This window comes from Notoacmeibacter sp. MSK16QG-6 (assembly GCF_024158145.1).
In the GTDB taxonomy this organism is placed as follows: Bacteria; Pseudomonadota; Alphaproteobacteria; order Rhizobiales; family Rhizobiaceae; genus Notoacmeibacter.
Genome location: NZ_JAMYXM010000002.1, coordinates 1 through 115343, shown reverse-complemented (window position 1 = coordinate 115343; position 115343 = coordinate 1). Strand labels below are relative to the sequence as shown.

Sequence of the window (115343 nt, the reverse complement as noted above, 5' to 3'; positions counted from 1 at the left end):
TACAACGAATTCGACCATTGGCCCTGTAACGCGCGCGGTCGTGCTGTCCGCTTCCTGCGCGACGGTCGTTGACAGAAAATCCTGACTTGCCAGCACTTCGTGCACTTTGGTGTCGAAAGGCATAAGGCCTGCGCCACAAAACGCCCAGTCATGATCGCGCCCGGTTTCGAAGAGGCGGTCGAGATAAACGGCCTGGTGCGCACGATGAAAATTGCCAACGCCTATATGGAGAATGCCCGGTTTCAACGCCGATCGATCATAGGACGGAACATCCGCGCTTTCGATATGCGGCAGGGCTGACATATTCAACCGTACGGCCATGAGGGATCCTTATAAACTTCAATTTGCCGCGGCGGGCATTGGTTTCAGTTATGATTGTCGGTCAGAGCGGCCGGAAATGAGGAGTGACAGCCCGGTAAGTATTGACGCCATGCGATAAATTGGCGGATGCCGCCCTCACCAAAAGCGGCCTTCACGGCGCGTTTCTCCATCAAGAAAGCCTCCCAGTTCAAATCGCAAGATACAAATCCATAGTGCGACGCGACCTCCCTCGCGACGCTCCGTCAGTCAGTATCCGACAAAAGCACAGACAAATCTTTTACACGAGTAAAAATTTCAGGCAAGCATCTGATCGACCAAGCAGTGTGAACGACCACAGCCATCCAATCGACCGTGGATTGCAATGCGTTCGGGCAGAAACGAAGAAAAATGGCTCCCCGGGCCGGATTCGAACCAGCGACCAACCGGTTAACAGCCGGTTGCTCTACCACTGAGCTACCGGGGAACAGCGGCTCAAGCGAAGCGGCCTATAGCAGAGCCCTTTCCGGCTTGCCAAGTCGCCCTGATAAAAAATCTATGAGTACCTATATCGTTCCGGACAAACCTTGCAAGAATCTCAGCTTTTGTGCCGATGAAAGATGCAACGAAAACAACGCCACAGCGGTCCATAACGTTATTCGGCCGGTCTGTTTCGATGCCGCGTACCAAAGCTGGACGTCTGGTGCTGGGCTAGGCGCTGATTGCCGGTGGGGTCGTCGGCTTTCTGCCAATTGTCGGATTTTGGATGATTCCGCTTGGGCTGGGCGTATTGTCCATCGACAATCCATCCGCCAGACGGCTTAGGCGACGGTTTCTCGCATGGGCTGGCCGGCGCTGGTCGGGTATACGTGCAATCAGGCGACCTTCGGCAGCGAAGAAGTAAGCCGTCTGGCGCGTTGCAAGACGATTGCGAAGGAAAACGCGATGTCGATAAGACGGATGGAGGCCTCGCCCGGAATCGAACCGGGGTGCAAGGATTTGCAGTCCTCTGCGTAACCACTCCGCCACGAGGCCGATAACGTGATAAATCCGCGCTATCCCAAGGATTTGGTTCGTCAGAAATTTACCTGACCGCCCCGTCCTCGGCGCGCTCTCAATATCCGTTGCAGTTCGATCCCGTCAAGTGCTCTTTCCATCGGGGATATCGCACTTACCGCGCCAATCCGATAGCGGTTCATTCGGCCGGCGCGCGCCTTGCGGCGGGGGGTGCTAATTGCTATCGACCGGATCGACTATCGGCCTGCCGCCGACATGATGGGGATGATGATGAGCCAGGTTTTTTCAGACCTTCGCCGCAAGATGGTTGACGGACAGTTGAGAACGACAAACGTGACGTCGCTGCCGGTGCTTGAGGCATTCTTGTCCGTACCGCGCGAGGAGTTTGTGCCGACCCGCCTGCGCGATCTGTCTTACATCGACGAAGATCTCGAGGTTGCGCCATCGCGTTATCTGGTCGAACCCGGCCCGCTCGCCAAAATGATCCAATTGGCGGAAGTCCGGCCAGGCGACGTCGTTCTGGATCTATGCTGCGCGACGGGCTACTCATCGGCCATACTGGCGACCATCGCTTCCAGCGTTATCGCCATCGAGCCGGACGAAGATCTTGCCGAGTCGGCGACGGGCCGCCTGTCGACCCTTGGTTATGACAATGTCGCTGTTCTGCATGGCGATCCGGAGAACGGGTGCGAAGATGAAGCGCCTTTCGACGTCATTCTCATAGGCGGGTCTGTCGGTTACGTGCCGGATACCATTCTCCAGCAACTCAAGCCTGGCGGGCGACTGGTTACCGTAGAGGGGCACGGGAACGCGGCCAATGCGGTTCTATATGTCGGTGGACGGGGCGTCGGTGGGGGCCGCACGGCTTTCAATTGCGCGGTCAAGCCGGTTCCTGGTTTTCGCCGCCAGCCAGGTTTTGTCTTTTAAGACACACTTAAAAAAGGATCGTGAAGCAGACACCTTCGGTTCGGCCTTCGTAACTGGACGTGGCAGAGCCGCCCGCTTTACCAAGACGTAAAAGACCGCTTCGAACGGGATGAGTCCGTGTTGAACAGCACTTTCCGAATACTGAGCCTTTCCTGTATTTTTGCCTTTACCGCCGCGCCGGCGAGCGCGGAAACCATTCTCGGTGCAATGGCGACGGCCTACGGCTATAATGCCGATCTGAACAGCGCGCGAGCTGGCGTACGCGTCGCCGACGAGAATGTGCCGATCGCAAAAGGGGGGATGCGCCCTCAGGTTTCGGCGACAAGCACCGTGGCCGGCACCGCAGTCCGCCGCGATTTTGACAGCGATCTGGGCGTCAGCACCCGAACCAACACCGACTCGCTTTCCATCGATTTCGGTATCCAGATCAGCCAGACTTTGTTTGATGGTTTCCAGACCCGCAACAACGTCGCGGCCGCCAAATCGAATGTTTACGCTAGTCAGGCCAGCCTGACCAATACCGAACAGAATACGCTTTTCAATGCCGGCACGGCCTACATGGATGTGCTTCGTGACCGTCAGCTCGTTACGCTCCGCTCCCGCAATCTGGAGTTTCTGCAGGAGCAGGTGCGGAGCGCCCGGGCGCGTTTCGATGTTGGCGAGTCGACCCGCACCGATGTTTCGCAGGCGCAGGCGTCTTTGTCTCAAGCGCAGGCGCTGCTTTATCTGGCGCGGTCGAACCTTGCGGTCAGTGAAGCGACATACCGGCAGATCGTCGGGCGGACACCGACCGATTTGAGGCCGACAGCCCCCTTGACGCGCAACCTGCCGGGTTCGCTCAATACGGCGGTAGCGATTGCGCTCAATAACCATCCCGCCATTCAAGCGAACCGCCATCTCGTCGACGCGGCAAGTTTCACCGTCAAGTCCAGGGAAGGGGCCTTTTTGCCGCAGGTCGGCGCCTCCGCGTCCCTGACGCGCGAGTTCGCCAATATCGATGTTCAAAACGTGCCGGGCAGCTCCGGCGATCGAGACACGCTGACCGGCACGATCGGCGCAACGGTGACGGTGCCGATCTATCAGGGCGGCATTGCTTCGGCGCAAACCCGCCAGGCCAAAGAGCAACTGGGGCAGGCTCGCATCAATGTCGACGTCACAATCGACCAGGTACGAGCCAATGTGATCGCGGCATGGAACCAGTACGTGGCCGCGCGCGAGGCGATTACGGCCGGTCTCGATCTCATTTCGGCACAGACGCTGGCGCTGAATGGCGTCGTCGAGGAGCGCAATGTCGGCCAACGCACGACGCTCGATGTACTGGACGCGCAGTCCGCTCTCATCACAGCTCAGGTCACGCAGGTCGGCGCTGAACGCGACGCCGTTGTCGCTTCTCTCGGTATATTATCGGCAACTGGCCAGTTGACTGCAGACGGACTCGGCCTTGGCGTCAAGCGCCACGATCCTGATGAGCACCTCGAAGCGGTGGAAGACGCCTGGTACGGGCTTCGGACACCGGACGGCCGTTAACCCTCTTCCCTGCCGATAGCTGTGAATCCGCGCTTGCAACGTGTCCGGGGGGATTCTCATACCGGGACCCCTCCGCTAGGCTTGATGCGATTCGTATTGCCGAAAGACCGGACAAAGATACCGGGGAGAGGGCGGAGTGATGTCGCAGGCAAGCGGTGCCGCACGAGAGACGTCGATGGACGAGATATTGGCGTCCATTCGCAAAATCATCGAGGAATCGGACGCGGCGGCATCCGCTGCCGAAGCCGAAGGTGAACGCACCTCCAGACGGTCCAGCTCAATCGACCTTTCCTTCACGTCATCGGAGTACGACGATGAGGACGAAGCCGACAACGAACTGACGGGCCTTTCCGATATTCTGGATGCCGACGACCAGATCGACGATGAGATCGTTGCTGCCGGCGAGGCCGAACTCAACGCGTTTCGCGAGGCGATCAATGATCGCGACCCGGTCACGTCAGCGAAAAAGGCCGATAGCAGCGCATCCCCCGCTGTTTCGGAAGATCGATCATCCAAATCTTCCGGCAGTGGTGATCGGCGGCCTCTGAGTCTCGCCGATATTCAAGCGCAGCTATCGTCTCGCGCCGATGAGCTCGATAGTCGGCCTGCCGATGCAGAACTTGCGCCAGGGGGCGAAGACGACTTCGACGCCAGCGAAAAATCGGCCTCAGACGACTTGGAAGATCGTTCAGAGCCAGCAGATGTCGCTGATGATACCCTTTCGGACGCACCTCCAACGGCTATATCCAGCATGACGGTCGAGCCGGACGAAAGCGAAGCGGAGCCCGATCCATCGGCCGAAAAGCAATCGGATGATGTCGGCATCGAAGAGCAGGTTCTCTCCGAAGACAGGTTTCGGGCTGTTGCCGAGCGGCTCGATCGCCGGACAAGCAATCCTGAAATGAGTGGGCGTCGGGCGCCGATGCCGGTCAACCAGCCTTCGGCCACTCAACCTGCTTCGGATGTTTCGTCTGTTCTCTCTCCCATCGTGTCGCAAGAGGCCGGCAAGGCCGTCGCCGATTCGTTTGGACAGCTGAAGGAAGCGTTCTTTGCCAGCCGTCAGCGCAATTTCGACGAGATGGCGGAAGAGATGCTGCGGCCCATGTTGCAGGACTGGCTCGATAACAATCTGCCGACACTTGTCGAGCGTCTGGTGAAGGAAGAGATCGAGCGCATAGCTCAGGGGGGCTGAGCGCTCTTCTACCTATCCATTTAACGGATGGGTGGCGTGGGGCCGCTGCTTCCAGTTGACTTCGCAGCGCTCGCTCGCGATATGCATGGCTTCCCTCAACGGACCCCCGAAGGCCATGCTGGACAAGACCTACGACGCCTCCGCAATCGAACCGAAAATTGTCGCTCGCTGGGACGACGCCGATGCCTTTGCGGCCGGAGCCGGGGCGAGGGAAGACGCCGACCCCTACTGCATCGTCATTCCTCCGCCCAACGTGACCGGTTCTCTCCACATGGGCCACGCACTCAATAACACGCTGCAGGATATTCTTGTCCGTTGGCGGCGGATGCTGGGCGACAATGTGCTGTGGCAGCCAGGAATGGACCATGCGGGTATCGCTACGCAGATGGTGGTCGAACGCCAGCTTATGGAGAGGCAGGAGCCAAACCGTCGCGAGATGGGGCGCGATGCCTTTATCGAACGGATCTGGCAATGGAAAGCCGAGTCCGGTGGCGCGATCTTCAATCAGCTCAAGCGGCTCGGCGCGTCTTGCGACTGGAGTCGCGAACGTTTCACCATGGATGAGGGACTGTCCGAGGCCGTCTTGGAAGTCTTCGTCCGTCTCTACGATGAAGGGCTGATCTACCGCGGCAAGCGGCTGGTCAACTGGGACCCGACATTCGAAACCGCGATCTCCGACCTCGAAGTCGAAAATCGCGAGGTCGACGGCCATATGTGGCATTTCAAATATCCGCTTGCCGGCGGCGCGACCTACGAATATGTCGAAAAGGACGGTGACGGAAACGAAGTCCTGCGCGAGACGCGCGACTATATTTCCATCGCGACCACCCGGCCCGAAACCATGCTTGGCGATGGTGCAGTCGCGGTTCATCCATCGGATGAGCGTTACGCCCCAATCGTCGGCAAGCTTTGTGAAATCCCTGTCGGTCCGAAAGAACATCGCCGGCAGATTCCGATTATCACGGATGACTATCCCGATCCGGAATTCGGCTCGGGCGCGGTAAAGATTACCGGCGCGCACGATTTTAACGATTACGGTGTCGCCCAGCGAAACGCCATTCCGCTTTACCGCTTAATGGACGAGAAGGCCTGCATGCGGGCCGATGGTGAGCCTTACGCCGACGAAGCAGGCAAAGCGATGGCGATCGTCCGCTCCGGCGAAATGCCCGCGGCCGATATCGTCGACGGTATCAATCTGGTACCGGACGAGTTGCGCGGTCTCGACCGCTATGAGGCCCGCAAGCGGGTGATCGAAGCCATCAACGCCGAAGGCCTTGCCGTTACTGCGTTGGACGAGGATGGCAACGCCGTTCCTTTCGTCGAAAACAAAAAAATCATGCAGCCATTCGGGGACCGGTCCGGCGACGTGATCGAGCCGATGCTGACCGACCAGTGGTTCGCTGACGCTAAAACCCTGGCCGAGCCGGCAATCGCCTCCGTTCGCGAAGGCCGCACCAATTTCGTGCCGAAAAACTGGGAAAACACCTATTTCTCTTGGATGGAAAACATCGAGCCCTGGTGTATTTCGCGCCAACTCTGGTGGGGGCATCGTATTCCGGCCTGGTACGGACCGGATGGGCAGGTTTTCGTTCGAAAGACGGAAGAAGAAGCGCTCGGAGCTGCGATCCAGCACTACATTGCCCATGAGGGACCATGGAAGGCATTCGTCGAAGAGAAGCTCGAGCATCTGCAACCGGGCGATCTTCTGACGCGTGACACCGATGTTCTCGACACGTGGTTTTCTTCTGCGCTCTGGCCGTTCTCCACACTGGGGTGGCCGGAGCAGACCGAAGCGCTGAAAACATGGTATCCGACCAGCGCGCTCGTTACCGGCTTCGACATCATCTTCTTCTGGGTTGCCCGGATGATGATGATGGGCCTCCATTTCATGGAAACCGAGCCGTTCGAGACAGTCTATGTCCACGCACTGGTGCGCGACAAACGCGGCCAGAAGATGAGCAAGTCCAAGGGCAATGTTATCGATCCGCTGCAATTGATCGATGAATATGGCGCCGACGCATTGCGTTTCACCCTGGCGATCATGGCGGCGCAGGGCCGCGACGTGAAGCTCGACGAACAGCGGATCGCCGGCTATCGCAATTTCGGCACGAAGCTGTGGAACGCGGTGCGGTTTGCCGGCATGAACGGCGCGGTGCACGGCGGCGACTTCGAGCCGTCTTCGGCCAACACCCGGCTCAATCGCTGGATCTTGACCGAGTTGTCACGAACGATCGATCTGGTGGATACGTCACTTCGGGATTATCGTTTCAACGAAGCGGCGGCTGCTCTCTACCGGTTCGTCTGGAACCAGCTTTGCGACTGGTATCTGGAGCTGCTGAAGCCGGTCTTCAACGGCGACGATGAGGAAGCAAAAGCGGAATCAAAGGCCTGTCTCGGTTATGTGCTGGACCAGTCCTTTGCGCTGCTGCACCCCTTTATGCCGTTCCTGACCGAAGAGCTCTGGGCGGGAACGGCCGAGCGGTCGGGCCTTCTTTGTCATGCAAAATGGCCGACAGGGACGGTTCGGGACGGAGAGGCGGCCGCCGAGATCAACTGGCTGATCGAGACGATTGGCGGCATTCGTTCTCTGCGGGCGGAAATGAATGTGCCGGCTGCTGCGAAAGCGCCGATGGTTGTCATGGGCGGTTCTACGGAGACGCTTGAGCGGATGAGCCGGCATCACGCCGCTATTCAGCGACTGGCGCGTATCGAGACGATCGACCATGCGGAGATCGCGCCGGCGCAATCGGCCCAGGTGGTTGTCGGGGATTCGACATTGTGCCTTCCGCTTGGCGATCTCATCGATATCGATGCGGAAACGGCGCGGCTTGAAAAATCGTTGAAGGCGGTGCAGGCGGATCTCATCCGTAGCGAAAAGAAACTCGGCAATGAGAAGTTTGTCGCAAAGGCCGATCCGGAAGTCGTGGAGGCCGAGCGAGAGAAGGCAGGCGAGCTTTCCCGTCAGGCAAGCCGGCTGGAACATGCGTTGGCGAATCTGCGCCGCTGAGTGGTCTCAGTTCGCGCTGGCGACATCCGCCGCTCGCCGGTTGCGGGTTGGTCGATCGCAGGGCAGGGGCAACGCTGTTTTGCCCTGATGAAGCGTCGCCATCATGTTGGCGAAGATAAGAGCCGGCAGTCCGCCTCCCGTAATCACTTGGCGAGGCGCCTGCTTTTTGGCGCCGAGCCAAACCACCGCGACATATCGACCGGTATAGCCGGCAAACCATGCATCCCGCCCGTTCTGGCTGGTGCCGGTTTTGCCAGCCATTGGCTGGGCGAATGCTGCGCGTCGCCCGGTGCCGCCAACCGAGACGACCGCTTTCAGGCCTTTCTCGAGCGTGCATCTCGCATCGTCGTTTTCCAGCAGCGGGGCCGTCATTTCCCGAGAAAGCTCGTGATGAAAGATCGTCCGGCCGTCCATGCTTCGAGCGTACCAGATTGCGTAAGGGTCGACCGGATGGCCGCCATTGGCGAGAGCAGCGTACCAGCGTGCGATGTCCAGCGGCGAAACTGAACCTGTCCCAAGAACGGCGCTCGGCTGATCGGGCAAATGCCCGCTAATACCGAGACTGGTCATTGTCCTGTTGAAGCAGTCTGCATACTCAAACCAAAGCGAGACGGCAGGCGGGTTTCGGGAAAGCGCGAGCGCGCGAGCCATGGTCATCCGGCCGAGATACCGACCGTCATTGTTGCGCGGCGTCCAGCCATTGCGAAATTCCTGTGCGGTGTCTGACACGGTGCTGGCAAGCGTTTTACCGTTGGCGAAAGCGCAGAGATAGACAAAGGGCTTGATGGTTGAGCCGGGAGAACGCCGACCCTCCGACAGCACGTTGAAGCCGCCGCTCTCGCCGTAGGCCTGCGCTGCTGCCATCGCGGCGATTGCGCCATCTGGTCTCAGGATCACAACGGCGGCATCATCATAGGCGCGATCGGTGCGTCGTGCGCGATCCAACAGCCTGTCGACGGCGCGCTCGGCGTAAAGCTGAGCTTCCGGCTCTATCGTCGTGGACACCACCATCGGCTGCTGGCGCTGCTGTAGCACTGACGGCAGGCCGAGGCCGAGGGCGAAATCGCGCGCACGTGCAACATGCATGGACCAATCCAGTTGGCCGTTTTTGCGGTTGAGTTGTGTCGTGGCGTTTTTCGCTTCGGCCGCCGTCAGAAAGCCGCGCTCGCGCATGGCCGAGATCAGATCGCGCGCTTCCGCGTCGAGCCCTTTTCGTCCCCGATTGGGATTGGTGCGCGACGGAGCACGCACGCTCAGAGCCAGCAATGCGGTTTCGCCGATGTTGATGGTGCCGGTCTGTCTTGGCCAGACCGTGCTGCGCCCAAAATAGGTACGCGCCGCAGCTTCGATACCGTAGGCGCTTTGGCCGAAGAAGATATTGTTCAGGTACATCGCAAGGATTTCATCCTTGCTGAACATGGTCTCCAGCCGCAGAGCGATGAGAAGTTCGCGGAATTTGCGCAGGTAGGCACGGTCATTGGTCAGGATAAGGTTCTTGACCAATTGCTGGGTAATCGTCGAGCCGCCGCCGCCGCTTTCCCCACCGCTGAATGTCGCGCGGGTTTCTTGTGCAATGGCGCGGGCAAGAGCCAGCGGGTTGAAGCCGGGGTGGACCTCGAACCAGCGATCTTCAGCAGTGAGGAACGCTTCGCGCACAGTCTCGGAGATTTGGCTTGGCTGGAGATGAAGTGGCGCGACGAGTTGCACGTCTTGAGCGCGAATGCCGTCGGACCCTGGTCGCACATAAGCCCATGATGAATAGGCGCGATGGTAAAGAGAAGCGCGGTCGTAGTCGCCAGCGACACTCATCGAGGCCAGCCAGACGCCGGCGCAGGCGACAAGAGCCGTGCCGAGAAGGAAAATACCGGCCAGTATATCGCCTATTCCCGACATCAAACGACGGATTTTGGATGCTCCATCAATCATCCGGAACGCGAATATGTCCGGTTCAGCTTCAGCTCCACATTGAGGCCCTTCATGATGGCGTCAAGATGTCGAGCGACGTTATGCGCATCCGCCTGCCTGTGTGAATTGTGCAACAGCTGGCTCCGAGCGCATAACAGGTGTGCGCTCAAAACGACAATGTGCCCGGAAGCCGCCACAAAGCCATTCCAGTGAAAAAAGACAGCCGCAGCGAGGGCGCGGCATCCATCGTCTTTAAGAAGATGGCGACCGATCGATGAGACGATTGGTTGAACGCAAGGGGCAAGAAAGAGGGCGCGATGAGACGTTCGCTACGCTCATCACTTATGGTCATTCGCTCGGCGATGCTGGTCGCGGCTGCATGCGCGGTCGTTGCCACCGAAGCATCGGCGGCCGATCCCACGCAGCGAAACCCGGACCCGTGGGCGCAGTTTCGTAGCGGTTATCGGCTTTATAGCGACGGCGACAAGGACGGTGCGCTCGCGGCTTACGCCAAAGCCGCCGAAGACGGCCATGCGGGTGCGCAGTGGAAGGTCGCTCGTATGTATGCCGATGGCGATGGCATTGCGCAGGACGATTACCGCGCCTTCAAAATGTTCCAGAAGATCGTTGATAGCGGTGTTACGCCGGGATCGCAGGAGGAAATCTTCGTTTCCGACGCGTTGGTGGCTCTCGCTCGCTATTATCGCAGGGGAATTGCGAACACTGAAGTGCGCGCCAACCCCGCTGCCGCCATGGATCTCTATATTCGCGCGGCCTCCATCTACGGCAACACGCAGGCGCAGTTCGAGATCGGGCATATGCTGCTCGACGAGCATCGAAATCTGCGGCGTGCTGCACGTTGGCTGCAGCTAGCATCTGATAAGGGCCATGTCGGCGCGCAGGCTCTTTTGGGTGATCTGCTGTTTCAGAAGGGGCGAACCGTCGAGGGTCTTGCCATGCTGACGACAGCGCTGAACAAGGCCAGCGAAAAGGATCGCGGCTGGATTCGGCAACGGCAGGAGCAGGCGTTCGGACTGGCGTCGGAGGCCGAACGACGCCTGGCCTATGAAATGAGCCGTCACCAGCTCGGAGAAGTCGTGGTCAGCGCGCAGTAAGCGGCATCAATCTCACTTATTTTATACTGAGATTGACGATCGTCGGCACATGGTCGGACGGCTTTTCCCAACCACGAACATGCTTTTCGATATCGGTGGATAACAGACGATCGGCCGCCTCCGGCGAAAGCAGGAGATGGTCGATGCGGATGCCGTTGTTTTTCGGCCAGGCACCGGCCTGATAGTCCCAGAATGTGAAGAGCCCGTCCGATTGGTCGCAGGCGCGGATGGCATCGGTGAAACCGAGGCCGAGCAAACGCCGGAATGCCGCTCGGCTTTCCGGTTGGAAAAGGGCGTCATCCACCCAGTTTTCAGGATGGCGTGCGTCTCGTGGTTCGGGAATGACATTGTAGTCGCCGGCCAGAACGAGCATTTCTTCCAGAAAGAGGCGTTCCTCCGCCCATCTTTGAAGGCGTTCCATCCAGCGCAGCTTGTAGCCCCATTTGCGATCTTCGCCGACTGGATTGCCATTTGGCAGGTAAAGCGAAACGACCCTTAGCGGTCCGCTCTTCGTTTCCCATACGCCTTCGATGAAGCGGGCCTGCGCGTCGGCCTCTCCGTTCTCGTCGCCGGGCAGACCGCGATTGACTTCCGATGGTGGCATTCTGGAAATCAACGCGACGCCGTTGAAACCTTTCTGGCCATGTGTCTCGACATGCCAACCCTTCTCTTCAAGGGCGGCACGGGGAAACGTCTCGTCCTGGCTCTTGATCTCCTGAAGACCGACAATGTCCGGCTGGCTCTCCTCCAACCATGCCAGCAATACCTCGCTGCGCGCCTTGATTCCATTGATGTTGAAGGTCGCGATCTTCATGCTGGTACGTCCCCTACGGTCCAGACACCGACCTAGCGGGACGGACGGGCGAGGTAAAGCGAAAGCCGATTAGATTGAAAAAGACGTGCCGCAGCCGCAGGATGCGACTGCGTTTGGATTATCGATCTGAAAGGCCTGGCCGATCAGATCGTCGACAAAATCGATTTTCGAGCCGGCCATATAAACCATGGAAAGTTCGTCGACAAAGACCTTCGCGCCATCCCGCTCGAAGACCCGGTCGTCATCCTGCTGCGAATCAGTCAGGTCGATGGCGTAGGAAAAGCCGGAGCAGCCGCCGCCTTCGACCGTGACGCGCAGGCCGATCTTGTCGGTGGAGCCAGCGACGACCTTTGTGATCCGCCGCGCGGCATTCTCTGTAATCATAATGGTCTTATCTGGACGGTCGATCGCGTTCATGCCGAACTCGCCTTTGTCTGTTGTTCCGACAGAGGTAAGAAGCAATCGGGCGAACGTCAACGCATCTCCGACCGGCAGGCAGAAAGGGCGAAATGGAAAAGGTTCAATCTCCGGAGCTGTCGGGAATTGGTTTCGGCTACCGGCCACGCGCGCCCTGGGCATGTGACCCGGACAGGAGCCGCGGCCGATTGATCGACGAGCCGCAAAGCGCCACACGCACGCCATTTCAGCGTGACCGGGATCGCATAATTCACTCCACGGCCTTTCGCCGTTTAAAGCTGAAAACGCAGGTCTTCATAAGCGACGATGGCGACCACTACCGCACACGGCTGACCCACACGATCGAGGTGGCGCAGATTGCACGAGCCATCGCCCGCGCGCTGGAGGCGGACGAGGATCTCGCCGAGGCCGTCGCGCTTTGTCACGATTTTGGCCACACGCCGTTCGGTCATGCGGGTGAAGATGCGCTCGACCGTTTGATGCAACCCTTTGGGGGGTTCGATCACAATGCGCAGTCGCTGCGCATTGTCACCAAACTGGAGCGCCGGTATGCAGGTTTCGACGGGCTGAATTTGAGCTGGGAAACGCTGGACGGGCTGGTCAAGCACAATGGGCCGCTCACTGGACCTGCGGCACAGTACGATGGCGAGGTGCCCGGCTACTTTCTGGAATTCGACGCTCTCTTTCCGCTGAAGCTTTCAGAATGGTGCGGCATCGAGGGACAGGCTGCGGCCATCGCCGACGATGTGGCCTACAATACGCATGATATCGATGACGGAATCCGCGCTGGTCTTTTCACATTGGAGGAACTGGCGGAAGCGGTGCCTTTCGTCGCGGAAACACTGGCTGAAGTGCGCGATCGCTGGCCCGAACTGGAATTTTCGCGGCTGATCCATGAATTTCAGCGTCGTCAGATCACCGCAATGGTGGAAGATGTCATCTGCGGTGCGCGCGAGGTTCTGGAACGCGAACGGCCGCAAAACGCTGACGCCATTCGCCAGCGGCGCGCGCAGACGGTCGGCTTCTCACCAGCGATGAGGGAAACAGACAGGCAATTGAAAGCCTTTCTCTTCGAGCGTATGTACCGCTCCCCCGCCATCATGGCCTTTCGTGAGATGGCTGACCGGACGGTTTCGCAGCTTTTCGAGCGCTATCTTACCGATCCGTCTTCGCTGCCCTCAGAGTGGCGAAGAGCAGCGGTGGAGGCTGCTGACGAAGCCCGCTCGGCGCGTATCGTCGCCGATTTCATCGCCGGCATGACGGATAGCTATGCGAGGAATGAAAGCAAGCGCCTGTTTGACGGTTAAGGGCCGATCGGTTACGCGGCACGCCAACGGGCAGGGTTTCGTAGCGAAATCGCTGCCTCAACGATAATGAGATCACGCGATGAATCTATTCGCCGACTTCGCCCAGCGAATCCGTTCGGTTGTCCAAGCCTTTGATTTGAAAAATAAAGAGGGCAACGTACCTGATCTTTCGCGTATGACGGTCGAGCCGCCCCGCGATGCGTCCCATGGCGATCTCGCCACCAATGTGGCGATGGTACTGGCAAAGCCGCTCGGCCTAAAGCCGCGCGAACTGGCGCAGACCGTGGCGGATGAATTATCGAAGGATGCCGATATTGCGTCGGTTGAGGTCGCAGGACCGGGCTTCATCAATCTGCGGCTGGCTGACGGCTTCTGGCACAATCAATTGCGGACGATGCTCGATGCTGGCGAAGAATACGGTCGCTCTGAAGTTGGGGCAGGGCGATCAACGAATGTCGAATATGTTTCCGCTAACCCGACTGGCCCGATGCATGTCGGCCACTGTCGCGGCGCGGTTGTCGGCGACGCTCTGGCGCGGCTTCTGGCTTTCGCCGGTTACGATGTTACACGCGAATATTACGTCAACGACGCCGGCGGCCAGATAGGCGTTCTCGGCCAATCGGTTCTTCTTCGCTACCGCGAGGCTCTCGGCGAAACCATCGATATCCCGGAAGGTCTTTATCCCGGCGATTATCTGGTGCCGGTCGGTCAGGCGCTTGCCGCCAAACATGGCGATGCGCTGCTGAAGATGGAGGACCAGGAGGCCTTGGCAATCGCCAAGGACGAGGCCGTCGCCATGATGATGGATTTGATCCGCGACGATCTGGCCGCGCTCAACATACGTCACGACGTCTTTTTCTCCGAACGCACATTGCATGGTGGCAATGGCGGCCGGATCGGCACGGCAGTGGACGACCTGCGTGAAAAGGGATTCGTTTATACCGGCACGCTGCCGCCACCGAAGGGGCAACTGCCGGAGGACTGGGAGGATCGCGAGCAGGTTCTCTTCCGCTCGACCGAAGTGGGTGACGACATCGATCGGCCACTCGTGAAGAGTGATGGCTCCTACACCTATTTCGCCGCCGATGTCGCATATATGGGCGACAAGTTCGGTCGGGGTTTCGACAAGCTGATCTTCGTACTCGGCGCGGATCACGGCGGCTACGTCAAACGTATGGAGGCGCTCGCAAGGGCGGTATCGGAAAAGATCGATATCGATGTCCTGCTTTGCCAGCTCGTAAAGCTCTATCGTGACGGCGAACCGGTCCGTATGGGCAAACGCACGGGCAATTTCGTCACGCTTCGCGATGTCGTCGATGAAGTTGGCGTCGACGCCGTCCGGTTCATGATGCTCTACCGTAAGGCCGATGCACCGCTCGACTTCGATTTCGCCAAGGTGACAGAGCAGAGCAAGGACAACCCGGTCTTCTACGTCCAATATGCGTCCGCGCGCGCTCATTCGATCATTCGGCAGGCAATTGAGGCATTCGGCCCTGACGTGGCAGGCGAGCAAGGTATCGGAGACGGCGCCGTCGCACTCACCGACGAGGGCGAACTGGCGCTCATCCGCAAACTTGCCGAATGGCCGCGTTTGGTGGAAGCGGCTGCCGGTGCGATGGAGCCTCATAGGATCGCCTTCTACCTCTACGATCTCGCAAGCGCGTTTCACGCGCATTACAATCGCGGCACCGACAACGCGCAGTTACGGTTCGTTAAGCATGATGATGCAGTGTTGACGCGAGCCAGGTTGGGTCTGGTGATGGCTGTACGAAACGTTCTTTCGGCAGGTCTTGCGATCACCGGCGCTTCCGCGCCGGAAGAGATGCGCTAGTACTGTCAAGACGCCGGCGTCTATCTGTCACCATTTGCCCACATTGCGTTGCTATCCAGCCACAGTGGGGCCGGACGCCTGCAGCGCTCCGAGCAAGTATGGTGTGCGGAGAAAAACATGTCAGCCAATTCCCAGAAGAAGCCCTTCGATGGAGACTTCTCAATTCCGGATGACGATCCGCTGGCTGAACTGACCCGTATTATTGGCCTGGACGCATCCTCTCAGAGCGAAGAGCCCGAGGCCGAACCGCTCGATTCCAGTCTCGCCGATATGCTCGATCCGTCTCTTGGCGAGGATCTGGACTTCGTGCCTGAAGCGGCGGCTTCGCCTGTCTCGCGAGGCTATGCAGATACTGAGACGACTGAGAGCGATCAGGCTGACGAGGTCGCTTTTAGCGAGCCCGATTTCGATCTTTCGGAATTGGATGATCTCGATGAAAGCGTCGCTTTCGACGATCGGCTGAACGAAGACGAATTGGTGGCCGCTGACGAGTCGGTCACGGACGAGATTACTTCGTCCGACGTGGGTGCTTCCGTTGATCCGGAGATATCGTTCGATGCGTCAGACGATCCGGAGGATCTGGTTGCTGCATCGCTGGATGATGACTATCCGGTGCGGGACGAGGCGTCTTTGCCTGAGACTGAAGCCGCTTCCGAGACCATTCTCGATGAATCAGAGCTCGCGGCCATTATGGCCGATGAACCCGCTGCCGCTGGCGACTCCGCTACCGCCTTTGACGATATCGACGCGGTTTCCTCCGAGGACGTTTCTCTATCGGGCGATGTCTCTGCGGATGATGGCCTTGCCGCGTTCGGGTTGAGCGAGGAAAACGTCGCTGCAATCGATCCAGATCGTCTCGATGTGGAACTGGATGCTTCGGATCTTTCCATGGCGGAATTCGACGAAGATAGCTTCTTTGACGAAGCGCTGGCTGAAACGGGGGTGACGGACGCATCTTCTGACGTCCTCGTCGACCTCGATGAGGACAGCTTTGCCGATGCGTTTGACGCTGCGCTCAAGGAAGATCTCGGTGCCGAAGGTTCTTCATCTCCTGAGCCTTCACAGCCAGCAGAAGAACTTGCCGCGACATCGGAGTCTTTCGGTGAGCCCGCGATTGCTTGGGAAGAAGACGCGATCGAGATGGGAGATGAAACCCTCTCGGTTGACGAAGCCATTCTAATGGATGAAGAGGCGGCGCTGATCGATGAGGCCGGCGAATTGACGGAGATACTCGGCGGCGCTGACGATGTCTCGGAACCGATCATCGGCGACATCGATCTCCATACAGATACGGCAATGGTCGAACCGGTACTCGCTTCGACAACCATCGCAGATGAGGCGGACCTCATGCCCGCCGCGGAAGCTTTTGAGGAGGAATCGACTGCATCGTGGCCTGTTGAGGAAGCCGATCTCGATCTTGACGATGTGGTTGTGGCGGAGCCTGATCTTGCCATGGCTGGTGATCCTGATGTGCCTGACATCGAGACGCATGTTTACGACGAAGCGATCGTACCAGCGACCGATCCGCTCGATATTCCCGATGTGGCGAGCGTCGAACCGGTCAGCGAAAGCACTTTTCAGGAAGATGCGTTGGCTGATGAGTTTGCCGATATCCTGCGTGCGGAAGGGATGTCCGTGCATTCTCCAAATGCTGATTTGGATTACGATGAGGCGGGCGATCCGATTGTCGATGGCCAAAACGATGATGTTGTGAACGAAGCTGCCTTCGACGAAGGCGAGGAAGTCGATTACACGTCCGATCCGTCCTTCGACATCAGCCAGTTGTCGCCCGCCGAACCGCCGGCTGACTTTGACGATGAATTCGACGACAGGGATTCGCGGACGGGATTTATTCCTCCGGACCGAGGGACGCCATTCTCACGATATGCGCTCTATGGCGGGGCGGCTCTTCTGGCCTTGCTCCTCGCGGGCGGCAGTTACGCGTTTTTGTCGGGAGACGATGGCAACACAGAAGTCGCCATCATTCGCGCGGATCAGGAACCGGTGAAGGTACGTCCGGCCGAGCCCGAGACCGTCGCGACCAATGCCAACGAAAATGAGGTTTACGAGACCGTCGAGGGGCGGGCCGACCAACAGCCTCAGCAGAATGAACTGGTCGATACGACAGAGAAGCCGCTTGAAATTGCGGCGAAGGACGAGACGCGCATTGCCGCGCAGGACGCCGATTCCGATACGCCCGTTCGCCCGGATGTCGTGTCGATCCAGCCTCGCAAAGTCCGCACCTTCATCGTCAAGCCGGACGGCTCGATTGTGCCGCGCGGCGCGGCGGAGAATGCCACAGCGTCCGTATCCACAGGCACGACGTTGGCAGCGGCTACCGCCGGCTCTGCGGGAGAACCTGCGGGCGCATCGGCAGAAGCGATTGCGCCCGGCAGGGTAGATGCAGCGACTGCGACGCCAATCGATGCAGATGCAAGCAACGAGAACTCCGACGATCTCGCACTCGCTTCGGCCGATGGCGACGAGACAACTGAAGCACTGGCCGCGAGCGCAACGGAAGCTGCCGTGACCGATGCGGTCGCAGACGACCCCGATGCGGCCAACATCGCCGAGCAGATCGTCGATATTCCGCTTCCATTATCGAGACCTAACGTCGGGCGTGTTGCACAGCAGCAGGTTGCCGCTGCACCGACGGCAACTTTGCCGGCTGAAGCGGATGCAAGTCCGGCACAGACGGCGACGTCAGCCGCGACGCCGCCGGCATGGGTGCAGATTTCATCGCATCCAAGCCGGGAAGCGGCGCAGGTCAGCTACCGCGCCATGAGCCAGCGTTACAATTCTCTTCTTGCGGGCAGGGGCGTCAATATTGTGCCTGCGGAGATTTCCGGTCGCGGAACCTACTACCGGGTCAACATCTCCGCCTCCAGTTTTGCTGACGCGACGGCCCTGTGCGGCCAGATCAAAAGTGCGGGCGGGGATTGTCTCGCCCGGCGCTGATCGCCAGCCGCCTATCCGGGAGACTGCATGAAGGGTTTTGGACGGCGCAAAGCGCTCGGTCTAATTGCCTCGGGTGCCGCGACAGCATTCGCGTCCATGCACTTTCTGCGTGAAAAACCGAACAAGTCTCTTCCCGACGGGCGAGAACGGGCGCAACCATCTGACATGACCGAATCAAAAGCCATGATCGTCGGTTCGGCCGGCCTAACGCTGACCGATGACGAAATCGCCTTCTTTCGCGATGAGAGGCCGTGGGGCTTCATCGTGTTTTCGCGCAATATCGACGGGGCAGGGCAGCTAACGGACCTTGTCGCCTCGGTCCGCGAGTGTGTGGGCCGATCCGATATGCCAGTGTTCATCGATCAGGAAGGCGGCCGTGTTCAGCGATTGGTGCCGCCACTTGCACCGCAGTACCCGCCGGGCGCCGCCATCGGTGAGCTTTATGCCCGCGACCGCGATGAGGGTTTAAGGGCAGCATGGCTTCTGGCGCGGCTTCATGCTTTCGATCTTAAACGCTACGGCATCAATGCCGATTGTCTTCCCATTCTCGATGTGCCGGTCGCGGGCGCGCATGATATTATCGGCGACAGGGCCTATGGCAGGCGACCGGAGCAGGTTGAGGCGATTGGCCGCGCCGTCATGCAGGGGCTTCTGGATGGAGGCGTTCTGCCAGTTATCAAGCATATTCCAGGTCATGGCCGTGCTGGGGTGGACAGCCACGTCGAACTTCCCGTCGTGACCGCGTCGCGTGAAGAGCTAGAGCAGGATTTCGCTCCATTTCGAGGGCTGAACGAGGCCGTCATGGGGATGACGGCTCATGTCATCTATACCGCGCTCGATGCTGAACATCCGGCGACGACCTCTTCGACCGTCGTCAACGATATCATTCGCGGCCAAATCGGCTTCGATGGGCTGCTGATGAGCGACGATCTTTGCATGGAAGCGATGAGCGGCACCTATGCCGAACGAGCTGAAGCGGTTTTCGCCGCCGGCTGCGACATGGCGCTCCATTGCAACGGCCAGCTGGACGAGATGCGTGATCTCGCCAGCAAGACGCCATTGGTCACAGGCGAGATCGCCGCGCGTGCAGAGCGGGCAAAGAAACCGCTCGGCCGCGACATGGAGGCTGACGAAGAAGCCTGTCGCCATGAGTTTTCTGAACTCATGGGCGTTTTCGCCTGACAGGAGCCGCGTTTTCGAGGCCACCCGGTTGACGGCACTTCGCCTCGGTGCTTGACGGTTGTCGACGCCATCAGCAATCCGGGACCGCATGTCCTTGCCACAAAAACAACCAGACAGTCCGCAAACGTCCGTTGGCGTCAGCTTTGCGGCGCGTTTGGGTTTCGAACACATCCATCACGCCTACGATGACAAGCCTGTTCTGAAAGATATCAGTCTGGTTGCCGAGGCGGGAGAAGTGCTCTGCCTTCTGGGACCGTCCGGTTCAGGAAAATCGACGCTTTTGCGGATCGCGGCGGGGATCGAACCGCAGCAAGATGGGCGTATTCTCCTCAATGATCGCGAGATTGCAGGGCCGTCGGTATTCGTTCCTCCGGAAAAGCGTTCGATCGGGCTCGTCTTTCAGGATTTCGCGCTCTTTCCGCATCTGACGCTTCTTGAGAACACGCGCTTTGGCCTAACAGAGCTCAGCCGCAAGGACGGGCTGGCCGAGGCCCGTATCGCGCTGTCGCGTGTCGGGCTTGGCGACAAGATGAACGCTTATCCCCACGAATTGTCCGGAGGGCAGCAGCAGCGCGTCGCGCTGGCCCGCGCACTCGCGCCGCGCCCGGCGGTCCTCCTGATGGACGAGCCATTCTCCGGGCTCGACTCCCGCCTCAAGGACGCAGTGCGCGCCGAAACCCTGGCCATTCTCAGGCAGAGCCGAACGACGGCGGTCATCGTCACGCACGATGCGGAAGAAGCGATGCGAATCGCCGATCGCATAGCGCTTCTAAAGGACGGTAGGGTGGTTCAGGTCGGTACGGCGCAAGAACTCTACCATCAGCCCGTGGATCTGTTTACCGCGCGCTTCTTCAGCGAAGTCAACATTTTCCCCGGAACGGTCGAGGAGGGGGCCGTCGAAACACCGGTTGGCCGGATCGAAGCGCCCGGCTTCGTTACCGGAGCAACCGTGAAAGTCGCGGTACGGCTGGTCGGGATTGAGGTTTCGACGGAGGAAGGCGAGATCGAGGCGCGCATTGTCCGGCGGCGCTTTCTGGGAGTAACAGAAGTACTTGAACTTGCGGTATCAGGCGCGGAGAGAACGGTGCGGGCCACCGTTCGCGAGGGACATTTGCCGCCCGGCGTTAAGAATGTCCGTCTTTCTCTGCGTCTTTCTGACGTTCTTGTGTTTGCATCGTCGTCGAACTAGGCCTACATCCATCAGGAACGCCGGGGATTGAGGAAGAGATCATGGGTACGTTTTCGATCTGGCACTGGCTTATCGTTCTGGCTGTCGTTCTGCTGCTCTTCGGACGCGGCAAGATTCCGGAACTGATGGGCGATGTCGCCAAGGGCATAAAGAGTTTCAAAAAGGGCATGAGCGACGATGAGAGCGAGAAAGCTTCCGTCGAACATCGCCGTAATTCGACCGGAACGACGATCGACAACGAACCGACTTCGGAAGACCGCAAGGCCTGATTTCCGGCGTGTCTGCCATGCGACTTGCGGAGCGCTAGAGCCTGATGCTTGATATTGGCTGGCCAGAACTGCTGGTCGTGGCGGTCGTGCTGATCGTGGTGGTCGGTCCGAAGGATTTGCCGCGCATGCTGCGGACCTTCGGGCGGACGACCTCGAAAATGCGGTCCATGGCCGGCGATTTCCGCAAGCAGTTCGATGAGGCGTTGAATGAAGCCGAACTCGACGATGTGAAAGACATCGTCGATACGGCGCGTTCGCTCAATCCGAAAAACGCCATCCGCCGAGAGCTGGCGTCGCTCGACAAGATCGGTCGTAAGATGGAAACCGATCTCAAGGGCGCAGCGGAAGCACCGGCCTCGGCGAGTGCGGGACCAGCTGCATCCGAGACGCCAGAGCCAGCCGTTCCAGTCAAGGGGTCCGGTTCGGGCGAGAATAACTCGCCCGCGCCTGCCGCCACAGCCGTGAAACCGGCCGATGAGACGGCAATGAAGACAAAAGCGGCTGAAGAGGGCCGGTCGTGAGCACGTTCAAAGAGGACGACGAAGTCGAATCGTCCAGCGCTCCGCTGATCGAGCACCTCATCGAATTGCGCCAACGCCTGATGTGGGCCGTGGGCGGGTTCTTCATCGCCTTTCTCGTCTGCTTCTATTTCGCCAAGCCGCTATTCAATTTCCTCGTCCAGCCCTTCCGCTGGGCAGTGGAGTGGGCTGGCCTCGACAATCGCCAGGTCGAACTGATCTACACCGCACCGCAGGAATTTTTCTTCACCCAGCTGAAGATCGCGATGTTTGGCGGGTTTGTTCTGGCGTTCCCATTGATCGCAGCGCAGATATGGAAATTCGTGGCGCCCGGCCTTTACAAGAACGAACGGTCGGCATTTCTGCCGTTTCTGCTGGCTTCGCCGGTCTTGTTTCTGGCAGGCGCAGCGCTCGTTTATTTCTTCACTATGCCTATGGTCATGTGGTTCTTTCTGAGCCAGGAGCAGATGGGTACTGCGGGACAGGTCGAAATCTCGCTTTTGCCGAAGGTTTCGGAATATCTCGGTCTCTGTATGACCCTGATTTTCGCGTTCGGCCTTGTCTTCCAACTGCCGGTCGCGACCACTCTGATGGCGCGCGTCGGCATGGTTTCCTCCGAAGGCCTGAAGGATAAGCGCAAATATGCGATTGTTCTGGCCTTCGTTGCCGCTGCGATTTTGACGCCGCCAGATCCGATCAGTCAGATCGGTCTCGCCCTGCCGACGATTCTTCTCTACGAGATCGCGATCTTGATGGCGCGTCGCGTGGAGCGCCCGCCGGAACCGCAGCAGGACGAATCTGAGGACTGACTGAGCAGCTTCATTTATTCGTCAGGCAAATGGCCGGTTTCCTTTCAGGCGACGCCGTGGCAATAGGAACGCCGAACATCTCAGCGGCAAATTCCTAACTTCCGAGAGCCTTTTTCATGCTCGACATTAAATGGATTCGCCAGAATCCCGACGACCTCGACCAGGCGCTGAAGGCGCGTGGCGCAGAGCCCAAAGCCAGCAAAATCCTGGCGCTCGATGCCGACCGCCGCGCCCATCAGGCAAGTCTTAACGAGATGCAGGAGCGCCGTAACGCTGCCTCCAAACAGATCGGCCAGGCCATGGGGCAGGGCGATAAGGTCAAAGCCGAAGCGCTAAAGACCGAGGTGTCGGCGCTGAAAAGCGATCTGCAGATCGGCGAAGCGCGAGCGCGTGAACTCGATGCCGAACTCAACGATCTGCTGGCGACGCTGCCGAACGTGCCGCTGCCGGACGTGCCGGTCGGCGCGGACGAAAGCGACAATATAGAAATTCGTAAGGTGGGCGAAAAGCGCGAATGCGCTTTCGCTCCAAAGGAGCATTTCGAACTCGGCGAAGCGCTCGGCATGATGGACGCCGAGACGGCGGCAGAGATGAGCGGCGCGCGCTTCACCCTGTTGTCCGGCCCGCTGGCCCGGCTGGAGCGAGCGCTCGGCCAGTTCTTCCTCGATACGCATACAAGCGAGCATGGCTACACGGAGGTGCAGCCGCCGCTGCTGGTGCGCGACGAGGCGATGTACGGCACCGGGCAGTTGCCGAAATTCGCGGAAGATTCATTCCGAACGACGGATGACCGCTGGCTCATCCCGACTGCTGAGGTCTCTCTCACCAACATCGTCAGCGATTCCATCATCGACCATGACTATCTGCCGCGGCGCTATACGGCGCTAACAGCCTGTTTCCGCTCCGAGGCCGGTTCGGCGGGGCGCGATACGCGCGGCTATCTGCGCCAGCACCAGTTCTACAAGGTCGAGATGGTCTCCGTGACCGATGCCGAAAGCAGCGAAGCGGAGTTGGAGCGTATGACCAAATGCGCCGAGACGGTGCTGGAAAAGCTTGGCCTGCATTTCCGTACCGTCGTGCTATGCACCGGCGATATGGGATTTGGCGCACGCAAGACCTACGATATCGAGGTCTGGCTGCCGGGCCAGGGCGCTTACCGTGAAATATCGTCCTGCTCGGTTTGCGGCGATTTTCAGGGCCGGCGAATGAATGCGCGCTACCGCGCAGCGGGCGAAAAACAGACGCAGTTCGTCCATACGCTGAACGGTTCCGGCGTTGCGGTTGGGCGGGCGTTGATCGCGGTAATGGAAACCTATCAGAACGAGGACGGTACGATCACCGTACCGGACGCGCTACGGCCTTACATGGGCGGCATGGAAATAATCGGGAAGCCGTAAAATAGGGTCCGACCAGTGGCCTGTAGGATTATCTTCAGGCAAACGTTTAAGATGTGCCGGTAGCGGCAGACGGGGAAAAGATGCGCATTCTGCTCACCAATGATGACGGCATTCATTCGGAAGGTCTGACCGCGCTGGAACGCGTTGCGTCGGCTTTGTCCGACGATGTCTGGACGGTGGCTCCGGAGACCGATCAATCCGGTCTGTCACACTCCTTCACACTGTCACATCCTCTGCGGATGCGGCAGATCGACGACCGCCGTTTTGCGGTGCAGGGTACACCCACCGATTGCGTCATCATGGCGGTGAAGCACATTCTGGACAGCCCGCCCGATCTCATCCTTTCCGGCATCAATTCCGGTGTGAACATCGCTGACGACGTCACCTATTCGGGCACGGTGGCCGGTGCGATTGAGGGCACGCTTATGGGCATCCGATCGATCGCGCTAAGCCAGGCCTATCAGTGGGACGGCGAGAACCAGCGGACTGTCTCGTACGAGCCCGCTGAGAAACTCGGCCCCGATATTTTGCGCAAACTCATCGATATGGCTCTTCCTGACGGAACGCTCCTCAACATCAATTTTCCGAAATGTTCTGCAAAAGAGGTCGAAGGCGTCGAAGTAACGCGCCAAGGCCGGATGATGCACTCGATCGGTATCGAACAACGCGCGGATGGGAGAGGCTTTCCCTACTACTGGGTCCGTTTCGGGCGTGAAAAGGCCGATGAGCAGGAGGGCACCGACATTCAGGCGCTACGCGAAAACCGTATCTCCGTTTCGGCTCTCAAACTCAACTTGACTGACGATGACACGCTCGTCGCGCTGCGGGACCGCCTCGGCTGATGATGAGCGAAGGGTTCGCGGCGTTTGCGCTGCGCGCGAGGGAGAGCGGGATCACCGATCCGGCGCTGGTTTCGGCTTTCGAGAAAGCAGGGCGGGCGCATTTCGTCGATGCTGCCCACCGAGACCAAGTCTGGTCGCCTCGTTGTTTTCCTATCGCATGTGGCGAAACGCTGGAGAGTCCGGATTTTCAGATAGCACTTCTATCAAAGCTCGATCTGGAGCCTGGCCAGCGGGTGCTGGAAATCGGCGCTGGCAGCGGGTTCTGCACGGCCGTACTCGCCGCTCAGGCCGACAAACTGCTTTCGATCGAACGCTACCGAACCTTGGCCGCATCTGCCGGCGAGCAGATAAAGCGGCTCGGGCTCGACAATCACGTCATCATTCGTCATGGCAGCGCATTCGAAGCGCTGGAGCGGGAGGAAGGGCCATTCGATCGCATCGTCATCTGGGCGTCCTTCGATCAGTTGCCGGGCCATCTCGCCGGATGGCTATCCGGGGGAGGCGTGGCGGTTGTCGCCATCGGCGCGGCAGATGAATTGCAGACCGTGGCCCGGCTTGAAAAAATCGGCAGCCGGTTTGAGCGCACAGATTTCGCCCAGGCCAGAATGCAACCTCTGGCCGAGCAGAAGGCCCAATATCTTTAGCATTTAACGGGGCAGTAAGATTAATAGGTTCTAATGCCTGCAGTACGCGTTTGAGTATAAGGCAGGTGTTTCATGCGGAGTGACGTTTCAACAGCGCGGCGCAATTATCTCGGACAGGGGAAGGGCGCGGCTCTTCTGCTTGTGGCGGGTCTGTTGGCCGGTTGCAGCACCGACGCGCTTCGTTTGGGGCAGGATGGTTTTTATGCCAGCGCGGTTCCGCAATCTGCAAATGTCGATACGATCAGCACCGGCTCGGTGGGTAATCAGATTACCGGGACAAGCGGTCCTGTTCGGCCACAGCAAGATGTCGGCGCCGGCGGTTCTCAGGTTTATGCGTCTGCACCCGTCTACCAGAACGCTCCCGCAGCCTCGTATCCCGGTAGCGCACGAGCGCCCGTTTATGACCGCCGCCAGCTGAACGGAGGCGGCGCATCGGCCAGCGCAGGCGCACCGCTTCTGGCGCCGCCCAGCAATGCCGCCGATAGGGTAACAACGGGATCGGTCCGTTCCGAGGTAATCAGCGCGCCTCTCGCACCGGCATCGTCCTCTACTCCGGCAAGGACCGCGACCGCTGCTACCAGCCAGCCCATGCCGAAGCGTGTAGAAGGCGGCTGGAGCGGTCAAGGCACGCGGGTGACGCTTGGCGATGGTGAAACCGTTTACAGCATCTCGCGGCGCTATGGCGTGCCGGTCGATGCGATCAAGCAAGCCAACGGGTTGAATGACGCGTCGGCTGTCCGCGCCGGCCAGACGCTCGTGATACCGAGCTTCGGCCAGTCTGCAGCCGCATCTCCAACAAAAGCAGACCCCGAATCTGCCTCGATGCCCGCCAAGGTGACGTCCGGATCGAGTGAGGGAACCTACAAGGTGGTTGCCGGCGACACGCTGGCCGGTATCGCAAGGCGGGCAGGCACCAGCGTTTCCGCGCTGAAAGCAGCGAATCGCATGTCCGATGACAATATCCGCATCGGCCAGACATTAAGTCTTCCCGGTCGCCAAGTCGCTTCTGCTTCCGGCAATATGGCGAGCCGTTCCGTCGATCCGATCGCTACCGGCCCTGTCGCCGCCAAGCATGCTGAGTCGGCAAAGTCCAGCAAGGCGCTGCCGAGCTATGAAAAGCCAAAGGCCGACAAGGCGCAGACGCTCGCAAAGGCGGCTGAGAAAACGAAAGACGCTCCGCAATCGACAGGCGTTTCCAAGCTGCGTTGGCCTGCAAAGGGCCGCGTTATCCGGAACTTCGGAGGCGGCAGCCCAGGTATCGATATCGCGGTGCCTATGGGTACGCCCGTCAAGGCGGCCGAAAATGGCGTGGTGGTCTATGCCGGCAGCGGCCTGAAGGATCTCGGCAACACGGTGCTGGTGCAACACGCCGATGGCACCACCACCGTCTATGGCAATGCGTCCGAACTATCGGTCAAGAAGGGCGATAAGGTCGCGCGTGGCCAGCAGATCGCCCGCGCTGGCACGACGGGTAATGCCAGCGCTCCGCAGGTTCATTTCGAAGTCCGCAAGAAGTCCAACCCGGTCGATCCAAAAAAATGGCTTGAATAGCGCCATCTTATTGACAAGAAAAAAGGGCCGGCGTCTCTGCCGGCCCTTTTTCATGTGTCGAGACGGTGTCCAAGTTCGCCGGCCATGTCCTGAATGAACTGCCAGGCTGTACGACCCGACCGGCTACCACGCTCGGCCGCCCATTGCAGCGCGCGCCTTCTCAACTCGTTCGATTCTATTTGCAGACTGAAATAGTCGGCATAGCCTGAGATCATCTCCAGATAATCGTCCTGACTGGATTTATGAAAACCCAGCCAAAGGCCGAAACGATCCGATAGCGACACCTTTTCCTCGACTGCTTCTCCGGGATTGATGGCCGTTGCGCGCTCATTGTCGATCATGTCGCGCGGCAGGAGATGCCTGCGGTTGGATGTCGCGTAAAACAGAACGTTCTCAGGACGGCCCTCTATGCCGCCGTCAAGCGCTGCCTTGAGCGATTTGTAGGAGGTGTCGTCACGGTCGAAAGAGAGGTCGTCGCAGAAGAGGATAAAACGAGCTGGCGATTTCTTGAGTGTGCCTAGCAGTCGCGGCAGGGTCTCGATATCGTCGCGGTTGATCTCGACCAGTTTCAAAGGTGAGGCGGCGTCGGCCTGATCTGCGCATTCGGCGTGAACAGCCTTGACAAGAGACGATTTGCCCATGCCACGCGCGCCCCAGAGAAGCGCGTTATTGGCTGGCAGGCCCGCTGCGAAGCGCCTCGTATTGTCGAGAAGGCGGTCGCGGCTGGCGTCGACGCCGCGTATCAGCCCGATCGGCACTCTTGCGACCTGTTCCACCGGCTCCAGCCAGCCGGGAAAAGGGTCTGGCTGCCAGACAAAGGCCGGCGCTGCCGATAAGTCAAATGCCATTGGCGGGGCCGGTGCAAGCCGCTCCAGCGCCTCGCGAATGGCCACCAGTTCCGTTGTCATGGCTGAATTGTCATTCATCGACGCTTGCTCTCTTGCTTCAGAAAAGGCATTGCACGGCTTCTTCAACGCCGCCGTCATGTGCCACGGTTGCGCCAGAGGCGCAAAGTTCTATATTTCGCGCGCGTTTCGAAGCCTGAATCGCCATCTATTCAACTCCAATTTCCGCAGGAGCTTCTTCTATGTTCGTAACCCCCGCTTTCGCTCAGGGGACCGGTGCGGCCGGTGCCGGCGACGCTTTTCTGCAGTTCCTGCCTTTCGTCCTGATTTTCGTGGTGATGTATTTCCTCATCATTCGTCCGCAGCGCACGGCAGCCAAACGGCGCGAGGAAATGCTGTCGGCGGTTCGCCGCGGCGATACCGTTGTCACGGGCGGCGGAATTATCGGGAAGGTCGTCAAGGCCGACGAGACGGAACTGGAAGTCGAAATCGCCACCGACACGCGGGTGAAAGTTCTACGTTCCAGTGTCATGGACGTTCGCGTAAAAGGCGAACCGGTGCCAGCCAACACCAAATAGAGATCGGGACGGCTGCGAGGGCCGCCATTTTCGTCAAATCTCTGCCGCCTTGCCCCGTCAAAAGGCTGGGCAAATAACAACAGAACGCCGGACCCACCATGCTGCACTTCGCCCGTTGGAAGACGATACTGATCTGGTTGACCATCTTAGTCGGCGTTATTGTTGCCCTGCCAAACCTTTTTTCGCGGTCGACGCTGGATGCGCTGCCGGACTTCGTGCCCGATCGGCAAATGACGCTTGGGCTCGATCTTCAGGGCGGTTCTCATATCCTGCTCCAGATCGATACCGACGAGATTCGGGAAAACCGTCTGAAGGCCATCCGCGATGAGGCGCGTAGTGCGCTGCGCGGCGAGCGGATCGGCTATACCGGCCTCGCCGTCAGCGGCAACACAGTGCAGTTTCGCCTGCGCGATCCGTCGCAACTGGAGGCCGCCCGCGAAGCGCTATCCGATACCCTTTCGCCGATTTCCGCTGGTATGTTCTCCGGCGGGCAGGTGACCGAAGTCGAGATGGAAGAGGGGCAGAACGGACTGATCCGCCTTTCCCTTACCGATCAGGGCATGACCTACCGTGTCTCTTCTGCGTTAACCCAATCGGTCGAAGTGGTTGGTCGGCGCGTTAACGAGCTCGGCACGACCGAGCCTGTCATTCAGCGGCAGGGCGACGATCGCATTCTGGTTCAGGTGCCGGGCCTCGACGATCCGGAGCGGCTGAAGAACCTTCTCGGCCAGACCGCACAGCTTACTTTTCAGATGGTCGATACATCGACGCCGGTGCAGGAAGCGATCGATGGGCGCCCGCCAGCCGGCACCACCATCATGTATTCGACCGACGATCCGCCCGTGCCCTATCTGATCGAGGACCGTGTGATCGTATCGGGTGAAAATCTCGTCGATGCACAGCCGACTTTCGATCAACGGACCGGGGAAGCTGTTGTCTCCTTCCGGTTCGATAATCGCGGTGCCGTTCGTTTCGGGCAGGCGACCCAGCAGAATGTCGGTCGTCCATTCGCTATCATTCTGGATGAAGCGGTCATTTCCGCGCCTGTCATCCGAGAACCCATCACGGGCGGCTCGGGCCAGATTTCGGGTAGTTTCACGACCGACTCAGCCAAGGACCTCGCGGTATTGCTGCGAGCTGGCGCTCTGCCGGCCACCCTGAGTATCGTGGAAGAGCGGACGGTCGGCCCCGGCCTCGGTCAGGATTCCATTGATGCGGGCCTGATCGCTTCCATTGTCGGCGCGATTCTCGTCGTGATTTTCATGGTGGCGGTCTACGGCAAGCTCGGTGTCATTGCGAATATTGCGCTGGCGGCGAATATTACGCTGCTGATCGCGATCCTCACCTTTTTGGGTGCGACATTAACGCTGCCTGGAATTGCCGGTATCGTGCTTACCGTCGGTATGGCGGTCGACTCCAACGTGCTGATCTATGAGCGTATTCGTGAAGAGCGCCGGAATGGCAGGAAAGTACTGAACGCCATTGAGACCGGCTTCGAGCGAGCTCTCAGTACGATCGTCGATGCCAATCTCACCACGCTCATCGCTGCGGTGATCCTGTTCTATCTCGGCACAGGCCCGGTTCGCGGTTTCGCGGTCACGCTCGCCATCGGTATCGTCACCACTGTCTTCACCGCTTTCACCCTGACCCGCTGGATGGTCGGCTTCTGGTACAAGCGCACACGCGCCAAGGAATTGCCGGGCGCCCCGGTCAAACTGGTGCCGGACGTCACTCGCATACCTTTCATGTGGCTGCGTAAGGTTGGGTTCGCTGTTTCGGCGCTTCTCTCAATCGCAGCTTTGGTCGCGTTTTTCGCAATCGGCATGAATCTCGGCATCGACTTCAAGGGCGGCACGCTGATCGAGGTGCAATCCAAGTCGGAACAGGCCGATATTTCCGACATCAGGGGCCGGCTGTCCGAACTCAATCTCGGCGATGTGCAGGTCCAGTCTTTCGGCTCGGAACGTGAGGTTCTGATCCGTGTCGCCTCGCAGGAGGGCGGCGACAATGCCGAGCAGAGCGCCGCGACAAAGGTCCAGGACGAGTTGCGTGAGGATTACGATTTCCGCCGGACGGAGGTCGTTGGGCCGACAATCAGTTCGGAACTGGCGCGAGCAGGCACGATTGGCGTTGCCGTGTCGCTCTTTGCGATTCTGCTTTACATCTGGTTCCGCTTCGAATGGCAGTTCGCAATCGGCGCGATCATATCGACCATGCACGATGTGATCCTGACGCTCGGCTTTTTCGTCCTGACGGGTATCGAGTTCAACGTCTCATCGATTGCCGCGATTCTGACGATTGTCGGTTATTCGCTCAACGATACGGTCGTCGTCTATGACCGTGTTCGCGAGAACCTCCGGCGATATCGCAAGATGCCCTTGCCGGAACTTCTCGATCTGTCGATGAACGATACGCTCTCGCGCACGACCATGACATCGCTGACCACGCTCCTGGCGCTCGGTGCGTTGTTCTTCTTCGGTGGCGAAGTCATCCGATCTTTCACGGCCGCGATGATATTCGGCGTCTTTATCGGCACCTATTCCTCGATATTCAACGCCGCTCCGCTGCTCATCCTGTTCAAGTTACGCGGCACGCGTGTCGCCGAGGACGAGAGCGGTGATGAGGATGCGCCTGCAGGCGCCAGGGTCTGAATGGCTGGCGAGGACGACCGGTCCGGAGGATCTTTCGAACTACGGCCTGCCCATTTTCCAGGCCGTCCGCCTATAGACGCATACGGCAATGGCGGTTTCCGCTTCGCCGATATGAGTCATCGCGGCTCTTTGCTGTTGCTACCGTCTGGTGTTCGGGACTGGTATCCAGAGGATCCGGATCAGCTCCACATCGAGGATTTCCAGGCGGTCCTGCAGGAAGCGGATGCGATAGAAATCCTGCTGGTCGGAACCGGCGTCGATTTGAAGCCCTTGCCGCGCGAGGTTCGCCCTGTGCTGCGGGACGCCGGTATCTCCGCCGATCCCATGGCGACGGGCGCTGCTGTCCGCACCTATAACGTTCTTCTAGCGGAAGAGCGCGCCGTCGCAGCGATGTTGATTGCAGTCGAGTGACCGCGATGGCGGATTTCGACCCGCTTAGTGCTCTCCAGAATGCCGATCCGCAGCGATATGCGGCACTGCTCTATATGGCAGAGGCTCACCGGGTTCCGCTCGCCACGCTTCATCTCTTCAATCTCGAGCTAGCCCGCATTCCGCGCCTCGTCAGGGAGCCGATGGCTGGCGAAATCCGCCTGCAATGGTGGCGCGAAGTTCTTTTGGGCGAGCGCGCAGGCGAGGGGCGTAGCAATCCGCTCGCTGCCGCTCTGATGGATGTGGTTCGCGATCATGAATTGCCGATGAGCGCATTCGGCATGATGCTGGATGGGCGGATTGTCGACCTCTATGCGGATCGGTTCGAGACCCGTGGCGATCTCGAAGGCTATTGCGGACAGACGCGTAGCGCGCTCTTCCAATTGCTTCTCCAAATCGTCGACCCGGTTTCGATCACAGTCTCCGCGGATGCCTCCGGCCACGCCGGATGTGCATTGGGGATCGCGGAGATTTTGAGCCATGCCGCCATGGACAGGGGCGGGGGAAAGGTGCGGGTTCCCGACGATATGCTGGCAAGCGCCGGCGGCAGCGCCGAGGATTGGCTGCGGGCCGAAGACGACGCCTTTCTTAATCGTGCTGTCGCTGCCTTTGTCGCCCTTGGCATTTCGCATCTGACAGAAGCCAACCAGGCTATTGCGGCACTCGATCCGGAGGCTCGGAGAATCTACCTGCCGCTTTGTGAAGCGGAAGTTCTGCTTAACGCGGCCAGGCGGCGGGGTGGATCGCTTGTTCAGACGCCTCTCCATCTATCGCCGTTCCGCCATCATTTAGCGCTACTGCGGCGGTTCATGCGCTTTTGATGAAAGGGCCGTGATGGCGCGCCGGTTCGGGCAAGGCTTCCGTTCGCTTACAAGTCTCCGTGGTTTGGCTGCCGACGGTATGCAGCGCGCTTTTGCGCGATTTCCCATTACCATCACGGCTCTTTTCGGGCTGGCTCTGGCTGCCTCGCTGACCGAGGCCGAGGTGCTCGAAGAAAAGCTGATGGAAAGAGGCGGTGGATTCTTTCTCGTTGCGGCCCTGGCGAGCCTTGTCATTCGACTTGCCTATGAAGCCGCGCCGTTTCGCCACGCGCGATTGATCGAGCTTGGCTTTGCTGTGGCGCTTGGAGCCATCGCTGCATTTCAGATCCCGGTTGACTATGCCGCCCCGATGATCGTCGGAGGGCTTATTCTGCTTGTTCCCGCCGCTGCAGCTCGGGCGAACAGCGAGGATCTACCGGTTGTTCTGGGGGGATTGGGGTTTGCGGCTGCCCTCGGTCTTCTAACCCTTCTGATTTTTGCAGGTGGTCTGTCAGGCACTCTTGCCAGTCTGCACTATCTGTTCGGCCTGCCGGTGCCTGACCGCATATTTGCGCAGACATGGATATGGACAGGGCTTTTTCTTGCGCCGCTTTTTGCATTGGGGCGCATTCCAGAACGTGGCGAGGTCAATCTTGGCGGGCGTATCCTTCTCGATCGCGCCGCCTTGGCCCTTTTCGACTTCGGCGCCTTTCCGCTTTTGATCGTCTATACGCTGGTCCTTCATGCTTACGCGGCAAAGATCGCAATCGAAACGGAGCTGCCGAGAGGGCAGATCGGCTGGATGGTGCTGGCCTATCTGCTCACGCTGTTCGGCACGTTGATCGTGACTGGAGGCCATGAGCGCCTGGGACGCCCCGCGACGAGCCGTTTCGTGATGCGCTACTGGCCGACTTTTATCGCAGTACCCATCGCATTGCTATTTATCTCGCTCTACGAACGCATCGGCGATTACGGTGTAACGGAGGAACGTTATCTTCTGGGACTTGCCGGTATTGTTGTTTTAGTTTGGGCGGCTTTGCAATTCCGCCCGCGTTTTCGAAACGATCACCGGGTTCTGCTTTTTCTCGGCGGGCTGGCGCTATTGCTCTCAAGTGTCGGCCCATGGAGTGCGCAATCGGTTTCAATCAGCAGCCAGTTGGCTCGCTTCGAGAGGGCGATTACTGCGTTTCGCGAAGGCCGGACGGGTGCAGAACAGCAGGCGCTGGGCGCCCTGACCTACCTTGTCAGAGCCGACGCGGGCGACCGAACGGTCGACAGACCGTTGGCTGTTCCCGACGATGAGAACATACTGACAGCTTATGCAAACCATTTCGGACTCGATCTTGGTCGCCTCCGAATCGACCGCCTTCAGGGCAGCCATAATCAGGATCGACGTCCCGTGGATCTCTCGGGCTACGATCTGATGCTTCAGAGCGTATTCGCCTCCGGTGGCGAACGTTCTTCCATGCGGGAAGGGACTCAGACCGCCCGCGATCCGTCGATCGGAATCGAATTGCGCGATGGGGCAGTGGTCCTGTCCATCGGTTCGGAGACTGCGGCTTTCCCCCTCCGCGTCGAGGGCCGCGCGGTCAAAGCCGGGGAGGCGCTTCCACGGGTACTCGACCTGGCGTCGGACGGGCGGCGCATCCGACTTCTGGTGGAACATTGGAACTGGTCGGACCCGGAAAGCGGTGAAGGCGAGCAGCTTCGCCGTCTCCACGGCAGTTTTCTCATTCGGCGGGCAGACTGGCTTGCCTTGAATAACTGAATTTATTCAGCGGCCTGGTGCTTCTCGCGCCGAGCCAGTTTTCGCAATCGGCCAGCGCGCGGCCTGACAGAGCGCGTTTTTTCGCCATAGCCTTGTCTTTGCCTCTGAAACGGCCCTCCCAGTCGTCCGGCTTTAATGTGGTGCCTGGCGCCAGTGGCGGGAAAAGTCCGAAGTTGACGTTCATCGGCTGGAATGAGCGTTTGCCGGTTTCTTCGTCGCTAGAAAGGTGACCGCCGGTGATATGGCTCAAAAGCGCACCGAAGGCCGTTGTTTGAGGCGGAAGATCGGGTCGGCCTCCCTGACGCTCCGCGCCGGCGAACCGGCCTGCCAGAAGACCGATTGCTGCCGATTCAACATAGCCCTCACAGCCAGTGATCTGCCCGGCGAAACGCAGGCCCGGTCGGCCTTTGAGCGTCAGTGAGCTGTCCAGCAGACGGGGCGAGTCCAGATATGTGTTGCGGTGGATGCCGCCGAGACGGGCGAATTCGGCGTTTTCCAAGCCCGGGATCATACGGAATATCTCGGCCTGGGCCCCGTATTTCAGCTTCGTCTGGAAACCGACCATATTATAGAGGGTGCCAAGGGCGTTGTCCTGACGCAATTGCACGACGGCATAAGGTTTGACGGTGGGGTTGTGCGCATTCGTCAGACCCATTGGCTTCATCGGTCCATGACGCAGCGTCTCGCGGCCCCGTTCTGCCATGACTTCAATCGGTAGGCAGCCATCGAAATAGGGCGTGCCTTCCCATTCATGAAACTCGGTCTTGTCGCCATCGAGCAGCGCGTCGATGAAAGCGTTATACTGCGACTCATCGAGCGGGCAGTTGATGTAATCTTTGCCGGTGCCGCCCGGTCCCACCTTGTCGTAGCGACTCTGAAACCAGGCTGTGTCCAGATCAATCGAATCGAAATGCACGATGGGAGCGATGGCGTCGAAAAAGGCGAGCGCATCCGCGCCGGTTTCCGAAGCGATCGCATCGGCCAGGGCGGGTGCGGTGAGGGGGCCGGTGGCGATGATAGCCTGATCCCACTCCTTGGGCGGCAGACCCGTGATTTCTTCTCGCACGATTGTCACCAGCGGCTCGGCTTCCAGCGCTTCCGTAACTGCATTAGAGAATCCGATGCGGTCGACAGCGAGCGCAGAGCCGGCTGGAACCTGATTCGCATCGGCGCATCGCATGATAAGAGAATTGGCCATGCGCATTTCAGCATGAATGACGCCAACGGCATTCAGCTGCGCGTCATCCGAGCGGAACGAGTTGGAACAAACCAACTCGGCCAAGCCATCGGTATGATGCGCAGGCGTGCCGCGCACACCCCTCATCTCGTGAAGGATCGCGGGAATGCCAGTCCTGGCGATCTGCCAGGCAGCTTCGGAGCCGGCTAGGCCGCCGCCTATGATGTGGATGGGTTGATCGGTCATGCGCGTCTCCCCGAAACGGACAGGCAGGCAATAGAAGTTCGTCTGGCTGGATACAACCACCCAGAAACGCAAAACGCCCGTCGGGGGAGGAGGATCCGACGAGCGCCTTTTGCGTTCGAACCGGTCTGGGAGGAGGATGACCGGCTCTCGCGTTCCGTCGAAGCCTGGGAGGAGGAGTTGGCTTCGGCGAATATGTTCCGGGGAGACATTGGGAGGAGGAGTTGTCTGCCCCGGTCGAGAAAATATTTAAGCGATCCGTTTCACGCTCGCTAGCGTCCATGTTGCATAGCAGCATTGCACCGAGCGGGTATCTCGCGACGCCTATAGCGTTTTTACTTGCATGGCTCATTGCAAAAGCTAAGGGCCGCCCAATCGGAGCGGCCCTTATAAGGTATATTCAGTTGTGTCATCCGTCGTCCAAGCGACGACCATCAAAGGCTGCGCCGTGCGGCCTGCTGGATCGAAGAGCGGTTGATACCGATGTCGTTGAGCTGCGCGTCGGACAGATAGGAAAGCTGTTCGACGGTTTTGCGGTACATCCGCCAGCGGCGATAGTTGTCGACGATGTTCATTTCATTTCCTTATTGTGTTGTGCGCCTGCGATATGCAGTTCGCTGGTTTGTTTTTATGCATTTGCCGTTTTGAGGGGCTGATTACCAGTGATGCGTTTGCATTGGTGCGGTGCAACAGGCGCAGGGCTCGTGTCATCTTTTCTTTACCATTTCCGTCGTCGGCATCGGCTGCCTGAGCCGCTGCACGGAATTTACGAAATCGTCCCCAAAGGGCCGATTTTTTCTTTGAAGCAGCAGACCGGCGTGATAAGAGGGCCGCGCTTTTGCGGGTGGCCAACCATCGGCATGAGCGGGTGTGGTGAAATTGGTAGACACGCCAGATTTAGGTTCTGGTGCCGCAAGGCGTGGGGGTTCAAGTCCCTCCACCCGCAGGGCCAGCCCCCGCGAGACCGAAATTTCGCAGGAGTGACGACCCGGTATTCACGAAGAGCCGGTCGTTCTCCCGCATGCGACAGAAGAGAGTGAATATGCAGGTAACCGAAACGCTCAATGAGGGCCTGAAGCGCGAAATCAAGGTCGTCGTACCGGCCGCCGATATGGAATCGCGACTGATGGAGCGGATCAACGATTCAAAGGACAAGGTCCGACTGAAGGGTTTCCGCCCCGGCAAGGTGCCGACGGCCCATCTGAAGCGCATGTACGGCAAGTCGTTCATGGCCGAGATCGTCAATGATATCGTCACGAACTCGACCCGCAACGTGATCGCCGAGCGTGATGAAAAGGCCGCCATGCAGCCCGAAATCGTCATGACGGAAGATCAGGAAGAAGCCGAGAAAATCCTGGCAGGCGAGCAGGATTTCGCTTTCGAACTGAAATACGAAATCGTTCCCCAGTTCGAACTTCAGGACGTGTCCGACATTACGATCGAACGCCCGGTCGTAGAAGTCGCCGATGAGGAGATCGAGGATCAGGTCAAGCAGATCGCCCAGTCCGCTCGCTCCTACGAGGAAAAAGAGGGCGCTGCAGAAGATGGCGACCGTGTCACGCTCGATTATCTCGGCAAGATCGATGGCGAACCGTTCGACGGCGGAAAGGCTGAAGGCGCCAATCTGGTTCTCGGGTCCGGCAATTTCATTCCGGGCTTCGAAGAACAGCTTGTGGGTCTGAAAAAGGGCGACGAAAAAACGATTACCGTCACCTTCCCCGAAGAGTACGGAGCCGAACATCTTGCCGGCAAGGAAGCGACTTTCGACGTCACGATCCATGAAGTCGCAGCTGCTCAGGAACAGGAACTGAATGACGAACTGGCCAAGAAGCTCGGTCTAGAGAGCATGGACAAGCTGCGCGAGATCGTTCGCGATCAGGTGCAGGGTCAGTACGGCCAGATGACCCGCCAGAAGGTGAAGCGTTCGCTTCTGGACGCACTCGACGAGCGCTACCAGTTCGAGACTCCCGAAAAGCTGACCGAGGCTGAGTTCAACAATATCTGGAATCAGGTGACGGCCGATCTGGAGCGCAACGGCAAGTCCTTCGAGGATGAGGACACGACCGAAGAAGCTGCTCGCGAAGACTACCAGAAGTTGGCCGCGCGTCGCGTTCGTCTCGGGCTCGTTCTGTCCGCTATCGGCGAGAAAGCGGAAATCACAGTCACCGAGCAGGAACTGCAGCAGGCGCTTGGTGAGCAACTCCGCCGCTATCCCGGACAAGAGCAGCAGGTGATGGAATTCTACCGTAACACGCCCGATGCTGTGAACGCTTTGCGCGCGCCGATTTTCGAAGAGAAGGTGATCGACCACCTGATGGAAGAGATCAGCGTCAACGACAAGACTGTCAGCAAGGAAGAACTGATGGCGGAAGAGGACGAAGAGTTCGGCAGCAGCACGGCTACGGCAGGCGACGACGCCTGATCGCCCTTCCTCGGAAGCGATATCAAGAGAGGCCGCGTCCGACGACGCGGCCTTTTCTTTATCTGTCTATGTTTCGGATTCAGGCCGGCTGGCGCGTTGCGTTCGCCGTCTCTTCCAAATCGTCAGGCAGAATTGGCGGTGCGGAGAGAGAGTGGCGTACGGGATGATGGCGCATCGCCATGATCGATTTCGGAAGTCCGTAAACCCACTCATATTCGAACTGCGCATCCGGAAACAGACGCCGGACCTGGCGCATCGATAGTAGGCGGTGATGATCGATAACATCTTTCGCCTCGCTGTAGGATGGAAGCGGTCGAAAAAAGCCCAGCTTCACGCGCTGCAGCATCGCAATGCGTATCGACCCAGGCAGATACTGGAAACCCGGAAAGCGAAAATGCGGCTCCAGCGGAAACCAGTAATTCGGCGTTTGCATGTAATATCGATTGCCGAGCCGCCGCATATTATCGGCAAACCGCGCCATATCATTCATCCAGCCGACATGTTCGATAACCGAGTTGGAATGAGCGATATCGAAGGTCTCGCCCATCATGAGGTCCGACGCAGTGGCATCGCCTTTCAGTGAAGTGAACAGCGCCCGGTCCCGGATTGGAAATACCTCCGGATTGACCAGCGTTATGTGCAGGCGATCACGATGCGCATCGAGAAAATCACGACCGATCTCCCAATACTTCTCCGTGCCGCCAAGGTCGATAATTCTTACCTGGTTGCGCTCGGTCAGAGCGGCTTCGATCATTTCCCTGACAAGACGGAAACGCGCCTGGCGAAACCGAAATTCCCGGCTGGCCGGGTCGCGATAAGGATCGCGGAGCGCGGTCACGGTTGCGTCAGCGTGATTCTCCGCGGCTTTCCGTTTCAATACGATACTCATCGGCGTGTCCTGTCTCGTTATGAGACACAACATCTAGTCGAAGGCGAGAGAAGAGTAACCGTTCGGTAACCATCAATGTTTACTTATGGTTAACCATAAAATTTTCGGTAAATTCTACCGGCTGCGGCACATTGCAGTCATGTTGCTGGATCGGTCGTCAGAGGTAGCCCTGGCCACGCAGGCTGGCTTCTCCGGATCGTGCGATGATCACATGATCGTGAATTGCGATGCCGAGTGGCGTCGCAACGTCGATGATCGTCTTCGTCATCGCGATATCCGCTCGGGAAGGGGTCGGATCGCCGGATGGATGGTTGTGCACCAGAATCAAAGCCGTCGCCGATAATTCCAGCGCCCGTTTGACCACTTCCCGTGGATAGACGGGCGTATGGTCGACCGTGCCTACCTGTTGCACCTCGTCGGCGATCAAAACGTTCTTTTTGTCGAGAAAAAGAATGCGGAACTGTTCTTTTGCCTCATGCTGCATGGCTGCACGGCAATAATCGATAAGTGCGGACCAGGAGGAGAGCACCTCGCGGTGCTGGATGTCCCGCTTGAGGCACCGGCGGTGGATTGCTGCGGCTACTGCAAGATCGCGGGCAACCGCATCGCCGACCTTCGGAACTTCACGCAATAGATGGCGAGGAGCCGACAGAACGGCAGAGAGGCTGCCAAAGCGTGCGAGAAGCGCCTTGGCGATGCTTTTGGTATCTGCGCGGGGAACAGCGCGGAAAAGATAGAGTTCCAGCAACTCATCGTCGCGAAAATTTTCGTCGCCATGCGAATCGAAACGTTCCTTCAACCGCTCCCGGTGGCCGTGATAGAGGGGCTTTGCGCCGTTTGCGGCTTCCGTCTTGCCCCGATAGCCAGATCGCTGCTTCCTGACAGGAGAAGCATCGGGTGTATCGGGTTCGGCATCGTTCTGACCGAAGCGCTCGAAGAAACCACGTTCGTCCGCTTCGCCCATCTGTTCTTCCGGCCTGTCTCGCTTCGTCTGGCTGTCTTAGCTTGGGTCGTCGAGACCGGGACGGTCAAGTCCGGCCGGACTGCGGGTGAAGATTTCGCACCCGTTTTCGGTCACGCCGACCGTATGTTCATATTGCGCGGTCAGCTTGCGATCCGCGGTAATCGCGGTCCAGCCATCGTTGAGCACCCGGACGTGAGGGCGGCCCATATTGATCATGGGCTCAATGGTGAAGATCATGCCTTCACGCATCTCTATGCCCTCATTGGCGCGTCCATAATGCAGAATATTAGGGGCATCGTGAAAAAGTGCGCCTACGCCGTGGCCACAGAAATCACGAACGACGGAATAGCGATTTGCTTCCGCGTGGGTCTGTATGGCTTCACCGATGGCGCCGGTCTTCACGCCAGGGCGGACCGCCCCAATACCCTTCATCAGGCATTCCTGCGTCACCTCAAGCAATTTGCGTGCGAAAGGCTTGATGCGTCCGACCGGATACATGCGCGACGAGTCGCCATGCCAGCCATCGAGGACGTAGGTGACGTCGATATTCACAATGTCGCCTTCGCGAAGCGGTTTGCGGTCGGGAATGCCGTGACACACCACTTCATTCTTCGAGGTGCAGGAGCTTTTGCGGTAGCCGCGATAATTCAGCGTCGCCGGAACAGCGCCATGGTCCAAGCCAAAGCTGAACACAAAATCGTCGATCTCTTCGGTCGGGGTGCCGGGCTTTACTAACTCCACCAATTCGTCGAGGCACCGGGCTGTCAGTTCCGAAGCCCTGCGCATGCCTTCGAAAGCCTCTGGACCGTAGAGACGGATCTGGCCGGTATTCCGCAAGACATCATCTTCGGCCTGAATATAGATGGTCATTGGCTTTCTCTCCGGCATTTCCGGCTCTGCGCCGTTCGCATTGACTAGCGACATGGCAAGGCCACCGCGCAAATGCAAGTATGTTCGCTGGAGAAAGAGATGGTACGCCCTACGGGACTCGAACCCGTGTTTCCGCCGTGAAAGGGCGGCGTCCTAGACCGCTAGACGAAGGGCGCGGATAAGGTGTGAGCCGTATAGTCGGAAGGTCCCGGCAAACGCAAGTGCGGATTGTCATGAAAATTCGAAAAAGCGCGATTGGGGATAAATCGTCTCGGCGATAGCCATGCCAGGCACTTCGGCAGGCCGAAGATTAGCGGCGCCGACGTCTCTTACAGCGCCAGTTCCAGTCCCGCTGCGGCCCGACATCGATATGGACGGATTTGGTGTGGCAGTAAGTGCCGACGCCGCCACGGCCATCCATGCCGCGCAGATATTCGGCCAACGTCCATTTGCTGACGCCCTCGACCTGTATGTCGGCTGCTGCGCAGAACATATGGAGTGAGCGCTTGGCGCCTCGCGCGCTTGCATTGCGTTTGCGCGAACGGAAACCGGACGTGACAATTACTGGACGACCGAATTTTCGTTCCACCTGATTCAACACCCGCACGAGAGCCGGCTTCAGGCATTTGACGTCGACACCGTCATGCTGCGTCTTCAGACCATTCGGCGCCAGCCGTGCAAGGCCGGAAAGGGAAGCGAGCCGGACGGGTTCGTCTGATTCCTCCAGATCGATATCGCTATTGTCTGACAGGCCGTCCTTGCGTTCGATTTCGAACAGGCGGTTCTTATCAACCCCCGGCAGCACGGATTCGCCGGCTCCAACGATCTGAGCGGTCGATTCCGATTTGACACTGGCCTGCATGGCGGGCGTCGGCGAAAGGCTGTTTGAAACAGGCCGGTCAAGCCTGATCGGACGTGGTGGCTCGGCAAGTGCGAGAGCCACTTGTCCTTGCCCCTGCGCGCGGGGAACCGAGTTTTGCTGAAGGGGAATCGGACGCGGCATTTGCGTTGATGGGGCGGCAACCGGCGCCATTGCGGCCGTTGCCAGAGCTGGCGCATCGGTCGAGCTTGCAGCAGCGGGTTGGCTGGCCAATTGGATCGGCGGAGGCGTAGAAACTGCCCCGGACGACGGTGGTGCGAGTTGCGCGGGCGTTGCTCCCGCGCCGTCATTCATCGCAAGGCGTGAATCGCCGTCGTCCTCGCTGCCGCCATCACCATCGCCCTGCTCAAAAACTGCCAGTTCGGAAGCACTGCCACTTGGAGCCGAGCTGTCGTCGCTGGCGACCTGTTGGGGCGGGGTTGTAGAAGACTCCGTGGCGGCGACATCGGCGAGAGCGAGGCCAAGAGGCGGAACCGGTGTTCCAGAGGTGCATCCCGCGACGGATAGTGCGGATGCTGACAACAGCAGCAAAGCGGCCAGACGCGTACCATGGCTTCTGTTCTTAAGCTCCCGCAAACGGAACGCCCCTCTTGGCAGACGAAACCGCTATTGAAGGCGGTCACGCAGAAAATTTTAAATCACATATAGCGAACTGGCTTAATCACCGGTTAGCGCCCCCCAATGCCTGCCGAAGCAGCCATGACGATCCTGTGACAGAAATAGGGCGCAATTAAGGGTTGCGCTCCGACCTCGCAATGCTTCAGCCGAGCCTATCAGATTCGCATCTGGACATAGGAGCCAGGCGCATTTCCGAGCACCTCACCACCGAGACCGGTTACCTCGCGCGCCTCCACCTTCTTATCGGACATGCCTTCGATCCAAGCCTGCCAGTGTGGCCACCACGAGCCAGGATGTTCACTCGCACCGGCGAGCCATTCATCGTAGCTTTCTGAGAAGTCGGCAGCGTCGTTGGTCCAGTACTGATATTTCTTCGACGCTGGCGGATTGATGACGCCGGCAATATGTCCCGAGCCGGAAACCACCAGTTGCACCGGACCGCCGAAGAGCCGGCTGCCTTTATGAACGGACTTGGCCGGCGCGATGTGGTCTTCCCTTGTTGCAAGATTGTAAATCGGGACTTTTATATCGGATAGGCTGATCGTCCGTCCGTCGATCTTCATACGCCCGGCCGACAGATTGTTCTCCAAATAGCAATTGCGCAGATAGAAGCTGTGATTGGCTGCGGTCATGCGCGTCTGATCGCCGTTCCAGTAGAGCAGGTCGAACGCCATCGGGTCTTGGCCGCGCATATAGTTGTTCACCATGTACGGCCAAATCAGTTCCTTGGAGCGCAAGAGATTGAAGGCGTTGGCCATCCTGTCGCCCGCGAGATAGCCGGTACGGTCAAGTTCCTGTTCGATTTCGCAGACCTGTCGCTCTGTGGCGAAGATCTTCAGATCGCCGGCAAATTCGAAGTCGACCTGGGTGGTGAAGAGAGTTGCGGATGCCGGTCGCTTGTCGCCTTCCTGCGCAAGCAGGGCGAGCGTGGAGGACAAAAGCGTGCCGCCCACGCAATAACCGATCATGTTCATACGGTCTGCGCCGGTGATCTCTTCGACCGTATCCAGCGCGAAACCGATTCCATCGCGGGCGTAATTGCCCCAGCTTTCGTTGCGGTGGCGTTCATCAGGGTTGACCCAGGAGATCACGAACACGCTGTGACCCTGTTCGACCGCCCAGGAAATGAAGCTCTTCTTTTTGTTGAGGTCGAGAATGTAGAATTTGTTGATCCATGGCGGCACGATGACCAGCGGGCGCTTTAGAACCTTCTGTGTCCTCGGCTCATACTGAAGAATTTCGCACAGCCGATTGCGCGCGACGACTTTGCCGGGCGTTACCGCAATATTCTCGCCGACCTTGAATGGTGTGGCATCGACCTGGCGAAGCCTGATCTCGCCGCCGCCGCGCTCCACGTCTTCAGCCAGCATCTTCATGCCACGGGCCAGATTTTCGCCGTTCGATTCGACCATCTCTCGCATGACGGTCGGGTTGGTCAGCGGAAAATTGCTTGGCGAAAGAGCATTCATGACCTGGCCGAGCAAAAACTCGGCCTTCCGTTTCTCGGTGGCGTCCATTTCCTCCATGTCATCGACGAGCGCCTTCACCCAATGATCCAGCGCGAAATAGCTGTCGCGCAAAAAGGCGTAAAAGGGATTGCCTGACCAATCGTCGCCCGCAAAGCGCTTGTCGCGCTGGATTTCTGGCTCCGGCTCGATGGTCTGACCCGCAAGTCGGCTGACATTCTTGCTCCAGACGTCCAGCATGCTGGACATCAGGCGGGTTTGCATATCGACCGCGCGTACCGGATCGGCGAGAAAATGGTGACGAACACGCATGATCGTCTCTACGGTTTCCTTGACGATCTCCGGCGTTTCGGAAACATAATTTTCCGGGTGTTGCTCGCGGGGACGTAGCCAGGCAGCAGCGGCCTTTCCCGCATTTTCCATGGCAAGTGCGATGTTCCGCGCAAAGGCCTCTGGGTCCTGCGTGGCCATGGTCTTCATTTCGTCCGACGTTTGTTTTTCGTCAGGCGTCTGCTTTTTCTTGTCCTCGCCTTTGCCCATCGAACCACCTCCCAGAGTCCATTTTCACGCGCGGCGTATCCGACGCAGGTGACATGTTTTCAACACTATGGCACAAAAGGAATATTCCCAGCGAACAAAATGGCTAGGCCATTGGAATAAGTGGTTCGGCGGTCAAACGAGGACGTTCGATGCATAGGCTGATGCGAGTTTTCGGTTTTTCGGCGGCGCTCTTCGTTTGCGCGTCCTGCGGTACGCCGGACGTGCTGCCTTACTCGGATGCTCGCATCGCTGACGATGGGACCTACCCCAATCTCAACGTCGTTCCTGTTCCGGCGGCCGCGCCAATGAGTTCGACTGAGGCGCAGGCGCAGATACAGGCTGTTCAGGCCGCCAGACCTGCGCCGCGCGGGCTGCCCACCTCGGAAAGCGAGGCAGTTTATCTGCGCCGTCTCGGCAGAACCCACGGTCAGGAGGCGCTGCGTCAGATTGAAGCTTCCGGAAATTGACCGGGCAGTTCTGTCCAGCCTGCCGCAGACCTTCTCCCCCTTCGTCGAAGAGTGTATAGGCCAGCCTCATTCGCCCGGTATCCGGCGCTTCATTTTGCGCCGGTCCATTTTTTGAAACCCGAAGAGATCAGATAGATGGAAGAGTTCCACAAGGTTCGCAGATTGCCGCCCTATGTTTTCGAGCAGGTCAACCGGCTCAAGGCGGCAGCGCGAGCGGCGGGAGCCGACATAATCGATCTTGGTATGGGCAATCCGGATCTACCGACGCCGGCGGCAGTCGTCGACAAACTGGTAGAGGTCATCCGCGACCCGAGAACTCACCGATATTCCACGTCGCGCGGCATACCGGGCCTGCGGCGTGCGCAGGCCGCTTACTACAAGCGTCGCTTCGGCGTGACCCTCGATCCTGACAAGCAGATTGTCGCGACGCTCGGATCGAAGGAAGGTTTCGCCAACATGGCGCAGGCGATTACGGCGCCGGGCGACATCGTTCTGTGCCCGAACCCGACCTATCCGATCCACGCGTTCGGCTTTATCATGAGCGGTGGCGTCATTCGCTCGATGCCGGTGGTTCCGGACGACAAATTCGTGCCTGCGCTGGAGCGGGCGATGCAGCATTCCATTCCGAAACCGCTCGCGCTGATTCTCAATTATCCGTCCAATCCGACTGCCGAAGTGGCCACGCTGGATTTCTACAAGGATGTCGTTGCGTTCGCCCGTAAGAACGAACTGATCGTCCTGTCGGATTTGGCGTATTCGGAAATCTATTTCGATGACGATCCGCCGCCTTCGGTTCTGCAGGTCGATGGGGCGATAGACGTCGCGGTCGAATTTACATCGATGAGTAAAACCTTTTCCATGCCCGGCTGGAGAATGGGATTTGCGGTGGGCAACGAGCGTCTGATAGCGGCGCTGGCCCGTGTGAAATCCTACCTCGACTACGGTGCCTTCACACCGATTCAGGTGGCGGCGGCTGCCGCTCTGAATGGCGATGGCTCCGATATCGAGGAAGTGCGGCAGATCTACCATAAGAGACGCGACGTTATGGTGGAGAGCTTTGGACGGGCCGGCTTCGAAGTGCCGCCACCGCCAGCGACCATGTTTGCCTGGGCGCCAATCCCTGAACGATTCAGGGATATGGGGTCATTGGAATTTTCCAAGATGCTGGTCGAAAAGGCGCATGTTGCCGTAGCGCCCGGAATTGGCTTCGGTGAACATGGTGACGGCCATGTGCGGCTTGCGCTTGTCGAAAACGAGCACCGCATCCGGCAGGCAGCGCGCAATATCAAGCGCTTCCTTTCTGGCAACGCTCCCGAAATCGCCGAACCAGAGGCCGCATCGTCCAAGAAATGAACAATCAAGAGGATAGTGTCATGACCACCGAGCCCCTTCGTATCGGTCTCGCGGGGCTCGGAACTGTCGGTGCCGCGGTGGTGCGTCTTCTCGCCGAAAAGGGCGCTCTGCTGACCCGTCAATGTGGACGTCGGATCGAAGTCGTCGCGACGACCGCCCGAGATCGCAACCGCGACCGGGGAATCGATCTTTCAGGAGTGCAGTGGCTGGACGACCCGGTTGCTGTTGCGCAATCCGAGAGCGTCGATGTGTTCGTCGAACTTATTGGGGGCGACGGCGAGCCGGCATTATCTGCGGTCAAAGCGGCACTTGCCGCAGGCAAGCATGTCGTGACCGCCAACAAGGCGCTTATCGCCGCCCATGGCGTCGAACTGGCGGCTATGGCTGAAGAGAAGGGCGTCCTGCTGAATTTCGAGGCTGCGGTGGCAGGCGGCATTCCGGTGATCAAGACCATGCGCGAAGCCATGGCCGGTAACACGATTTCGCGTCTCTACGGTATCCTGAATGGGACCTGTAATTATATTCTGACGCGCATGGAGGACGAGGAAATCGGCTTCGAAGAGGTGCTGGCAGAGGCGCAACGCCTTGGCTACGCCGAAGCCGATCCGACCTTCGACATTGAAGGCAACGACACCGCCCACAAGCTTGCCATCATGACCTCAATAGCTTTCGGCACGCAGATCGCGGCGGACGATATCTATCTCGAAGGTATCTCCAACATCACCCTGGCCGACATTCGGGCGGCGCGCGACCTCGGCTATCGGATCAAACTTCTCGGGGTCGCCCAGAAAACGGATCGGGGCATCGAGCAGCGCGTGCATCCGACTATGGTTCCTATCGAATCGCAGATCGCGCAGGTCGACGATGTCACCAATGCGGTGGTGCTTGAAACCGATCTTCTAGGCGCTCTGCTGATGAGCGGTCCGGGCGCGGGCGGCGAGGCTACCGCATCCGCCGTTATCGGTGATGTGGCAGACATCGCCAAAAGCCGTCCGGGTCGTCAGCACGGGCCAGCGCTCGGTACGCCGGCAAAAGAACTCATGCCTTATGAGAGAGCGCGTATGCGCAGTCATGAGGGTGGGTACTTCATTCGTTTTCTGGTGCGGGACGAAGTTGGCGTTTTTGCTGCCATCGCACAACGCATGGCTTCAGCCGGTATTTCGCTTCAGTCGATCGTTCAGCGCGACGATCCGGAAAGTCCCGATAAAGCAAGCAAGGCCATTATTCTCACGACCCACGCCACGATGGAAACATCGATCCGCGAGGCCATTGCGGCCATTGAATCCGACGGACACCTTCGGGGGTCCGCCCAGGTTATCCGGATGGAGCCGGCGGGCTGAAGGCCATGCTCACAAGTGTTTTTTGGAGCATGCGGGCCTTCATTCGCATTGTCATCCCGCGGTTGGCGCAGCGGCTTGGACGGCTTCTTGCCAGTGTCATTTTGATCTGACACAAGCCGAGCCAGTTCAGGCTGCTCACAGCTTGCAGCGATGATCGGGAGGTTGCCGATATGACCCAAAGTGGACAGCTCGACCGGGCTCTTGCCCTGGAGATTGCGCGGGTGACGGAAGCAGCCGCCGTTGCCGCGGCGCGCGTCCGTGGGCGTGGCGACGAGTTCGAAGCCGATCAGGCAGCCGTTGACGCCATGCGCACTGAGTTGAACCGTTTACCCATCGATGGGCGGATTGTCATCGGCGAGGGCGAGCGAGACGATGCGCCCATGCTTTTCATTGGCGAGGAGGTCGGTACTGGGAAGGGCAGTGTCGTCGACATCGCGCTTGACCCTCTGGAGGGCACGACGCTTTGCGTGAAAAACCTTCCCAATTCTTTGGCGGTCATCGCGTTTGCCGAGCGCGGCAGCCTGCTCAACGCGCCTGATGTCTACATGGACAAGGTCGCTATCGGTCCGGGTTTCGAACAAGGCCTTGTCGCTCTATCCAAAACGCCGACGCAGAATATTGAGGCGCTTGCTGAAGCGAAGGGCGTACCCACCGACCGCATCAGCGTTTGCATTCTGGACAGGCCGCGTCATACTGACCTTATCGCCGAAGTCCGAGCGACCGGCGCAGCCATTCAACTGATTGGCGATGGCGATGTGGCTGGCGTTATTCATACGACAAACCCTCATGAAACCGGGGTCGATATCTATCTCGGCATCGGCGGCGCGCCTGAGGGCGTTCTTGCCGCCGCCGCCCTTCGCTGCATAGGCGGCCAGATGGAAGGGCGACTGGTCCTCGATACGCCGGAGAAGGCTGCACGAGCCGAGCGTATGGGGATATCCGATCCAACGGCGATCTATGGCTTGCAGGATATGGCGAGCGGCGACGTCATTTTCGCCGCGACTGGCGTGACGAGCGGCAACATGCTCGATGGCGTAAAATTCAGTCCCGGACGGATCGAAACGCATACCGTGGTGATGCGTTCGTCGAGTGGCACGATACGCGAAATCCGCGCCCGCCACAGCGACCTCGGAAAATTCAACGGCGACTAGATCTACGTCTATACAAAAGATGCACCGATCTGCCTCTGTGATATGAGGTGATGCATGCAGCCACGCTATTTTCTCAACGTAAAAAAGAGCGCGACCGGTTTTGCCTGGCATCACCGTCTGACGGATATGCAGGAGCAGACAGCGCTCGCCATCGCACAGCAGGGCGGCGTCGACGAAATTGTCGCTCGCATCCTGGCTGGCCGTCAGGTTGGAAAAGACGATGCGGCCGGTTTTCTTCAGCCGACACTTCGTCATCTGATACCGGATCCGAAGACACTGACCGAGATGGCGCCTGCCGCCGAACGTCTGGCTGAAGCAGCGCGTATTGGCGAGAAAGTCGCTGTTTTCGGCGATTACGATGTGGACGGCGCGGCGTCCTCGGCGCTTTTGGCCCGTTGGCTACGCTTTTTCGGTATCGAGGCCACCATCCATATCCCGGACCGCATCTTCGAGGGCTATGGCCCGAATGCGACCGCCATGGAGAAATTGGCGGGCGAGGCCACGCTGATCGTCACTGTGGATTGCGGAACGAACAGCGCGGATGCAATCACGACGGCAAAAAGAGCGGGCGCAGACGTGGTCGTTCTCGATCACCATCAACCCTCCGGACCAATGCCGACCGATGCGCTGGCAGTCGTAAATCCCAACCGCGATGACGATCTTTCCGGGCAAGGCCATCTTTGCGCGGCCGGTGTCACATTTCTTGCACTCGTCGCAGCAAACGCTTTGTTGCGAGGCGAGGGCAGGGACGTACCCGATCTTCGCGCCTTCCTCGACCTGGTGGGCCTTGCGACTGTTTGCGATGTCGTTCCGCTTACCGGTCTCAACCGGGCTTTCGTCGTTCGCGGCCTCGAGGTGGCGCGCCATCACGGCAATCCTGGAATCGCGGCCTTGGCAGCGGCAGCGCGCCTCGGCGAGCCGATCCGACCCTTTCACTTCGGTTACATTCTCGGCCCGCGCATCAATGCCGGCGGACGGATCGGCGATGCGTCGCTTGGCGCGCGTCTTTTGACCACGGACGATCCGACCGATGCTGAAACGCTCGCGGCCAAACTCGATGTGCTCAACGGCGAGCGGCAGGCGATGGAGGCGGGCATGCTGGCCAACGTCCGTGCGCAGGCCGAGGCAGAAACGGCGCGAGGCGAGGGGCCGGCGGTTCTCATTGCCGAGAATTCGCAATTCCATCCCGGCGTGGTTGGGATTCTTGCATCCCGGATAAAGGACGGTTTCGGTCGTCCGGCCTTTGCCATCGCTTTCAATGCGAATGGAACGGGCACCGGATCGGGCCGCTCTATTGCCGGCGTCGATTTGGGCCGTGTGGTGCGCGAAGCCGTTGACCGCGGGTTTCTCATAAAGGGTGGCGGTCATGCCATGGCGGCCGGCATTACGATCAATCGCGATCAACTTGGCCCGTTCCGTACATTTCTGGAGGAGAAGCTGGCCCATACTGTCGCCAAACTCAGGCAGTCGGCAATGCGCAAAGTCGACGGATCGCTTACGGCCGAGGCGCTAACTCTCGATCTTTGTGAACGGATCGATGCCGCCGGCCCCTACGGCGCGGGCCATCCAAGCCCCTTCTTTGTCCTCGCGCGGCATCGCATCGAAAATATCGACACGATGGGGCGGGATGGCAGCCATTTGCGGCTGGCGCTGCGTTCACAAAGTGGCGGGCGTCTTCAGGCTGTGGCGTTCCGCTGCGCGGAGACCGATCTCGGCCGTTTTCTGATGAAACGGCGGGGCGATATGCTGCACTTCGCCGGGACGCTCAGTGTTAATTACTGGAACGGGCAGCGCCGCGTTCAGTTCAAAGTCGAAGATGCTGCCGATATCGTTTGAGGGATCGAACGGCGCTCACGAAACGATTCTGTTTTCTTTCCTAACCTATTGAATGGAAAGCTATTTGGCTGCGGCGTAGATGCGCAGTTGGTCCCGATGCTGCATGACCGATTCGTAGCCGATGGCGATAGATTCATCGGCCCGGTGGAAGTCCAGCAGTCCTATTGTTTCGGTTGGCGGCGCCAGAAGCATGTCAGGCGGCGAACTCGTCATCATCGAATGGATGATCTGATCCTGCAGAACTGCGAAGGAACGGAGAATAACCCCGCCGAAACCGAGCTGGCCGCCAGAGGCCTTTGTGCCAGATGATTCGTGGGCACGCGCGGGATCGGTATCGACGCTGGCTTCCTCGATAACCACTTCCTTGACCCCAGGTTCGCCGGAAAGCGTGACGCCGATGACGGGACATGGGCTGTGCATACGGCAGGCTCTTACTGGAAGAGGGGCCGTCAGGGCACCGTCGACCAGGGTGCGGCGTCCCCAACTCACCGGCTCGAAGATGCCGGGCACCGCGTAAGACGCCCGCATGGCCAGAACCAAGCTGCCGGACGTAATCCAAACTTCCTCTCCGTCCGGAAGACTCGTTGCGGTGGCGATGAAGGGTCGATCAAGATCGCTGATCTGCATGTTGCCGAGGGAGGCTCGCAAAAGCCGGTCGATCTTGGCGCCGGTTACGAGGCCCTGGCCGCCCCAACGCAGGTCAAACAGACCGAACATGCGCCGCCAGGTCGCCGCACGGGCAAAAGCCTCCAATTCATCGAGCTTTCCAGCAAGATAAGCCCCCGCCACGATGGCGCCGATAGAAGTACCGGCGATCGTATGGATCGGGATGCCGCACTCATCGAGGGCGCGCAGAACGCCAATATGCACCCAGCCGCGACCGATGCCGCCGCCAAGGGCGACCGCAATACCTTCAGGATGATGTTTTGGGCCGCTGCTGCGCTGATCCATGGTGTTCCGACTTTACCGGAAAGAGCTTATTCGGCCCTTACTTGCCATAGACCTCTTTCGTTTCGAAAAGCGGTCTGGTTTCGTCGTGGCGCAGTTTTACCGTTCCGTTCTCCGCTACGACAAGGCGGTAAAAGCATGAGCGACGGCCTGTGTGACAAGTCGCGGCGTGCCCTTCCACGTGAACACTGAGCTGAACCACGTCCTGATCGCAGTCTGTACGAATCTCGATGACGCGTTGTCGGTTGCCGGAGGTTTCACCCTTCTGCCACAGGGAACGGCGCGAGCGAGACCAGTAATGCGCAATACCCGTGACGAGGGTTTTCGAAAGCGCCTCGGCGTTCATATGAGCGACCATGAGGAGACGGCCATCGTCTGCATCGTTGACGACAGCGGTAATCAATCCATTGGCGTCGAAGCGCGGCGAGAAGGTCGATCCTTCTTCGAGCGCGGCTTTATCATCCGGCGGCGAGGAAAAAACGAAGTCGGTGACTGCATCGCTGCCTGGCAGATCGTTCGTCACGTCAGCGTCCGCTACCTGTCCGGATCAGATCGAAGAAGCGTGCGCGTTCGGCAACTTCGTCGGAGAAGATACCGGTAAATGCCGTCGTCACAGTATCGGAGCCTTCTCGTCGAATGCCGCGCATGACCATGCACATGTGTTCGGCCTCGATCATGACGGCGACGCCCAGCGGTTTCAGCACCGTTTGAATCTGGTTGGCGATTTGCGCTGTCATCGATTCCTGAGTCTGCAGCCGATGGGCGAAGAGGTCGACCAGCCGCGCAATCTTGGAGAGGCCGAGGACCTTTCCATCGGGCAGGTACGCAATATGCGCCTTGCCATGAATCGGCACCATGTGATGCTCGCAATGCGAGTGAAACGCGATGTCACGGATCAGCACGATATCCTTGTAACCCGATACGTCCTCGAATGTACGGCCGAGGATTTTTTCCGGGTCCTGATCGTAACCGGCAAACATCTCATCATAGGCTTTAACGACCCGGGCCGGCGTATCGAGCAAACCTTCGCGCATCTCATCTTCGCCAATATAGCGCAGGAGCGTCCGCACGGCTTCTTCCGCTTCATCGCGGCTGGGACGGTCTTTGCTTTTCGCCGTCTCGACAAATTTATGGATCATAGCGTCCATGATGAGTATCTCCCGTAGTCCCGCTCTAGGGCGCGACGAGTTAAACGGTCGAAACAGCTAACGTTCGGGGATTGATCGATCCCGATCCGGCCGGCCTGTTCCACGATGCATGCCTTCTTGCCGGCCTGCGGCTTCGGCCCCTATATAGAGAGAAGAGCCGGTCAACGGAAGGCACTGATGATCGACGACGTTTACAATGAGAAAATTCTAGGCTTCGCGGGTAATATTTCGCGAACGGGCCGTCTTGATTCTCCTGATGCAACCGCGACGGCGCATTCCAAGCTGTGCGGTTCGAAGGTCACGGTCGATCTGCAGATGGAAGAAGGAGTCGTCAGCGATTTTGCTCATGAAGTGAAGGCCTGCGCTCTTGGTCAGGCGTCGTCTTCGATCATGGCGCAGAACGTAATCGGCGCCACGGCCGAGGAAATTCGTCTGGCCAGTGAGGCATTGCGTAAAATGCTGAAGGAGAACGGGGCGCCGCCGGACGGTCGTTTTGCCGATCTGAAATATCTGCAGCCAGTCCGCGATTACAAAGCGCGCCACGCCTCGACCATGCTGACCTTCGATGCGGTGATCGACTGTCTCGACCAGATCGAGAAGAAGCGCGCCGAAGAAGCGGCGTGACGACGAACGCTGGCCGTAATTATCAGGGCCATTGGCCGAAGACCCCTGCGCGCGTATTCGGCACTGGGCTGGTGCGGCTCTACCAGCTTACACTTTCTGGTTTTGTCGGGCAGGGATGCCGGCATCAGCCGACATGTTCCGAATATGCCTATGAGGCAATTGCGCGCCATGGTCTGATCCGTGGCGGATGGTTAGGCGCCAGGCGCGTTTTCCAATGTCGACCCGGCGGCACACATGGATACGATCCAGTGCCTGACAAATAGTGACCTGCGCTCTTTCCTTCCTTTCGCTGGATTGTTAGATCGCGGCCATCTGCTGGCGGCCTCTGGTCAATCTTCGCCGCCACATCCACGCCACCCGCGCTCGTAGGCGGGACTGGAAAAGGAGAATCGTTTCCATGGCTTCTTCCATCTCGCTCATCTTCCCTGATGGCTCCGTCCGTGAGTTTCCTGCCGGAACGACCGGCAAGGACGTTGCCGATTCCATCTCCAAATCGCTGTCGAAAAAGTCGGTCGCCATCGCTCTCGACGGTGAGTTGCGAGACATTGCCGATCCAATGTCGGATGGCGCCATCGAAATCGTGACGCGCGACGACCCACGTGCGCTGGAACTTATCCGCCATGACGCCGCCCATGTGATGGCGGAAGCCGTGCAGGAATTGTGGCCCGACACACAGGTGACGATCGGTCCGGTGATTGAGAACGGCTTCTATTACGACTTTGCCCGTGAAGAGCCCTTTACGCCGGAAGACTTTCCGGTGATCGAGAAGAAGATGCGCGAAATAATTGCGCGCAATCGCCCGTTTACGAAGGAAGTCTGGGACCGCCAGAAGGCCAAGGAGGTTTTTGTCGACAAGGGTGAGGACTACAAGATCGAACTGATCGACGCGATTCCCGATGATCAGGACCTCAAGATCTACTTTCAGGGCGACTGGTTCGATCTTTGTCGCGGTCCGCATATGGATTCGACCGGGCGGATCGGTGACGCCTTCAAGCTGATGCGGGTCGCCGGGGCCTATTGGCGCGGCGATGCCAACAATCCCATGCTGACGCGCATTTACGGCACGGCCTGGGCCGACAAGAAGCAGCTCGACGCCTATCTCCATATGCTGGAGGAAGCTGAGAAGCGGGACCACCGCCGTCTTGGGCGTGAGATGGATCTCTTCCATTTCCAGGAAGAGGGTCCCGGCGTGGTCTTCTGGCACTCCAAGGGCTGGCGCATGTTCCAGTCGCTGATCTCCTACATGCGTCGCCGGCTCGATGCAGAGGGCTATGAGGAGGTGAACGCACCGCAGATCCTGGACAAATCGCTATGGGAGACATCCGGCCACTGGGGCTGGTACCAGGACAATATGTTCGCTGTGAAGAGCGCACACGCTTTCACCAATCCTAAAGATGAGAATGCCGATCATCGGGTGTTTGCCATCAAGCCCATGAACTGCCCTGGCCATGTGCAGATTTTCAAACACGGCCTGAAATCCTATCGCGATCTACCGATTCGAATGGCCGAATTCGGCAATGTGCATCGCTACGAGCCGTCCGGCGCGCTGCATGGGCTAATGCGCGTACGCGGCTTCACCCAGGACGATGCTCATATCTTCTGCACTGAAGAACAACTGGCCGAAGAATGCATGAAGATCAACGATCTCATTCTTTCCACCTATAAGGACTTCGGCTTCGATGAGATCACCGTGCTGCTTTCGACCCGACCCGAAAAGCGCGTCGGCGACGATGCGAGCTGGGATCATGCCGAGGCGGTGATGGGGGGTGTGCTGGAGCGGATCGCGCAATCAAGCGATCGGATCAGGACAGGGATCAATCCGGGCGAAGGCGCCTTTTACGGACCCAAATTCGAATATGTGCTGAAGGATGCAATCGGCCGTTCTTGGCAATGCGGTACGACGCAGGTGGATTTCAACCTTCCCGAAAGGTTCGGCGCCTTCTACATCGACAGTGACGGCGAGAAGAAACAACCTGTGATGATCCATCGCGCGATCTGCGGATCGATGGAACGCTTCTTGGGTATTCTGATCGAGAACTATGCCGGCCATATGCCGCTATGGTTCGCCCCGGTTCAGGCTGTCGTGGCGACGATCACGAGCGAGGCCGATGGCTACGCCGAAGAGGTCGCCGCCAAGCTGAGGGCTGCCGGTCTTCTGGTCGAGACCGATCTGCGCAACGAAAAGATCAACTACAAGGTGCGCGAGCATAGTCTGGCGAAGGTGCCGGCCATTCTTGTATGCGGCAAGCGGGAGGCGGAGGAGGGCACCGTCAATATCCGCCGGTTGGGAACGCGCGATCAGACGTCCATGTCGGTCGATGAGGCGATCACGCAACTGTCAGCGGAAGCCGCGTCGCCGGATCGGACCGACCGCCGGTAGTCTTCGTGCGGAGGGCGTCTGCGGAAATGATTTGAAACTCCTGGGCGCGCCGAGAGGTGCGCCCTTTCTTGTTCAGGTGCTGCCATCGGTCTCGATGCGGATGACATGGCCGCAGTGCTTGCAATGGCTTGCATCGTAATCATGCACCCTCAGACCGCATTCAGGGCAGGGCGCGTTGGCCTTGGCGGGCCGGTAGATGGCCTGCAGAAGATTCAGGAAGAAACCTACACCGAAAATCATGATGAGCACGGTGATGACCCGGCCGAGTCGGTCGGAGAGGACTATATCGCCATAGCCGGTCGTCGTGAGCGTTGTGATGGTGAAGTAGAGGGCATCCCAGTAATTATCGAGCGCCGGATTGCGCTCATGCTCCAGCACCCAGACAAGCGTTGTGACGACGAAAATGAACGCTGCCAGATTGGTTGCTGCAACGACGACGCGCGTATTGACGGGCATATCGCCAGTGATCCGGCGAAGCTCGTGAGCCAGGCGGAACGAACGAACGAGACGGAGTGCGCGCAACACGCGCAAGAACGCAAAGTTCGGTCCAATCAGCAACGGCGCAAGCAGCGATAGCAGGACGATAATGTCCGCCCATGTAACCGGAGACAGCAGAAATTTCCAAAGTGGGCGTTCAACGATGAGCCGCGCGAGGAAATCGAGCAGCAGGACGATCCCGATTAGCGTATCGACAACGATCAGATCGGTCGTCATCGGTCCGAACGCCGTGGCGATGAAATAGCCGATGGTAACAATATCGAATGCTAGAAGAGCCCAGCGAAACATCTTCGCCTGATGGCTCTGGCCGTTATACAAACGGTGAAGATGTGCGCGAAATCGAAACCGGCGTGAGGTCGTCGAAATGGTCATGTAGAAAGCGAAGCCGGGATTGTTGCGGGCAGAAAAACAATTAGCGCGGAAGGGGTCCTGGTCGAACTACTCTGCCAGAAACTCGCTGCTATCGGCCTGATTGACCTGACTCGCCACGACCTCGATCTCGTTATGACGGCCCGCCGAAACGCTGATTTGCCGCGTGTAGAACTGGTCGCGGTTGCGCGCAATGATATTGTATTCACCTTCAGCCAACACCAGCGTGGTGAATGCTCCAATGCGTTCGGCCAGCTTTTCGCCGCTGTCGGACTGGATAATCCATGAGGTGTCGGCAATCGCTTCGCCACCGGCGTTGCGCACCAGCTTCAGCGTGACTTCAGACGCCGCGATCTCCACCGAAGCATCCGTCAGCTTTCCGGCATCGACGCGGATATCGACGCCCGTCGATGCATTCACTTTGCCGTAATTGGAAACGATATGATAATCGCCGGCGGGCAGGCGGATGACAGAGCCGGGCTTAACGTCCGGCAGCACGAGCGATCCCTGTTCATCAGGAACGCCCGACAGTTTTTCATAGACCGTGAAGCGGACCTTGCTGTCGCTGATCGGCCCGTCATCGGGCAGGCGCGCCGACAGTTTCAGTCCTCCTGCGTCAAGAACGAGGGTCTCTGCACTCTTGCGGTCAGGGGTGATGTTTATTCGGCGTGTCGCGCCAGCGCGCCCGAAGCTGGCATGGATGAGATAAGGGCCGGCAGGCAGCTTGAAACTGGCCTTTCCACCCGTCGCGGTCGCGATCAGAGGCAACTTGCCCTCGGCGCCTGTTTCCGGCTCGAAGACACGGAATATCAGGCCTGACGGTATGATGTCGCCATTGTCGACCAGTCGCGCGGAGAGCACTAGTTCGCCTTCGCCCTGCGGTCGGGCGCGCGGAATTTCATCGCCACCTGCGCCAGCGCTTTTGCCGCGGCGGATTCGAATGCGCGGCATGTCGGGCAGGACCAGCGGCGTCGGTCTGACATCCGGCTGGCCGGACCATGGATCGTCGGATCGAGGCGGTGGATGCAATTGCCGGTCGGGCGGCGGTAGCGGAATGGGCGGCATATGTCCGGGAGGTGGGCCGCCGCCGGGGCCATTACCAGGACCGCCCTGTGGACCCTGCGCGAAAAGCTGCGCAGGGCAAGCCATTGCGCAGACGAGAGCGAATGCGAGCGCTCTTCCAGCATGTCGGACAGCAGACGGTTTTCTTTTCATGTCAGCCATCAAACGCGGGCGGGTGGCAATTTCAAGACCGCCATGCGATGAGCCCGGTGGAATTTTATCGATTGCGAAGGTCCTTCATGACGAATGACGCATTGCTGGAGCATCTGGTTTCGCGGCGCTCCCCTCCTATCGCCTCTCTCGGAGGCGATGTGCCGGAAGATGTGATCCGAACCATGTTGACGCTTGCCGCACGGGTTCCCGATCACGGCATGCTGACGCCTTTTCGCTTTATTCTCTATCGCGGCGACGAACGGCTAAAGGCAGGACGGCGGATCGCCCGGCGGCTTGAGGAGCGTGACGGTCCGCTAAGCGATGCGGCCCGGCAAAAAGAAGAAGAGCGTTTTTCGCGCGCGCCGCTTGTGATTGGCGTGGTTTTCACGCCGAAGAACAATGGGCCGAAGCCGATTCCCGAATGGGAACAGTATCTGAGCGCTGGTGCGGTCTGCATGAACCTTCTTCATGCGGCGTCAGCGCTTGGTTATCGGGGCAACTGGATCACCAACTGGTATTCCGACGATTCGAAGGCCCGCGCGGCTCTCGGCCTCGCCGACAGTGAGCGCGTCGCCGGATTCGTTCATATCGGCAAGACGGATATGACGGTGCCCGATCGGGAGCGACCGGATATTGCCGGACTAATCAGCGACTTTTCCGCCAACGGTGAGGAATGACTTCGTGTTTTACCGCGTCGAAGACGGCCACGGCCTGCCGCACGATCCCTTCAAGGCGATGGTTTCGCCCCGGCCGATCGGATGGATATCGACACGCGATTTATCGGGCCGGGATAATCTGGCGCCATATTCCTTCTTCATGGCCATATCAGCGAAGCCGCCCATCGTCGCTTTTTCGTCCGTTGGCATGAAGGACGCCGCGCGCGCCGCCAAAGAGAGCGGCGAGTTCGTCGTCAACATCGCTTCGCACGATCTGGCCGAAGCGGTGAATCTGTCGTCTGCCGCCGCGCCCAGTGATGTTTCGGAATTCGATATTGCAGGCCTGACTCGCGCCAAATGCGAAGTTGTGTCGGCCCCGCGTGTGGCAGAGGCGGTCGCCGCTTTGGAGTGCAAGGTGCTTGAAGTGCGCGATGTTACCGATCTGGATGGGAAGGCGACCGACAACCATCTGGTTACGGGGCAGGTCGTAGGCGTTCATATCGCCGAACGGGCCATTCATGATGGGCGGTTCGATGTGACGAGGGCGCGTCTGCTCGCCCGGCTCGGTTATATGGACTATCTTTCGACCGATAAGGTTTTCGAGATGCACCGGCCCAAATGGCCGATCACGGACGGCTGAAACATGGTTAGCGCCAGGCTGACGATCATGGTGAACCGAACGTAAACCTTTTGCCTGCCATGGTGGGTCAAAGTTCTCAGCGTCCGGGTTCATCAGTATGATCGTCCAGCATTTTCTCAAATGGCTCGAGACCGCGAAGGTCGATCAGCGGTCGAGCGCCGCCAACGCTCTTGCCCGCGCCTGGCTGCAGTCGGATCTGGATTTCGATGAACGCGCCAATGCCGAGGCCGCGCTGACGCTTCTTCTCGACGATCCCAGCCCGAAAGTGCGCCAGAGGCTGGCCGATGTCTTCTGCGCGGTTCGTGGCGCGCCGCCTCAGATCGTCGCCGCCCTTGCTGCAGATCAGCCAGATGTCGCCGGCAATGTTCTACTGCGGTCTCCGCTTCTTTCCGATGCCGATCTCGTCGAGCGTGTGCGAGACGGGGACAGGCGGACACAGGCGATCATCGCGCGCCGTTCGCCGCTGGCTGCGGTCGTTTGCGCCGCGCTGGCCGAACTCGGCGATCGCCAGGCGTGCCAGTCGCTCGTGGAAAATCCTGCGGCGAAGCTGGCCGGGCATTCGCTTCGCCGAATCGCAGAGCGTTTCGGACAGAGCGGCGCGATACGGACGGCCTTGTTCGCCCGGACGGATTTGCCCGGCGATGTTCGCCACCTTCTGCTGGTCAAGGTCGGCGAGGTGCTGACAGAAGCGCCGCTCCTTAAGCGCCTGATGGGACCGATGCGCTCTACACGCGTTTTGCGTGAAGCCTGTCATCGCGCTTCCGTTGAGCTGGTCAGCAAGACCCCGGCCGTCGACTATCCTGCTCTAGCCGAGCATTTTCGCCTGCGGGGCGACCTGACCGAGCATTTCATAATCCGGCTGGCCGCACACGGGCGGCTGGGTTTTTTATCGGTCGTGCTGCGCAACCTTTTGGCCGACGATAAGGTCCGAACCGACGCCATATTGGCGCGAGGCCGGCGCAACGCGCTGCTTGCCTTGCTTAAAAAGATCGGCCTGTCCGATCCGGGCGCCAATGCCATCGTCAATGCCATTCGGCTCTGGCGTGAAGTGGCAGACGGCAAGGCGACAATGGGCGTGCAGGAGGTCTGCTATCGGATGATGAAGGCGGTGGAAGCTGAGCGCGCTGGCCTGCCGAAGCCGGGCAATGACGATATTCTGACCCTGCTGCGCGCCATGCATCTGGACGAATTGCGCCGCAACGCGAAAACTCACGCCCTGTCGATCACGAAAGCGGCGTGAGCCGATCAAAGCAATTTGGCGACCGCGTCGATCAATTGTTCGCTCAGGACAGGCTTTTTGCACACCGTTACGTCTCCAAATTGCTCTTTCAACTCGGAGCGTGTGCCGTGACCGGTGTGAAATAAGAACGGCACACCCCGCTCGCGCAGCCGGCTCGCTATCGGAAAACTTTCTACTCCGTGCAGATCAATATCAAGAATCGCAGCATCGATCATTGGAGCGTCGTCGAGTAAGGCCATGCCAAGGTCGAGACGGTCCACGGGACCGATAACGCTGGCACCTGCGTCCTCAAGTTCAAGTTCAATGTCGAGAGCCAGCATCAACTCATCCTCGACGAGCAAAATGCTCCGTCCGGACAATTTTTCTTTTCCACCGAAATCCCTTGATTGTGACAAGGATAGTAGAGGAGAAAAATGCGTATGAAATAGTCCCGGCAATTCAATAGTGGACGTCATGACAGTTTGTTACCTTGGCTAGCGGTTTCGACGAGAGTACATCTGAATACCGCTATTGGACCGATGATGAATCGGAATGTAATTGTTTGGACTTAATCAATACCTTTTCGTCACCCTTCGATCTGACCGGAAAAACCAGCTCGACCTCTAGCCCGTCCTTTTTCCACCGGCGATCAATCGCTCCTCCCAATTGATTTGCCGCCTGCCGTATCATCGTCGAACCGAACCCGTTTTGGCGAGGCTTACTTATGACTTTGGCGTTGCGCTCCCGCCATGTAAGCTTGGCCTGTTCACTTCCATTCGGTTCATTCGTCACATCCCAGTCAATGTCGACGTGACCGTTCGTATCGGCCAGCGAACCGTACTTAACAGCATTTGTCGCGAGTTCGTGAATGACCAGTCCGATCGGAGTGACCGCTTTGGCAGGTAATTCAACTCTTGGACCCTGCAATCGAATTCTGCTTATTTCATTAGCGCTGCTCTGATAAGGTTCCAGCGTGGCTTGCAGGATTTCTCCTAGCTCCGCGACATGGAAATCCAACTGTCCCTGGCCGACCGAATGTGCAAGTGAGAGCGCGTGAATTCTTGCTTTGATCTTCCTGCTTAGCTCCTTTGCGTCCTTTTCATTTCTTGCAGTCAGTGAGACTATCGACAACACGACGGCGAAAAGGTTCTTGACCCGGTGATTGAGTTCGCGAGCAAGGAGATCTGACCGCTCTCGCGCCTGTCTTAATTCTTCGGCCTCATCGGCCTTAATTTCGGCTACCTGCATACGCCGCTCGAACCGTAGGCCCGCGACGACCAACGCGATAACCGCAAGGGTCAAACCGAGTAATATTGGCAGTGTGCGCGCCTCAACACTTGCAACCCGCTGTAGTTCGTTAGACAGAATTGCCTGCTCTTCCTCCTCCAAAGCATCAACACTGCTGCGAAATTGATCCATCAGCCGCTTTCCCTCATCGGTTTCGACAAGAGCGAGCGCATCATCGCGCCGGTCCTGTCGTGCAAGCGAAACCGTCTGCGTGAGTTCTTCAAGTTTCGCGGTGGCAGCAGACTGGATCTGGTCGATCGCGGCTAATTGCGTAACAGTGAGGTCGTCTCCGAGCGCCAGTCTCAGTTTCTGAATGGCGGGCAGCCACTCACGATTGGCTCGATCGTAGGGCTGTAGATAGCCAAGATCGTAGGTCAGGAGAAATCCGCGTTGACCAGTCTCCGCATCCAGACCCATGCGCAAAACATTGCGAAGCTGAGACAATATCGCGGCCGTGTTCGAAAGCTGTTCCCGCGCGGCGCGTTCGGCTGCGACGGTTTGAAACAGTGCCGCACCAATTCCCGCAAAAATTGCGCACAAAGTCAGTACGAGAATGCGCGACCTTGAGTGCTTGAGTGTATGGAAGGAAGGACGCGCCATCAATCGGTTCCCTACTCGAGGTTCAAGGCGACGCAACAACCATGACCCTTGTGCACGGCGCTCAGAAACTTATTCGCACCATGGAGCACATACAACTCAGAGCTGCTTTAAAATAGATTTGGAGGCGCCGGGTACCGGTTCGCCGCAATATTTCGTCGGCTCAACTACCAGGGTTGCGCTGCAGCACGTTTTCGCTTATCTGCGCAATTATTCCACACGTGAGCTTCGGGCCTGGCGGGGAGACATCCCGTTCAAGTCCACCGGTGGCAGGGTTCCTGCCTTTGGCTCGCGGAGGTTCAACCGGGAAAGGATACGAGATGGCTCTGCCTGACTTCTCCATGCGTCAGCTTCTGGAAGCTGGTGCGCACTTCGGACACCAGACACACCGCTGGAACCCGAAAATGGCGCCTTATATCTTCGGCGCACGCAACAATATTCACATCATCGATCTGTCGCAGACCGTTCCGCTGCTCCATCAGGCGCTGAAGGTCGTGTCGGACACGGTCGCCGGCGGTGGTCGCGTGCTGTTCGTCGGCACCAAGCGCCAGGCGTCCGAGCTGGTTGCCGACGCGGCGAAGCGCTCGGCGCAGTACTACGTCAATTCGCGCTGGCTCGGCGGCATGATGACGAACTGGAAGACGATCTCCAATTCGATCAACCGCCTGCGCAAGCTGGAAGATCTGCTGGAAGGCGACGATCAGGGTTACACCAAGAAGGAACGGCTGAACCTTGAGCGCGAGCGCGACAAACTCGACCGCGCGCTCGGCGGCATCAAGGACATGGGCTCGGTACCGGACCTGATGTTCGTTGTGGACACGAATAAGGAAGCCATCGCCATTCAGGAAGCCAAGCGTCTTGGCATTCCGGTCGTCGCGCTGGTCGATTCCAACTGCGATCCGGCGGTGGTCGACTATCCGATTCCGGCCAATGACGATGCGGCGCGCGCCGTTGCGCTCTTTGCCGATCTGATCGCAAAGGCCGCCATTGACGGTATCGCACGTCAGCAGGGCTCCATGGGCGTCGATATCGGCGAATCAGCCGAGCCGGCCGCCGAAGAAACGCTGGAAGCGCCGGCTGCCGGCGGCGAGGGCGCTGAAAATGTCAGCACCGCTGCTCCGGGCCTCGACAGCGACGCTGCAGGCAAGAGTGCACCGCTCGACACGGATGCGCTGAAGGGCAACGCCTGATCGTAGGATCATCGCGGCGGGCGATACGTCCGCCGCTGCTACTCTGAAACGGCCGGATGAACGCGCCCCTTCTTGCGACGCATCGGGTGGCCGGTCTCCGGCCACTTCGTTTCAGAACGGTTTCATTTCCGGCGTAGTGCCTTTTTGGAGGCGCGTGGATCGCCGGACAACTCACATCTACGGGAACAGAATTATGAGCTTTACAGCTGCTGACGTTAAAGCGCTGCGCGAGAAGACCGGCGCCGGGATGATGGACTGCAAGAAGGCGCTGCAGGAAAATGACGGCGACATCGACGCCGCCGTCGACTGGCTGCGCGCCAAGGGTATCGCCAAGGCTGACAAGAAGGCTGGCCGTACCGCGGCAGAGGGCCTCGTCGGCGTCGCTGCAGACGCCAACAGCGCCGTCGTCGTCGAAGTCAATTGCGAGACAGATTTCGCCGCACGTAACGACGCCTTCCAGAGCATTGTCCGCAATGTCGCGCAGACCGCTCTCGGTACTGACGGATCGGTCGAGGCCGTTGCCGGAGCCGCCTATCCGGGCGGTGAGAAGAACGTCAAGGACACCATTTCGGAAGCGGTGGGCTCGATCGGCGAAAACATGACGCTGCGCCGTTCGCAGAAGCTTTCGCAGCCGGAAGGGATCGTCGCGCATTACATCCATAATGCCGTCGCCGACAATCTCGGCAAGCTGGGCGTGATCGTCGCATTGAAGACGTCCGGCGATAAGGAAAAGGCGTCCGCTTTCGCCCGTCAGGTCGCCATGCATGTTGCTGCGGTGAACCCTGTCGCGCTGACACCGGACGACATTCCGGCCGATGTCGCCGAGCGCGAGAAGGCGATCTTCGTGGAGCAGGCCCGCGAATCCGGCAAGCCGGAAAACATCATCGAAAAGATGGTGGAAGGGCGGATGCGGAAATTCTATCAGGAATCGGCGCTGGTGAAGCAGGCATTTGTGATGAACCCGGATGTCACCGTGGAGCAGGCGCTCAAGGATGCCGGTCTCGGTGACGATGCCGAATTGACCGGTTTCGTCCGTTTCCTTGTCGGTGAAGGCATCGAGAAGGAAGAAGATGATTTCGCAGCCGAAGTCGCAGCGGCTGCCGGTAAGTAAACGCTTGTCATTTACCTGAAATCGCGTGAGGGCGTGGCGTGACATCGCCGCGCCCTTCGTGTATCGGGCGGAGACTTTATCGCAAGCCGAAAGACGAGTTGTTTTCCATGGCCGACGCGCCCCAGTACAAACGCATTCTCCTCAAAGCATCGGGTGAGGCGTTGATGGGCGACCGGGCTTTCGGCATCGATCAGAAAATCTGCGACCGTCTGGCGGCCGATGTGCGGTCGGTTTGGGAAAAAGGCGTTTCCGTCGGGATCGTCATCGGCGGCGGCAACATTTTCCGCGGCGTGCAGATTGCCGATACGGGCGGTGATCGCGTCACGGGTGACCATATGGGTATGCTGGCAACCGTCATGAACGCGCTGGCGCTTCGCACCGCGCTTCGCCAGGCTGGCGTGGATTGCGTTGTTCTGTCCGCTCTTGCGATGGAAGAGATTTGCGACAGTTTCACCCAGCGTTCGGCTATGGCGCATCTATCAGAAGGTCGTGTCGTGATTTTCGCGGCCGGAACCGGCAATCCATTTTTCACGACCGATACGGCGGCAGCCTTACGTGCGGCAGAAATCGGCGCGGACGTTTTGCTTAAGGCGACTCAAGTCGACGGCATCTACGCAGCCGATCCGCAGAAAAACCCGGACGCCGAGCGTTTCGACACGATCTCGCATGAAGATGTGCTGGCTCGGGGCCTGCGCGTCATGGACACCGCCGCTGTCGCTGTCGCGCGCGATTCGCATATACCGATCATCGTCTATTCGCTGTTGCAGGAGGGTGGCCTTGCCGGCGTCCTTTCGGGCGAAGGACGTCATACGCTGGTGCCGGCACACTAAGCGGAAATTCGCTGGCTGGCCCGCAGAGACAAACAGGAGCACCCAATGGCAGACGCCATCGACCTTTCCGATTTTCAACGCCGAATGGATGGCGCGGTGAATGCGTTCAAGAGCGACCTGGCTTCGCTGCGGACCGGCCGGGCGTCGGCCAATCTGCTCGATCCGATCACGATCGAAGCTTACGGATCGCAGATGCCGCTGAACCAGGTGGCCAATGTGACCGTGCCAGAAGCGCGCATGATCGCTGTGAATGTGTGGGACAAATCGATGGTCGGTACCGTGGATAAAGCGATCCGCGAAAGCAATCTCGGCTTCAATCCTATCGTCGATGGGCAGACGTTGCGCATTCCGCTGCCGGAATTGAACGAGCAGCGCCGCAAGGAACTGGTCAAGATCGCACATGATTATGCGGAAAAGGCGCGAGTGGCCGTTCGCCATGTCCGCCGCGACGGGATGGATGCCGTCAAAAAGGCGGAAAAGGCGAGCGATATCGGCCAAGACGATAGCCGCGCCCTTTCGGAGCAGGTGCAGAAGATGACCGACGATACGATCGGTCGGATCGACGGTCTGGTTGCGGAAAAAGAGCAGGAGATCATGCAGGTCTGACGATCTGTCCGGTCCACCGGCCAAGGGAAGAGGTACCGCGCTGATGGGAGCCGCTCGCCATGTGGCGATTATCATGGACGGCAATGGCCGCTGGGCTGCCGCGCGCGGCCTTCCGCGCTCGGCTGGGCACCGCGCTGGCGTGGAAGCTCTCCGTCGAACGGTGCGCGCTGCGGGCGATCTCGGTATCGAGGTTCTGACGGTCTACGCCTTCTCTTCGGAGAACTGGTCGCGTCCCGAAACGGAAGTTTCCGATCTTCTCGGCCTTTTCCGCCATTTCGTCGATCGCGATCTGAAGAAGCTGCATGAGAATGGCGTGCAGGTCAGAATGATCGGCAATCGCGAGACCCTCTCTGACGATCTGCTGCACCTGATCGGCAAGGCGGAGACGCTGACAGCCGACAACCGACGACTGCGACTCAATATCGCCTTCAATTACGGTTCGCGCGACGAGATCACACGCGTGGCGCGGAGGCTGGCCGAAGATGTCGCCGCCGGCAATATCGACGCCGAAGCAATTTCCGAGGATCTGATCTCCTCGCATCTCGACACGGCTGGCGATCCGCCGCTCGATCTGCTGATCCGCACCGGTGGCGACACGCGCCTGTCCAATTTCCTGATGTGGCAACTTTCTTACGCCGAGTTGATGTTTATCGACACGCACTGGCCGGATTTCAGCTTCGATGATTTTGCCCTCGCGCTTTCGGAGTTTTCCTGCCGGGAGCGTCGCTATGGCGGCCTTGGAGCCGTCAGGACGGCAACAGGATAACCAATGGCGGCGAACAATTTCGCGACTCGTGTTCTGTCTGCATTGATCCTTGCACCGGTCGCGCTGGGACTGACATGGGCCGGTGGTCTTCCGTTCCGTATGCTGGCTGTCGTGACGAGCGGCGCGATTCTTTATGAATGGCTTGGAATGTTCGGTCGAGACCAGTCCGTGTTCTGGAAGGGTTGTGTGGTTGCGACACTCGTTCTGACATGCGTCGCGCTTCTCTTCGGTCTGACTGGAGCGGCGGCTCTGGCCATGATCGTCGGGTTCTATATTGTCCTGGCGGTGATCGCTTCTGTGACTGGACGGCGAGGCGGGGCTCTATCGCACGCTCTCGCATTCGGCTTTCTTTATTCCGCTCTGCCAGCCCTGGCCATGATCGCTATCCGCGGGTCGGAAGCCGGCGGGCTGGCAGCCATCCTGTTTCTCTTCGCCGTTGTGTGGGGAACAGACATCTTCGCTTATTTTACCGGTAAGGCCATCGGCGGTCCAAAACTTGCCCCGGCCATTTCGCCAGGCAAGACATGGTCGGGCGCAATAGGCGGCGCGTTGCTTGCGTCTTTATGCGGTTTCATCGTGGTCAGCATTCATGCAGGTGGTCTCGTCTGGACAGTGCTGCCCATCGCCCTTCTTCTTTCAATTGCCTCGCAGCTCGGTGACCTGTTCGAATCCGGTGCAAAGCGGCGCGCGGGCGTGAAGGATTCGGGTCATCTCATTCCCGGTCATGGCGGGGTCCTCGACCGGGTGGACGGGCTTGTCGTGGCGGCCGTTTGTCTTTACGCCATCGGCCTGTCGCTTGGCGGTTTCGACGTCTTCGGCAAAACGGTGCTGCTGCAGCGCTGAGATCGCGCGGCAAACGATCTGACGGGGAGCCGATAGGCACGTGAACGATTTATTCTCCGCAATTTTTTCCGCTGACGGTCTTCTGATCGGAACGGTCGTGCCGTTCCTCTTCGTCATTCTGGTCGTCGTCTTCGTCCACGAAATGGGGCATTATCTCGTCGGGCGCTGGTGCGGGATTGGCGCCAAGGCTTTTTCGCTTGGTTTCGGGCCGGAGATTGCCGGATTCACAGATCGCGCCGGCACACGCTGGAAACTGTCCGCCATTCCTCTCGGGGGTTACGTCAAATTCGTCGGCGATATGAATGTGACCAGTTCGCCATCGGTCGAGGCTGACAATCTTGCCGAAGACGAAAAACGACGGGCGTTTCATCTGGCGCCGGTCTGGAAGCGTTTTCTGACCGTTCTTGCCGGACCCGTCGCCAATTTCATTCTGACAATCGTCGTCTTCACCGTATTTCTGAACCTTTACGGGCGGACGGTCATCGAACCGGTCGTCAACGAGGTGCGCCCGCAATCTCCGGCGGCAGAGGCTGGGTTCGAGCCCGGAGACAGAGTCGTTGCTGTCGATGGCAGACAGATCACAGAATTTTCCGATATACAGAAATACGTCTCGGGCCGCACCGGAGACCGTATCAGGTTCCTCGTCGAGCGCGATGGCAGGAACATCGAGCTGGACGCCGCTCCGCGCTATATCGAACGGACCGATTCCGCCGGCAACACACTCCGCATGGGTATTGTCGGCATTACCTCCATGGGCCGCGACAGCGAAGCGGTTCGCCACGAGACAATGAGCCTACCCGCAGCATTCGCGCGCTCGATCGAGGAAACAGGCTCCATCTTGGAGCGGACGTTCAATTTCATGCGCCGTTTCGCCATGGGGCGTGAAGACAAATGTCAGCTTGGCGGTCCTGTAAAAATCGCCGACCTTGCGGGGCAGGCGGCTTCGCAGGGGTTCGAGCGGCTGGTTGAGCTGATGGCATTGCTCTCGGTCGGCATCGGATTTCTCAATCTTCTGCCGATTCCTCCGCTCGATGGAGGCCATCTGGTGTTTTACGCCGCTGAAGCGGCAATGCGTCGGCCTGTTTCCGAGCGTCTGATGGAACTCGGTTATCGTGTCGGATTTGTCGCGGTTCTGATCTTCATGGGATTCGTACTGTTCAACGACATTTTTGGCTGCTAGACCACCGCGCGGGGGAGCGGATGTGAGCGATTCCTGATATTTAGGATATCTTTACCATCCGGGCAGAATGGGCGTGTCCAGAATGCAACGACGGCAGAATTAGTAAACGAGAATTAACCCCGGACCTTGTTACGTGGGCCGAACCCGGCCATACGGTTTGGGGTACGTGTGCGGGACATGCAACCTGCACGATACGACACAGAGGTAAGCAGGCCCTATGATGGCATCTTCCAAATTCACCCGTGCGGTTTCGGCTGCGGCGCTGACTGTCGGCCTTGTCGGTCCGGTTACAGGCGCAGCCTTTCTTTACAGCGCGAATGCGGCGTTTGCTGCGACGGCGAGCCGGATAGATGTACGCGGCAATCAGCGTGTCGACGACCAGACCATCATCAATTACACCGGTATCCGGCCGGGGCAGAGCTACGGCCCGGCGGACATCGACGAGGCGGTGAAATCGCTTTACGGGACCGGGCTTTTCTCCGATGTCAGCGTAACGCAGCGTGGCGGTACGCTCGTTGTTGAAGTGTCCGAATATGCGACAGTCAACGCTGTCATCTTCCGCGGCAACAAGAAGGCCAAGGATGAGCAGCTTGCCGCTGCGGTGCAGTTGCAGCCGCGCGGCACCTTCAGCCAGGCGGCGCTTGAGCAGGATACGGAAGCCGTTCGTGAGGTGTATTCGCGCATCGGCCGTTCGGATGTGACGGTGACGCCGCAGGTCAGCGAAGTCGGCAATGGCCGCATCAACATCATCTACGACATTCAGGAAGGCGACCGCACAAAGATTGCCCGCATCGAATTCGTCGGCAACAACGCCTATTCGGATCGTCGCCTGCGCGATGTGATTTCGACCAAGCGTTCCAATATCCTGTCATTCCTTTTCCGCAACGATGTGTACGATGAGAACAGATTGCGTGCCGACGAAGCCGCGCTTCGCAATTTCTATTACAATCGGGGTTATGCGGACTTCCAGATCATCTCGTCGGATGGCATTCTGAACGACGCTGAAAACGAGTATGTCGTGACGTTCACCATTTCCGAGGGCGAGCGTTATCGCTTCGGCAATGTGTCCATCGACTCCACGATTCCCGATGTCGATAGCACCCGTCTGCTTCGCGAAGTAGAGACCGACGAGGGCGACTATTATTCTGCCCGTGACGTCGAAAATTCCATTCTGGCGCTGTCCGAATCCGTCGCCGGTCAGGGCTACGTCTTCGCTCAGGTCAATCCTCGCGGCGACCGCGATATCGCCAATCGCACGATCTCCGTCGTCTATACGATTGACGAGGGTCCGCGCACATATGTCGAGCGCATCGAAATTCGCGGCAACGACCGTACGCGCGATTACGTCATCCGCCGCGAATTCGACCTCGCGGAAGGCGATGCATTCAACCAGGTTCTCGTTCAGCGCGGCAAGCGCCGGCTGGAAGCTTTGAACTTCTTCGAATCGGTCAATATCTCCACCACGCAGGGCTCGCAGCCGGATCAGGTTGTCATGGTCGTCGATGTGGTCGAGAAGAGCACCGGTGAATTCACCGTCGGTGGTGGCTATTCCACCGGTGGCGCCAATTCCGGCCCAAGCGTCGAATTGTCCGTGACGGAGCGCAACTTTCTGGGTCGTGGCCAGTTCATTCGACTGGCTGGCGGCGGCGGCGCGAATTCACGTGACTACCGCATCTCGTTCACGGAGCCATATTTCCTTGGACGGCGTATATCGGCTGGCTTCGACCTGTTCCGTTCGACGAAAGAGCTTGACGATTACGACACGGCGACGACGGGCGGCACAGTCCGTTTCGGTCTGCCGATCACCGAGGCGCTCTCGGCACAGATCGGCTACACCTATAAGGTCGACAATTACGATCTGGACGATTGCTCGATAACCAATTCGTCGACGGGCGCGAATACATGCGGTCTATCGCCTTTCATCGCCCGCGATATCTCGAAGGGTGACTGGCACACGTCGGCGGTGTCGCTGGGGCTGACCTTCAATACGCTGGACAGTTTTTCGAAGCCTCGCGAAGGCATCTACGCTCAGACCGAGCTCGAACTTGCCGGCCTCGGCGGCGATGCCAGCTATTACAAGCTGACCGCTCGCGGCCAGTATTTCGCCCTTCTGAACGAAGAGTACGACCTTGCTTTTGTCGGAACTGTCGGTGGCGGATACATTGACTCGTGGGGAGGCGAGGGCCTGCGCACCTTCGATCTGTTCCGCAGCAACAACAAGATTATACGCGGCTTCGAATATAACGGGATCGGCCCCATCGATTCGGGCGATCACCTTGGCTTCCAGAGCTATGCGCATGCGTCTGCGGAAGTCACGTTCCCGATGCCGGTGATCCCGGAAGGTCTCGGCTTCCGTGGTGCAGTCTTCTCCGATGTGGCGACTGTTCAGGGCACGCCGTTCAGCGGCGTAAACGAGTCGGATGGAATGCGCGCTTCCATTGGCGTCGGCATTCAGTGGGATTCGCCTTTCGGCCCATTGCAGGTCAATTACGCCGAGCCGCTCGTCAAGAAGGACGAGGATGAGGTGCAGCGTTTCAGCTTCGGCATCGGCTCGAAGTTCTAGACCTTCGCGCCACTGAAATTATATGAAAGGCCCGCCGCAATCCTTCTGGGTTGGCGGGCCTTTGATTTGAGGGATGTATGTTTTTCTCGTCCGACGCATATCTAACGCTTAGCGAGATTGCCGAACTGACCGGCGCCGAACTCGATCTCAACGGCGCCGATGCGTCGCTTCGCGTTGAAGGGCTGTCGTCATTAGCCTCCGCTCGTCCAGGTCATCTGACACTTGTCACCGCACCGCGTTATGTCCCGCAGTTGGAGGGCGTTCGCGCAGCCGCTGTTTTGCTTCCAACGGAGCTGAAGGATAAAGCGCCGGAGGGTACGGCTGTTCTCACACACGATCATCCGCAATCGGCTTTCGCGGCCGTTGCTGCCCGGCTTTATCCGCAAGCGGTCACGCCTTCGCCGGTGGCAGGTGAGCGAGGTGTCTCTGCTCAGGCCTCGGTCGACCCAACTGCCGAATTGGAAGACGGCGCGACGGTCGAGCCATTCGCGGTGATCGGCGCTGGTGTTCGCATAGGGGCGGCTAGCGTGATCGCACCTCATGCGGTTATCGGGAAGAATGTGACCATCGGCAGAGGTTGCTTCATCGGAACTGGCGTAACCGTTCAATATGCCCATCTCGGCGACGGCGTGATCGTTCATGCGGGCAGCCGTATCGGTCAGGACGGATTTGGATATGTGCCCGGGCCGCGCGGGCTGCAGAAAGTGCCTCAGATCGGACGGGTCATCATTCAGGACGGTGTGGAGCTTGGCGCCAATGTCACCGTCGACCGTGGCGCGCTCGACGACACCGTCATCGGTGCCGGGACCAAGATCGATAATCAGGTGCAGGTGGCGCATAATGTGCAGATCGGCCAAGCCTGTGCGATTGCCGCACAGACAGGTCTTAGCGGCTCGGTCAGCATCGGCGATGGCGTCTTGATCGGTGGTCAGGTCGGATTTGCGGATCATTTAAAGGTCGGTTCCCGCGCACAGATCGCGGCGAAGGCCGGGGTGATGAACGACATTCCCGCCGGAGAGCGGTGGGCGGGCGCGCCAGCCATGCCGGCACGTCAATTTTTTCGCCTTACGGCTGCGATACAACGGCTCGCGCGGCCCGGCGAACGCAAGAAGGGCAAAGACAAGACATGATCGAAATCGACGATACCCGACCAAGCCTTACCGTCACTGAAGTGATGGCGCTGCTGCCGCACCGCTATCCCTTTCTCATGGTCGACCGCATCGTCAGCATCAAGGACGATGAAGAAGCGATCGGCATCAAGAATGTCAGCGCGAACGAGCCGCAGTTCATGGGGCATTTTCCGGGGCAGCCGGTATTCCCCGGCGTCCTCATCATCGAAGCGATGGCCCAGACGGCGGGTGCGATCTGTGCGCGTCATACCGGAGGCGGCGGCAAGAGCGTGGTCTATTTCATGACCATCGACAACGCGAAGTTTCGCAAGCCCGTCGGACCGGGAGACGTGCTCGAGCTTCACGTCAAGAAAGAGAAGCAACGCCGTAACATCTGGCGTTTTTCCTGCGTTGCCATCGTCTCCGGACAGAAGGTTGCCGAGGCGACCGTCTCGGCCATGCTGGGCGATTCCGAGACGATTGGCTAATGACCACCGACATTCATGCCACCGCCATTGTCGAGGATGGAGCTCAACTTGGCTCCGGTGTTAAGATCGGCCCATTCTGTCATGTTCAGGGCGACGTGGTGCTGGGCGATGGCGTGCAACTTCTCAGCCATGTCAGTCTAAGCGGCCGAACGACTCTTGGCGAAGGTTGCATCGTTCATCCTTTTGCCGTTCTCGGCGGCCAGCCACAGAACTTTCGGCATGAGGGTCAGGAGACCACGCTGGAAATAGGGCGGGAAACGATCGTCCGTGAAGGGGCCACGGTTCACGTCGGCTCAAGCAACAGTACCGGTAAGACACTGATCGGAGAGCATTGTCACCTCTTCGCGCAGTGCCACGTGGCGCATGATTGCCATATCGGCGATCATGTCATCGTCGGCGGGGCAAGTGCGCTGGCCGGCCATGTTGAAATCGGCGATCATGCCAGCGTTGGCGGCTTTACCGCCGTTCTACAGTTTGTGCGGATCGGTCATCACGCCTTTGTGGGCGGAGCATCTGCTGTTGGGCACGACGTGATCCCCTTTGGTCTCGCTGCAAGGGATCCAGCGGTTCTTCACGGGTTCAATCTCATCGGCATGCGCCGCGCCGGCATGAAGCGCTCCGATATCGACACGATGCGCTCTGCCTACGCGATCATCTACGACAGTCATGGGACGATAGCCGCCAATCTGGAGAGAGCGCGTGAGCAATATGGCACGCACCCTATCGTGGCGGAGATTATCGACTTTTTGGAAAAGCGCGGCAAAAGGCCTGTCATGCGTCCGCGCCGCGAGAGCAGCTCGTCCCCCGATGGCCAAGACGACGCGCCTTTGATGTGACATGGCGGACGAGAATGCAGGCACGATAGGCGTTCTGGCGGGCAGCGGCGATCTGCCGCTTATTCTGAAGCGGCATCTGCAGGCGGCGGGACGAGACGTGATCGTTCTTGCGATTGAGGGTGAAGCCGACCGCGATTTCGGCGATGTCCCGGTTTTCCGCGCGCCGATAGAGGATTTGCGGACGTTGGCGGATGTCTTGCACCAACAGAAAGTGACGCAAATCGTATTGGGTGGCGGTGTCGTTCGCCGTCCGCGATGGCAGGCTATTCGTCTGCCATTGAAGCTGATGCCCGTACTGCCTCGCGCCATCCGTGCCCTGGTTGCCGGTGACGATGCACTCTTGCAGACGGCCCATCGTGCCCTGGAGCGATTGGGCGTCGAACTCGTCTCTATACAAGCGGTAATGCCAGAGCTGATCGCGCCTTCGGGGCGGATTGGCCAGCTTTCTCCTGTCAAAGCCGATCATGACGCTATTGCCGCAGGATATCGCGCTGCAAAGGAACTCGGCCGCCTCGATATCGGGCAGGCCGTGGTAGTGTTTGGCACGCGTGCTGTAGCCGTTGAGGGGATAGAGGGCACAGAAGGCATGCTGGAGCGCGTACGCGACCTTCGCGACCACGGGCGGATCGCTGGCGCGCGACGTGGTGTCCTGGTGAAATGCGCAAAGCCTGGGCAGGACATTCGCAGCGACTTGCCTGCTATCGGACCGGAAACCATCCGACAGGCTGCGGCCGCAGGTCTCTCCGGCGTCGCTATCGAAGCAGGGCGGTCGCTGATCCTCAATCTGGAAGATACGCTCAAGGCCGCCGAGGCGGCTGATCTCTATCTTTGGGGCATCGATGGAGGCGAAGAATGAGCGCGGGGCTGAAAATCGCCGTGGTTGCTGGAGAGGAATCCGGAGACGTTCTGGCAGCCGACCTCATCAGATATTTGAAGGAAATCGCCGGCTGTGATGTTCAATTGATAGGGACGGGCGGCGACCATCTCGCCGCGCTGGGTCAGCGCTCTCTTATCGACCCGGAAGATATTTCTATCAAAGGTATCTCGGCGGTTCTGACCAGCCTGCCCAAGCTACTCGGCCATATCCGTAATGTTTCGGCGGAAATCGTTCGCCTCAAACCCGATGCGATGCTCATCGTGGATAATCCCGATTTTACCCATCGAGTCGCGAAACGCGTTCGGGCGCGCCTTCCCAATCTGCCTATCGTCGATCTGGTCTGTCCGCAGGTCTGGGCTTGGCGCCACTGGCGCGCCAAGGCCATGCGATCCTATGTCGACCATGTGCTCTGCCTCCTGCCATTCGAGCCAGAAGCGCTGGAACGGCTAAACGGTCCATCTGCTACCTATGTCGGCCATCGACTGGCGGGTCTGGAAGCCCTGCGTCATAGCTTTGAAGCTCATCGAGAGCGCCCGGTCTCGGCCGATCCGGTTCTTCTTCTCCTTCCAGGTTCGCGCAGCCGGGACGCCAAGGTGCTTCTGCCGCGTTATCGGAGAGCGGTCGAAATCCTCGAGGAACTGGGGTATCGCCCAAAACTTGTCCTGCCGACCGTGTCGCGAATCGAGCCTCTCATCCGGGAGATCGTGGCTGACTGGCCCTATGAGGTCGACATTGTCAGTGGTGAAGAGGTGCGACACGAAGCATTTGAACGTGCCGATGTGGCCTTGGCCGCTTCGGGTACCGTCACGCTCGAACTGGCGCTGGCCGGGCTACCCTTCGTCTCGACCTATCGTATCGACCGTATTGCTTGGTGGGCACATCAATATATCCCGGTCTGGTCGACATCGTTACCCAATCTGGTGGCCGACCGGCCCGTGATCCCAGAACTTCACGACTTCGATGGGCGGGCATCCAACATTGCGCGGGAGATTGCACGGCTGCTTGAGAGTGAGCCGGCCCGCGCGGCACAGAAAGACGGCTTTGCCGAGATACGCAGGCGGATGGAAACGTCGACGGAATCGGGCAAGGTCGGCGCGACCATTCTGCTCGATCTGATCAGGAGGCGGGACGCGAGCGTCGAGCAGCTTTCCGCTCAATAAAAAAACCGCCGCGGAAAACGCGGCGGCTTGAGATCTCTTCTCTTGGTATTTGTCTAATGGATCACCGCTTGTCCATCGGAACATAGTCGCGCTGCGGCGCGCCGGTATAAAGCTGACGCGGGCGGCCGATTTTCTGACGCGGGTCCTCAATCATTTCCTTCCACTGCGCGATCCAGCCGACAGTCCGCGCCAGCGCGAAAAGAACGGTGAACATGGTGGTCGGGAAGCCAAGCGCTTTGAGCGTGATGCCCGAATAGAAATCGATGTTCGGATAGAGCTTCTTCTCGACGAAATATTCATCGGTCAGAGCGATCTTCTCCAACTCCATCGCGACATCGAGAAGGGGATCGTCGGTGATGCCGAGTTCTCCGAGAACCTCATGGCAGGTCTTCTGCATGATCTTGGCGCGTGGATCGTAGTTTTTATAGACGCGGTGCCCAAAGCCCATAAGGCGGAACGGATCGTTCTTGTCCTTGGCGCGATCGATATATTCAGGAATCTGATCGACCGAGCCGATCTCCGACAGCATATTGAGCGCCGCTTCGTTGGCGCCGCCATGCGCCGGGCCCCAGAGGCAGGCAATGCCGGCCGCGATACAGGCAAAGGGATTAGCGCCCGACGAACCAGCCAGGCGGACGGTCGATGTGGAGGCGTTCTGCTCATGGTCGGCATGCAGGATGAAGATGCGGTCCATTGCCCGTGCAAGGACCGGGTTCACCGCGTATTCTTCGCACGGGACAGCGAAGCACATACGCAGGAAATTGGCCGAGTATGACAGATCGTTCTTCGGGTAAACGAAGGGCTGGCCGACATGATATTTATAGGCCATCGCGGCGATCGTCGGCATTTTCGCAATCATGCGCAGCGATGCGATCATGCGCTGACGCGGATCGGAAATGTCGGTGGAGTCGTGATAGAACGCGCTCATCGCACCGATGACACCACACATGATCGCCATCGGATGGGCATCCCGACGAAAGCCGGTGAAAAAGCGGTTCATCTGCTCATGGACCATAGTGTGATGGGTCACACGATGCTCGAAATCGTCCATCTGGCTCTTGTTCGGCAATTCGCCGTAGAGCAGCAGGTAGCATGTCTCCAAAAACGAGCCTTTTTCGGCCAACTGGTCGATCGGATAGCCGCGGTGGAGCAGAACGCCCTTTTCGCCATCGATAAAGGTGATGTCGGATTCGCAACTCGCTGTGGAGGTGAAGCCGGGATCGTATGTGAAAGCGCCTGTGGAGGCATACAGAGAAGAAATATCGATGACATCAGGGCCCAGCGTGCCGGAATGAACATCGAACTCGTAGCTTTCGCCACCGAGTGCCAGTTTCGCCTTGGTGTCGCTCATAATTTCTTTCCTCGCGTTAAAACACTTCCCCCAAAACCTGCCTTGTTGCAGCGCAGCACGGCAGGGATGTGGCTCTGACTATCCTATTTGGGGCACCGTGCCAAGCAACCGTAAGGTCACCTGCTTGCGCTGCAGCAATCAGCGAGAGGCCACCTCTGCCTGATCGGAAAGCCGGCCAAGCGTTTCTTCACGACCCAGCACCAGCATCACGTCGAAAACGCCGGGAGAGACTGCACGACCCGTCAATGCGGCGCGCAATGGCTGCGCGACCTTTCCAAGCTTGAGCTCTTTCTGTTCTGCAAAATCGCGCACAGCTTGTTCCAGCGGCTCTTGGCTCCACTCTGAAACGGCCTGCAGTTTTGGCTGAAGGTCCGCGAGCAGCCCTCTGGCATCCTCGTTAAGGAGCTGGCTGGCTTTCTCGTCGAGTGGAAGAGGGCGTTCCGCCACGATAAATTCGGCGGCGTTCACCAATTCTACGAGCGTTTTCGCGCGCTCTTTCAGCCCGGGCATCGCCGCGCGCAATTGCGCGGTCTTCTGCCCGTCCAGCCGTTCAGCAAGTTCAGGGCCACCTGGCAGATGCTGCAATGTGTCGAGAAAGGTGTCGGTCAGCGCCTCAGCGTCGGCTGCGCGCATATACTGTCCATTCAAGGCTTCGAGTTTTTTGAAGTCGAAACGAGATGCGCCCTTGTTGATATCCTCCAATGCGAACCACTCGATCATCTGGTCCAGGCTTATCACTTCATCGTCTCCGTGGCTCCAGCCAAGCCTGACGAGATAGTTGCGAAGCGCCTGTGGCAGATATCCCATGGCGCGATATGCCTCTACGCCCAGGGCGCCGTGGCGCTTGGACAGCTTTGCGCCGTCAGGACCATGGATGAGTGGAATGTGCGCCATGATCGGGATGTCCCACCCCATGGCCTGATAGATAAGGGTCTGGCGTGCGGCATTGGTCAGATGATCGTCGCCGCGCACGATGTGGGTCACGCCCATATCGTGATCGTCGACGACAACGGCGAGCATATAGGTGGGATTGCCGTCCGACCGGAGAATGATGAAATCGTCCAAATCCTTGTTCGGAAAGCGCACATCGCCCTGCACCTTGTCCCGGACGACGGTTTCCCCTTCCTGGGGAGCCTTCAGGCGGATAGCATAAGGCATGTCCTCGGGCGCATCGGATGCGTCACGGTCGCGCCAGCGCCCGTCGTAGCGGGGTGGGCGCTTCTCGGCCTTGGCTTTCTCGCGCATTTCGGAGAGTTCTTCGGGCGTCGCATAACAACGATAGGCCTTGCCGGCCGCAAGCATTTCTTCGGCGACTTCGCGATGCCGCGCCGCTCGCTCATATTGCGAGACCGGATCGCCCTCCCAGCCGAGTCCCAGCCATGACAGCCCGTCCAATATTGCTGACGTCGCTTCATCGGTTGAGCGGGCACGGTCCGTGTCTTCGATCCGCAACAGCATCTTGCCGCCGTGCTTTTGTGCGAACAGCCAGTTGAAGAGGGCGGTGCGCGCACCGCCAATATGCAGGAAACCAGTTGGCGAGGGCGCAAAGCGGGTGACAGTACGGTCGTTCATCAGGCTCGAATCGCTTGTGAGATAAGTGGGTGGCAGCCTTTGCCAGGCCATGTCCGCTCCGTGTAGCATAGGCGGCGGCCTGTGCAAGCCGGGGCGGGGTGGATCGATCGACATGGCGTGTGGCCAGTGACGCAAGAGCAGGACATTGACGAGCGTGCGTTACTGGATGGGACCGCTGCCTCGCGTCCACTTCGTCCGCAAAATACCGGTGCTATTCCGGAGCTTAAAAGGCCCCGCACCGAGCAGCGGCAGGCGGGGCGGATTTTCATCAAGCGCGTTCGGCCGCGACTTGGCTGGCTGCGGACCGTTGAAGGCCTTTTCAGGGAGGAAGCAGAGCGCGGCAGCCTGTTTGTTGCGACGGCGCTTGTTTTCGCAGGCGGAGCATTCTCATATTTTGCTCTGCGCGAGACCTTTCATCCGATCCAACTATTAATCGTCAGCTTGCCGTTTCTCCTGGCTGCGATGGCCTATCGGGGTCGGTTGGCTGGCGTGTTTGGAGTCATCCTGTTCGCTTTCATATGCGGTGGCGCTGTTTCGGCAGCGCATGTCTGGGTACGGGATCATCAAACGCTTGGCTCGCCAGTCGCGACCGAATTAACCGGCCGCGTACAATCGAGCGAACGTCTGGATGATGGGCGACGGCGGTTCGTTGTCCAAATCCTAAAAACCGCAAAGCCCGAACTGCGTTATGCGCCGCAGCGTGTCCGCATCACCGTCCGCAATTCGAATGAGGCGTTCCGCGCCGGAGATATCGTTACGGTGCGCGCGCGCCTTTTGCCGCCATCGGGACCTGTGCGTCCCGGCGGTTATGACTTCTCCTTTCGCGCATGGTTCGACGGCTTGGGCGCAACGGGTTTCGCTCTTGGCAAGATGGCGTTGGTTACGGATGGACCGCCGTCATCCTTCTTCGACCGAACCAAAGCTCTGGTCAGTCATCTGCGCGAGCGGATCGATGAGCGAATTGCTTCGGTTCTTGACGGGCCGACGGCGGCAATCGCTTCAGCGCTGACAGTTGGTTACGGCGCGGCTATCCCCGACGAAGAGCGGGAGGCTCTCCGGGCGAGCGGCCTGGCGCATGTGCTGGCGATTTCCGGACTGCATATGGCGCTGGCCGCCGGGACGGTTATCGGTGCGGCGCGGCTAATACTGGCCTTGTTTCCGGTTGTAGCCATGCGGTGGCCTATTCGTAAGTGGGCGGCTAGCGGGGGGCTTATGGCGGCAACCCTCTATTTGCTGCTCAGCGGTGCTGCAATCGCGACCCAGCGCAGCTTCATCATGCTCGCCATCATGTTGTGCGCCCTGCTTCTAGACCGTACGGCGCTGACAATGCGCAATCTGGCGCTGGCGATGGTCATTGTCGTGCTGATCGCGCCACACGAGGTCGCGGGTCCAAGCTTTCAAATGTCTTTTGCCGCTACCGCTGCACTTATTGCGGCCTATCGCGCGCATAATAGCTGGCAGTGGCAACGCATCAGGGCGCAAAGCGAAGCACCGTCTTCCGGACCTGGCAGACTAGTCGGGCGGTTCGCGCTTGGTGTGTTGGCGACAACGCTGATTGCCGGCGCGGCAACGACGATCTTCGCGCTCTGGCACTTCCAAAGGCTTGCCCCGCTGGCGCCAATCGCAAATCTGATGGCGGCGCCAATTATCTCTCTATTGGTCATGCCGATGGCGGTGCTGTCGCTTCTTCTCATGCCGCTCGGGCTCGATGCGCCGTTTCTGAGGATCATGGGGCAGGGGATCGACGCCATGCGGTGGATCGCGGCCATCGTTTCAGATCTTTCGCCGCAGGACGGTGCCGGTCTGGTCGCTGGCCCGGCAGTTTTTCTTCTCGCTGTCGCGCTCGGTTCGTTTGCCGTACTTCAAACCAGGTTGCGTTGGATTTCCTTACCAATCGCGCTTGTGGGCATTTGCTTGCTTGGCAGCGGCGAACGACCGGCCGGTTTCGTTCTGGAAAACGGGCGCGCCGTTGGGATACTGACCGAGGACGGAAAATTGGCATCCAACCGGTCGCGATTGTCCGATTTTGTGGGTGATCAATGGATGCGCGCGCTGGACGCCGACCGGCTAACGAAGCCGGTGAAGGTCGATAATGTGATGTCTGCTTTCGGATCTCGAACGGAGGGGCAATCCTTCCACTGCGATGACCGCCAATGTCTCTACGAAACAGAGAATAGCTTGCCGATTGTCTGGCTGAACCATGCTGCCGACCTTTATACTTGGTGCGGAAAAGCGGGGATCATTATCGTCGGTGATACGACAAAGCCAAAGGCCGGCTCGTGTTCATCAACCTCGCAAAGTCTGACTATCAGTCGAATGGAACTGGCTCGGCAGGGATCTGCGGCTTTATGGCGAACCGAAGAGGGCGGCTGGCGTATCAGCTACGCCATTCCCGACCTTTCCATGCCTTGGCACGCATCGCGTCAATGGAGCAGACCAGCACGCGGTCTTGCAGACTGGCAACCGCGAAAGAAGCAGACGAAAAACGAAAAGATCGCTCAGTAAAGCACCGTTTTTGCGCTAGCCGGTAAATGCGGTGCTCTCCGAACTGGCAAGCATTACAGCTCAGTATTTCCGCAGCAAACCAACCAGTCTGCCCTGGACCTTCACACGATCTGGAGGGAAGATTCGGGTTTCGTAAGAAGGATTTGCCGCTTCCAGAGCGATTGAACCGCCTTTGCGCCGAAACCGCTTCAAGGTCGCCTCTTCATCATCGACCAACGCCACGACAATATCGCCGGGGTCGGCAACGGTCCCGTCCTTGATGATTACTGTATCGCCATCCAGAATACCGGCTTCAATCATGGAATCGCCGCGCACTTCGAGGGCGTAATGCACCCCGCCTGCAATCATCGATGGCGGCACGGCAATGCTGTCGGTCTGGTTCTGAATAGCGGAGATCGGAACACCCGCGGCGATCCGTCCCATGACCGGAACGCTCACGCCACCTTCATTGGCTGCTTCGGGTGCAGGCCGGGCGCTCGGCGTCTCCTGCTTACGACCGAGACTGCCTTCGATAACGGAGGGTCGGAAGCCTGTTCCGCCGCCCGGTACGCCGCCGCTCGGAAGTCGGATGATCTCCAGCGCGCGGGCTCGATTCGGTAGCCGGCGAATGAAACCGCGCTCTTCAAGAGCAGTGATCAGCCGATGAATGCCGCTTTTTGATGCTAGGTCGAGAGCGTCCTTCATCTCATCGAACGAGGGAGGAATGCCGGTCTCTTTCAGCCGCTGGTCGATAAAGAGAAGAAGTTCACGCTGCTTTTTGGTCAACATCTTCGGCTCCCCACAGAATCAAAGCGATACATAGAATGAACAGACACTATCTGTTCTTATCATGTTCTGCAAGTCGTCACCCTGCGGAAGAACGACGCCATAAGTCGATAAGAACGCTGCCTCCGGCAGCGGCCGGGTCCGCATGGGGCGGGCGTACGATCAGGGCATTGGACGCCGCCATAACGCTGACGAGCGACGAATCCTGGGAATGAGCGGGTTTGACTTTCCACCCACCATTCTCCCGCCACGCTGTCGCACGCATATAATGTTGCCGGCCGCCATTCGCCGGCAGGGCCTCCGCAAGTTTCGCTTCTTGCAGAACGGTTTGGTGGTTTCGGCCCTGAAGGCGGGCCAGAAGCGGGCGAAGAAAAAGATGACCGCAGACCATCGATGAGACGGGATTGCCTGGCAGACCGAGCACATGGCTTTCGCCAAGTCTTCCAACCATGAGCGGTTTGCCAGGACGCATTGCGATTTTCCAGAAGTCCAGCTCCATTCCCGCGTCAATCATGGCGGCCTGAACAAGATCGTGATCGCCGACCGATGCTCCGCCTAGGGTGACGATGACCTCTACATTCTCGGCGCGCGCCTTTTCGATTGCAGCCGAAAGGGCTGCTGGGTCGTCTGGCACGATGCCTAGATCGAGCGGTACGCCGCCCATATCTTCCACGAGTGCCGCAATACCGAAACTGTTCGAGGCGATAATCTGGCCAGGCTCCAGCGTTTCGCCGGGGCGTTTCAATTCATCGCCGGTCGCCAAAATGGCGACCCTCGGCTGCCGGTAAACATTCAACTCGGGATAGGATGCGGCGGCGGCTAAAGACAAAGCGCCGAAATCGAGCGGTTCGCCGGCGTTCAGGACGAGATCGCCATCAGCGAAATCATTGCCCGCGAGGCGAACGTGCCGCCCTTTGTCTTCAGACTGGGTCGGACGAATGGCGCTGTCGCCGATCAACTCGGCATTTTCCTGCATGAGCACGGTATCCGCTCCGTCAGGCATCGGTGCTCCGGTAAAGATGCGGATAGCCTGATTGGCGGCCATCTCGCCGCCCTCAAATGGATGTCCGGCAGCGGATTCGCCGATCACTTGCAAGGGCGCCCCATCTGATTCGAGGTCGCCGGCGCGGACCGCGTATCCGTCCATTGCCGAAGCGTTGAAAGGCGGTTGGGTGCGCCGTGCCCGTAAAGGGGCGAACAGTGTTCTGCCGTTGGCCTGTTCGAGTGTCACCGTTTCGGAGGGAAGGGCGCGTACATCGGTGAGCAGCCGATACAGGGCTTCTTCGACCGCCAGCATGGTCATGACTTAATTCGCCGCCCTTCGCCAGTCGCCCGATTTTCCGCCGGTCTTTTCGATCAGGGCGATATCCCCGATGGACATGGCCTTATCGACTGCCTTGGCCATGTCGTAGATCGTCAACGCCGTAACCGAAGCGGCCGTAAGCGCTTCCATTTCGACGCCAGTTCTGCCGGTAAGGCTTGCGGTGGCTTGAATGCGCAGGCCCGGCAGCGTTTCGTCCGGCTCGATCTCGACAGTGACCTTGGTGAGCAGGAGCGGATGACAGAGCGGAATCAGTTCGTGGGTTCGCTTGGCGGCCATAATGCCGGCAATCCGCGCCGTGCCGATGACGTCGCCCTTTTTTGCATCGCCGGCGAGAATCGTTTGAAGGGTCCGGGGCTCCATGGTCACAGTGGCGCTGGCAATTGCGGTGCGGACGGTTTCGTTCTTCTGGCCGACATCAACCATGTGGGCTTCGCCGGAAGCCGCCAGATGGGTCAATCTGCCGCCATCGTCACTCATATTTGCGCCTCAATCCGCGCGCCAGAGAGCAGGGAGCGGGTGGCTGCGGCGACATCGATCTGGCGCATCAGGCTTTCGCCGACGAGGAAGCAATTGATGCCGTGCTTGGCGAGGCGAACGCAGTCGTCTGCCGTCGTGATGCCGCTCTCGGCGACAACCAGGCGGTCGTCCGGAGCCATGGCGACGAGTCGCTCTGACGTTTCGAGCGATACCTCAAAGGTTCTCAGGTCACGATTGTTGATGCCGATCAAGGGCGATGAGAGGCTCTTGAGCGCCCGCTCCATCTCCGGCTCATCATGGACCTCGATCAGCGCCGTCATGCCGAGATCATGCGCTGTCTCTTCCAGTGCAATCGCTTCGGCATCGGACAGGCTCGCCATGATGATAAGAATGGCGTCGGCGTTCCAGCTTCGCGCTTCGTAAACCTGGTAGGGTTCGAACATGAAATCCTTGCGGAGGGAAGGCAAGGCGCAAGCGGCTCTCGCCTCACTCAGATAATGCGGCGCACCCTGAAAAGAGGGGCCGTCAGTCAGTACCGAAAGGCAGCTTGCACCGCCGTCCGCATAGGCTTTGGCCAGCGCAGGTGGATCGAAATCGGATCGTATAAGCCCCTTGGAAGGGCTGGCCTTCTTCACTTCCGCAATTAGGCCGTGGCGGCCAGCCTGTACGGCCCTCTTCAGCGCGTCGGTAAAGCCGCGCACCGGGTCAGCCTCATTCGCGCGGAGCTTCATGTCGGCAAGCGGAATTTTGGTTTTCGCCGCCGCGATCTCTTCACGCTTATACGCTTCGATCTTTCGCAGAATATCGGTCATCGCTAAGCCGCAGCGCTATTGGAAATTTCGATCAGTTTGGTCAGCCGGTCCGCGGCGTGGCCTTCGTCGATGGAACGGGCTGCCTGTTCGGCTCCTTCCCGCAGGTCACTCGCTTTTCCCGCGACAATCAACGCGGCCGCGCTGTTGAATATCGCGATGTCCCGGTAGGCGCTTTTCTCTCCACCGAGAACACGCCGCAGAGCGTCGGCATTATAAGGTGCATCCCCGCCCTTCAGATCGGCCAGATTTCCACGTGGCAGGCCCGCATCTTCCGGAGTCACGGTGCGCCGGGAAATTTCGCCATTATCGAGAACAACTATTTCGGTCTCGCCGGCGGTCGTCATTTCATCGAGGCCGCTTCCATGGACGATCCAGAGCTTTTCCGAGCCGAGTTCGCGCAGGGCACGCGCCATCGGTTCAAGCCAGGCAGGCGAGAAAACGCCGATGAGCTGGCGTTGGACACCCGCAGGATTGGACATCGGGCCAAGGAGGTTGAAGATTGTCCGCGTTCCCAGCGCAACGCGGGATGGACCCACATGGCGCATGGCAGCGTGGTGGCTCGGCGCGAACATGAAACCGATATCGGCCTTTTCGATGCATCTGGCGATCAGCTCCGGGCCGATCTCGATATTGACGCCGAGAGCGGCCAAGGTATCGGCCGCGCCGGATTTGCTGGACAGGTTCCGGTTGCCATGCTTGGCGATTGGTACGCCGCAGCCGGCAACGATGAATGCGGCAGCCGTCGATACGTTGTAGGAGCCGGAATTGTCTCCGCCGGTTCCAACGATATCGATCGCCTCGGCGGGAGCACCAACGCCGGTCATCCGTTCGCGCATGGCGCCAACAGCGCCCTCGATTTCCTCTACGGTTTCTCCGCGTAGCCGAAGAGCCATCAGAAATGCGCCGATCTGCGCCGGGTCGGCCTCACCATCCATCATGATCGAGAAAGCTTGCCTCGCCTCCCGGCGATCGAGAATCTTGCCATCGGCCAATTTGGCGATCAGAGGCTTCATCGCGTCGGTCATGGTCAATCCTAAAAGCTCAGCGCGCGCTGGGCTGCAGCCTGGTCAATCTGAGGCGCGTAAATCGTCTCGAGTCTGTCGACGAGCTGTCGGAGAAGGTCGTCGGCAACAGCGCGGTCGAAAGCATCCTGATCGTTGGAGGGAACAGAATCGGCGCCGCTCGCGACAGGCCTGAACACATCTGTGACGCGGAACACGATGTTGGACTGGCCCTCGCTGGCCCGTACCTGACCGGTGCCTTTGGCCGGGACGGCAAAGATCGCTTCCGCGGCGTTGGCATCGAGCGCGCCTGACTGTCCTTCGCGCTTTAGATCGCTCGCCTGCTGGACGGTCAGGCCGAGTTCTTCGGCGATCGCGGACAGTTCCTCGCCCTCCCGAAGACGCTGCTGCAGCGCTTTGGCAAGATCGCTTACCGCAGTACCAGACTTCTCTGCCTGGTAGGCCGCCAGAGCGTCTTCACTGACTTCATCCAGAGGACGCGGCCGTGTCGGCGTAATGGTATTGATTTCATAGAAAACGAAACCGTCGCCTTTCAAATTCTCCGCCGGGTTTTCCAAGCCCTCTTCGGCCCCGAAGACGCTCGACAACAGCTTGTCGGCATCGGGCAGATCGGCAACGGGTTTGCCATCTTTGCCGTTTCCCTGCGCATCGATGGCTTCGATCCGTCGAACCGGTACACCAATCTTTTCGGCGGCTTCGCTCATGGTGTCGCCAGCGGCGCGGGCGTCCTCATAGCTGTCGTAACGGTCGAGCAATTCGTTGCGGGCCTGAACAAGCGCCATCTCTTGGCGAATTTCGCTGGCAACCTCCTCGAATGGCTTGACCGATGCAGGGGTCACATCGGTAACTCTCAGAATAGCCGGTCCGAATTTGCCCTCCACAATGCCGGTGGTGCCGATGCCGTCCAATCCAAACGCGGCCTCGGCAATTTCAGGGTCGGAAATATCGGATTTCGCCACGCTGCCCAGACTGGCCTGGGAGGCGGTTCTGCCAGCATCAGAAAGAAGCGTGTCGAAATCGGCATCGCCCTTCAATTTGGCAAGTGCATCTTCGGCCGCTGGCCGGTCCGGATAAAGGATCTGTTCTACCGTTCGCTTTTCCGGCTGGCCGTACCGGTTCTTCGTTCGCTCATATTCGGCCGCGACCTCGTCATCGCTGATCGCTTCGGGATCGGCGATCGCTTGCGCGTCGAGAACCAGAAGGGACACATCCCGATATTCGGGCGCGTCGAAGCTATCGCTGTTTTGTTCGTACCATTTTGCCAGTTCGTCATCTGCCGGTGCGGCTGGTGAGGGCAGGGCTTCAGGTGTCAGAATGAGATAGTCGGCATTGCGGCGTTCGCCGCGATAAAGCGCGACAGCCGAGAAGAAAGCGTCGGGTACGCCTGTGCCGTCGGCAATGGCCGAGACAATCTGTTGCCGAACGGCGACCTGCGATTGGCTACGCAGATAATCTTCCGGCCGCATGCCCACTTCGCGCAGGACAGCATCGAACGTGCCACGGTCGAAGCGACCGTCGGGACCGCGGAAAGTGGGATCGGACCCGGCAATCTGCGCCAGACGCTGACGCGATAGGCCGAGACCGAGGTCGCTTGCTTGTGCATCCAGAAGCGTGCCGGAAACCAGTTCGGCAAGAGCCTGATTGTCCAGACCGAGCGAACGGGCCTGCTCACGGGTCAGGCGCTGACCGAACTGACGCGAAAGCGCCAGAAGCTGGCGGTCATAGGCCAGCCGGTAGTCGACCGCCGATGCCGAAGCGTCACCGGCCACCACAACTTTATTACCGAAACCGCTGGAAACCTGGCCGGAAATTCCCCAGACGGCGAAACTGGCGACCAAAAGCAGCAGCAGCAGTTTGGCGACCCAAGTTCCGGCAGCCTGGCGTAGCATTTGAAGCATGGAAAACCGTCTCGTCTGGTCGTTTAATGTTAGGGCCGGTTTACGGGCTCGGCCTTTCAGGATCAAGGCGTCAGATCGCTTCCTCATGGCCATGATCGCTGGAGATGCGATTGCAAGTACGGCTCATTTGCGCAATGAGAAGCCACCGCAAATCCTGAAATCTGCAAAAGGACCTCTCTCATGACAGCTTCGATCCGCCCGCTTGTCGCCGGAAACTGGAAGATGAACGGCCTTTCTTCCGATCTGGCCGAGCTGAAAGAGATGGCTGCGGGATTCGAAGATGCATCGGGAGGTGCTGCGGATGGACTGATCTGCACGCCCGCTACACTGATCGAGCGAGCCGTCCGCGCGGTCGATGGTACGGCTTTGGCGATCGGCGGCGAGGATTGCCACGCGAACGAGACCGGCGCGCATACGGGCGATGTCTCCGCTGAAATGATTGCCGATTGCGGTGCATCCCATGTCATTGTCGGGCACTCCGAGCGACGCACCGATCACGCAGAAACCGACGAGATGGTGGCCGAAAAAGCGAAAGCGGTCTGGCGCGGCGGTCTGGTCGCCATTATCTGCATTGGCGAAACGGAAGCGCAGCGAAAGGCGAATGAAACGCTCGATGTTCTTGCGCAACAGATTGCCGGATCGGTGCCCGATAGCGCGAATGCTGAAAATTCGGTCGTGGCCTATGAGCCAGTTTGGGCTATCGGTACGGGTTTGACGCCAACGGCAAACGATGTCGCCGAAGCCCATGCTCACATTCGCGAGCGGCTGATCGAGCGCCTCGGCGACAACGGAAAGACGGTTCGCATCCTTTATGGCGGGTCGGTAAAGCCTTCCAACGCGGACGAACTGATGGCGGTGGAGAACGTAAACGGTGCCCTGATTGGTGGAGCCAGTCTGAAAGCCGCCGATTTCCTCGGCATTGCAAAGACCTATCGCGGCTGACGATCCGGGGTTGGAACGGAAAGAAATTGACGCTAGAAGCGCGGCGCGCAGGCGCGGGCCCGCGCCAAACATCATTAGTGGAATATCATGGCTACGGTCCTTATCGTCATCCATCTCATTATTGTCATCGCGCTTTGCGGGATTGTGCTGATCCAGCGGTCTGAAGGTGGTGGTCTCGGCATTGGCGGCGGATCGGGCTTCATGAGCGCGCGGGGCACCGCAAATACGCTGACGCGCACAACGGCCATTCTGGCGGCGCTGTTCTTCGCGACCTCGCTCGGCTTGTCTCTCTTCGCCCGCTATGGCGAGCGTCCGACAGATATTCTCGACCAAATTCCGCAAAGTGGACCGACGGAAGACGGCGGTAACCTGCTCGATCAACTCGGTGGCGGACTTTCCGGCGAAACCGAGGAATCACCCGCGCCCGCGACGGAAGGCGAAGTTCCGAGTGGGGACGAGGGGGCAGTTACCGGTCAGCCGGCGGAAGGCGGCGAGACCGCACCTGCTGAGCCTGTCACCCCTCAGCCGGATGAACCGTCCGTCCCGTCTGGCGGCTAACTGGCTTCCGAGGAGGGCTATTCGCTCAAGGCTCCTCATCGTCCTCAGTTGAACGCTTTACCCCAGACCGAGGTGAAGCACGGCTGCGCTATCCTGCGTCGCGATTGTTTCATCCCCAGCTAAAGATATGTGGAGCGCTCATTGGCCTCTTTCGGAATCGCAATGAACGGGTTAGACCCATAAACCCATGGCGCGGTATATTTTCATCACTGGCGGCGTGGTCTCATCGCTCGGAAAAGGCATTGCAGCGGCCGCTTTGGCGGCGCTTCTCCAGGCGCGTGGCTACCGGGTCCGCATTCGCAAACTCGATCCCTATCTGAATGTCGATCCGGGCACGATGAGCCCGTATCAGCACGGTGAGGTTTTCGTCACCGACGATGGGGCGGAAACCGATCTCGACCTCGGTCACTACGAACGGTTTACGGGCCGTTCGGCGACTCAGGACGACAACATCACAACCGGTCGCATCTACAAAAACATCATCGATAAGGAGCGGCGCGGCGACTATCTCGGCGCGACGGTTCAGGTCATTCCTCATGTGACCAATGAGATAAAGGACTTCGTGCTCTCCGGCAACGAGGACTATGATTTCGTTCTGTGCGAAATCGGCGGGACGGTCGGCGATATCGAGGCCATGCCGTTTCTTGAGGCGATCCGCCAACTCGGCAACGATCTGCCGCGCGGCAATGCCATTTACGTCCATCTTACATTGATGCCCTGGATCCCCGCGGCGGGCGAGTTGAAGACCAAGCCGACGCAGCATTCCGTCAAGGAGTTGCGGTCGATCGGTATCGCGCCGGACATTCTGCTTGTGCGGGCCGACCGGCCGATCCCGTCCGAAGAGCGTCGTAAATTGTCGCTGTTTTGCAATGTGCGCGAAAGTGCGGTGATTCAGGCGCTAGACGTTGCGAACATCTACGATGTCCCTATGGCCTATCACAGCGAGGGCTTGGACGAGGAAGTGCTGGCTGCCTTCGGCATCGATCCCGCTCCGAAACCACGGATGGATCGGTGGGAGGAAGTGACCCAGCGTATTCACAATCCGGAAGGCGAGGTCACGATTGCCGTCGTCGGTAAATATACCGGTCTCAAGGATGCCTATAAGTCACTGATCGAAGCACTGAACCATGGCGGCATGGCCAATCGCGTGAAGGTCAATCTGGATTGGATCGAGTCGGAAATCTTCGAGAGCGAAGACGCCGCACCCTATCTGGAAAAGGTCAACGGTATCATCGTGCCGGGCGCTTTCGGCGAACGCGGGGCTGAAGGCAAGATTTCCGCCGTCCGTTTCGCCCGTGAGCGTAAGGTGCCGTATTTCGGCATCTGTTTCGGCATGCAGATGGCCTGCATCGAGGCGGCGCGTAATCTTGCCGGTATCGAAGATGCGTCCTCCACGGAGTTTGGCCAGACGGATCAGCCCGTGGTCGGCCTGATGACTGAATGGCTGAAGGGCAACATGCTGGAAAAGCGCAAGGCCAGTGGCGATCTCGGCGGCACGATGCGACTTGGCGCTTATCGATCCACGCTCGCCGATGGTTCGCGCATAGCCGAGATTTATGACTCGGACACGATAAGCGAACGACATCGACATCGCTACGAGGTCAATGTCGATTATCGTGAACGACTTGAAGATGCAGGCCTTTTCTTCGCAGGAATGAGCCCGGATGGCGTTTTGCCGGAGACCGTGGAATATCCGGATCACCCGTGGTTCATCGGTGTCCAGTATCACCCGGAGCTGAAAAGTCGGCCCTTTGAGCCGCATCCTCTTTTCGCCAGTTTCATTGAAGCGGCGGTTGAGAACAGCCGTTTAGTATAAGAATTTGTTGAGCATTTCAGACGTGAACGATCTTGCTCGTTCCGCGCTTTAATCTATGTTGGAAGCGGGGGTGAGCTGGGAGACTGTAAAATGGTCACATTGATCGTTCTCGCCGCCATTGTGGCAATCCTCGTTTACGTCGTGCTCATTTACAATGGGCTGGTGAAAGCGCGTCAGATGGTCAAGGAGGCCTGGAGCGGCATCGATGTCCAGCTCAAGCGTCGGGCCGATCTCATTCCCAACTTGGTCGATACCGTTAAAGGCTATGTCACGCACGAACGCGAGACCCTGGAGCGCGTAACCGAACTTCGGAACCGCGCAGTTGGCGTTCCGTCCGACGACGTCGAGCAACGTGCAGCAGTCGAATCGATGCTCAGCACCGCTGTCGGCCGTTTGCTTGCGGTCGCGGAAGCCTATCCGGACCTCAAGGCCAGCGATAATTTCCGTGAATTACAGACGTCGTTACAGAACGTCGAATCCGAAATTCAAATGTCGCGCCGATATTATAATGGAGCGGCGCGGGATCTGAACGTGCGCGTGGAAAGCTTCCCATCGAATCTGGTCGCGAGGCCGTTCGGCTTCGATCAGGCGAATTACTTCGAGATCGAATCGGCTGCGGACCGGTCGGTGCCCAAGGTCGATTTCGGCCCGACTGGTTGATGCCGTGAATATGGTCAGCGCAATGCGCGCCGGTCTCGCCTATTTTGCCGCTTCACTGCTTCTCGCCCTGGTTTCTGAGCAGGCTTTTGCCGAAGAACGTATTCGAAGCTTTAAAAGCGACATTGCTATCGCGGCTGATGGCGAACTGACCGTACGCGAAACCATTGCGGTCACTGTCGAAGGTCAGACGATCAAGCGCGGGATTTTTCGGGATTTTCCACGATTTCATACTGGCCCCGACGGTCAATCACAAAGGGTGTCCTTCGATGTCGTGTCCGTTAAGAGAAACGGTGCCGACGAGCCTTATGAGCGTGAGCGCGTTTCGGGCGCTACCCGGCTGAAGATCGGAAATCCAGACCGCTTCCTGGAATATGGCCTGCAGGAATACGAAATCGTCTACAGGACCGACCGCCAGATCCGCTTTTTCGAAGATCATGACGAGTTGCTCTGGAACGTGACAGGAACCGAGTGGGCGTTCCCCATCGAACAGGCGCAGGCCACCGTCAGACTTCCGGGCGGACAAATTGACCGGATGGTGGCCTACACCGGCAGCTATGGCGAAAGAGGAAAGGCGGCGCGCTTCAGCAAGACAGACGGCGGCCGGACCGCGCTTTTCACAACCACCGGCCGATTAAGGGCCGGTGAGGGGCTGACAGCGGGAATCGCCTTTGAAAAAGGGATCGTTGCCGCGCCGACGTCCTCCCAGCTTGCAAGCTGGTTTATCCGCGACAGGCTGGGTGTCATCATCCTCATCGTCGGCACAGCGCTGATTGCCATCTATTACCTGTTCATGTGGTTACGTGTCGGCAAGGACCCGGCCAAAGGCGTCGTCGTTCCGCGCTGGAATGTGCCGGCCGATCTCTCTCCGGCACTGGTCGCCTATATCGAAGCGCGCTCAGGGCAAAGCAGCCGCATGACGAGCGCTGCGCTGCTTTCGCTGGCGGTCAAAGGCATGGTTCGCCTCGTCGATATTCGCGACGATATGAGAATCCAACCGACGGATAAGCTTTATGGCCAGGCTCAGGCCGCGCTGCCCGTGGGTGAGGCAGCCTTGGCGAAGACACTTGTGTCGCACGGTGATGGAATGACGCTGGCAAAGTCCAACGGAAAGGCGGTCAAGCAACTGGTCGACGATTTCCAGGGCGCCATGCTTCGGGAGCATCGCAATACCTATTACCACAGCAATGCCGGATGGATCATTCTAGGCGTGGCCCTTAGTGCCGTCATCCTCCTTCTCGCAGTCGCAACAAATGGCTTTCCTGCAGATGTTCTGCCCATCGGTCTGCCTCTTATTTTCGGAGCAGTGATCATCTCCGTACTGGTTGCTCGTAGTTTTCGGTCGAGTGGCGAGAACATAGGAAAGCGGATATTCAACTTTCTCTTCGCGGCAATTTTCGTTTTTGGCTTTCTGTCCGGCGTTGTCGGCGCAGCGAAGGAACTGATCGCCGATATCAAGCTCGACTGGTCGCTGGTTGCGCTGGGCGCGCTTCTTTTGATCAACATTCTTTTCGTCATGATCATGGGGGCGCCAACCCCGCTTGGCCGTCGGAAAATGGACGAAATCGAGGGTCTTCGAACCTATATCCAGCTGGCGGAAGCGGATCGGATGAACCTTCGCGGCGCGCCGACCATGTCGCCAACTCATTACGAAACGCTGTTGCCGTATGCGGTCGCTCTCGATCTTGAGGAACCCTGGACAAAAACCTTCCAGTCCTGGCTTGCGGCAAGTGCCGCCGCGGCTTCCAGTTATTGGGCGCCGGGCTGGTATCAGGGTCCCGGCGATCGATCGCGCTGGATCGACAGCATGAGCGAGATCGGTGAGCGGACCAGCAGCGCGGTGTCCTCCGCCATGCCATCGCCATCTTCATCTTCGTCGGGCTTTTCTGGCGGGGGCGGTTTTTCTGGCGGCGGCGGCGGCGGCGGGGGCGGGGGCGGCTGGTAAGACGCGTTCGGTGCTTCCCAACGCGGCCTCATGCGGCTAATGCCCCGCCATGAAAACCGATCTCTTCGATTTCGAATTACCTGAGAGCGCTATCGCGCTGCGTCCGGTGGAACCGCGCGAAGCGGCCAGATTGCTGCTTGTCCGTCCAAATGTCGAACCGGTCATGGCTGACAGGCGGATCGCCGATCTGCCTGACCTTCTACAACCGGGCGATGCGCTCGTTTTCAATGATACCAAAGTGATCCCGGCGCAATTGGATGGGCTCCGTCAGCGTGAGGGGAGCGAGGCTGCAAGAATCAGCGCGACGTTGCATATGCGGCTCGATGGCAGTCGCTGGAAAGCCTTTGTGCGCGGATCGAAAAAATTGCGAACAGGAGACCGCATTCGGTTTGGCCACGTCAACACGGCCTGTCTTGTGGGTGCGTTGGATGCAACCGTCGAGGCAAAAGGCGATGGCGGCGAGATAACCCTGGCTTTCGATCTGGCGGGCGCGGCGCTGGATGAAGCGCTCCATACCAGCGGCAAGATTCCCCTGCCGCCCTATATTTCCGGTAAGCGAGCGGTCGATGAACAGGATCGGTCCGACTATCAGACCATCTATGCGCGCGAAGATGGCGCTGTTGCTGCGCCGACAGCCGGCCTGCACTTTACGAGTGATCTCATGGCGCGACTGGAGGCAGCCGGCATCGAACGGCATTTCGTCACGCTTCATGTCGGGGCCGGGACGTTTTTACCGGTTAAGGTGGACGATACTGCGGAGCACGTCATGCATTCCGAGCGGGGCACCGTCAGCGCGCAAACAGCCATTGCGCTGAACGCGGTTCGGGCAAGAGGCGGCCGGATCGTCGCTGTCGGCACCACCTCTCTAAGGCTTCTTGAAAGCGCGGCGGATGAAAATGGCGAACTGGCGGAATGGTCTGGCGCGACCGATATTTTCATCACGCCCGGCTACCGGTTTCGCATCATCGATGTGCTCATGACGAATTTTCATCTGCCCCGCTCGACGCTCTTCATGCTGGTTAGCGCCTTTAGCGGGCTTGAGACCATGCAGGCGGCTTATCGCCATGCCGTCGAAACTGGCTATCGTTTCTACTCCTATGGCGATTCCAGCCTTCTGTTTCGGAAAGACGATCCATGACCGCCGATCGCGAGCAGCATCTCACCGACAAATTTACATTTACAAGACTGGCGCAGGATGGCCCGGCTCGACGCGGACGCATCGACATGCCGCGCGGTTCGATTCGAACGCCGGCCTTTATGCCGGTCGGAACCGCCGGAACAGTCAAGGCCATGTATCTGGACCAGGTGCACGATCTTGGAGCCGACATCATCCTTGGCAACACTTATCACCTCATGCTTCGCCCAGGTGCCGAACGAGTGGCGAAGCTGGGCGGCTTGCACGAGTTTGCCCGATGGCCGTACCCAATCCTGACCGATAGCGGCGGCTTCCAGGTGATGAGCCTGTCGGGCCTGCGCAAGATCACCGAAGAGGGCGTGACCTTTCAAAGCCATGTCGATGGCGCGAAACATTTCATGAGCCCTGAACGCTCAATAGAAATTCAGGGGCTGCTCGATTCTGATATCCAGATGCAACTGGATGAGTGCATCGCTCTGCCCGCGGAGGAAAACGAGATTGCGCGGGCGATGGAATTGTCGCTTCGCTGGGCCGAGCGGTGCAAGGCAGCCTTTGGCCATCAGTCGGGCAAGGCCATGTTCGGCATCGTGCAGGGCGGCGATAATAAAAAACTCCGCGTGCAATCGGCTGAGGCGCTCGCGGCGATGAACCTGAAGGGCTATGCGATTGGCGGGCTCGCCGTGGGTGAACCCCAGGCGGTGATGTTCGATATGATCGAGACGGTCATGCCTTCGCTCCCGCAGGACAAGCCGCGCTATCTGATGGGGGTTGGCACACCCGACGACATCCTTGGCTCGGTTCAGCGTGGAATCGATATGTTCGATTGCGTGATGCCGACGCGGGCAGGGCGTCACGGTCTCGCCTTCACACGCCACGGCAAGATCAATCTTAAAAACGCGCGTCATGCCGAAGATCACCGGCCTCTCGACGAGGAAAGCGAATGCCCGGCCACCCGCGACTATAGCCGTGCCTATCTCCACCATCTGGTGCGGGCAGGGGAGCCGCTGGCCGGAATGCTGCTGACATGGAACAATCTGGCGTACTATCAGCATCTGATGGCTGGAATCAGAGAGGCCATAAGCGCCGGTCGCTTGAACGATTTTGCCGAAGCGAAACGCGCTCGTTGGGCAGAAGGCGACTTGCCGCCTATCGGCTGAGCGCCACATCTTCTCTCAACCGGCCTCTGCCGGATATTTCAGTATGCGGAGCGTATATGAGACCGGTTTATCTTTATCTGATCGCGTTGGTCATCTTCTTCACCATCGATTTCGTCTGGCTCGGATTTGTCGCCAAGAATTTCTACGCCGAGCGGATGGGCGCGATCATGCGCGACAGCCCGAAACTTTCCGTCGCTGCGCTCTTTTATGCCGTCTATGTGATTGGTTTGATCTATTTCGCTGTCTGGCCGGCCTTTAATGGCGGCGGATGGACGCAGGCCGCACTCAACGGCGCGTTTTTCGGCTTCTTCGCTTATCTAACCTATGACGCTACAAGTTATTCGGTTGTAGAAGGGTTCGACCCCGTCGTTGCGGTCGTCGATACAGTCTGGGGAACGATCATTACCGGCTTTACCGCGGCAACCACAGTCTGGATCGGCGCGCTCATTTGGGAACCGTCCGCGAGCTGAGCGCTTGGATAAAACGCTGTCAAACGCCGAAGCTTTTCATGCCGCGCAGCGAAACACCGCTGATTTGCCAACGGCCATCGGCCTGGCGTTGAAGCATGTAGAGAGCCTTCCATAATTTTCCGTCGGGTCCAACGATGATGACCTCTTGAGCGATCTGGCTTTCCGATAGCGGCGTCGCTGTCCCCATCTTCCAGCTTTTGGGGCGCCGCACTTGGGGGTAGCCGCCTTCGACCATCGCCATGAATCCTTCGAGGGTCGGATACATGCTGCGAACATTTGGTGCGGCGTGTGCATAGGCGCCTACATCGTCACCCGATTGAAACGATCGCAGTTGATCGTCGATTGTCTGCTGCCATGGCGGCGGTTCCTGTGCCGAGACGCTGACCGCTGCCAGCACGACGAAAGAAAAGGCGAAAATTAGCAAGGCAAACGGTTTCATGGCGGTTTCCATCTGTTCTTGCCTATCGTTACGTTTGGGAAGCGAAAAGAGTTGCAGGGAAGGCGCACTGTCCTTTGCTCTTCTCCAAAAGCCCGCTAGGTAGGCGCGAAGTCGCACTAAAATTCGAGGGGACGGTCCTGCATGGCCGAGGACGAACTGGTCGTTGAGGAAGAGCAGGATGATTCGATCTACACCGAGAGCGGCGCGGTGCGGCAGGAACTGCTTACAAACATCGAAACGGCCATAGCTGCCAATGATGACGTCTGGCTGCGTGACGAACTGGCCGGCCTGCACAGCTCCGAACTGGGCGATGTAATCGAGGCGTTGTCTCCGGATCAGCGCCTTGCGCTGGTCGGCTTGATGAAGGGCGATTTCGACTTCGCGGCCCTGACGGAAGTCGACGAGGCCATTCGACTGGAAATTGTCGATCAATTGCCGAACGACCAGATCGCGCTGGCCGTTCAGGAACTGGATTCCGACGATGCCGTCTACATTCTGGAGGATCTGGAGGAAGAGGATCAGGAGGAGATCCTCCGGCAGTTGCCGTTTACGGAGCGCGTCCGGCTACGGCGCTCCCTCGATTATCCCGAAGAGACAGCCGGCCGACGCATGGCCACCGAGTTCGTGGCGGTGCCGCCCTTCTGGACGGTGGGCCAGACCATCGATTACATGCGTGAGGATAAGGATCTTCCCGAAACATTCAGCCAGATTTTCGTTATCGATCCCGGCTTTCGACTACTCGGCGCGGTCGATCTGGACCGCATTCTGCGCACCCAGCGGGCCGAAAAGATCGAGAGCGTGATGCATGAGACGCGGCACGCCATCCCGGTCGAAATGGATCAGGAAGAAGCTGCACAATTATTCGAGCGGTACGACCTGTTGTCGGCCGCAGTGGTCGATGAGAACGACCGGCTTGTCGGCGTGCTGACCATCGACGATGTCGTCGACGTCATTCAGGAAGAAGCTGAAGAGGACATCAAGGCGCTCGGCGGCGTTGGCGACGAGGAACTATCGGACACCACGCTGGAGATTGCGCGATCACGCTTCATCTGGCTTTTGATGAATCTCGGAACGGCAGTGCTGGCGTCACTGGTGATTGGCCTGTTCGACGCAACCATCGAGCAGATGGTGGCGCTGGCGATCCTTATGCCAATCGTTGCTTCGATGGGTGGCAACGCTGCGACACAGACGATGACCGTTGCGGTTCGCGCTCTGGCGACACGCGACATCGATATCTACAATGCGGCAAGGATCATTCGGCGCGAAACGCTGGTGGGCCTTTTGAATGGTGTGATGTTTGCCATTCTCATCGGTATTCTGGCCTCGCTCTGGTTCGACAATGCCTCTCTTGGCGGGGTGATTGCCGCGGCGATGGTCGTTAACATGCTGGCCGCGGCGCTTGCGGGTATTCTCATTCCACTTGTGCTCGACAAGATCGGCGCCGATCCCGCGATTGCGTCGGGCGTCTTCGTAACGACGGTAACGGATATCGTTGGATTTTTCGCCTTTCTCGGCCTTGCGGCCTGGTGGTTTGCCCTTCTCTGAATGACGCTGGGGAAAGTTGTCGATCGAAAATTGACTTTTACGTAACTATGGCTGACCTTCCGCCGACCCAATGCAGCGACATACCGGACCCCTGTGAATGCGCGAATTCTACACGATCACCGAACTGACCCGAGAATTCGGCATATCGACACGGACATTACGCTTTTACGAGGATGAGGGGCTGATTTCGCCTGTTCGTCGCGGGCGTACACGCTTGTTCCGTCCTGCAGACCGTCATCTTGTCAAACAGATCCTGCGCGGCAAGCGACTTGGTTTCTCGATCGCAGAGATTCGCGAGATCGTTCAGATGTATCGCGACCCTCCCGGTGAAGTCGGGCAGCTAAAACAGATCATCGCCAAAATCGAAGAAAAGCGGGATGAACTGCGTCAAAAGCGGCGCGACATCGAAGACACAATTGCGGAGTTGAACGCCAGCGAAGAAGGCTGCGTCGAACGCCTTGCCGAATTGGGCGTAAAGGGCTAGCGCGCAATTTCATCGGCGCTTTCCTTCTTCTGAGCCGTTAGAACCAGCGTGAAACGCGCTTGCTGTATTGCCGCCAACCCTTTCCGAAGCGTGCAGCCAGATGTTTTTCTTCGGGGACGATCTGTAATTTCGTAACCGCGTAGGCTGCGATGACTGCCAAGAGCGGAAACCAGAAATTATTTAGCGCGAAGCCCAGCCCAATCAGGATCAGTGTGTTCCCAAGATAAATCGGATTACGGCTGATAGCGTAGGGTCCATTCGTCACGAGACGGGCCGAACTGTGGATAGGCGAGACAGTCGTTTTGCCTCGCCGCAAGGTTATCATTGCCAGAGTGTCGAGTGCGATGCCGCCTCCGATTAAGAGCCAGCCGAAAGCTTTGAGAACAGGCGCATAGGAGGGTGGCAGGAGAGAAAGAGGTGTGAACAGAAGTCCTAACAGATAGGCGCTCACCCCTGCGATCAGCGCGATGACTGGCGGCCAGGGAAACCGGGTCGGGCCGGATTCCTTCGCCTCGATAACATCCTCCTGACGACCTTCGGTCTGTAGCGGACGTGTTTTGCGACGGCTCATCTTGGACTTACCTCTTCCAGCGGAGGCTGCGGATCGGTGGGCGTGTCCATTCCATCAGCATTTACCTCCCTCACACAAAGCTCGCGTTGCTCATCCACAAAACGCAGTTGCTGCTCGGTGAGCGAGCCAGCCCTCGCGCTACGGTAAAGGAGGCCTTCCCTCTCCATAGCACCCAGAATGCAGCTGCAATAGCGCGTACAAAACCGAGCGTCGTCAGCTTGAGCGAGACAGGTCCTTTCACAAGGTTCGCGAACGTCTTCGACAGTTACAGCAGGTGGAAAAATGATTGTCGCCAACCAGACGAGGCCGAGAAGCACGGGTTGATGGATCAAGTAGATAATCAGCGAATGACGGCCGGGAAATGCCGCCCATGGCGGCAAGCCCTTATCGAAGCGTGTCATCGCCAAGCGTCGGAACCAACCTCTTTCGCGACCGATCCGCGCGAAAGCGATGCCAAACAGAAAGATGCCGAACCACGGAAAAAGAGGCACATAGTCGTTCGAGACCGGTGGCTTCTCGGCCAGGCCCAGCCACAGAAGGGGACCGGCCTCGAATAGCTCAGCGCGGAAGAACTGTGGCAGGCCAAGAAAAAAGGCGCCAACAGCAGCTGTAACGGACCAATGAAGTTTCAGGAAGGCGAGTCCGAAAACCGAAGCTGCGGCGATGAGATGAAGAATCCCGAAAAAGATATAAGCATTTGGAAAGGCGTAGAAAGTCGCGATTGTCACGGCGACAGCCGCCAGGGCGATCTGCAAAAACCTTTTCCAGAACGCTTTCCACCGGACGCTCTTGCCGTGCGCGATCAAAAGCGAAACGCCAGCCAGAAAGATGAAGCTTCCGGCGATGCATCGGGCGAAGACGATCATCCCAGGCTGTTGCGGTAGATCCGGTTCCGCATAGCCAAAAATCGCCAGGTCCCACGAAAAATGGTAAATCGCCATGGCGATCAGCGCGATTGTTCGGGCGACATCGATCGTGTTGACCCGCGGTATGCGTTCGGAGATGGGGGTCGAATTCATTGAAGCTCCTGCCTGCTCGACAAGAGGCAGACCATGGCCGATCCCTCCCGGTCAAGCTTTCGGCGGTTGACAATCGGGACGGGCAATGTGACGGGAACGTAACAGCTATGACGAAATGACGTAGCGGGCGAAAAACAAGCATTTGCGCGGTTTTTTCGGCGGAGGCGCGGCGCAGTTGTGGCCGAATTAAGTCTCGACACTTGCGTTCACGATTTCGTTACCATAATATCGATGGTCTGGCCGGGGGCGCTTTCGCGACGGAAAGCGTAGGTCGGAAACTTAAAAAAACGGGGTTTCATTTCTGAATGGATGAAAATGTCCAGAAGAGCTGCTGGAGCGTAACCGCTTGGGCAGTGGCAGCTTTCGCGACGATCGTTTTTGTTGCGTGGCTTGTCGGTGGCGCGGAAGCGACGATTCTAGCAGCCAGCTGAACGCAGCCTTGCTGCCAAATGACAGATCTTCGAGAACGCCGGCTTTGAGCCGGCGTTTTCCGTCGGTTTAGACGTTCGATGGGACCATTACAGTGGCGCTCCACCTCATCAAGCTCTGTGTCGGTGTCGACAGCATTGCGGATCTGCAACGCAGCGTTGACCGCCGCATCGGTAAGGGAGCTGGCGGTCCTGAACTCGAGCAAATTCATTCCACCCGAATGATGCCGAAGCGCGCTGACGAAATCCTCGATGGCGGATCGCTTTACTGGGTTATCAAGGGCTCGGTTCAGGTGAGGCAGCGTATCCTGGAGCTCCGACCGCTCTCGGGCGCAGACGGGCTAAAGCGATGCGGAATCGTTCTTGAGCCAGTGCTTCATCCGGTGCGGCCGGTGCCACGTCGCGTGTTCCAGGGCTGGCGTTATTTGCCGGCCGACGATGCACCGCCGGATCTGTCGGCGGACGCCGCCGAGGACGTGCCGCCAGAACTCATGGCACAACTCGTTAGCCTCGGGCTGGCCTGACCAATCCAAGGCGCATGGGCAGGTAACTTTTCGTTATCCATATTTCTCTAGCGTTCGTTTACCTATTGAGAGTGGGAGAAACGATGTTCGGTTGGCGATGCGCGCGGAAGGCCCGGCAGGATGGTCCTGCTCATCTGCTGGTATGCGGCAATGAGAAGGGCGGTTCCGGCAAGTCGACCCTCGGTCTCCACATCGCAACAGATCTTCTGAACAAGGGCCTACGGGTCGGAATCATCGATCTGGACATTCGCCAGCAGACCATGGCGCGGTTCTTCGCCTATCGCGCCCAGACCGCTGCCATCAAATCGCTATCCATCGCTCATCCTCGCGTCGAGACGCTTGCGCCTGTTCGGCGTGATCGTGTCAGCGATGTCGCGCATGAAGAGCGATGCGCCCTTTTCCGGTTGCTGCTCGATATGCGAAACGATTGCGACATCGTCATTGTCGATACGCCAGGCGCTTCTACGAATCTATCGGATATTGCTCACAGCCAGGCTGATACGCTTATCACGCCGATGAACGACAGTTTCGTGGATTTCGATGTTCTCGGACGGATCGATCCGGTCAGCGGCGGGCTGGAAAATACCTCTCAATACACCGATACGGTTCGCCAGGCGCGGCGCGAACGGCGACGCATGCATGGGGCCATGCTGGATTGGGTCGTCGTGCGCAACCGTCAGTCGACCTTCAGTTCGCGCAATGAGCGCAAGGTGGATAGCGGCTTACGGCAACTTGCCATGCAACTGGGATTTCGTCTGGCCGACGGAATAGGGGAGCGAGTGGTCTACCGCGAACTTTTCCCGCTCGGTCTCACTGTCATGGACGCTGAAGCGCTCTATGAACTGAATGTCTGTCAACGTAACAGCCCCTCGCATCTTGCGGCCTGCCGCGAGATTGGGCGACTGGTGCGCATGCTCCGCCTTCCTGTAGATGAAGACGGACGCCAGCGTTTGGTCGCGCGACAGGCGCTGTGTGGGGCGGAGACGTTGCAATTTCCTGTGCCTGAATTCCTGGCGTGACGTGCCAAGACAAAAAAAGCCCGGCATTGTCGCCGGGCTTTCTATAGTTTCACGCAGTAGGCAGTAGAGCTTAAACGCGTATTCCGATTGCAGCCTGTCCTCTCGGCCCCTGAACGCGAAGCCTTATCGAAGCGGCTGGCAGGGCGATGCGTCGCGAGCGCGCGGCATGCGTCATCAAAACACCAACGATCTCCCGCGTGCGGGCCTTACCCGCGCCGACCTCGGCAAGATGGCGGGCTGCGCGACGAAGAGGGTGCATAGCATGCGGATTTTTAAGCGATCCGTCGCCGGCGGGTTCAGACGTGATTTTGGTGACGTTGCTCTGTGCATGCTGCATCTTCATTGATGCGATCTCCTTCGACTAAATACGAACCGGGAGGTTTTGAAGACTTACTATTCTGATCCCAATTTACTGCTGCACCGCGTAGCAGGCGATCTTCTGACGCTTGAGGCCCTTACAGACCGACCATGCATCAGACTTTCCATCAAATCCGGCGAAGCGGACGCGATGATATTCGGTGCCGTCCTTGACGAAAGGAACGGTGAAGCCCTGGCGCTTTGCGAGAAGAGACGATGCTTTCTGTTGCATGGAAGCGATCATACTGTTGGCCTGTTGGGGGCTGCCGACGGAAGCCACCTGCACGACCCACTGTCCGGCGCCAGGCACCGTGGACGACGTCTTGATCGTATCGATCCTGGCGACAGGCTCAGGCGGTGTATGCGAGGCGACGATCTGCTGTGGACGCGGCGCCACCGGGGCATAGGCTGACACGGGGGCAGGCGGGAGCTGCGGCGCTGCGGCGACAGCGACAACGGCATTGGATCGGGTGATCGCCTCTGGCTGACGGAAGGCGGGGTTGCGCATCGGCAGCGGCAGATCGGACGGATCGATCGATGCGATGGTCATGCCGTACTGAACGCCTGCCGGCGCGGCGCGAGCTATAAGATTGCCCGATCCCTGACGCGACGCTTTGGACAAATAGCCGGCGATCAGTTTTTTCATCTGGGCATTGCGAGATGCGCCTGTGCGTCCGCCCATAACCACGGCGACGATCGAGCGACCGTCTGCCTTGACGCTGGAAACGAGGTTGAAGCCCGATGCTCGAGTATAGCCGGTCTTGATGCCGTCCACACCGCGGACGTGTCCGAGCAATTTGTTATGATTGCCGTAGCGCGCCTTGCCGTATGAAAAGCTGCGGGTGGCGAAGTAGTCGTAGTATTCTGGAAAATGCTCACGCAAGGCGATGCCCAGCCGAGCCATGTCTCTCGCCGTCGTGACCTGTTTGCTGTCCGGCAGCCCGTGAGGGTTACGGAAAACGGTCTTCGACATTCCGAGCCCACGAGCCTTTGCGGTCATCACCTTTCCGAAACGAGCCTCGCTTCCGGCAAAATATTCGCCGAGCGCGCAGGACACATCGTTGGCGCTTTTCGTCACAAGAGACAAAATGGCCGGCTCGACCCTGATTGAGCCGCCGGGACGAATACCAATTTTCGTCGGCGGCCTGCGCGAGCAATGCGCGCTCATAGGAATTTGAGTGTTTTTACCGATCTTGCCGGCTTTCATCGCCTCGAAGGTGATGTAAAGCGTCATCATCTTCGTCAACGACGCGGGATAGCGAAGCGAGTCGGCCTGATGCGAATAGAGCGTCTGTCCTGTTTTTGCATCCATGACGATGCCCGCATATTCGGCCGCACCGGCCGCTACTGTTCCACCAAGGAGCAGGGCGCTGAGCGTGCCAGACAGGATCGTCAGTCGTTGAAATCGGGGGCGGGTGGGGGACGTAAAACGCAAGACAACACCTGTACATCAAACCGTAGGGACGATGGCCGACACGATGGGGACAGGGATCGGCCACCCTTTCTCATCCTTTTTTGATAGGCGAGGCGTCCTTTAGAAAACGTTTAAGCAAAACGTCAAAATGAGAAGCTTGTGCCAGATCGGGACGCTGACCCAACGTAAAATTTGTGCGACGCACTTGACATTTTGTGCAGTGCACAATAAGTTGTTTGGCAAGTGATTGGGGACGCGAATTGTCTCATCACGCCGGAACAATATGAGGAACACCATGTATCAGAACATTGAACAGCTCAACGCCGCCTCCAAGGAAGTCATGGACAGCCAGCTCGCCACGGTATCGGCCGTCTCCAAATCCATGCAGACGATCGCTACTGAAACGGCAGACTACGCCAAGAAGTCGATGGAAATGAACGCTTCCTTCTTCGAGAAGCTCATGGGCCAGAAATCGGTTGAAGGCGCTGTCGAAGTGCAGACCGAATATGCCAAGGCTGCCTATGAAAACTTCGTCGCTGAAAGCAAGAAGTTCGGCGCGCTTTATCAGGACCTCGCCAAAGAGATGGTCAAGCCGGTCGAAACGGCCGTCGCAAAGGCTCGCTAAGCCGCTTTATCGATATCTTGCCTGACTGAAAACAGGCGATGAAAAATCGGGCACCCGTCAGGAAACTGGCGGGTGCTTTTATTTGTGCGGAATCCTCAAAGCAAATGTGATGCATCTTACGATTAGGACGCTTGAATGGTGAGAGCGGGGGCTTAAACTGCGTCTTCTGAGAACCTATTTGATTTGCCATGGCAAACAGCGACAGGGATCACCATCTGGCATGACGCAAGGGCTTTTCATCGACAGTCCGCTTCATCTGGGTCCAGAGGACAACTCCGATCACGGCAATGATGGTGCGGGCCGTGGCACGGCGGTCATCACACGCACCAAACCCAAGACAAAACGTCCCAGCCTGTATCGCGTGCTTCTCCTGAACGACGACTACACTCCCATGGAGTTCGTCATTCATGTCCTGGAGCGATTCTTTCAAATGGATCGGGAGATGGCGACACGCGTGATGCTCCACGTCCACACACAGGGTGTGGGCGAGTGCGGCGTCTTTACCTTTGAGGTGGCCGAAACCAAGGTCACCCAGGTGATGGATTTCGCTCATCAGAACCAACATCCGCTGCAATGCGTGATGGAGAAAAAGTGAGGAATTAGATGCCGGCATTCTCCGATAGCCTCGAAAAGGCGATTCACGATGCGCTCACTTACGCCAATGAGCGCGAACACGAATATGCAACGCTCGAACATCTGCTTCTGGCTTTGATCGACGATCAGGATGCCGCCGCCGTTATGCGGGCCTGCGGTGTTGATATCGACGATCTGCGCAAGACCGTAATCGAATATGTCGATAACGAGCTCGACAATCTGGTGACCGGCTATGACGAGGATTCAAAGCCGACCACCGGTTTCCAACGCGTCATCCAAAGGGCGGTGATTCACGTCCAGTCTTCCGGCCGCGACGAAGTGTCCGGGGCCAATGTGCTGGTCGCCATCTTTGCGGAACGTGAGAGCCACGCCGCTTACTTCCTGCAGGAACAGCAGATGACGCGTTATGACGCGGTCAACTTCATTAGCCATGGCATTGCCAAAAAACCCGGTGCGACCGGCAATCGCGTCATCAAAGGCGCAAACGAGGATGCATCCGAGACCGATGGCGATGATGAGAGCGCCAATAAGAAAGGCCAGGATGCGCTGACAGCTTACTGCGTCAATCTCAATGAAAAGGCGAGAGACGGAAAAATCGATCCGCTGATCGGTCGGACCGCGGAGATCGACCGAACCATTCAGGTGCTCTGTCGGCGCTCCAAGAACAACCCACTCTATGTGGGCGATCCCGGGGTCGGTAAGACGGCTATTGCGGAAGGTCTTGCCAAACGGATCGTCGATGGCGATGTGCCGGAGGTGCTAGCCGAGGACACGGTGTTTTCGCTGGATATGGGAACGCTGCTTGCCGGTACGCGCTACCGGGGTGATTTCGAGGAGCGTCTCAAGCAGGTCGTCAAGGAACTGGAAGAGTTTCCAGGCGCTATTCTGTTCATCGACGAAATTCATACCGTCATCGGCGCTGGCGCGACCAGCGGCGGAGCTATGGATGCATCCAATTTGCTGAAGCCGGCGCTGTCATCCGGCGCGATACGCTGCATCGGTTCGACGACCTACAAGGAATATCGTCAGTTCTTCGAAAAGGACCGCGCGCTAGTTCGCCGCTTTCAGAAAATCGATGTGGTCGAACCGACGCTTGATGACGCCATAGCCATCATGCGCGGTCTGAAGCCCTATTTCGAGGACTTTCATAAGGTCGCCTATACCGATGACGCCATTCGTGCATCGGTCGAGCTTTCCAGCCGCTACATCACCGACCGGAAGCTACCGGACAAGGCGATCGATGTGATCGATGAGTCCGGCGCAGCGCAGAAGCTTCTCGCCAAGGATGATCGCGTCGATACGATCGATGTCGATCAGATCGAAGCGACAATTGCGACGATGGCTCGTATTCCGCCGAAGACCGTATCGGCTGACGACGAGGCCGTTCTGGCAAATCTGGAGAAGGAGCTGAAGACTGTCGTTTACGGGCAGGATCTGGCGATCGAATCGCTGGCGAGTTCGATCAAGCTGGCGCGCGCCGGATTGCGCGAGCCTGACAAGCCAATCGGCTCTTACCTCTTCTCCGGCCCAACAGGCGTCGGCAAGACCGAAGTGGCCAAGCAGTTGGCATCGTCGCTCGGCGTCGAACTGCTACGCTTCGACATGAGCGAATATATGGAGCGGCACACGATCAGCCGATTGATCGGTGCACCTCCCGGCTATGTCGGCTTCGACCAGGGCGGTCTGCTGACCGATGGCGTGGACCAGCATCCGCATTGCGTGTTGTTGCTCGATGAGATCGAGAAGGCGCACCCCGACCTGTTCAACATTCTGTTGCAGGTCATGGATCACGGCTCACTTACCGATCACAACGGCAAGAAGATCGATTTCCGCAATGTCGTTCTCATCATGACGACAAATGCCGGTGCATCCGAGATGAGCAAGGCGGCAATAGGTTTCGGGTCGTCACGCCGCACAGGCGAGGACGAAGAAGCGATCAACCGCCTCTTCACGCCGGAATTCCGTAACCGTCTCGACGCCATTATCCCGTTTGGGCCGTTGCCTGTGCCGGTAATCCATCGCGTGGTCGAAAAGTTCGTCATGCAGTTGGAAGCGCAACTGACCGAGCGCGGCGTCACCTTCGAACTGACGCCGGATGCCATCGAATGGCTCGCCGACAAGGGCTATGACCAGAAGATGGGCGCGCGGCCACTCGGCCGGGTCATTCAGGAGCACATCAAGAAGCCGCTGGCCGAGGAAGTGCTGTTCGGGAAGCTCAAGCACGGCGGCACCGTCAAGGTCTCGGTCGAGGACAAGGCGGATGGCAAGAAGGGGCTGGCGCTGGAGAGCATTCCCGACGATGCGCCGGTGAAGCCGAAGAAGGATAGCGGCGACAGTCCCGCGGAGGAGACCGCGTCGGACTCCGACGCCTAGACGTCCCTCGAACATTGCATGAAGAAAACAAAAAGCCCGGCAGCACTGCCGGGCTTTTTCCGTAGTAGCCGTTGTCAGCTGTCTGCTAAAGCCGATCGCAGCTTGGCTGCATGCTCCTTGAGAAGATCGGCATCCGCCATTTCCTCTGCATGACGGCGCAGGCCAACGCCTTCTTTTACCGGTATAATATGAATATGCAGATGCATGACCGTTTGCCCGGCAGCGGCTTCATTGAACTGCGATATGCGAACGCCGTCAGCCTCGAACGCTTGCTTTGCGGCGCGCGCAATTTTTTGCGTCACCGCGATCAAATGGGCGAGAACGTCCGGAGCGGCGTCGAGCAGATTTCGCGACGGCGATTTCGGGACGACCAGGCAATGACCGTCGGCGCTTGGCATGACATCCATAATGACAATGCAGTGTTCATCCTCGTACACTTGGTTCGCCGGCATTTCCCCCCGAAGGATTTTGGCGAAGATATTGTTGTCATCATAGGCCGTCGCGGTTTCGAGCATTTCAATCTCCGTTGGTCGTTCCAAGGCGTTTGCGTTGTCGGCGTTACTCGCCTTCCTCAAGGAGTCCAAGCCGGTCAATCGCTGCATCATGTCGATAAGGGGAGTGCTCGGCGAGCAATGCAGCGATGGATGCCTCGTCCTGTCGTTCGGTCTCGAGAAACTCTGCCACGGCGCGGCGGAGACCCTCGTGCCGCACATAATGCGCCGATCTGGTCAGCACGGGCATATAACCGCGCTGCAGCTTGTGCTCGCCCTGTGCACCCGCTTCCACCGTCTTCAGGCCATTTTGGATCGCGTAGTCGATGGCCTGATGGTAGCACAGTTCGAAATGCAGGAAGGGGTGGTCCTCAATACAGCCCCAGTGCCGGCCGAATAGCGTGTCGGCGCCTATAAAGTTGATCGCACCGGCAATTCGTCTGCCATCTCGCTTTGCTATCACGAGCAGAATGTCCTTCCCCATCCGTTCGCCGATCAGCGACCAGAATGCCCTGTTCAGATAGGGGCGACCCCATTTGCGGCTGCCCGTATCCATATAGAAGGCATGGAAGTCGTCCCAAACCTCTTCGGTCAGTTCAGGCCCGGTCAGCCACTCGATTTCAATGCCATTGGCAAGCGCGTCGCGTCTCTCTCGTCGCAAGGCCTTGCGTTTTCGCGAAACGAGAGTGCCGAGAAAATCCTCGTAGGTTTCGTATGCGCGATTGGGAAAATGAAACTGGATGTCCTGTCGCTCCAAAAAGCCGGCTTCTGCCAATGCAATCCGGTCGTCGGTTTGAAGAAATGTGACATGAGCCGATGAGATGCCGATCTGATCGCAGGCTGACCGCAAACCTTGTGCAAGAAGGCTTTTCGTTTCGGCAGCTTCGTGGCCGACCAGCAGGCGAGGGCCCGTGGCGGGTGTGAAGGGGTAGCAGCTCTGAAGCTTGGGATAATAGCGCCCGCCGGCGCGTTCCAGCGCGTCGGCCCATCCATGATCGAAGACATATTCGCCCTGGCTATGGCCTTTTACATAAGTGGGCACCGCGCCGAGCAAAACACCATCACCGGCTTCGAGCCGAACGTGACGCGGAAGCCAGCCGGTATCGCCATCGACACAGCCGCTATCTTCCAAGGAGGACAGAAACGCATATGAGGAAAAGGGGTTATAATCGCTGTTGCCGCGTTTTGTACCGCCCAAGCTTTCCCATTCCGCTAGCGTGAAGGCTCCCATACCTTCGACGAGCCGGAGCGTTGACGTCTCGGCTTCGTGTTGTGTGTTCGTTGAGCTGTCGATCATGCGAGAAATATGGGGCCAGGACCGCTTCACGTCAGGGGCGGAAGCCTTCAAAAGTGATTTGATCGCAATAGCGATATGCTCTTCGCGCCTGATCGGCTGAACGGACCGTCCAGCAGACGAGCGGCAGGTTGCGTTCGCGCACTTCGGCGCAGAACGGATTATCCAACTCGTCCACATTGAACGAAACGAAGTCGACCGCGTCGATCATCTGGCAATGGCGGGCGAGGTCTTGCGTCGTTTGCCCGGTCGCTACCAGACCTGTGGGCCGGTCCGGTAGGAGCTGACGCAATTGGCGCAATTGGTCATGCGAGAAACTCATCAAGGCGATATTGCCTGGAGCATTGCGTAGGACTTCGACAATAGCCGGCGCGAGCCGGTCCGCCCCTTCGCCATCGCTTTTCAATTCAATGACGAGCGGCATTCTGCCATTAATAAGCGACAGCAGCCGGGCGAGGCTCGCGACGCCCTCGTTTGAACCGAGTACTTTTAGTTCTTGCAGCCGATCTTTCGACAGATCAGCGAATTGGCCCGATTGGCCGGTCAACCGGTCCAGACCCTTGTCATGAAAAACCATGACTTTTTCATCGCCGGAAAGCCGCACATCGCATTCGATTGCGTAATTGGCATCTAAAGCCGCTTCTGCCGCAGCGAGCGTGTTTTCGGGCCGCCCCTCCTTTGCATTGTGGAGGCCGCGATGTGCGATGGGACGCTCTGTCAGAAATGCGACATCGCCAACCACAGATCAGCAGTCACTCTTGAGCGCAAATATCGCTTCGATCTCAACGGAAGCATCAAGGGGTAGGGCGGACATGCCGACTGCTGCCCGCGCGTGTTTGCCAATGGTTTCACCCAGAATTTCGACTAAAAAATCCGATGCGCCGTTGGCAACGAGATGTTGGCTCGCAAACTCAGGTGACGAGGCGACAAACACGCCGATCTTTATGAGACGTTCGATGGCGTCGAACCCGTCAAGCGCTGCTTTCGCCTGCGCCAGGATGTTGACAGCACACTGGCGTGCGGCGCGCTGGCCGCGCTCGACATCGCCGTCACCGGTCAACAGGCCCGTCTCCGCAACCTTCCCATCCTGAAGCGGCAACTGCCCGGATATATAGAGTGTATCGCCGGCGCGTACGGCCGCCAGATAATTGGCGACTGGCGCGCCGGGCACTGGCAATTCTATTCCGGCCTGCGCAAGGCGTTCTTCAATCGAGTTGGTCATAGAGTTCCTCAATTCCGGTTCAAAGCGAGCATAGGGCGAGCTATAGGATGGAAAAGGACTGCCGCCCATGATTCTCTGCCGTATCTTCGCTATCGCCCTTGCGGGATGGACTGTTTCTGCCCTGGCGAATGCGGGAGAGCTGGTTTCTCACCGGGCCGTGTACGATATGGAACTTCTAGAAGCGAGCGAGCGATCAGGGATTACCGGCGTCGATGGCCGTATGGTGTACGAGTTCCTCGGTAACGATTGTAAAGGCTATGCTGTTCGATTTCGTTCCGTTGCTTCCTTTCGTAGCGAAGCCGGTCGGCAATTGATCGATCAGCGCGTCACCACATTCGAGGATACTGCAAAGTCCAATTTTTCCTTTGCCACGCAGTCCTTCACGGACAACAAGCTTGAAAAGGAGGTGAAGGGCGAGGCGCAGCACGGCGCTGCCGATGGCTTACTGAAGGTGGCGTTGTCACTACCGGACCGCAAAAATCTGGAACTCTCCGATGCCCTTTTTCCGGTCGAGCATATGAAGGATCTTCTGGCTCGCGCAAAAGCTGGCGAGCGCATTTACGCTGCTTCCGTTTTCGATGGCACTGAGGATGGCGACAAGGTTCTGCTGACCAATATCGTGATCGGAGAGCCGCTTCAGGCGAACGAGGAAAGCATTTCGCAGACGTTGGGCGAGTTGGCGGAGGGGAGCTACTGGCCGGTTTCCATGTCCTATTACGATGTCGCCTCGCCGTCTGACGGCGAGGACGAACCAGTGTTCCGGCTCTCCTTCGACCTTTACGATAACGGCGTAACGCGCGACTTTCGAATGGACTACGGCGAGTTCATCGTTCGACAGAAACTCGTAGAACTCGAGCCGCTCAAGGCTCCATCTTGCGAAGCCGAATAGGCAGTCCGAAGTAGGACATTACGCCTAGATTTTCGGTTGCGTTCAAACGTCCAGCATGTCTTCCGAAGCGAAGGCCGCGTTATCTTGAATGAAGCGGAACCGAGCTTCGGGTTTCGTGCCCATCAGCGCATCGACTGTTGTCCGAGTCTCGTCGGCTTCCGATTCGATTCCGACACGAAGAAGCGTACGCGTCGCCGGGTTCATAGTCGTTTCCTTGAGCTGATTGGGCATCATTTCGCCCAATCCCTTGAACCGGCCGATTTCGACTTTGCCACGTCCCTTGAACACGGTCTCCATCAACTCGGCCCGGTGTGCATCATCGCGCGCATAGAACGTTTTGCTGCCTTGGCTCATACGATAGAGGGGAGGAACAGCAAGATAGAGATGGCCGTTGCGGATAAGATCCGGCATCTCCTGATAGAAAAACGTGATCAGGAGTGACGCAATATGCGCACCGTCGACATCGGCATCGGTCATGATAATGACCCGTTCATAGCGCAGATCGTCATCTCTGTATTTCGCGCCCGTGCCGCAGCCGAGCGCCAGAATGAGATCCTGGATGAGCTGGCTGTTGGTCGTCTTGTCTCGCCCGGCGGAAGCGACATTCAGAATTTTGCCCCTAAGCGGCAGGATGGCCTGATTGGTTCGGTTACGCGCCTGCTTGGCCGAGCCGCCCGCGCTGTCGCCCTCCACGATAAAGAGTTCGGCGCCCGCCGCCGCATTTTGCGAGCAATCGGCAAGTTTCCCAGGTAGGCGAAGTTTTCGCACGGCGCTCTTGCGACTGACTTCGCGCTCTTTTTTTCGCCGGAGGCGTTCTTCAGCGCGGTCGATCACCCATTCCAGAAGGCGGTCCGCCTGGGCCGGCGACGCGGTGAGCCAATGGTCGAAGGCATCGCGCACAGCATTTTCAACGATCCGGCTGGCCTCGATTGTCGAAAGCCGGTCCTTTGTCTGGCCGACGAATTCCGGTTCTCGGATGAAAACGGACAACATGCCAGCCGCGCTCAGCATGACATCGTCATTGGTCACGATGGCGGCCCGCTTGTTGCCGGTCAATTCCGCATAGGCGCGAAGCCCTTTCGACAGCGCCGCACGCATGCCGGCTTCATGCGTACCGCCTTCTGCCGTCGGAACCGTGTTGCAGTACGAATGCAGGAAACCGTCGCCACCGTGCCAGGTAACGGCCCATTCGACACGACCATGCCCACTTTTCTTCTCGCTCAGGCCAGCGAAAATCTCGGTCGTAATCTGCCGGTCCTTACCGATGGACGCTGCGAGATAATCCTTCAGACCGTTCGGAAAATGGAATGTGTCACTAGGGCTTGCGAGACTTTTTTCATTCAGAAGTTCAGGGGCGCACTTCCATCGAATTTCCACGCCGCCAAACAGATAGGCCTTCGAGCGCGCCATGCGATACAGGCGATCCGGATCGAACCGCGCGCTTTTGCCGAAAATCTCCGGATCGGGGTGGAAGCGTTGTTTCGTGCCGCGCCGGTTCTGAACCGGCCCAAGGTCTTCGATGCGACCCTGCGGCAGGCCCTTGGCATAATGCTGGCGATAAAGGCGCCGCCCGCGCGCGATCTCTACGGTCAGATCGTCGGATAGCGCATTGACCACGCTGATACCGACACCGTGCAGGCCGCCGGAGGTCTCGTAGACCTTGCTGTCGAATTTCCCGCCAGCGTGAAGCGTCGTCATGATCACTTCGAGAGCGCTCTTGTCCGGAAATTTCGGGTGTGGATCGACCGGAATGCCGCGTCCATTGTCTGTCACGTTGAGATGGCCGGACGATTCCAGCTCGACCTCGATCCAACTGGCATGGCCGGCCACGGCTTCGTCCATGCAATTGTCGATGACTTCTGCAAACAGGTGATGCAGCGCCTTGGCGTCAGTGCCGCCAATATACATGCCGGGGCGCCGCCGCACCGGTTCAAGACCCTCCAAAACGTCGATATCGGCTGCAGAATAGCTCTCAACGCCATCAGGCTGCACGTGGGGCGTTGTCGTCTGCTTTGGTGGCGCGTTATCCTGCTTCGGCGCGGCGATTGTCGACCGGCGTTGCGAAGTGTTTGCGGAGCCGCCGCTGAAAAGATCCTTCGCGCCTTCCATTGCCGCTTTCCGTTCTGACATGATCCCCGAATCACTCAAGTCTCGCATTCCGATTCGTTTCATGCGAGCACGTTCCGTCAATGTTCACGGCTTATACACGGAAAACGCTAGATTACCGGGATTTTTTGCCGTTTGAGCGCAAATTTCCCGGACTCTAGCTTTGCGATGTCGATTGAAGCTGCCGGATCGCGCGATCCATCACCTGCAGAAATTGCGACCGGTCGGCTTTGCCGAACGGCGCATTATAGGTCTGGCTCTGGTTCGCCTCGCGGAGGTGCTGACTGAGATTACGGGCTGCGAGCGCGCCGCCGACATTGGCCTGATCGAGCAGCCGACCCTTGGGCGTCAGCGCCAGAGCTTTCCGTTCTACGCAGCGGGCTGCCAGGGGCATGTCCGCCGTGATGCACAGATCGTTGGCCGCGATGTTCTCGGCGATGTAATCGTCGGCTTCGTCAAACCCGCCTCCGACCAGTTTGATCGATGCGAGGTCATAACGCGATGGGCGAAGGCCCGACGCGGCGACATAAACGACGCTCAGCCCATAGCGTTCGGCCACTTTTTCTATTTCGGATCGAACAGGGCAGGCATCCGCGTCGACCCAGATGGTAGGTGTCTTCATCAGCAAGCAGCTAGTTCATCGGGGCAGGGGGCAGTGCTTTCGAGCGGCCCGAACAGTTCACGGCATGTGCCTTTCAGCGCTTGGTCGAGATCGTCCATCGTTACCGGCAGGCCAAGATCGACCAGGCTGGTGACACCATGTTCACTGATGCCGCAGGGCGTGATTCCGTCATAGTGCGAGAGGTCGGGCTCCACATTGATGGCGATGCCATGAAACGAGACCCATTGCCGCAGGCGGATACCGATCGCCGCGATCTTATCTTCGGCTGGCGAACCATTCACGGTTGGCGGTTTATCGGGACGGACGATCCAGACGCCGACGCGGTCATCGCGCCGTTCGCCTCGCAATCCGAATTCGGCAAGAGTGTCGATGATCCATTGTTCGAGTGCTGCAATGAAGGCGCGAACGTCCGTTCGACGCCGCTTCAGGTCCAGCATCACATAGGCGACGCGTTGCCCCGGCCCATGATAGGTGTACTGGCCTCCGCGCCGCGTCGAGTGGACGGGAAAACGATTCTTCCAGATCAGATCGTCCGACTTTGCGCTGGTGCCGGCAGTGAAAAGAGGCGGGTGTTCGACCAGCCAAATTTCTTCGCGCGCCATGCCATTCGCAATCTTTGTCGCCAGTCCTTCCATTCTCTCAACGGCGAAAGCGTACTCGGTCAGACCTGGCTGAACCCGCCAGAGTATCGGGTCGGCGGGACTTTGGGGTCGGAAATCGATTGTAATCTCGTCGCGTTTCATCAACGGTTCCGGCTCGGTCGGGCAGCAGTGAACATCACGAGACGACCCTGGCGAAAAAGCGCGTCGGACAGGCTTGTGTGCATGATATGAGTTTGCTACATCGCCGCCTGCCGGGCCGCAAGGGTTGGTCGGGCAAGTGCGGTCGTGGCGGAATTGGTAGACGCGCAGCGTTGAGGTCGCTGTGGGGCAACCCGTGGAAGTTCGAGTCTTCTCGACCGCACCAAATTTCTTCTCATCACCGACTGACAGACTTAGTCGCCGGTACGTTGTCGCCGTCTCTTGCGGCGAACCATCGCGTGTGCGCATCATGGCGGCATTCTTGTCTATCGTTGGTTGATAGCCATGTCACACAGCCGAATTGTCCGGGCCAGTCTTCCCAAAGGTGCCCACATTTGCTCGCGCGTATCCGCGGACGATTTTCTGGACGGTTATCGTGTATCTTCGCCGCTCGATGCACGAACGGCCGCGTCGGTCGGGCTCGATATGCCTGTTTGGGCGAAGGGATTGCTTCGTTTACGCAATATGCTTGTCGGTCCGCTTGGGCTTAAGACGGAACCCGAAGAGAGCGCTAAGGCGGACCGGTTCGGCATGTTTCCGGTGAGATATGAAAACGAGAACGAAATTGTTCTCGGCTTCGATGACAAGCATCTGGATTTTCGCATCACATTGTATCGGCAAAGTTCTGATATCATCATGTCGACCTGGGTGCGCCCGCATAATTGGCTCGGTCGAGCCTATCTTGCGGCCGTCATGCCGTTTCACGTGCTTATCACGCGCGATGCGATGCGCCGCATCAGACAGGCGGGATGAGAGGAACGGCCGCTCCTCGTTCGGCCATTCGATGAAGTTTCGTATGGAAAAGTGCCGAAAATCCAGCGATTTATAAAAATTCGGGGTAACGGCAAAAAACTTCATTTTTGGTGTTGACGGTTTTGTGTGGTGGTGCGTATAAGCCGCCCATCGCTGGCGGGGCTGCCGGGTTTGTTGAGAACCTGGTTTTAGGGTCTTGCCAGAAGGGGCGCTGGGTCTTATGTTC

General features: G+C 58.7%; 103 protein-coding genes, 5 tRNA genes and 1 pseudogene (1 of these 109 running past the window's edge). 67 read left to right on the top strand and 42 right to left on the bottom strand.

Going from position 1 to position 115343, the window contains the following annotated elements:
- The 3 genes from NIM86_RS08270 to NIM86_RS08255 form a co-directional block, all read right to left on the bottom strand.
- Nucleotides 1-321: the 5' portion of a mannitol dehydrogenase family protein gene (locus NIM86_RS08270; RefSeq protein ID WP_253380996.1), read on the bottom strand. Its footprint begins 1146 nt before the window's first position; the window shows 321 of its 1467 coding nt (coding positions 1-321); the start codon lies at nt 319-321; its stop codon lies off the left edge, out of view.
- Nucleotides 322-709: 388 nt separating this feature from the next.
- A tRNA-Asn gene (locus NIM86_RS08265) sits at nt 710-784 on the bottom strand.
- A 474-nt stretch (nt 785-1258) separates the two neighbouring features.
- Nucleotides 1259-1332 (bottom strand) — tRNA-Cys (locus NIM86_RS08255).
- Between the two features lie 252 nt (nt 1333-1584).
- On the opposite strand from NIM86_RS08255, the gene NIM86_RS08250 reads away from it, so the two are divergent.
- The 4 genes from NIM86_RS08250 to NIM86_RS08235 all read left to right on the top strand — a co-directional run bounded on the left by NIM86_RS08250 (nt 1585) and on the right by NIM86_RS08235 (nt 7967).
- Nucleotides 1585-2241, top strand: a complete 657-nt coding sequence (locus NIM86_RS08250; protein WP_253381957.1) for a protein-L-isoaspartate O-methyltransferase — start codon at nt 1585-1587, stop codon at nt 2239-2241.
- A gap of 117 nt (nt 2242-2358) precedes the next feature.
- Nucleotides 2359-3768, top strand: coding sequence for a TolC family outer membrane protein (locus NIM86_RS08245; protein ID WP_253380994.1), 1410 nt, complete (start codon nt 2359-2361; stop codon nt 3766-3768).
- 139 nt (nt 3769-3907) lie between these two features.
- Nucleotides 3908-4960, top strand: coding sequence for a DUF2497 domain-containing protein (locus NIM86_RS08240; RefSeq protein ID WP_253380992.1), 1053 nt, complete (start codon nt 3908-3910; stop codon nt 4958-4960).
- 115 nt (nt 4961-5075) lie between these two features.
- A complete protein-coding gene (locus NIM86_RS08235; protein ID WP_253380990.1) occupies nt 5076-7967 on the top strand; it encodes a valine--tRNA ligase in 2892 nt (963 codons plus the stop codon).
- Nucleotides 7968-7973: 6 nt separating this feature from the next.
- On the opposite strand, the gene NIM86_RS08230 is transcribed toward NIM86_RS08235, so the two are convergent.
- Nucleotides 7974-9860 carry a transglycosylase domain-containing protein gene (locus NIM86_RS08230; RefSeq protein ID WP_253380988.1) on the bottom strand — a complete coding sequence of 629 codons (1887 nt, stop codon included), beginning with the start codon at nt 9858-9860 and terminating at the stop codon, nt 7974-7976.
- A gap of 329 nt (nt 9861-10189) precedes the next feature.
- On the opposite strand from NIM86_RS08230, the gene NIM86_RS08225 reads away from it, so the two are divergent.
- Complete coding sequence (locus NIM86_RS08225) at nt 10190-10987, top strand: tetratricopeptide repeat protein (RefSeq protein ID WP_253380986.1); 798 nt, start codon at nt 10190-10192, stop codon at nt 10985-10987.
- A 16-nt stretch (nt 10988-11003) separates the two neighbouring features.
- Here NIM86_RS08225 and xth read toward each other — a convergent pair whose 3' ends face one another.
- Nucleotides 11004-11801 (bottom strand): exodeoxyribonuclease III, encoded by a 798-nt coding sequence (xth, locus tag NIM86_RS08220; protein WP_253380984.1) that lies wholly within the window; start codon nt 11799-11801, stop codon nt 11004-11006.
- A 69-nt stretch (nt 11802-11870) separates the two neighbouring features.
- The gene (locus NIM86_RS08215) at nt 11871-12218 is read right to left on the bottom strand and encodes an iron-sulfur cluster assembly accessory protein (protein WP_253380982.1); all 348 of its coding nucleotides are present in this window, start codon (nt 12216-12218) and stop codon (nt 11871-11873) included.
- A 92-nt stretch (nt 12219-12310) separates the two neighbouring features.
- Here NIM86_RS08215 and NIM86_RS08210 point away from each other — a divergent pair, with 92 nt between their 5' ends.
- The 12 genes from NIM86_RS08210 to NIM86_RS08155 all read left to right on the top strand — a co-directional run bounded on the left by NIM86_RS08210 (nt 12311) and on the right by NIM86_RS08155 (nt 26715).
- Nucleotides 12311-13525 (top strand): deoxyguanosinetriphosphate triphosphohydrolase, encoded by a 1215-nt coding sequence (locus NIM86_RS08210; RefSeq protein WP_253380980.1) that lies wholly within the window; start codon nt 12311-12313, stop codon nt 13523-13525.
- 79 nt (nt 13526-13604) lie between these two features.
- Nucleotides 13605-15356 carry an arginine--tRNA ligase gene (gene argS / locus NIM86_RS08205; RefSeq protein ID WP_253380978.1) on the top strand — a complete coding sequence of 584 codons (1752 nt, stop codon included), beginning with the start codon at nt 13605-13607 and terminating at the stop codon, nt 15354-15356.
- Nucleotides 15357-15473: 117 nt separating this feature from the next.
- Nucleotides 15474-18314, top strand: a complete 2841-nt coding sequence (locus NIM86_RS08200) for an SPOR domain-containing protein (protein ID WP_253380976.1) — start codon at nt 15474-15476, stop codon at nt 18312-18314.
- Between the two features lie 165 nt (nt 18315-18479).
- Entirely contained in the window at nt 18480-19496 is a 1017-nt protein-coding gene (nagZ, locus tag NIM86_RS08195; RefSeq protein WP_253381955.1) for a beta-N-acetylhexosaminidase, read from the top strand.
- Between the two features lie 88 nt (nt 19497-19584).
- Nucleotides 19585-20685: an ABC transporter ATP-binding protein gene (locus NIM86_RS08190; protein ID WP_253380974.1), complete on the top strand. Its 1101-nt coding sequence runs from the start codon at nt 19585-19587 to the stop codon at nt 20683-20685.
- A 41-nt stretch (nt 20686-20726) separates the two neighbouring features.
- Nucleotides 20727-20954: a twin-arginine translocase TatA/TatE family subunit gene (locus NIM86_RS08185; protein WP_253380972.1), complete on the top strand. Its 228-nt coding sequence runs from the start codon at nt 20727-20729 to the stop codon at nt 20952-20954.
- A 44-nt stretch (nt 20955-20998) separates the two neighbouring features.
- Nucleotides 20999-21475, top strand: a complete 477-nt coding sequence (tatB, locus tag NIM86_RS08180) for a Sec-independent protein translocase protein TatB (protein ID WP_253380970.1) — start codon at nt 20999-21001, stop codon at nt 21473-21475.
- Nucleotides 21472-22281 (top strand): twin-arginine translocase subunit TatC, encoded by an 810-nt coding sequence (gene tatC, locus NIM86_RS08175; RefSeq protein WP_253380968.1) that lies wholly within the window; start codon nt 21472-21474, stop codon nt 22279-22281. The genes tatB and tatC overlap by 4 nt, the downstream gene beginning before the upstream one ends.
- Before the next feature lie 116 nt (nt 22282-22397).
- Nucleotides 22398-23678: a serine--tRNA ligase gene (serS, locus tag NIM86_RS08170; protein WP_253380966.1), complete on the top strand. Its 1281-nt coding sequence runs from the start codon at nt 22398-22400 to the stop codon at nt 23676-23678.
- Nucleotides 23679-23758: 80 nt separating this feature from the next.
- Nucleotides 23759-24520 (top strand): 5'/3'-nucleotidase SurE, encoded by a 762-nt coding sequence (surE, locus tag NIM86_RS08165; RefSeq protein WP_253380964.1) that lies wholly within the window; start codon nt 23759-23761, stop codon nt 24518-24520.
- On the top strand, nt 24520-25164 hold the full coding sequence (locus NIM86_RS08160) for an rRNA adenine N-6-methyltransferase family protein (RefSeq protein ID WP_253380962.1): 645 nt from the start codon (nt 24520-24522) through the stop codon (nt 25162-25164). The genes surE and NIM86_RS08160 overlap by 1 nt, the downstream gene beginning before the upstream one ends.
- Before the next feature lie 72 nt (nt 25165-25236).
- Entirely contained in the window at nt 25237-26715 is a 1479-nt protein-coding gene (locus NIM86_RS08155; protein ID WP_253380960.1) for a peptidoglycan DD-metalloendopeptidase family protein, read from the top strand.
- A gap of 50 nt (nt 26716-26765) precedes the next feature.
- On the opposite strand, the gene NIM86_RS08150 is transcribed toward NIM86_RS08155, so the two are convergent.
- The gene (locus NIM86_RS08150; RefSeq protein ID WP_253380958.1) at nt 26766-27641 is read right to left on the bottom strand and encodes an ATP-binding protein; all 876 of its coding nucleotides are present in this window, start codon (nt 27639-27641) and stop codon (nt 26766-26768) included.
- 161 nt (nt 27642-27802) lie between these two features.
- Here NIM86_RS08150 and yajC point away from each other — a divergent pair, with 161 nt between their 5' ends.
- From yajC to NIM86_RS08125, 5 genes are all read left to right on the top strand, one after another.
- Complete coding sequence (yajC, locus tag NIM86_RS08145; protein ID WP_253380956.1) at nt 27803-28138, top strand: preprotein translocase subunit YajC; 336 nt, start codon at nt 27803-27805, stop codon at nt 28136-28138.
- A gap of 98 nt (nt 28139-28236) precedes the next feature.
- Nucleotides 28237-30789: a protein translocase subunit SecDF gene (gene secDF / locus NIM86_RS08140; protein WP_253380954.1), complete on the top strand. Its 2553-nt coding sequence runs from the start codon at nt 28237-28239 to the stop codon at nt 30787-30789.
- Nucleotides 30790-31200: an Mth938-like domain-containing protein gene (locus NIM86_RS08135; RefSeq protein ID WP_253380952.1), complete on the top strand. Its 411-nt coding sequence runs from the start codon at nt 30790-30792 to the stop codon at nt 31198-31200.
- Nucleotides 31201-31205: 5 nt separating this feature from the next.
- Complete coding sequence (locus tag NIM86_RS08130) at nt 31206-32039, top strand: squalene/phytoene synthase family protein (protein WP_253380950.1); 834 nt, start codon at nt 31206-31208, stop codon at nt 32037-32039.
- Nucleotides 32040-32052: 13 nt separating this feature from the next.
- Nucleotides 32053-33786: a DUF4153 domain-containing protein gene (locus tag NIM86_RS08125; RefSeq protein WP_253380948.1), complete on the top strand. Its 1734-nt coding sequence runs from the start codon at nt 32053-32055 to the stop codon at nt 33784-33786.
- Here NIM86_RS08125 and trmFO read toward each other — a convergent pair.
- Entirely contained in the window at nt 33749-35209 is a 1461-nt protein-coding gene (gene trmFO, locus NIM86_RS08120; protein ID WP_253380946.1) for a methylenetetrahydrofolate--tRNA-(uracil(54)-C(5))-methyltransferase (FADH(2)-oxidizing) TrmFO, read from the bottom strand. The two genes, NIM86_RS08125 and trmFO, sit on opposite strands and share 38 nt — an antisense overlap.
- Nucleotides 35210-35640: 431 nt before the next feature.
- Entirely contained in the window at nt 35641-35781 is a 141-nt protein-coding gene (locus NIM86_RS08115; RefSeq protein ID WP_253380944.1) for a DUF1127 domain-containing protein, read from the bottom strand.
- 289 nt (nt 35782-36070) lie between these two features.
- On the opposite strand from NIM86_RS08115, the gene NIM86_RS08110 reads away from it, so the two are divergent.
- Together NIM86_RS08110 and tig are read left to right on the top strand one after the other, a co-directional pair.
- Nucleotides 36071-36152, top strand: a tRNA-Leu gene (locus NIM86_RS08110).
- Nucleotides 36153-36248: 96 nt separating this feature from the next.
- Entirely contained in the window at nt 36249-37628 is a 1380-nt protein-coding gene (gene tig / locus NIM86_RS08105) for a trigger factor (protein ID WP_253380942.1), read from the top strand.
- A 79-nt stretch (nt 37629-37707) separates the two neighbouring features.
- Here tig and NIM86_RS08100 read toward each other — a convergent pair whose 3' ends face one another.
- From NIM86_RS08100 to NIM86_RS08075, 6 genes are all read right to left on the bottom strand, one after another.
- Entirely contained in the window at nt 37708-38517 is an 810-nt protein-coding gene (locus NIM86_RS08100; protein ID WP_253380940.1) for an SAM-dependent methyltransferase, read from the bottom strand.
- A 157-nt stretch (nt 38518-38674) separates the two neighbouring features.
- Nucleotides 38675-39481: a DNA repair protein RadC gene (gene radC, locus NIM86_RS08095; protein ID WP_371872862.1), complete on the bottom strand. Its 807-nt coding sequence runs from the start codon at nt 39479-39481 to the stop codon at nt 38675-38677.
- Nucleotides 39482-39517: 36 nt separating this feature from the next.
- Nucleotides 39518-40351 (bottom strand): type I methionyl aminopeptidase, encoded by an 834-nt coding sequence (map, locus tag NIM86_RS08090; protein WP_253380938.1) that lies wholly within the window; start codon nt 40349-40351, stop codon nt 39518-39520.
- Nucleotides 40352-40451: 100 nt separating this feature from the next.
- Nucleotides 40452-40527, bottom strand: a tRNA-Glu gene (locus NIM86_RS08085).
- A 134-nt stretch (nt 40528-40661) separates the two neighbouring features.
- The gene (locus NIM86_RS08080) at nt 40662-41807 is read right to left on the bottom strand and encodes a D-Ala-D-Ala carboxypeptidase family metallohydrolase (protein ID WP_253380936.1); all 1146 of its coding nucleotides are present in this window, start codon (nt 41805-41807) and stop codon (nt 40662-40664) included.
- A gap of 197 nt (nt 41808-42004) precedes the next feature.
- Nucleotides 42005-43855 (bottom strand): alpha/beta hydrolase, encoded by a 1851-nt coding sequence (locus NIM86_RS08075; RefSeq protein WP_253380934.1) that lies wholly within the window; start codon nt 43853-43855, stop codon nt 42005-42007.
- Nucleotides 43856-44004: 149 nt separating this feature from the next.
- Between NIM86_RS08075 and NIM86_RS08070 the strand changes: the two genes are divergently transcribed.
- From NIM86_RS08070 to recJ, 5 genes are all read left to right on the top strand, one after another.
- A complete protein-coding gene (locus NIM86_RS08070; RefSeq protein WP_253380932.1) occupies nt 44005-44322 on the top strand; it encodes a DNA repair protein RecO C-terminal domain-containing protein in 318 nt (105 codons plus the stop codon).
- Between the two features lie 135 nt (nt 44323-44457).
- Nucleotides 44458-45675 carry an LL-diaminopimelate aminotransferase gene (locus NIM86_RS08065; RefSeq protein WP_253380930.1) on the top strand — a complete coding sequence of 406 codons (1218 nt, stop codon included), beginning with the start codon at nt 44458-44460 and terminating at the stop codon, nt 45673-45675.
- Nucleotides 45676-45695: 20 nt separating this feature from the next.
- The gene (locus NIM86_RS08060; RefSeq protein WP_253380928.1) at nt 45696-47015 is read left to right on the top strand and encodes a homoserine dehydrogenase; all 1320 of its coding nucleotides are present in this window, start codon (nt 45696-45698) and stop codon (nt 47013-47015) included.
- A 170-nt stretch (nt 47016-47185) separates the two neighbouring features.
- On the top strand, nt 47186-48166 hold the full coding sequence (gene glpX / locus NIM86_RS08055; protein ID WP_253380926.1) for a class II fructose-bisphosphatase: 981 nt from the start codon (nt 47186-47188) through the stop codon (nt 48164-48166).
- Between the two features lie 54 nt (nt 48167-48220).
- Entirely contained in the window at nt 48221-50002 is a 1782-nt protein-coding gene (gene recJ, locus NIM86_RS08050) for a single-stranded-DNA-specific exonuclease RecJ (RefSeq protein ID WP_253380924.1), read from the top strand.
- Nucleotides 50003-50062: 60 nt separating this feature from the next.
- Here the strand turns inward: recJ and NIM86_RS08045 are convergent, their stop codons facing one another.
- The 3 genes from NIM86_RS08045 to folE are packed head-to-tail and all read right to left on the bottom strand — an operon-like array spanning nt 50063 to nt 52098.
- Nucleotides 50063-50953, bottom strand: coding sequence for a patatin-like phospholipase family protein (locus NIM86_RS08045; protein WP_253380922.1), 891 nt, complete (start codon nt 50951-50953; stop codon nt 50063-50065).
- A gap of 37 nt (nt 50954-50990) precedes the next feature.
- On the bottom strand, nt 50991-51473 hold the full coding sequence (gene hisI / locus NIM86_RS08040; protein WP_253380920.1) for a phosphoribosyl-AMP cyclohydrolase: 483 nt from the start codon (nt 51471-51473) through the stop codon (nt 50991-50993).
- A 1-nt stretch (nt 51474) separates the two neighbouring features.
- Complete coding sequence (gene folE / locus NIM86_RS08035; protein WP_253380918.1) at nt 51475-52098, bottom strand: GTP cyclohydrolase I FolE; 624 nt, start codon at nt 52096-52098, stop codon at nt 51475-51477.
- 177 nt (nt 52099-52275) lie between these two features.
- On the opposite strand from folE, the gene NIM86_RS08030 reads away from it, so the two are divergent.
- From NIM86_RS08030 to thrS, 3 genes are all read left to right on the top strand, one after another.
- Entirely contained in the window at nt 52276-52722 is a 447-nt protein-coding gene (locus NIM86_RS08030) for an iron-sulfur cluster assembly scaffold protein (protein ID WP_253380916.1), read from the top strand.
- Nucleotides 52719-52985, top strand: a complete 267-nt coding sequence (gene yidD / locus NIM86_RS08025) for a membrane protein insertion efficiency factor YidD (RefSeq protein ID WP_253380914.1) — start codon at nt 52719-52721, stop codon at nt 52983-52985. The genes NIM86_RS08030 and yidD overlap by 4 nt, the downstream gene beginning before the upstream one ends.
- Before the next feature lie 134 nt (nt 52986-53119).
- Nucleotides 53120-55102: a threonine--tRNA ligase gene (gene thrS, locus NIM86_RS08020; protein WP_253380912.1), complete on the top strand. Its 1983-nt coding sequence runs from the start codon at nt 53120-53122 to the stop codon at nt 55100-55102.
- Between the two features lie 72 nt (nt 55103-55174).
- Here the strand turns inward: thrS and NIM86_RS08015 are convergent, their stop codons facing one another.
- Both NIM86_RS08015 and NIM86_RS08010 read right to left on the bottom strand, forming a co-directional pair.
- Complete coding sequence (locus NIM86_RS08015; RefSeq protein ID WP_253380910.1) at nt 55175-55888, bottom strand: ion channel; 714 nt, start codon at nt 55886-55888, stop codon at nt 55175-55177.
- Nucleotides 55889-56038: 150 nt separating this feature from the next.
- Nucleotides 56039-57184: a hypothetical protein gene (locus NIM86_RS08010; RefSeq protein WP_253380908.1), complete on the bottom strand. Its 1146-nt coding sequence runs from the start codon at nt 57182-57184 to the stop codon at nt 56039-56041.
- A gap of 86 nt (nt 57185-57270) precedes the next feature.
- Between NIM86_RS08010 and NIM86_RS08005 the strand changes: the two genes are divergently transcribed.
- The 3 genes from NIM86_RS08005 (at nt 57271) to NIM86_RS07995 (ending at nt 59720) form a co-directional block, all read left to right on the top strand.
- A complete protein-coding gene (locus tag NIM86_RS08005) occupies nt 57271-57861 on the top strand; it encodes a nitroreductase (RefSeq protein WP_253380906.1) in 591 nt (196 codons plus the stop codon).
- A 4-nt stretch (nt 57862-57865) separates the two neighbouring features.
- Entirely contained in the window at nt 57866-58480 is a 615-nt protein-coding gene (locus NIM86_RS08000) for a flavin reductase (RefSeq protein ID WP_253380904.1), read from the top strand.
- Between the two features lie 97 nt (nt 58481-58577).
- The gene (locus tag NIM86_RS07995) at nt 58578-59720 is read left to right on the top strand and encodes a DUF2336 domain-containing protein (protein ID WP_253380901.1); all 1143 of its coding nucleotides are present in this window, start codon (nt 58578-58580) and stop codon (nt 59718-59720) included.
- Between the two features lie 5 nt (nt 59721-59725).
- Here NIM86_RS07995 and NIM86_RS07990 read toward each other — a convergent pair whose 3' ends face one another.
- Nucleotides 59726-60175 carry a response regulator gene (locus tag NIM86_RS07990; RefSeq protein ID WP_253380899.1) on the bottom strand — a complete coding sequence of 150 codons (450 nt, stop codon included), beginning with the start codon at nt 60173-60175 and terminating at the stop codon, nt 59726-59728.
- A 52-nt stretch (nt 60176-60227) separates the two neighbouring features.
- Complete coding sequence (locus NIM86_RS07985) at nt 60228-61586, bottom strand: sensor histidine kinase (protein WP_253380897.1); 1359 nt, start codon at nt 61584-61586, stop codon at nt 60228-60230.
- Between the two features lie 317 nt (nt 61587-61903).
- Between NIM86_RS07985 and rpsB the strand changes: the two genes are divergently transcribed.
- From rpsB to lpxB, 13 genes are all read left to right on the top strand, one after another.
- Nucleotides 61904-62773 carry a 30S ribosomal protein S2 gene (gene rpsB, locus NIM86_RS07980; RefSeq protein ID WP_253380894.1) on the top strand — a complete coding sequence of 290 codons (870 nt, stop codon included), beginning with the start codon at nt 61904-61906 and terminating at the stop codon, nt 62771-62773.
- Nucleotides 62774-62966: 193 nt separating this feature from the next.
- On the top strand, nt 62967-63884 hold the full coding sequence (gene tsf, locus NIM86_RS07975; RefSeq protein ID WP_253380892.1) for a translation elongation factor Ts: 918 nt from the start codon (nt 62967-62969) through the stop codon (nt 63882-63884).
- Nucleotides 63885-63991: 107 nt separating this feature from the next.
- Nucleotides 63992-64714 carry a UMP kinase gene (pyrH, locus tag NIM86_RS07970; protein ID WP_253380890.1) on the top strand — a complete coding sequence of 241 codons (723 nt, stop codon included), beginning with the start codon at nt 63992-63994 and terminating at the stop codon, nt 64712-64714.
- Between the two features lie 45 nt (nt 64715-64759).
- A complete protein-coding gene (frr, locus tag NIM86_RS07965; RefSeq protein ID WP_253380888.1) occupies nt 64760-65320 on the top strand; it encodes a ribosome recycling factor in 561 nt (186 codons plus the stop codon).
- Between the two features lie 43 nt (nt 65321-65363).
- Nucleotides 65364-66086, top strand: a complete 723-nt coding sequence (locus tag NIM86_RS07960) for an isoprenyl transferase (protein WP_253380886.1) — start codon at nt 65364-65366, stop codon at nt 66084-66086.
- A gap of 3 nt (nt 66087-66089) precedes the next feature.
- A complete protein-coding gene (locus NIM86_RS07955) occupies nt 66090-66929 on the top strand; it encodes a phosphatidate cytidylyltransferase (protein WP_253380884.1) in 840 nt (279 codons plus the stop codon).
- 40 nt (nt 66930-66969) lie between these two features.
- The gene (locus tag NIM86_RS07950) at nt 66970-68109 is read left to right on the top strand and encodes a site-2 protease family protein (RefSeq protein ID WP_253380882.1); all 1140 of its coding nucleotides are present in this window, start codon (nt 66970-66972) and stop codon (nt 68107-68109) included.
- 217 nt (nt 68110-68326) lie between these two features.
- Nucleotides 68327-70672, top strand: coding sequence for an outer membrane protein assembly factor BamA (gene bamA, locus NIM86_RS07945; protein ID WP_253380880.1), 2346 nt, complete (start codon nt 68327-68329; stop codon nt 70670-70672).
- Between the two features lie 77 nt (nt 70673-70749).
- The gene (gene lpxD, locus NIM86_RS07940; protein ID WP_253380878.1) at nt 70750-71802 is read left to right on the top strand and encodes a UDP-3-O-(3-hydroxymyristoyl)glucosamine N-acyltransferase; all 1053 of its coding nucleotides are present in this window, start codon (nt 70750-70752) and stop codon (nt 71800-71802) included.
- Nucleotides 71799-72269, top strand: a complete 471-nt coding sequence (gene fabZ, locus NIM86_RS07935) for a 3-hydroxyacyl-ACP dehydratase FabZ (protein WP_253380876.1) — start codon at nt 71799-71801, stop codon at nt 72267-72269. The genes lpxD and fabZ overlap by 4 nt, the downstream gene beginning before the upstream one ends.
- Nucleotides 72269-73105, top strand: coding sequence for an acyl-ACP--UDP-N-acetylglucosamine O-acyltransferase (gene lpxA / locus NIM86_RS07930; protein WP_253380874.1), 837 nt, complete (start codon nt 72269-72271; stop codon nt 73103-73105). Before fabZ ends, lpxA begins: the two co-directional genes overlap by 1 nt.
- Nucleotide 73106: 1 nt before the next feature.
- On the top strand, nt 73107-73961 hold the full coding sequence (locus NIM86_RS07925) for an LpxI family protein (protein WP_253380872.1): 855 nt from the start codon (nt 73107-73109) through the stop codon (nt 73959-73961).
- Nucleotides 73958-75142, top strand: a complete 1185-nt coding sequence (gene lpxB, locus NIM86_RS07920) for a lipid-A-disaccharide synthase (protein WP_253380870.1) — start codon at nt 73958-73960, stop codon at nt 75140-75142. The genes NIM86_RS07925 and lpxB overlap by 4 nt, the downstream gene beginning before the upstream one ends.
- A gap of 61 nt (nt 75143-75203) precedes the next feature.
- Here lpxB and gltA read toward each other — a convergent pair whose 3' ends face one another.
- Nucleotides 75204-76493: a citrate synthase gene (gene gltA, locus NIM86_RS07915; protein ID WP_253380868.1), complete on the bottom strand. Its 1290-nt coding sequence runs from the start codon at nt 76491-76493 to the stop codon at nt 75204-75206.
- Between the two features lie 138 nt (nt 76494-76631).
- A complete protein-coding gene (gene gltX, locus NIM86_RS07910; RefSeq protein ID WP_253380866.1) occupies nt 76632-78065 on the bottom strand; it encodes a glutamate--tRNA ligase in 1434 nt (477 codons plus the stop codon).
- 126 nt (nt 78066-78191) lie between these two features.
- Here gltX and NIM86_RS07905 point away from each other — a divergent pair, with 126 nt between their 5' ends.
- Nucleotides 78192-80570: a ComEC/Rec2 family competence protein gene (locus NIM86_RS07905; protein ID WP_253380864.1), complete on the top strand. Its 2379-nt coding sequence runs from the start codon at nt 78192-78194 to the stop codon at nt 80568-80570.
- Nucleotides 80571-80630: 60 nt separating this feature from the next.
- Here the strand turns inward: NIM86_RS07905 and lexA are convergent, their stop codons facing one another.
- From lexA to NIM86_RS07875, 6 genes are all read right to left on the bottom strand, one after another.
- Nucleotides 80631-81338, bottom strand: a complete 708-nt coding sequence (lexA, locus tag NIM86_RS07900) for a transcriptional repressor LexA (RefSeq protein ID WP_253380862.1) — start codon at nt 81336-81338, stop codon at nt 80631-80633.
- Between the two features lie 76 nt (nt 81339-81414).
- Entirely contained in the window at nt 81415-82638 is a 1224-nt protein-coding gene (glp, locus tag NIM86_RS07895) for a gephyrin-like molybdotransferase Glp (protein WP_253380860.1), read from the bottom strand.
- A 3-nt stretch (nt 82639-82641) separates the two neighbouring features.
- A complete protein-coding gene (gene moaC, locus NIM86_RS07890; protein ID WP_253380858.1) occupies nt 82642-83136 on the bottom strand; it encodes a cyclic pyranopterin monophosphate synthase MoaC in 495 nt (164 codons plus the stop codon).
- Nucleotides 83133-83948, bottom strand: coding sequence for an indole-3-glycerol phosphate synthase TrpC (trpC, locus tag NIM86_RS07885; RefSeq protein ID WP_253380856.1), 816 nt, complete (start codon nt 83946-83948; stop codon nt 83133-83135). The genes moaC and trpC overlap by 4 nt, the downstream gene beginning before the upstream one ends.
- Nucleotides 83949-83950: 2 nt before the next feature.
- Complete coding sequence (gene trpD / locus NIM86_RS07880; RefSeq protein ID WP_253380854.1) at nt 83951-84973, bottom strand: anthranilate phosphoribosyltransferase; 1023 nt, start codon at nt 84971-84973, stop codon at nt 83951-83953.
- A gap of 8 nt (nt 84974-84981) precedes the next feature.
- Entirely contained in the window at nt 84982-86868 is a 1887-nt protein-coding gene (locus tag NIM86_RS07875) for a SurA N-terminal domain-containing protein (RefSeq protein WP_253380852.1), read from the bottom strand.
- A 180-nt stretch (nt 86869-87048) separates the two neighbouring features.
- Between NIM86_RS07875 and tpiA the strand changes: the two genes are divergently transcribed.
- The 8 genes from tpiA (at nt 87049) to NIM86_RS07835 (ending at nt 95548) form a co-directional block, all read left to right on the top strand.
- The gene (tpiA, locus tag NIM86_RS07870) at nt 87049-87810 is read left to right on the top strand and encodes a triose-phosphate isomerase (RefSeq protein WP_253380849.1); all 762 of its coding nucleotides are present in this window, start codon (nt 87049-87051) and stop codon (nt 87808-87810) included.
- An 87-nt stretch (nt 87811-87897) separates the two neighbouring features.
- Nucleotides 87898-88368 (top strand): preprotein translocase subunit SecG, encoded by a 471-nt coding sequence (gene secG / locus NIM86_RS07865; RefSeq protein ID WP_253380847.1) that lies wholly within the window; start codon nt 87898-87900, stop codon nt 88366-88368.
- Between the two features lie 187 nt (nt 88369-88555).
- Complete coding sequence (locus tag NIM86_RS07860; protein ID WP_253380845.1) at nt 88556-90184, top strand: CTP synthase; 1629 nt, start codon at nt 88556-88558, stop codon at nt 90182-90184.
- Between the two features lie 90 nt (nt 90185-90274).
- Nucleotides 90275-90844 carry a LemA family protein gene (locus NIM86_RS07855; protein ID WP_253380843.1) on the top strand — a complete coding sequence of 190 codons (570 nt, stop codon included), beginning with the start codon at nt 90275-90277 and terminating at the stop codon, nt 90842-90844.
- Nucleotides 90845-90854: 10 nt separating this feature from the next.
- Entirely contained in the window at nt 90855-92786 is a 1932-nt protein-coding gene (locus tag NIM86_RS07850; protein WP_253381953.1) for a DUF2207 domain-containing protein, read from the top strand.
- Nucleotides 92787-92835: 49 nt separating this feature from the next.
- The gene (gene queA / locus NIM86_RS07845; protein WP_253380841.1) at nt 92836-93924 is read left to right on the top strand and encodes a tRNA preQ1(34) S-adenosylmethionine ribosyltransferase-isomerase QueA; all 1089 of its coding nucleotides are present in this window, start codon (nt 92836-92838) and stop codon (nt 93922-93924) included.
- Nucleotides 93921-95078, top strand: a complete 1158-nt coding sequence (tgt, locus tag NIM86_RS07840; protein WP_253380839.1) for a tRNA guanosine(34) transglycosylase Tgt — start codon at nt 93921-93923, stop codon at nt 95076-95078. Before queA ends, tgt begins: the two co-directional genes overlap by 4 nt.
- Nucleotides 95079-95134: 56 nt before the next feature.
- Nucleotides 95135-95548, top strand: a complete 414-nt coding sequence (locus NIM86_RS07835; protein WP_253380837.1) for a DUF2177 family protein — start codon at nt 95135-95137, stop codon at nt 95546-95548.
- A 19-nt stretch (nt 95549-95567) separates the two neighbouring features.
- On the opposite strand, the gene NIM86_RS07830 is transcribed toward NIM86_RS07835, so the two are convergent.
- Entirely contained in the window at nt 95568-95987 is a 420-nt protein-coding gene (locus NIM86_RS07830; RefSeq protein ID WP_253380835.1) for a DUF4864 domain-containing protein, read from the bottom strand.
- Nucleotides 95988-96128: 141 nt separating this feature from the next.
- On the opposite strand from NIM86_RS07830, the gene mgtE reads away from it, so the two are divergent.
- Complete coding sequence (mgtE, locus tag NIM86_RS07825) at nt 96129-97532, top strand: magnesium transporter (protein WP_253380833.1); 1404 nt, start codon at nt 96129-96131, stop codon at nt 97530-97532.
- Nucleotides 97533-97629: 97 nt separating this feature from the next.
- Complete coding sequence (locus NIM86_RS07820; protein ID WP_253380831.1) at nt 97630-98016, top strand: MerR family DNA-binding transcriptional regulator; 387 nt, start codon at nt 97630-97632, stop codon at nt 98014-98016.
- A gap of 37 nt (nt 98017-98053) precedes the next feature.
- Here NIM86_RS07820 and NIM86_RS07815 read toward each other — a convergent pair whose 3' ends face one another.
- Nucleotides 98054-98587, bottom strand: coding sequence for an isoprenylcysteine carboxylmethyltransferase family protein (locus tag NIM86_RS07815; protein WP_253380829.1), 534 nt, complete (start codon nt 98585-98587; stop codon nt 98054-98056).
- On the bottom strand, nt 98584-99606 hold the full coding sequence (locus NIM86_RS07810; protein ID WP_253380827.1) for a heparan-alpha-glucosaminide N-acetyltransferase: 1023 nt from the start codon (nt 99604-99606) through the stop codon (nt 98584-98586). Before NIM86_RS07810 ends, NIM86_RS07815 begins: the two co-directional genes overlap by 4 nt.
- A 523-nt stretch (nt 99607-100129) precedes the next feature.
- Between NIM86_RS07810 and NIM86_RS07805 the strand changes: the two genes are divergently transcribed.
- Nucleotides 100130-100558, top strand: coding sequence for a DUF1489 family protein (locus NIM86_RS07805; RefSeq protein ID WP_253380825.1), 429 nt, complete (start codon nt 100130-100132; stop codon nt 100556-100558).
- Nucleotides 100559-100641: 83 nt separating this feature from the next.
- Entirely contained in the window at nt 100642-101577 is a 936-nt protein-coding gene (locus NIM86_RS07800) for a division plane positioning ATPase MipZ (RefSeq protein ID WP_253380822.1), read from the top strand.
- A 70-nt stretch (nt 101578-101647) separates the two neighbouring features.
- Here NIM86_RS07800 and NIM86_RS07795 read toward each other — a convergent pair whose 3' ends face one another.
- Complete coding sequence (locus NIM86_RS07795; RefSeq protein ID WP_253380820.1) at nt 101648-101920, bottom strand: hypothetical protein; 273 nt, start codon at nt 101918-101920, stop codon at nt 101648-101650.
- A 66-nt stretch (nt 101921-101986) separates the two neighbouring features.
- Nucleotides 101987-103369, bottom strand: a complete 1383-nt coding sequence (locus tag NIM86_RS07790) for a D-alanyl-D-alanine carboxypeptidase (RefSeq protein WP_253380818.1) — start codon at nt 103367-103369, stop codon at nt 101987-101989.
- Nucleotides 103370-103643: 274 nt separating this feature from the next.
- Here NIM86_RS07790 and NIM86_RS07785 point away from each other — a divergent pair, with 274 nt between their 5' ends.
- The 3 genes and pseudogenes from NIM86_RS07785 to clpA all read left to right on the top strand — a co-directional run.
- Nucleotides 103644-103973, top strand: coding sequence for a phasin family protein (locus tag NIM86_RS07785; RefSeq protein WP_253380816.1), 330 nt, complete (start codon nt 103644-103646; stop codon nt 103971-103973).
- Between the two features lie 220 nt (nt 103974-104193).
- On the top strand, nt 104194-104568 hold the full coding sequence (gene clpS, locus NIM86_RS07780) for an ATP-dependent Clp protease adapter ClpS (protein WP_253380814.1): 375 nt from the start codon (nt 104194-104196) through the stop codon (nt 104566-104568).
- A gap of 8 nt (nt 104569-104576) precedes the next feature.
- Nucleotides 104577-106916, top strand: a pseudogene (gene clpA, locus NIM86_RS07775) (ATP-dependent Clp protease ATP-binding subunit ClpA); the annotation flags it as partial.
- 98 nt (nt 106917-107014) lie between these two features.
- Here clpA and NIM86_RS07770 read toward each other — a convergent pair.
- The 4 genes from NIM86_RS07770 to NIM86_RS07755 are packed head-to-tail and all read right to left on the bottom strand — an operon-like array spanning nt 107015 to nt 109947.
- Nucleotides 107015-107455 carry an HIT family protein gene (locus NIM86_RS07770; RefSeq protein ID WP_253380812.1) on the bottom strand — a complete coding sequence of 147 codons (441 nt, stop codon included), beginning with the start codon at nt 107453-107455 and terminating at the stop codon, nt 107015-107017.
- Between the two features lie 43 nt (nt 107456-107498).
- Nucleotides 107499-108728: a GNAT family N-acetyltransferase gene (locus NIM86_RS07765; RefSeq protein ID WP_253380810.1), complete on the bottom strand. Its 1230-nt coding sequence runs from the start codon at nt 108726-108728 to the stop codon at nt 107499-107501.
- A 31-nt stretch (nt 108729-108759) separates the two neighbouring features.
- Nucleotides 108760-109467 (bottom strand): glycerophosphodiester phosphodiesterase family protein, encoded by a 708-nt coding sequence (locus tag NIM86_RS07760; protein ID WP_253380808.1) that lies wholly within the window; start codon nt 109465-109467, stop codon nt 108760-108762.
- 3 nt (nt 109468-109470) lie between these two features.
- Complete coding sequence (locus NIM86_RS07755; RefSeq protein ID WP_253380806.1) at nt 109471-109947, bottom strand: RidA family protein; 477 nt, start codon at nt 109945-109947, stop codon at nt 109471-109473.
- 67 nt (nt 109948-110014) lie between these two features.
- Here NIM86_RS07755 and NIM86_RS07750 point away from each other — a divergent pair, with 67 nt between their 5' ends.
- Nucleotides 110015-110836, top strand: coding sequence for a cell envelope integrity EipB family protein (locus NIM86_RS07750; protein ID WP_253380804.1), 822 nt, complete (start codon nt 110015-110017; stop codon nt 110834-110836).
- Nucleotides 110837-110878: 42 nt separating this feature from the next.
- Here the strand turns inward: NIM86_RS07750 and parE are convergent, their stop codons facing one another.
- The 3 genes from parE to lipB form a co-directional block, all read right to left on the bottom strand.
- Complete coding sequence (gene parE, locus NIM86_RS07745; RefSeq protein ID WP_253381951.1) at nt 110879-112945, bottom strand: DNA topoisomerase IV subunit B; 2067 nt, start codon at nt 112943-112945, stop codon at nt 110879-110881.
- A gap of 154 nt (nt 112946-113099) precedes the next feature.
- Nucleotides 113100-113564 (bottom strand): YaiI/YqxD family protein, encoded by a 465-nt coding sequence (locus NIM86_RS07740; RefSeq protein ID WP_371872861.1) that lies wholly within the window; start codon nt 113562-113564, stop codon nt 113100-113102.
- Nucleotides 113564-114310 (bottom strand): lipoyl(octanoyl) transferase LipB, encoded by a 747-nt coding sequence (gene lipB / locus NIM86_RS07735; RefSeq protein WP_371872860.1) that lies wholly within the window; start codon nt 114308-114310, stop codon nt 113564-113566. The genes NIM86_RS07740 and lipB overlap by 1 nt, the downstream gene beginning before the upstream one ends.
- A 135-nt stretch (nt 114311-114445) precedes the next feature.
- Between lipB and NIM86_RS07730 the strand changes: the two genes are divergently transcribed.
- Nucleotides 114446-114530 (top strand) — tRNA-Leu (locus tag NIM86_RS07730).
- A 119-nt stretch (nt 114531-114649) separates the two neighbouring features.
- A complete protein-coding gene (locus tag NIM86_RS07725; protein ID WP_253380800.1) occupies nt 114650-115117 on the top strand; it encodes a DUF2867 domain-containing protein in 468 nt (155 codons plus the stop codon).
- The last annotated feature ends 226 nt before the right edge of the window (nt 115118-115343 follow it).

Excerpts from the sequence above, each read along its gene's own strand:
- NIM86_RS08235 (WP_253380990.1), top strand. The coding sequence starts at position 5,076 with ATGCTGGACAAGACCTACGACGCCTCCGCAATCGAACCGAAAATTGTC.
- NIM86_RS08135 (WP_253380952.1), top strand. The coding sequence starts at position 30,790 with ATGGCTGGCGAGGACGACCGGTCCGGAGGATCTTTCGAACTACGGCCT.
- NIM86_RS08230 (WP_253380988.1), bottom strand. The coding sequence starts at position 9,860 with ATGTCGGGAATAGGCGATATACTGGCCGGTATTTTCCTTCTCGGCACG.
- NIM86_RS07820 (WP_253380831.1), top strand. The coding sequence starts at position 97,630 with ATGCGCGAATTCTACACGATCACCGAACTGACCCGAGAATTCGGCATA.
- frr (WP_253380888.1), top strand. The coding sequence starts at position 64,760 with ATGGCAGACGCCATCGACCTTTCCGATTTTCAACGCCGAATGGATGGC.
- gltA (WP_253380868.1), bottom strand. The coding sequence starts at position 76,493 with ATGAGCGACACCAAGGCGAAACTGGCACTCGGTGGCGAAAGCTACGAG.
- NIM86_RS07795 (WP_253380820.1), bottom strand. The coding sequence starts at position 101,920 with ATGAAGATGCAGCATGCACAGAGCAACGTCACCAAAATCACGTCTGAA.
- NIM86_RS07765 (WP_253380810.1), bottom strand. The coding sequence starts at position 108,728 with ATGATCGACAGCTCAACGAACACACAACACGAAGCCGAGACGTCAACG.
- NIM86_RS07995 (WP_253380901.1), top strand. The coding sequence starts at position 58,578 with ATGATCGTCCAGCATTTTCTCAAATGGCTCGAGACCGCGAAGGTCGAT.
- NIM86_RS07815 (WP_253380829.1), bottom strand. The coding sequence starts at position 98,587 with ATGAGCCGTCGCAAAACACGTCCGCTACAGACCGAAGGTCGTCAGGAG.
- NIM86_RS07990 (WP_253380899.1), bottom strand. The coding sequence starts at position 60,175 with ATGACGTCCACTATTGAATTGCCGGGACTATTTCATACGCATTTTTCT.
- NIM86_RS07860 (WP_253380845.1), top strand. The coding sequence starts at position 88,556 with ATGGCGCGGTATATTTTCATCACTGGCGGCGTGGTCTCATCGCTCGGA.
- lpxD (WP_253380878.1), top strand. The coding sequence starts at position 70,750 with ATGTTTTTCTCGTCCGACGCATATCTAACGCTTAGCGAGATTGCCGAA.
- NIM86_RS08240 (WP_253380992.1), top strand. The coding sequence starts at position 3,908 with ATGTCGCAGGCAAGCGGTGCCGCACGAGAGACGTCGATGGACGAGATA.
- secG (WP_253380847.1), top strand. The coding sequence starts at position 87,898 with ATGGCTACGGTCCTTATCGTCATCCATCTCATTATTGTCATCGCGCTT.
- NIM86_RS07830 (WP_253380835.1), bottom strand. The coding sequence starts at position 95,987 with ATGAAACCGTTTGCCTTGCTAATTTTCGCCTTTTCTTTCGTCGTGCTG.
- trpC (WP_253380856.1), bottom strand. The coding sequence starts at position 83,948 with ATGACCGATATTCTGCGAAAGATCGAAGCGTATAAGCGTGAAGAGATC.
- NIM86_RS08060 (WP_253380928.1), top strand. The coding sequence starts at position 45,696 with ATGACCACCGAGCCCCTTCGTATCGGTCTCGCGGGGCTCGGAACTGTC.
- NIM86_RS08250 (WP_253381957.1), top strand. The coding sequence starts at position 1,585 with ATGAGCCAGGTTTTTTCAGACCTTCGCCGCAAGATGGTTGACGGACAG.
- NIM86_RS07785 (WP_253380816.1), top strand. The coding sequence starts at position 103,644 with ATGTATCAGAACATTGAACAGCTCAACGCCGCCTCCAAGGAAGTCATG.
- nagZ (WP_253381955.1), top strand. The coding sequence starts at position 18,480 with ATGACCGAATCAAAAGCCATGATCGTCGGTTCGGCCGGCCTAACGCTG.
- NIM86_RS08100 (WP_253380940.1), bottom strand. The coding sequence starts at position 38,517 with ATGAGTATCGTATTGAAACGGAAAGCCGCGGAGAATCACGCTGACGCA.
- yajC (WP_253380956.1), top strand. The coding sequence starts at position 27,803 with ATGTTCGTAACCCCCGCTTTCGCTCAGGGGACCGGTGCGGCCGGTGCC.
- recJ (WP_253380924.1), top strand. The coding sequence starts at position 48,221 with ATGCAGCCACGCTATTTTCTCAACGTAAAAAAGAGCGCGACCGGTTTT.
- serS (WP_253380966.1), top strand. The coding sequence starts at position 22,398 with ATGCTCGACATTAAATGGATTCGCCAGAATCCCGACGACCTCGACCAG.
- tpiA (WP_253380849.1), top strand. The coding sequence starts at position 87,049 with ATGACAGCTTCGATCCGCCCGCTTGTCGCCGGAAACTGGAAGATGAAC.
- NIM86_RS07960 (WP_253380886.1), top strand. The coding sequence starts at position 65,364 with ATGGGAGCCGCTCGCCATGTGGCGATTATCATGGACGGCAATGGCCGC.
- tsf (WP_253380892.1), top strand. The coding sequence starts at position 62,967 with ATGAGCTTTACAGCTGCTGACGTTAAAGCGCTGCGCGAGAAGACCGGC.
- NIM86_RS08190 (WP_253380974.1), top strand. The coding sequence starts at position 19,585 with ATGTCCTTGCCACAAAAACAACCAGACAGTCCGCAAACGTCCGTTGGC.
- NIM86_RS07725 (WP_253380800.1), top strand. The coding sequence starts at position 114,650 with ATGTCACACAGCCGAATTGTCCGGGCCAGTCTTCCCAAAGGTGCCCAC.
- NIM86_RS08225 (WP_253380986.1), top strand. The coding sequence starts at position 10,190 with ATGAGACGTTCGCTACGCTCATCACTTATGGTCATTCGCTCGGCGATG.
- NIM86_RS07925 (WP_253380872.1), top strand. The coding sequence starts at position 73,107 with ATGGCGGACGAGAATGCAGGCACGATAGGCGTTCTGGCGGGCAGCGGC.
- gltX (WP_253380866.1), bottom strand. The coding sequence starts at position 78,065 with ATGAACGACCGTACTGTCACCCGCTTTGCGCCCTCGCCAACTGGTTTC.
- trpD (WP_253380854.1), bottom strand. The coding sequence starts at position 84,973 with ATGACCGACGCGATGAAGCCTCTGATCGCCAAATTGGCCGATGGCAAG.
- lpxA (WP_253380874.1), top strand. The coding sequence starts at position 72,269 with ATGACCACCGACATTCATGCCACCGCCATTGTCGAGGATGGAGCTCAA.
- map (WP_253380938.1), bottom strand. The coding sequence starts at position 40,351 with ATGACCATCTATATTCAGGCCGAAGATGATGTCTTGCGGAATACCGGC.
- secDF (WP_253380954.1), top strand. The coding sequence starts at position 28,237 with ATGCTGCACTTCGCCCGTTGGAAGACGATACTGATCTGGTTGACCATC.
- NIM86_RS08200 (WP_253380976.1), top strand. The coding sequence starts at position 15,474 with ATGTCAGCCAATTCCCAGAAGAAGCCCTTCGATGGAGACTTCTCAATT.
- NIM86_RS07955 (WP_253380884.1), top strand. The coding sequence starts at position 66,090 with ATGGCGGCGAACAATTTCGCGACTCGTGTTCTGTCTGCATTGATCCTT.
- NIM86_RS07750 (WP_253380804.1), top strand. The coding sequence starts at position 110,015 with ATGATTCTCTGCCGTATCTTCGCTATCGCCCTTGCGGGATGGACTGTT.
- NIM86_RS08215 (WP_253380982.1), bottom strand. The coding sequence starts at position 12,218 with ATGAACGCGATCGACCGTCCAGATAAGACCATTATGATTACAGAGAAT.
- NIM86_RS08005 (WP_253380906.1), top strand. The coding sequence starts at position 57,271 with ATGACGAATGACGCATTGCTGGAGCATCTGGTTTCGCGGCGCTCCCCT.
- fabZ (WP_253380876.1), top strand. The coding sequence starts at position 71,799 with ATGATCGAAATCGACGATACCCGACCAAGCCTTACCGTCACTGAAGTG.
- NIM86_RS08160 (WP_253380962.1), top strand. The coding sequence starts at position 24,520 with ATGATGAGCGAAGGGTTCGCGGCGTTTGCGCTGCGCGCGAGGGAGAGC.
- clpS (WP_253380814.1), top strand. The coding sequence starts at position 104,194 with ATGACGCAAGGGCTTTTCATCGACAGTCCGCTTCATCTGGGTCCAGAG.
- queA (WP_253380841.1), top strand. The coding sequence starts at position 92,836 with ATGAAAACCGATCTCTTCGATTTCGAATTACCTGAGAGCGCTATCGCG.
- NIM86_RS08125 (WP_253380948.1), top strand. The coding sequence starts at position 32,053 with ATGGCGCGCCGGTTCGGGCAAGGCTTCCGTTCGCTTACAAGTCTCCGT.
- NIM86_RS07985 (WP_253380897.1), bottom strand. The coding sequence starts at position 61,586 with ATGGCGCGTCCTTCCTTCCATACACTCAAGCACTCAAGGTCGCGCATT.
- bamA (WP_253380880.1), top strand. The coding sequence starts at position 68,327 with ATGATGGCATCTTCCAAATTCACCCGTGCGGTTTCGGCTGCGGCGCTG.
- NIM86_RS07740 (WP_371872861.1), bottom strand. The coding sequence starts at position 113,564 with ATGAAGACACCTACCATCTGGGTCGACGCGGATGCCTGCCCTGTTCGA.
- trmFO (WP_253380946.1), bottom strand. The coding sequence starts at position 35,209 with ATGACCGATCAACCCATCCACATCATAGGCGGCGGCCTAGCCGGCTCC.
- thrS (WP_253380912.1), top strand. The coding sequence starts at position 53,120 with ATGGCTTCTTCCATCTCGCTCATCTTCCCTGATGGCTCCGTCCGTGAG.
- surE (WP_253380964.1), top strand. The coding sequence starts at position 23,759 with ATGCGCATTCTGCTCACCAATGATGACGGCATTCATTCGGAAGGTCTG.
- NIM86_RS08065 (WP_253380930.1), top strand. The coding sequence starts at position 44,458 with ATGGAAGAGTTCCACAAGGTTCGCAGATTGCCGCCCTATGTTTTCGAG.
- NIM86_RS07770 (WP_253380812.1), bottom strand. The coding sequence starts at position 107,455 with ATGCTCGAAACCGCGACGGCCTATGATGACAACAATATCTTCGCCAAA.
- NIM86_RS08075 (WP_253380934.1), bottom strand. The coding sequence starts at position 43,855 with ATGGGCAAAGGCGAGGACAAGAAAAAGCAGACGCCTGACGAAAAACAA.
- folE (WP_253380918.1), bottom strand. The coding sequence starts at position 52,098 with ATGGACGCTATGATCCATAAATTTGTCGAGACGGCGAAAAGCAAAGAC.
- pyrH (WP_253380890.1), top strand. The coding sequence starts at position 63,992 with ATGGCCGACGCGCCCCAGTACAAACGCATTCTCCTCAAAGCATCGGGT.
- glp (WP_253380860.1), bottom strand. The coding sequence starts at position 82,638 with ATGACCATGCTGGCGGTCGAAGAAGCCCTGTATCGGCTGCTCACCGAT.
- moaC (WP_253380858.1), bottom strand. The coding sequence starts at position 83,136 with ATGAGTGACGATGGCGGCAGATTGACCCATCTGGCGGCTTCCGGCGAA.
- lpxB (WP_253380870.1), top strand. The coding sequence starts at position 73,958 with ATGAGCGCGGGGCTGAAAATCGCCGTGGTTGCTGGAGAGGAATCCGGA.
- NIM86_RS08150 (WP_253380958.1), bottom strand. The coding sequence starts at position 27,641 with ATGAATGACAATTCAGCCATGACAACGGAACTGGTGGCCATTCGCGAG.
- NIM86_RS07855 (WP_253380843.1), top strand. The coding sequence starts at position 90,275 with ATGGTCACATTGATCGTTCTCGCCGCCATTGTGGCAATCCTCGTTTAC.
- mgtE (WP_253380833.1), top strand. The coding sequence starts at position 96,129 with ATGGCCGAGGACGAACTGGTCGTTGAGGAAGAGCAGGATGATTCGATC.
- NIM86_RS07850 (WP_253381953.1), top strand. The coding sequence starts at position 90,855 with ATGGTCAGCGCAATGCGCGCCGGTCTCGCCTATTTTGCCGCTTCACTG.
- tatB (WP_253380970.1), top strand. The coding sequence starts at position 20,999 with ATGCTTGATATTGGCTGGCCAGAACTGCTGGTCGTGGCGGTCGTGCTG.
- NIM86_RS07800 (WP_253380822.1), top strand. The coding sequence starts at position 100,642 with ATGTTCGGTTGGCGATGCGCGCGGAAGGCCCGGCAGGATGGTCCTGCT.
- xth (WP_253380984.1), bottom strand. The coding sequence starts at position 11,801 with ATGAAGATCGCGACCTTCAACATCAATGGAATCAAGGCGCGCAGCGAG.
- NIM86_RS08010 (WP_253380908.1), bottom strand. The coding sequence starts at position 57,184 with ATGAAAAGAAAACCGTCTGCTGTCCGACATGCTGGAAGAGCGCTCGCA.
- radC (WP_371872862.1), bottom strand. The coding sequence starts at position 39,481 with ATGGGCGAAGCGGACGAACGTGGTTTCTTCGAGCGCTTCGGTCAGAAC.
- NIM86_RS07875 (WP_253380852.1), bottom strand. The coding sequence starts at position 86,868 with ATGCTTCAAATGCTACGCCAGGCTGCCGGAACTTGGGTCGCCAAACTG.
- parE (WP_253381951.1), bottom strand. The coding sequence starts at position 112,945 with ATGGAAGGCGCGAAGGATCTTTTCAGCGGCGGCTCCGCAAACACTTCG.
- tig (WP_253380942.1), top strand. The coding sequence starts at position 36,249 with ATGCAGGTAACCGAAACGCTCAATGAGGGCCTGAAGCGCGAAATCAAG.
- lexA (WP_253380862.1), bottom strand. The coding sequence starts at position 81,338 with ATGTTGACCAAAAAGCAGCGTGAACTTCTTCTCTTTATCGACCAGCGG.
- NIM86_RS08210 (WP_253380980.1), top strand. The coding sequence starts at position 12,311 with ATGGAAAAGGTTCAATCTCCGGAGCTGTCGGGAATTGGTTTCGGCTAC.
- NIM86_RS08045 (WP_253380922.1), bottom strand. The coding sequence starts at position 50,953 with ATGGATCAGCGCAGCAGCGGCCCAAAACATCATCCTGAAGGTATTGCG.
- NIM86_RS08015 (WP_253380910.1), bottom strand. The coding sequence starts at position 55,888 with ATGTTTCGCTGGGCTCTTCTAGCATTCGATATTGTTACCATCGGCTAT.
- argS (WP_253380978.1), top strand. The coding sequence starts at position 13,605 with ATGAATCTATTCGCCGACTTCGCCCAGCGAATCCGTTCGGTTGTCCAA.
- NIM86_RS07810 (WP_253380827.1), bottom strand. The coding sequence starts at position 99,606 with ATGAATTCGACCCCCATCTCCGAACGCATACCGCGGGTCAACACGATC.
- NIM86_RS07835 (WP_253380837.1), top strand. The coding sequence starts at position 95,135 with ATGAGACCGGTTTATCTTTATCTGATCGCGTTGGTCATCTTCTTCACC.
- NIM86_RS08030 (WP_253380916.1), top strand. The coding sequence starts at position 52,276 with ATGATCGACGACGTTTACAATGAGAAAATTCTAGGCTTCGCGGGTAAT.
- NIM86_RS08115 (WP_253380944.1), bottom strand. The coding sequence starts at position 35,781 with ATGAACATCGTCGACAACTATCGCCGCTGGCGGATGTACCGCAAAACC.
- tgt (WP_253380839.1), top strand. The coding sequence starts at position 93,921 with ATGACCGCCGATCGCGAGCAGCATCTCACCGACAAATTTACATTTACA.
- NIM86_RS08130 (WP_253380950.1), top strand. The coding sequence starts at position 31,206 with ATGGCGGATTTCGACCCGCTTAGTGCTCTCCAGAATGCCGATCCGCAG.
- rpsB (WP_253380894.1), top strand. The coding sequence starts at position 61,904 with ATGGCTCTGCCTGACTTCTCCATGCGTCAGCTTCTGGAAGCTGGTGCG.
- NIM86_RS08155 (WP_253380960.1), top strand. The coding sequence starts at position 25,237 with ATGCGGAGTGACGTTTCAACAGCGCGGCGCAATTATCTCGGACAGGGG.
- NIM86_RS08185 (WP_253380972.1), top strand. The coding sequence starts at position 20,727 with ATGGGTACGTTTTCGATCTGGCACTGGCTTATCGTTCTGGCTGTCGTT.
- NIM86_RS08070 (WP_253380932.1), top strand. The coding sequence starts at position 44,005 with ATGCATAGGCTGATGCGAGTTTTCGGTTTTTCGGCGGCGCTCTTCGTT.
- NIM86_RS07755 (WP_253380806.1), bottom strand. The coding sequence starts at position 109,947 with ATGACCAACTCGATTGAAGAACGCCTTGCGCAGGCCGGAATAGAATTG.
- glpX (WP_253380926.1), top strand. The coding sequence starts at position 47,186 with ATGACCCAAAGTGGACAGCTCGACCGGGCTCTTGCCCTGGAGATTGCG.